The 115,343-nt window shown below is 56.7% G+C and carries 89 protein-coding genes and 1 tRNA gene (1 of these 90 running past the window's edge); 50 read left to right on the plus strand and 40 right to left on the minus strand.

The features are described from left to right. Positions 1-557 precede the first annotated feature (557 nt). The 10 genes from hisS to U8U68_RS05150 all read right to left on the minus strand — a co-directional run bounded on the left by hisS (position 558) and on the right by U8U68_RS05150 (position 11,209). Entirely contained in the window at positions 558-1,844 is a 1,287-nt protein-coding gene (gene hisS, locus U8U68_RS05105; protein ID WP_322199749.1) for a histidine--tRNA ligase, read from the minus strand. A gap of 230 nt (positions 1,845-2,074) precedes the next feature. Continuing rightward, positions 2,075-2,473 (minus strand): methylglyoxal synthase, encoded by a 399-nt coding sequence (locus U8U68_RS05110; RefSeq protein WP_322199750.1) that lies wholly within the window; start codon positions 2,471-2,473, stop codon positions 2,075-2,077. A gap of 79 nt (positions 2,474-2,552) precedes the next feature. Further along, the gene (locus U8U68_RS05115) at positions 2,553-3,293 is read right to left on the minus strand and encodes a nucleotide-binding protein (RefSeq protein ID WP_322199751.1); all 741 of its coding nucleotides are present in this window, start codon (positions 3,291-3,293) and stop codon (positions 2,553-2,555) included. A gap of 412 nt (positions 3,294-3,705) precedes the next feature. Then, on the minus strand, positions 3,706-6,255 hold the full coding sequence (locus U8U68_RS05120) for a penicillin-binding transpeptidase domain-containing protein (protein WP_322199752.1): 2,550 nt from the start codon (positions 6,253-6,255) through the stop codon (positions 3,706-3,708). A gap of 33 nt (positions 6,256-6,288) precedes the next feature. Further along, positions 6,289-6,801, minus strand: a complete 513-nt coding sequence (gene mreD / locus U8U68_RS05125) for a rod shape-determining protein MreD (protein ID WP_322199753.1) — start codon at positions 6,799-6,801, stop codon at positions 6,289-6,291. Then, the gene (mreC, locus tag U8U68_RS05130; RefSeq protein WP_322199754.1) at positions 6,798-7,691 is read right to left on the minus strand and encodes a rod shape-determining protein MreC; all 894 of its coding nucleotides are present in this window, start codon (positions 7,689-7,691) and stop codon (positions 6,798-6,800) included. Before mreC ends, mreD begins: the two co-directional genes overlap by 4 nt. A 63-nt stretch (positions 7,692-7,754) precedes the next feature. Next, the gene (locus U8U68_RS05135; RefSeq protein WP_322199856.1) at positions 7,755-8,771 is read right to left on the minus strand and encodes a rod shape-determining protein; all 1,017 of its coding nucleotides are present in this window, start codon (positions 8,769-8,771) and stop codon (positions 7,755-7,757) included. Between the two features lie 419 nt (positions 8,772-9,190). Continuing rightward, a complete protein-coding gene (dut, locus tag U8U68_RS05140) occupies positions 9,191-9,640 on the minus strand; it encodes a dUTP diphosphatase (RefSeq protein WP_322199755.1) in 450 nt (149 codons plus the stop codon). A 411-nt stretch (positions 9,641-10,051) separates the two neighbouring features. Further along, the gene (pth, locus tag U8U68_RS05145) at positions 10,052-10,654 is read right to left on the minus strand and encodes an aminoacyl-tRNA hydrolase (RefSeq protein WP_322199756.1); all 603 of its coding nucleotides are present in this window, start codon (positions 10,652-10,654) and stop codon (positions 10,052-10,054) included. A gap of 468 nt (positions 10,655-11,122) precedes the next feature. After that, positions 11,123-11,209 (minus strand) — tRNA-Leu (locus tag U8U68_RS05150). Between the two features lie 232 nt (positions 11,210-11,441). On the opposite strand from U8U68_RS05150, the gene U8U68_RS05155 reads away from it, so the two are divergent. Continuing rightward, positions 11,442-13,172: a TIM-barrel domain-containing protein gene (locus U8U68_RS05155; protein ID WP_322199757.1), complete on the plus strand. Its 1,731-nt coding sequence runs from the start codon at positions 11,442-11,444 to the stop codon at positions 13,170-13,172. 247 nt (positions 13,173-13,419) lie between these two features. Continuing rightward, complete coding sequence (locus U8U68_RS05160) at positions 13,420-14,895, plus strand: alpha-L-fucosidase (RefSeq protein ID WP_322199758.1); 1,476 nt, start codon at positions 13,420-13,422, stop codon at positions 14,893-14,895. Positions 14,896-15,141: 246 nt separating this feature from the next. On the opposite strand, the gene U8U68_RS05165 is transcribed toward U8U68_RS05160, so the two are convergent. Continuing rightward, positions 15,142-16,671: a response regulator gene (locus tag U8U68_RS05165; RefSeq protein WP_322199759.1), complete on the minus strand. Its 1,530-nt coding sequence runs from the start codon at positions 16,669-16,671 to the stop codon at positions 15,142-15,144. 118 nt (positions 16,672-16,789) lie between these two features. Then, positions 16,790-18,535 (minus strand): sensor histidine kinase, encoded by a 1,746-nt coding sequence (locus U8U68_RS05170; RefSeq protein ID WP_322199760.1) that lies wholly within the window; start codon positions 18,533-18,535, stop codon positions 16,790-16,792. A gap of 345 nt (positions 18,536-18,880) precedes the next feature. Between U8U68_RS05170 and U8U68_RS05175 the strand changes: the two genes are divergently transcribed. The 5 genes from U8U68_RS05175 (at position 18,881) to U8U68_RS05195 (ending at position 25,260) form a co-directional block, all read left to right on the plus strand. Continuing rightward, entirely contained in the window at positions 18,881-19,834 is a 954-nt protein-coding gene (locus U8U68_RS05175) for an ABC transporter permease (protein ID WP_322199761.1), read from the plus strand. A gap of 21 nt (positions 19,835-19,855) precedes the next feature. Continuing rightward, positions 19,856-20,770, plus strand: a complete 915-nt coding sequence (locus tag U8U68_RS05180) for a carbohydrate ABC transporter permease (RefSeq protein ID WP_322199762.1) — start codon at positions 19,856-19,858, stop codon at positions 20,768-20,770. A gap of 65 nt (positions 20,771-20,835) precedes the next feature. Further along, positions 20,836-22,548 carry an extracellular solute-binding protein gene (locus U8U68_RS05185; protein ID WP_322199763.1) on the plus strand — a complete coding sequence of 571 codons (1,713 nt, stop codon included), beginning with the start codon at positions 20,836-20,838 and terminating at the stop codon, positions 22,546-22,548. Positions 22,549-22,577: 29 nt separating this feature from the next. Next, positions 22,578-23,714 (plus strand): glycoside hydrolase family 27 protein, encoded by a 1,137-nt coding sequence (locus U8U68_RS05190; RefSeq protein ID WP_322199764.1) that lies wholly within the window; start codon positions 22,578-22,580, stop codon positions 23,712-23,714. 361 nt (positions 23,715-24,075) lie between these two features. After that, the gene (locus U8U68_RS05195; RefSeq protein WP_322199765.1) at positions 24,076-25,260 is read left to right on the plus strand and encodes a DUF4317 domain-containing protein; all 1,185 of its coding nucleotides are present in this window, start codon (positions 24,076-24,078) and stop codon (positions 25,258-25,260) included. 415 nt (positions 25,261-25,675) lie between these two features. Here the strand turns inward: U8U68_RS05195 and U8U68_RS05200 are convergent, their stop codons facing one another. Further along, positions 25,676-25,822: a hypothetical protein gene (locus U8U68_RS05200; protein ID WP_322199766.1), complete on the minus strand. Its 147-nt coding sequence runs from the start codon at positions 25,820-25,822 to the stop codon at positions 25,676-25,678. Positions 25,823-26,330: 508 nt separating this feature from the next. On the opposite strand from U8U68_RS05200, the gene U8U68_RS05205 reads away from it, so the two are divergent. Together U8U68_RS05205 and U8U68_RS05210 are read left to right on the plus strand one after the other, a co-directional pair. Next, positions 26,331-27,734, plus strand: a complete 1,404-nt coding sequence (locus U8U68_RS05205; protein ID WP_322199767.1) for an MATE family efflux transporter — start codon at positions 26,331-26,333, stop codon at positions 27,732-27,734. A gap of 48 nt (positions 27,735-27,782) precedes the next feature. Then, positions 27,783-28,511 (plus strand): PHP domain-containing protein, encoded by a 729-nt coding sequence (locus U8U68_RS05210; RefSeq protein ID WP_322199768.1) that lies wholly within the window; start codon positions 27,783-27,785, stop codon positions 28,509-28,511. A gap of 341 nt (positions 28,512-28,852) precedes the next feature. Here the strand turns inward: U8U68_RS05210 and U8U68_RS05215 are convergent, their stop codons facing one another. The 5 genes from U8U68_RS05215 to U8U68_RS05235 form a co-directional block, all read right to left on the minus strand. Continuing rightward, a complete protein-coding gene (locus U8U68_RS05215; RefSeq protein WP_322199857.1) occupies positions 28,853-30,043 on the minus strand; it encodes a recombinase family protein in 1,191 nt (396 codons plus the stop codon). A gap of 72 nt (positions 30,044-30,115) precedes the next feature. Next, a complete protein-coding gene (locus U8U68_RS05220; RefSeq protein ID WP_322199769.1) occupies positions 30,116-30,313 on the minus strand; it encodes a hypothetical protein in 198 nt (65 codons plus the stop codon). A 3-nt stretch (positions 30,314-30,316) separates the two neighbouring features. Next, positions 30,317-31,819 carry a 23S rRNA (uracil(1939)-C(5))-methyltransferase RlmD gene (gene rlmD / locus U8U68_RS05225; RefSeq protein WP_322199770.1) on the minus strand — a complete coding sequence of 501 codons (1,503 nt, stop codon included), beginning with the start codon at positions 31,817-31,819 and terminating at the stop codon, positions 30,317-30,319. A gap of 381 nt (positions 31,820-32,200) precedes the next feature. After that, entirely contained in the window at positions 32,201-32,905 is a 705-nt protein-coding gene (locus U8U68_RS05230; protein WP_322199771.1) for a hypothetical protein, read from the minus strand. Continuing rightward, a complete protein-coding gene (locus U8U68_RS05235; protein ID WP_322199772.1) occupies positions 32,902-34,266 on the minus strand; it encodes a MurT ligase domain-containing protein in 1,365 nt (454 codons plus the stop codon). The genes U8U68_RS05230 and U8U68_RS05235 overlap by 4 nt, the downstream gene beginning before the upstream one ends. A 375-nt stretch (positions 34,267-34,641) precedes the next feature. Here U8U68_RS05235 and U8U68_RS05240 point away from each other — a divergent pair, with 375 nt between their 5' ends. Beyond that, on the plus strand, positions 34,642-35,463 hold the full coding sequence (locus U8U68_RS05240; RefSeq protein ID WP_322199773.1) for a sugar phosphate isomerase/epimerase family protein: 822 nt from the start codon (positions 34,642-34,644) through the stop codon (positions 35,461-35,463). A gap of 576 nt (positions 35,464-36,039) precedes the next feature. Here the strand turns inward: U8U68_RS05240 and U8U68_RS05245 are convergent. The 9 genes from U8U68_RS05245 to rny form a co-directional block, all read right to left on the minus strand. Then, positions 36,040-37,713, minus strand: a complete 1,674-nt coding sequence (locus U8U68_RS05245; protein ID WP_322199774.1) for an ABC transporter ATP-binding protein — start codon at positions 37,711-37,713, stop codon at positions 36,040-36,042. A 153-nt stretch (positions 37,714-37,866) separates the two neighbouring features. Continuing rightward, complete coding sequence (locus U8U68_RS05250) at positions 37,867-37,998, minus strand: hypothetical protein (protein WP_322199775.1); 132 nt, start codon at positions 37,996-37,998, stop codon at positions 37,867-37,869. 16 nt (positions 37,999-38,014) lie between these two features. Beyond that, on the minus strand, positions 38,015-39,148 hold the full coding sequence (locus U8U68_RS05255; protein WP_322199776.1) for a M56 family metallopeptidase: 1,134 nt from the start codon (positions 39,146-39,148) through the stop codon (positions 38,015-38,017). Beyond that, positions 39,145-39,555, minus strand: a complete 411-nt coding sequence (locus tag U8U68_RS05260; RefSeq protein ID WP_322199777.1) for a BlaI/MecI/CopY family transcriptional regulator — start codon at positions 39,553-39,555, stop codon at positions 39,145-39,147. The genes U8U68_RS05255 and U8U68_RS05260 overlap by 4 nt, the downstream gene beginning before the upstream one ends. Before the next feature lie 392 nt (positions 39,556-39,947). Then, on the minus strand, positions 39,948-41,615 hold the full coding sequence (locus U8U68_RS05265) for a DAK2 domain-containing protein (protein ID WP_322199778.1): 1,668 nt from the start codon (positions 41,613-41,615) through the stop codon (positions 39,948-39,950). 152 nt (positions 41,616-41,767) lie between these two features. Beyond that, positions 41,768-41,962: a hypothetical protein gene (locus tag U8U68_RS05270; RefSeq protein ID WP_322199779.1), complete on the minus strand. Its 195-nt coding sequence runs from the start codon at positions 41,960-41,962 to the stop codon at positions 41,768-41,770. A gap of 13 nt (positions 41,963-41,975) precedes the next feature. Beyond that, positions 41,976-42,749, minus strand: a complete 774-nt coding sequence (locus tag U8U68_RS05275; protein WP_322199780.1) for a TIGR00282 family metallophosphoesterase — start codon at positions 42,747-42,749, stop codon at positions 41,976-41,978. 213 nt (positions 42,750-42,962) lie between these two features. Beyond that, a complete protein-coding gene (locus U8U68_RS05280) occupies positions 42,963-43,787 on the minus strand; it encodes a phosphorylase family protein (RefSeq protein WP_322199781.1) in 825 nt (274 codons plus the stop codon). Positions 43,788-44,121: 334 nt separating this feature from the next. Then, a complete protein-coding gene (rny, locus tag U8U68_RS05285) occupies positions 44,122-45,684 on the minus strand; it encodes a ribonuclease Y (protein WP_437124415.1) in 1,563 nt (520 codons plus the stop codon). A gap of 1,153 nt (positions 45,685-46,837) precedes the next feature. Between rny and U8U68_RS05290 the strand changes: the two genes are divergently transcribed. Next, positions 46,838-48,166 (plus strand): MFS transporter, encoded by a 1,329-nt coding sequence (locus tag U8U68_RS05290; RefSeq protein ID WP_322199782.1) that lies wholly within the window; start codon positions 46,838-46,840, stop codon positions 48,164-48,166. Positions 48,167-48,535: 369 nt separating this feature from the next. Here the strand turns inward: U8U68_RS05290 and U8U68_RS05295 are convergent, their stop codons facing one another. Together U8U68_RS05295 and U8U68_RS05300 are read right to left on the minus strand one after the other, a co-directional pair. After that, positions 48,536-49,801 (minus strand): hypothetical protein, encoded by a 1,266-nt coding sequence (locus U8U68_RS05295; protein ID WP_322199783.1) that lies wholly within the window; start codon positions 49,799-49,801, stop codon positions 48,536-48,538. 96 nt (positions 49,802-49,897) lie between these two features. Then, on the minus strand, positions 49,898-51,298 hold the full coding sequence (locus tag U8U68_RS05300; protein WP_322199784.1) for a glycine--tRNA ligase: 1,401 nt from the start codon (positions 51,296-51,298) through the stop codon (positions 49,898-49,900). Between the two features lie 765 nt (positions 51,299-52,063). Here U8U68_RS05300 and lepA point away from each other — a divergent pair. The 7 genes from lepA to U8U68_RS05335 all read left to right on the plus strand — a co-directional run bounded on the left by lepA (position 52,064) and on the right by U8U68_RS05335 (position 61,135). After that, on the plus strand, positions 52,064-53,866 hold the full coding sequence (gene lepA, locus U8U68_RS05305; RefSeq protein ID WP_322199785.1) for a translation elongation factor 4: 1,803 nt from the start codon (positions 52,064-52,066) through the stop codon (positions 53,864-53,866). A 61-nt stretch (positions 53,867-53,927) separates the two neighbouring features. Beyond that, a complete protein-coding gene (locus tag U8U68_RS05310) occupies positions 53,928-54,524 on the plus strand; it encodes a GNAT family N-acetyltransferase (RefSeq protein ID WP_322199786.1) in 597 nt (198 codons plus the stop codon). A 185-nt stretch (positions 54,525-54,709) separates the two neighbouring features. Then, the gene (gene cmk / locus U8U68_RS05315; RefSeq protein WP_322199787.1) at positions 54,710-55,381 is read left to right on the plus strand and encodes a (d)CMP kinase; all 672 of its coding nucleotides are present in this window, start codon (positions 54,710-54,712) and stop codon (positions 55,379-55,381) included. A 4-nt stretch (positions 55,382-55,385) separates the two neighbouring features. Then, complete coding sequence (locus U8U68_RS05320) at positions 55,386-56,081, plus strand: lysophospholipid acyltransferase family protein (protein WP_322199788.1); 696 nt, start codon at positions 55,386-55,388, stop codon at positions 56,079-56,081. Further along, positions 56,078-58,069 carry a bifunctional 4-hydroxy-3-methylbut-2-enyl diphosphate reductase/30S ribosomal protein S1 gene (locus U8U68_RS05325; protein ID WP_322199789.1) on the plus strand — a complete coding sequence of 664 codons (1,992 nt, stop codon included), beginning with the start codon at positions 56,078-56,080 and terminating at the stop codon, positions 58,067-58,069. The genes U8U68_RS05320 and U8U68_RS05325 overlap by 4 nt, the downstream gene beginning before the upstream one ends. A gap of 200 nt (positions 58,070-58,269) precedes the next feature. Then, the gene (secF, locus tag U8U68_RS05330; protein ID WP_322199790.1) at positions 58,270-60,627 is read left to right on the plus strand and encodes a protein translocase subunit SecF; all 2,358 of its coding nucleotides are present in this window, start codon (positions 58,270-58,272) and stop codon (positions 60,625-60,627) included. A gap of 277 nt (positions 60,628-60,904) precedes the next feature. Further along, positions 60,905-61,135 (plus strand): DUF378 domain-containing protein, encoded by a 231-nt coding sequence (locus tag U8U68_RS05335; protein WP_322199791.1) that lies wholly within the window; start codon positions 60,905-60,907, stop codon positions 61,133-61,135. A 232-nt stretch (positions 61,136-61,367) separates the two neighbouring features. On the opposite strand, the gene U8U68_RS05340 is transcribed toward U8U68_RS05335, so the two are convergent. Beyond that, a complete protein-coding gene (locus U8U68_RS05340) occupies positions 61,368-61,589 on the minus strand; it encodes a hypothetical protein (RefSeq protein ID WP_322199792.1) in 222 nt (73 codons plus the stop codon). 71 nt (positions 61,590-61,660) lie between these two features. Continuing rightward, positions 61,661-63,148: an L-fucose/L-arabinose isomerase family protein gene (locus U8U68_RS05345; protein WP_322199793.1), complete on the minus strand. Its 1,488-nt coding sequence runs from the start codon at positions 63,146-63,148 to the stop codon at positions 61,661-61,663. Between the two features lie 244 nt (positions 63,149-63,392). Between U8U68_RS05345 and U8U68_RS05350 the strand changes: the two genes are divergently transcribed. The 3 genes from U8U68_RS05350 to U8U68_RS05360 all read left to right on the plus strand — a co-directional run bounded on the left by U8U68_RS05350 (position 63,393) and on the right by U8U68_RS05360 (position 69,061). Beyond that, on the plus strand, positions 63,393-65,270 hold the full coding sequence (locus tag U8U68_RS05350; RefSeq protein ID WP_322199794.1) for an LTA synthase family protein: 1,878 nt from the start codon (positions 63,393-63,395) through the stop codon (positions 65,268-65,270). 124 nt (positions 65,271-65,394) lie between these two features. Further along, the gene (locus U8U68_RS05355; RefSeq protein WP_322199795.1) at positions 65,395-67,998 is read left to right on the plus strand and encodes a hybrid sensor histidine kinase/response regulator; all 2,604 of its coding nucleotides are present in this window, start codon (positions 65,395-65,397) and stop codon (positions 67,996-67,998) included. 181 nt (positions 67,999-68,179) lie between these two features. Then, the gene (locus tag U8U68_RS05360; RefSeq protein ID WP_322199796.1) at positions 68,180-69,061 is read left to right on the plus strand and encodes a pyridoxamine kinase; all 882 of its coding nucleotides are present in this window, start codon (positions 68,180-68,182) and stop codon (positions 69,059-69,061) included. A 183-nt stretch (positions 69,062-69,244) separates the two neighbouring features. On the opposite strand, the gene pap is transcribed toward U8U68_RS05360, so the two are convergent. From pap to U8U68_RS05380, 4 genes are all read right to left on the minus strand, one after another. Then, a complete protein-coding gene (gene pap / locus U8U68_RS05365) occupies positions 69,245-70,717 on the minus strand; it encodes a polyphosphate:AMP phosphotransferase (protein WP_322199797.1) in 1,473 nt (490 codons plus the stop codon). Between the two features lie 322 nt (positions 70,718-71,039). Continuing rightward, positions 71,040-71,834 carry an alpha/beta hydrolase gene (locus U8U68_RS05370; protein WP_322199798.1) on the minus strand — a complete coding sequence of 265 codons (795 nt, stop codon included), beginning with the start codon at positions 71,832-71,834 and terminating at the stop codon, positions 71,040-71,042. A gap of 251 nt (positions 71,835-72,085) precedes the next feature. Continuing rightward, the gene (locus U8U68_RS05375) at positions 72,086-73,378 is read right to left on the minus strand and encodes an oligosaccharide flippase family protein (RefSeq protein WP_322199799.1); all 1,293 of its coding nucleotides are present in this window, start codon (positions 73,376-73,378) and stop codon (positions 72,086-72,088) included. Further along, positions 73,375-74,358, minus strand: a complete 984-nt coding sequence (locus U8U68_RS05380; protein ID WP_322199800.1) for a glycosyltransferase family 2 protein — start codon at positions 74,356-74,358, stop codon at positions 73,375-73,377. The genes U8U68_RS05375 and U8U68_RS05380 overlap by 4 nt, the downstream gene beginning before the upstream one ends. Before the next feature lie 163 nt (positions 74,359-74,521). Between U8U68_RS05380 and U8U68_RS05385 the strand changes: the two genes are divergently transcribed. From U8U68_RS05385 to proC, 4 genes are read left to right on the plus strand one after another with little or no spacing between them, the layout of a single operon-like run. Continuing rightward, positions 74,522-76,033 carry a B12-binding domain-containing radical SAM protein gene (locus U8U68_RS05385; RefSeq protein ID WP_322199801.1) on the plus strand — a complete coding sequence of 504 codons (1,512 nt, stop codon included), beginning with the start codon at positions 74,522-74,524 and terminating at the stop codon, positions 76,031-76,033. Between the two features lie 9 nt (positions 76,034-76,042). Then, entirely contained in the window at positions 76,043-76,831 is a 789-nt protein-coding gene (proB, locus tag U8U68_RS05390; RefSeq protein WP_322199802.1) for a glutamate 5-kinase, read from the plus strand. Positions 76,832-76,885: 54 nt separating this feature from the next. After that, on the plus strand, positions 76,886-78,136 hold the full coding sequence (locus tag U8U68_RS05395; protein ID WP_322199803.1) for a glutamate-5-semialdehyde dehydrogenase: 1,251 nt from the start codon (positions 76,886-76,888) through the stop codon (positions 78,134-78,136). Positions 78,137-78,150: 14 nt separating this feature from the next. Then, complete coding sequence (gene proC, locus U8U68_RS05400) at positions 78,151-78,942, plus strand: pyrroline-5-carboxylate reductase (protein WP_322199804.1); 792 nt, start codon at positions 78,151-78,153, stop codon at positions 78,940-78,942. Between the two features lie 354 nt (positions 78,943-79,296). Here proC and U8U68_RS05405 read toward each other — a convergent pair whose 3' ends face one another. Beyond that, positions 79,297-81,426 (minus strand): glycoside hydrolase family 3 C-terminal domain-containing protein, encoded by a 2,130-nt coding sequence (locus U8U68_RS05405; protein WP_322199805.1) that lies wholly within the window; start codon positions 81,424-81,426, stop codon positions 79,297-79,299. Positions 81,427-81,827: 401 nt separating this feature from the next. On the opposite strand from U8U68_RS05405, the gene U8U68_RS05410 reads away from it, so the two are divergent. Continuing rightward, on the plus strand, positions 81,828-83,093 hold the full coding sequence (locus tag U8U68_RS05410) for a hypothetical protein (RefSeq protein ID WP_322199806.1): 1,266 nt from the start codon (positions 81,828-81,830) through the stop codon (positions 83,091-83,093). A 415-nt stretch (positions 83,094-83,508) separates the two neighbouring features. Here U8U68_RS05410 and U8U68_RS05415 read toward each other — a convergent pair whose 3' ends face one another. Further along, positions 83,509-84,504 (minus strand): carbohydrate kinase family protein, encoded by a 996-nt coding sequence (locus tag U8U68_RS05415; RefSeq protein WP_322199807.1) that lies wholly within the window; start codon positions 84,502-84,504, stop codon positions 83,509-83,511. A gap of 12 nt (positions 84,505-84,516) precedes the next feature. After that, a complete protein-coding gene (locus U8U68_RS05420; RefSeq protein WP_322199808.1) occupies positions 84,517-85,896 on the minus strand; it encodes a glycoside hydrolase family 32 protein in 1,380 nt (459 codons plus the stop codon). 744 nt (positions 85,897-86,640) lie between these two features. Between U8U68_RS05420 and U8U68_RS05425 the strand changes: the two genes are divergently transcribed. The 16 genes from U8U68_RS05425 to ribF all read left to right on the plus strand — a co-directional run bounded on the left by U8U68_RS05425 (position 86,641) and on the right by ribF (position 103,077). Continuing rightward, complete coding sequence (locus U8U68_RS05425; RefSeq protein WP_322199809.1) at positions 86,641-87,591, plus strand: ABC transporter permease; 951 nt, start codon at positions 86,641-86,643, stop codon at positions 87,589-87,591. Between the two features lie 24 nt (positions 87,592-87,615). Continuing rightward, the gene (locus U8U68_RS05430; RefSeq protein ID WP_322199810.1) at positions 87,616-88,551 is read left to right on the plus strand and encodes a carbohydrate ABC transporter permease; all 936 of its coding nucleotides are present in this window, start codon (positions 87,616-87,618) and stop codon (positions 88,549-88,551) included. A 195-nt stretch (positions 88,552-88,746) separates the two neighbouring features. Continuing rightward, on the plus strand, positions 88,747-90,492 hold the full coding sequence (locus tag U8U68_RS05435; protein ID WP_322199811.1) for an extracellular solute-binding protein: 1,746 nt from the start codon (positions 88,747-88,749) through the stop codon (positions 90,490-90,492). A 447-nt stretch (positions 90,493-90,939) separates the two neighbouring features. Beyond that, a complete protein-coding gene (locus U8U68_RS05440; protein ID WP_322199812.1) occupies positions 90,940-92,202 on the plus strand; it encodes an ROK family transcriptional regulator in 1,263 nt (420 codons plus the stop codon). 342 nt (positions 92,203-92,544) lie between these two features. Further along, on the plus strand, positions 92,545-93,084 hold the full coding sequence (locus U8U68_RS05445) for a stage V sporulation T C-terminal domain-containing protein (RefSeq protein ID WP_322199813.1): 540 nt from the start codon (positions 92,545-92,547) through the stop codon (positions 93,082-93,084). 197 nt (positions 93,085-93,281) lie between these two features. Beyond that, positions 93,282-93,767 carry a ribosome maturation factor RimP gene (gene rimP / locus U8U68_RS05450; RefSeq protein WP_322199814.1) on the plus strand — a complete coding sequence of 162 codons (486 nt, stop codon included), beginning with the start codon at positions 93,282-93,284 and terminating at the stop codon, positions 93,765-93,767. A 36-nt stretch (positions 93,768-93,803) separates the two neighbouring features. Continuing rightward, complete coding sequence (locus U8U68_RS05455; protein ID WP_322199815.1) at positions 93,804-94,379, plus strand: hypothetical protein; 576 nt, start codon at positions 93,804-93,806, stop codon at positions 94,377-94,379. 121 nt (positions 94,380-94,500) lie between these two features. Further along, a complete protein-coding gene (gene nusA, locus U8U68_RS05460; protein WP_322199816.1) occupies positions 94,501-95,613 on the plus strand; it encodes a transcription termination factor NusA in 1,113 nt (370 codons plus the stop codon). A gap of 493 nt (positions 95,614-96,106) precedes the next feature. Continuing rightward, positions 96,107-96,421: an RNase P modulator RnpM gene (rnpM, locus tag U8U68_RS05465; protein ID WP_322199859.1), complete on the plus strand. Its 315-nt coding sequence runs from the start codon at positions 96,107-96,109 to the stop codon at positions 96,419-96,421. Continuing rightward, the gene (locus U8U68_RS05470; protein ID WP_322199817.1) at positions 96,418-96,747 is read left to right on the plus strand and encodes a L7Ae/L30e/S12e/Gadd45 family ribosomal protein; all 330 of its coding nucleotides are present in this window, start codon (positions 96,418-96,420) and stop codon (positions 96,745-96,747) included. Before rnpM ends, U8U68_RS05470 begins: the two co-directional genes overlap by 4 nt. Continuing rightward, positions 96,744-99,260 (plus strand): translation initiation factor IF-2, encoded by a 2,517-nt coding sequence (gene infB / locus U8U68_RS05475; protein WP_322199818.1) that lies wholly within the window; start codon positions 96,744-96,746, stop codon positions 99,258-99,260. Before U8U68_RS05470 ends, infB begins: the two co-directional genes overlap by 4 nt. 12 nt (positions 99,261-99,272) lie before the next feature. Next, on the plus strand, positions 99,273-99,812 hold the full coding sequence (locus tag U8U68_RS05480) for a GNAT family N-acetyltransferase (RefSeq protein ID WP_322199819.1): 540 nt from the start codon (positions 99,273-99,275) through the stop codon (positions 99,810-99,812). 10 nt (positions 99,813-99,822) lie between these two features. Further along, positions 99,823-100,230: a 30S ribosome-binding factor RbfA gene (gene rbfA / locus U8U68_RS05485; RefSeq protein ID WP_322199820.1), complete on the plus strand. Its 408-nt coding sequence runs from the start codon at positions 99,823-99,825 to the stop codon at positions 100,228-100,230. Further along, positions 100,205-101,176, plus strand: coding sequence for a DHH family phosphoesterase (locus U8U68_RS05490; protein WP_322199821.1), 972 nt, complete (start codon positions 100,205-100,207; stop codon positions 101,174-101,176). Before rbfA ends, U8U68_RS05490 begins: the two co-directional genes overlap by 26 nt. Before the next feature lie 6 nt (positions 101,177-101,182). After that, the gene (truB, locus tag U8U68_RS05495; protein ID WP_322199822.1) at positions 101,183-102,094 is read left to right on the plus strand and encodes a tRNA pseudouridine(55) synthase TruB; all 912 of its coding nucleotides are present in this window, start codon (positions 101,183-101,185) and stop codon (positions 102,092-102,094) included. Positions 102,095-102,186: 92 nt separating this feature from the next. Then, positions 102,187-103,077 carry a riboflavin biosynthesis protein RibF gene (ribF, locus tag U8U68_RS05500; RefSeq protein WP_322199823.1) on the plus strand — a complete coding sequence of 297 codons (891 nt, stop codon included), beginning with the start codon at positions 102,187-102,189 and terminating at the stop codon, positions 103,075-103,077. 6 nt (positions 103,078-103,083) lie between these two features. Here the strand turns inward: ribF and U8U68_RS05505 are convergent, their stop codons facing one another. Then, the gene (locus U8U68_RS05505) at positions 103,084-103,560 is read right to left on the minus strand and encodes a P-loop nucleotide/nucleoside kinase family protein (protein ID WP_322199824.1); all 477 of its coding nucleotides are present in this window, start codon (positions 103,558-103,560) and stop codon (positions 103,084-103,086) included. Positions 103,561-103,562: 2 nt separating this feature from the next. Continuing rightward, positions 103,563-103,988, minus strand: a complete 426-nt coding sequence (locus U8U68_RS05510; RefSeq protein ID WP_322199825.1) for an acyl-CoA thioesterase — start codon at positions 103,986-103,988, stop codon at positions 103,563-103,565. A gap of 648 nt (positions 103,989-104,636) precedes the next feature. Between U8U68_RS05510 and U8U68_RS05515 the strand changes: the two genes are divergently transcribed. From U8U68_RS05515 to U8U68_RS05550, 8 genes are all read left to right on the plus strand, one after another. Beyond that, positions 104,637-107,543 (plus strand): acyl-CoA dehydratase activase-related protein, encoded by a 2,907-nt coding sequence (locus tag U8U68_RS05515; RefSeq protein ID WP_322199826.1) that lies wholly within the window; start codon positions 104,637-104,639, stop codon positions 107,541-107,543. 505 nt (positions 107,544-108,048) lie between these two features. Beyond that, positions 108,049-109,293: a 2-hydroxyacyl-CoA dehydratase gene (locus U8U68_RS05520; RefSeq protein ID WP_322199827.1), complete on the plus strand. Its 1,245-nt coding sequence runs from the start codon at positions 108,049-108,051 to the stop codon at positions 109,291-109,293. A gap of 420 nt (positions 109,294-109,713) precedes the next feature. Further along, entirely contained in the window at positions 109,714-111,090 is a 1,377-nt protein-coding gene (locus U8U68_RS05525; protein ID WP_322199828.1) for a hypothetical protein, read from the plus strand. Positions 111,091-111,252: 162 nt separating this feature from the next. Next, a complete protein-coding gene (locus tag U8U68_RS05530) occupies positions 111,253-111,957 on the plus strand; it encodes a response regulator transcription factor (RefSeq protein ID WP_322199829.1) in 705 nt (234 codons plus the stop codon). Between the two features lie 15 nt (positions 111,958-111,972). Next, positions 111,973-113,382, plus strand: a complete 1,410-nt coding sequence (locus tag U8U68_RS05535; RefSeq protein WP_322199830.1) for a sensor histidine kinase — start codon at positions 111,973-111,975, stop codon at positions 113,380-113,382. 66 nt (positions 113,383-113,448) lie between these two features. Beyond that, entirely contained in the window at positions 113,449-114,390 is a 942-nt protein-coding gene (locus tag U8U68_RS05540) for a DUF1385 domain-containing protein (RefSeq protein WP_322199831.1), read from the plus strand. Next, complete coding sequence (gene prmC / locus U8U68_RS05545; RefSeq protein ID WP_322199832.1) at positions 114,387-115,268, plus strand: peptide chain release factor N(5)-glutamine methyltransferase; 882 nt, start codon at positions 114,387-114,389, stop codon at positions 115,266-115,268. Before U8U68_RS05540 ends, prmC begins: the two co-directional genes overlap by 4 nt. An 8-nt stretch (positions 115,269-115,276) precedes the next feature. Next, positions 115,277-115,343: the 5' end (the start) of an NUDIX hydrolase gene (locus U8U68_RS05550; protein WP_322199833.1), read on the plus strand. It continues 452 nt past the right edge of the window; only the first 67 of its 519 coding nucleotides appear in the window; its start codon is at positions 115,277-115,279; its stop codon lies off the right edge, out of view.

Raw genomic sequence — 115,343 nt, forward strand, 5'->3', positions numbered from 1 at the left:
AGACAGGCCCCCAAGAGGAGAGGCCGTAATCAGCCGCCCCAAAAATATTGTAAAACCAGCGAAGCGAGATTTTTAGAAGAGCGGAAAGTAAGCGGACAGGCCCCCAAGAGGAGAGGCCGTAATCAGCCGCCCCAAAAATATTGTAAAACCAGCGAAGCGAGATTTTTAGAAGAGCGGAAAGTAAGCGGACAGGCCCCCAAGAGGAGAGGCCGTAATCAGCGAAAGTGTTTTTATGATTGACAGGGCCGAGGGCCCATGGCTGGGAGCGGCTTCTGCGAAAACGGGGGAGAAGAGCCTTTACTTATAGGGGGAGGATCTTATTGGGGAATCTACCAGCGGGCCGCTATTTCGGCGGTGTTCCACCGGCGAAAGGCGCTGGGGGAGCGGCGCGGAACTGGGCGGTTCTCTTTGGGCGGTCTACTTTTGGCGGGGATTGAGGGACTACGTTCACTTTCCGCGCCGCTAAGGGCAAGGTCGCGGGGGCTTCTCGTCCCCGCACCCCTCGGCAGGAGCTTTGCCCCTGCACTCTTTTGCCGCTACGCTGTTTTCTCTTTGGGCTAGAGGGCTAGGCTTTCCGGTTTGGTGGTGGCCGTTAGGTAGCTCTCTATAAATTTTTCGCCGATCTCCACCGGCTCGGCTTGGCCAGTTTTCATCTCCTTCATCTGGGCTTGTCCAGTGGCCAGCTCTTCCTCGCCCAACACCAGGCTATACCGGGCCCCGATTTTATCCGCGTACTTCATCTGGGCTTTCAGCCCCCGGCCGCACACGTCGCAGTCTGCCGCCACGCCGCAGCTGTGCAGTAGATCACAAAGTTCCAGAGCTTTCATCTGGGCCGCCGGCCCCATGGAGGCAATGTACACCTGGCAGCGGGCCCCCTGGTCAAAGTCTGCGCCCTGCTTCTCTAGGGCCAAGAGAATGCGGTCCAGTCCCAGGCCAAAGCCCAGGGCCGGGGTGGGCTTGCCGCCCATCTCCTGGATCAGGCCGTCATACCGTCCGCCGCCGCCCAGGGCAATGCCCAGGCTTTGGGAGGGGAATTCGAACACAGTCCGGGTGTAGTAATCCAGGCCCCGCACCAGGCCGGGGTCCAGGGTAAAGTCAATATGCAGGGCGGTCAAAAGCTCCTGCACCCGAGCAAAGTGGCTTTTGCAGTCCTGGCAGAGGTACTGGGTGATTTTTGGCGCGCCAGCGGCAATCTCCTGGCACTGGGGACTCTTGCAGTCCAGAATGCGCATGGGGCTGCGGTCCAGCCGGGAGAGGCAGGTCTCGCACAGCTGGTCCTTGTGGCCGGTGAAGAATTCTTTTAGGGCTTTGTGGTATTCCTTCCGGCAGGTAGCGCAGCCAATAGAGTTCAGTTGCAGGCCTACGTCGTGCAGCCCCAGACGTTTGAAAGCAGACATGGCCATGGCAATCAGCTGTGCGTCGGCCACGGGCTCGGCGGCGCCGAACACCTCGGCGCCAAAGGTGCGGAACTCCCGCATACGGCCGGCTTGGGGTTTTTCATAGCGGTAGCAGGGAATATTGTAGTACAGCCGTATCGGGTAGCCGCTGTTATACAGGCCGTTTTCCAGCATGGCCCGGGCTGCCCCGGCAGTACCCTCGGGCCGCAGGGTTACAGAGCGCCCGCCCTTATCTGTAAAGGTATACATCTGTTTTTCCACCACGTCGGTTACGTCGCCCATGCCCCGTTGGAAGAGCTCGGTGTGCTCAAACACCGGGGTGCGTATTTCGGCAAAGCCGTTCAGCTCTGCCTCGCTGACCAGCGCCTGCTCCACCGCGCGCCATTTGGCGGTCTGGGCAGGGGTCAGGTCCTGGGTGCCCTTTGGGGCCTTGGTAATCAGGTCCATATAGAGAATCACATCCTAATAAGAATTTTCAGAGGAAAGAGAACGGCGCGCCCCGTAGACTGGCGGACAGAAGAGGGGCGGGAACCCACCCCCGCGCCCACTGCTGCCGCGCCGCTTTTCTCACGGTTTCGTTCATGTAAAAAAAGGGCGCGCCTTCTTGGCTCGCCCCTCTGGGTGGCCTCCCCTTATTATAAAGGGAACGGCCCATTTAATCAATAGCCTGAAAAAATTTACCCTTTTACAATGTCCCGCCAGTCCAGGTCGCCCCGCTCCAGGCCATGTACAAGAACCTCCGCCGTGGCAATATTGGTGGCCACAGGGATATTGTGTTGGTCGCACAAACGCAACAGGTTTAAGGCGCTGGGTTCGTTGCTTTGGGGGTTCAATGGGTCCCGGAAAAACAGCAGCAGATCAATCTCGTCACAGGAAATGCGGGCGGCAATCTGCTGGTCTCCGCCCTGGGGGCCGCTTAAAAACCGCTGTAGGCTTAGGCCCGTGGCCTCGGAAATCATCTTGCCCGTTGTGCCGGTGCCGCATAAGCTGTGGTGGCTTAATATGCCGCAATAAGCAATGCAAAACTGCACCATCAATTCCTTTTTGGCGTCGTGCGCTGTCAAAGCAATGTTCATACAAAACTCCTCCGTTCAACAGTATAATAAAATTATATAATAGGCGTTTCTGCTTGGTAATCATAAAGGACCCTTGGTCCTATAGTCTGCTGGGCATGGGCACAGCTTCTCCTTCCAGCCGGGCCGCCATGCGGGAGAGGGCCATCATGCCGGGCGAATCCTCCCGGGCGGGTTCGCCCTTTTGGAATGCCGCGGCCAGAGAGATGTCCTCTGGGACAAGGCCAAACAGCCGCAGGCCCGAAGCGTCAATAATGGCGTCTAGATCGTTGTAGACCCCTGCTTCGTCAAAAGCTTCGTCGTTAAAGCGGTTGATGGCCAGACGCTTGTCCGCCACCCCCAGCCGGTCCAAAAGCTGACGCACCGTACTGGCGCTGCGCACGCACACAGGGTCTGGACTGCAAATCACCAGGGCCCGGTCAGCCGCGCAGGCGGCAGAGCGAAAGCCATCCCCCACGCCAGCGGGGGAATCCAGCAGCACATGGTCGTAATAACGCTTCAGCAGGGGCACCAACCGCCGCATGACCCCTGGACTCACCCGGTTTTCGCCGCTGGCAGGCGCGGGCAAAAGAAACAGTCCCTGGCTGCCCGGGCAGGGATAAATGGCCTCCGCCGGAGAACACCGGCCGAACACCACGTCGGAGCTGTCAAAAACTAGGCTTTCCTCCGTGCCGGTCATACGGTCCAGGCTTCTCAGCCCGGCGTCGCAGTCCACCAAAAGAACCCGGCGGCCGCGGCGAGCCAGCGCACGGCCCAAGCCGACTGCGGCGGTGGACTTGCCCACGCCGCCCTTTCCGGAGGTGATAACGGACGCGATTCCCATATGGAACACCACCTCGTCTACCATCTTACCACAGAAATGGAGTTTTGTCAAAAACAAATATTATTTTTTAAGAATTATATTGAATGCGCACAAAAAACGGAACGAAGATTTGTTATCTCTTGAAGCTCATTTTTCAATATTTTAGCCAACTGGGGAATAAATTCATTGTATAATCAGATTTGGAGAAATTGTTTTCCATTATAGTTAACGCAGTTCAAAAGAGGTAATACCTCTTTTGAACCTGGCGGCACGGGTATGCCCGCGCCGCGCTGCTTGAAAATCGCCATGTACCGATTTTCAAGTGTGTTTACTATATACGGATGGGTCACAATTCTTCCGGCTTTTTCCAAGAAAAAAGGACACACGGCCCTACTGGCCCGTATGCCCTTTTGTTGTGTTGATAAGGTACGGCTTAGCCGCTGCCTTCCCAGGAATCGTCCTCTGGACCTTCCTCTCCGCTGTATTCTTCTCCTTCCTCATCCTCTTCCGGTTGGTCCCCGGGTTCTGGGGTCTGGCCGCTGCCCCGGTAAAAGGGCGTATCGTTGCTGGGGATGGGGGTGGGGTCAGCCGCCTCTGGTTGTGAGGGGTCGGGCGAGGGCGCGGGCGCGCCGCCGGTAAAGATGGTGTCTGGGATATCGCTGCCCCGGCTGGGCTGGGGAGTGGGGGTGGGGGTGGGGTCTGGCGTGGCGCTGGGCGTGTCGTTTCCACTGGGCTGGTCTCCGCTGGGGGAGGGGCGGGGAGAACCAGAGGGGAATTGGGCGGCCTGCTCCCTGCGGGCGGCCTCTTCGTCCAGCTCCTCCTTGGTCTTTAAAACCTTCCCGTCGTCATCCACCATATTACCGTCTTGGTCAAACTTATGGCCCTCCTCGTCCCAGGTGTAGAACTCAAAGTAGGCGTCCAGAATATCCTTGGCCACGTTTTGGGCATGGGGGCCCTGGTGGCCGTGCTGCAGCATCACAGCCACAGCAATTTTGGGGTCCTCGGCTGGGGCGAAGCAGATAAAGCTGATGTTTTCGCCCGTGCCCCCCTCTTTGTAGGGAATGCCGGAGGTCTCGGCAGTGCCGGTTTTACAGGCCACAGACACCGGGTAGTTGGAGAAAACCCCCCGGGCCGTGCCGCTGGTAGCGGTTTGGCACATGGCCTGGGTGACCACGGCGGTAACGTCTGGGCTGATCTCCGCGTCGTAGAGCAGTTCGGGCTGATAGCGTTCAATCAGCTCCTGGCCGGAGTAGTCCAACACATTCTGTAAAAAGTGGGTGCGGTAGCGCCTGCCCCCGGTGGCGATGGTGGCCGCGTAGGTGGCCAGCTGAATGGGTGTGAAGAGGTCGTCCGCCTGGCCAATGGCCGCCTGGGCGGTGTTGCCGTCCGTCCACTGGGCGCCGGTGTCCGCGTGCAGGTTCCGGTAGGTCTGGGGGCTGGTCATGTTGCCCTTTTCCTCGTACAGCTCTACGCCTGTGTACTCCCCCAGGCCAAAGCACTGGGCGTAGGCGTCCAGCCGGCGGATCTTCAGGTCCAGCCCTAGCTGGCAGAAATAGGCGTTGCAGGACTCGGCAATGGCTGTATACATATTGGCGTTGCCATGCATATCGGTGCAGGCCAGGTCCAGGTCCTCGTAGACAAAGTGCATGTTGCAGTCATAGATGCTCTCTCCCGCGCCCACTATGCCCTCTTGCAGGCCCGCAATAGCCACCAGAGGCTTGAACACCGAGCCCGGGACGTAGCGGCCCGTAAGGGCCCGGTTGTTTAGGGGCTGATACACCAGGTCATCCAGAAGGCTTTGATGGTATTCCCCGTCATAGGATTCGCTGCCCCGGGTAATTTTATTTAGGTCATAGCTGGGGTAAGAGGAACAGGCCAAGACCCCGAAGTCTGAGATGTCAATGGCCACGGCCGCCCCAGAGATGCAGTCCTTCTTGGGGTCCTTGTACGTGGAGGCAGCGAAGCTGGCCTGTATGTTTTTTTCCAGGGAACGGTTGGCCACGGTTTGCAGGTAAGAGTCCAGGGTCAGCTGTACCGTGTGGCCCTGTTCGGGCTGGATGCGCAGGGCGGTGGTGGTTACATTGCCGTTTTCGTCTGTGTACACGGCCTCCTGCCCCCGCTTGCCCCGCAGATATTCCTCAAAGGCCCCCTCGGCCCCGTCTATGCCCACAATATCCTTGGTCCTGTACCCGGCAATATTGGTCTCGCTGTCATAAAGGGTACCGTTTTCCTTTGCTTTTTCCAGCCCGGCCTCGCTGATTTCTCCTGTGGAGCCGATTAGGTGGGGGGCCAAAAAGCCGTCCTCGTCATAGTAGCGGCTCACGTTTACCCGGGTTTCAACGCCTGGCCAGCGGTTGGCGCTCTCTCGAAACACGCCCACGGTCTCGGAGCTCACCCCTGTGGCGAACACATAGGGCTCGTTAATGGAAAAGCCGTCCCGGGTCATACAGTACCGCACCGCCACCACGGTACGGGTATCCTCTTTGGAAAAGCCCTGGTACCGGTAGCGCTTGGCCAGCTCCCGTATGCAGTCGTCTGCGGTGGCATAGTCCGCCAGGTTTAGGTAGTCCCGGCTTTTCAGGGTCTCTATCTCGTCCTCTTCCCCCTCTTTAAACTGGAAGTTTCCTTCCGCGTCCAGCTGGATGGGCAGAATGTCCCGCCACGGCTCTTCCAGCTCTTCCAAAAGGTCGATGACCTCCAAAATCGTGGCGTTTCGCTGGGAATCGTCCATATACAGGGCATTATAGATTACCTGGTACACAATATGGTTGCCGGCCAGCACGTTGCCATTGCGGTCCAGAATTTCCCCCCGGGCGGCCTGAATCTCTACGGCGTCGGTGCGGTGGCTCAAGGCCTCCTGCTCAAATTTGTCGCCGTTTATCACCTGCCAGTTGAATAGCTGGAACTCAAATATACTGAAAAACACAGCCACCACCAAAATGCAGGCGGCTGTGCGTCCAAACTTGATATGGGGTATTTGCATAATGACGCCTTTCCAGAGCACGCTTTGCGGGCTCTACTTCTCCTGCGCCCCCAGGGCCTCGGAAAGCCCCTTGTTCAGCAGATATAAAAGGGGGACGAAGAGCATCGTATAAAAAAACTTGGGCACATAGTGGTGGGTGAGCGCGTACCCCGGCAGGGAATAATGAAAATAATAAGTATACAGCCACTGCCCGCCCAGGGTAACCGCCATGGTCCAAAGGCCCGTAAGCACGGCAGTAACCATGTTCACCCGCATATAGGCCTGCACCAGCAGGCTGACAAAAAAACATAAAACCCCCAGCACCAGGGCGTGAAAGCCCAGAGCGCCGGAAAGGCCGAAATCGCAGAAAAGCCCGGCCACTATGCCAAAGGCCATGGCGGGGACTTCTTCTTCAAACATCGCCATGACCACCGCGGCAGGCAGTACAAGCACAGGCCGTACGCCGCTGATAGTGGGGAGCAGCCCCGGGGTTTGCTGGAGCATAAACAGTACCAGAAGCTCCAGGGTATAGGCCAAATACCGGATGGTCCGATTCAGGTCCCTCATTCGGCGTCCTCCCCGCCCACAGGGCTTTGAGAGGATTCGGGGGCAGAGGCGTCCTGGCCCTTGCCGGGAAAGTCGATGATCACCTGCACGTCTTTTACCTTGCTTAGGTCCTCAAAGGGCCGCAGCACCGCGTAGCGGGAGACGTCGGTCTCCGAGCGCTCCACGCTTTCCACCTGGCCAATCTTCAGCTGGGCGGGGTACACGCCCCCCACGCCTGAGGTGGTGATAATATCCCCGGGCTCCAGCTGGGTGGTGGTGGTCAGGTAGTTCATGCGCAAAAGCCCTGTGCCCGCCAGCATCATATTACTGCTCACCACGCCGGTTTCCTGCTTGTCAATGGAGACGGCCGCCACATGCACCTTTTCAGAGAAGAGGCAGCTTACTTTGCTGGAAGTGGGCATGGCCTCGGAGACAATGCCCACCAGCCCCCGGGAGGTGATCACCGGGTCCCCGGTATTTACTCCGGCCAGGGTGCCCACGTCAATGGAAAAGCCATAGAACACGTCGTTGGGGTCTCGGGCAATGACAGCGGCGGAGCGCATTTCTATTTCTGGCGCTTCTTGGCTGATATTCAGCTGCTGCTTTAGCCGCTGGTTTTCCTGAATGGCCGCGTCATAGTCCACCAGCCGGTCCAGCAGCTGGCCGTTCTCATTTTGCAGGCGAACCACCAGGTCCTTCAGCTCCTCTTTGGAAAAGCCGTCCAGGTCCAAAAACTCGGTGACGTTTCCCGTGACCTCGGTGGCAATGCTCTGCATCGGGGTGGTGGCAAAGCCCAGAATGCTGGATACCAAAGAGCCCCCGGCAGTAGCGGTATAGATGATAAGCCCCAGCAGGACCACCACGGCGATGAGGAGGACCTTGAAGGAGCTGCCTTTCAAAAAGTCATTCACGATGTTTCTCCTAATATAGATGGGGGATAGGACAAAGGGCGGCACGGGCAAGGGGCCGGCCGGTTATTTCCTTCTGGTGTTCCGGTAGTAGGACTTGGGCAGCTCAATCTCCAGGCTTTTGCCCGTGCCTTCCACCACGCAGTCCAGGGGGCGCTCCGCCACATGCACGGGAATGCCCGTTTCTTGGCTCACCAGCCGGTCCAGGCCCTTAAGCAGGGCGCCGCCGCCGGTAAGCATAATGCCCCGGTCAATAATATCCGCCGCCAGCTCTGGGGGGGTCTGTTCCAGGGTCTCTTTAATGGCGTCTACCACCACCATCACGCTGTCTGCCAGGGCCTCCCGCACCTCGTCGGCGTGGATGGTGACATTTTTGGGCAGGCCGTCCACCAGGTTGCGGCCCTTGATCTCCACAAAGGCGTTGATGGTTTCCTCTGTGGGGAAAGCCGAGCCGATGCGCATTTTAATCTCCTCGGCGGTACGGTCGCCGATGAGCAGGTTGTACTTTTTCTTTACATAGGTGATAATGGCCTCGTCGAACTTGTCCCCTGCCATGCGCACGGACACGGCTGTGACAATGTCTCCCAGGGAGATAACGGCCACCTCGCTGGTACCGCCGCCAATGTCCACCACCATGCTGCCCGTGGCCTCGGAAACCGGCAGACCCGCGCCCACCGCGGCTGCCATGGGCTCTTCCATCAGGTCTACATTATTGCTGCCAGCCTGGCGGGCGGCGTCCTCTACGGCCCGGCGCTCCACCTCGGTGACCCCGGAAGGAATGCAGATGACAATGCGAGGCCGGCTAAGGGCCCCGGCCTTTAGGGCCTTCTTAATAAAATACTTCAGCATGGCTGCTGTTACGTCAAAGTCCGCGATGACCCCGTCCTTTAGGGGGCGCACCGCCACAATGGAGCCAGGGGTACGCCCCAGCATCTCTTTGGCCTGTTTGCCCACGGCCAGCACCTCGTCAGAACGCACGTCCACGGCCACCACGCTGGGTTCGCGCATTACAATGCCTTTGCCCCGCATAAACACCAGGGTGTTGGCGGTGCCCAGGTCAATGCCAATATCTTTGGAAAACATGGAAAACATGGATAAAAAACTGGAAAAGCCTGCCATATCGATCCGCCTTTCTACTAATAAAGCGATAAGTGTGGATAAAACCCTAAAATGAAAGTATCCCCAATGAGCCGCCCATTATTTGGAGAAGGGACGCTTGATTTCGTTTTTGTGGGGAAAAGAGTTTTAAGGGCGTCTTTACGGCTGATATGGGCTTCCTATGGGGCCCGCCGCTAAAAAACTCACTTTACGTGTTCTTTGGCTCTATGGGACGGTACGGCGGAGAAAACCCTGGGCCGCTGCTTTTTGGGGAGCCGCTGCTTATTTCTTCTTTACTCTATCTATTATAACGCATTTTTTTCCCTTTCTCAACCGTATGCTTACAGATAATTTGTAAAACCCGAAAAATCCGGCATATATTACGTTGCTCTCTGGGTTTTCCACTATATCTCCGTACGCGGCCTAAGGCCTGTACTGCCAAAGCCTGCCTGTCCCCGGTCTGTCTCCTCCAGCTCTTCCACTTCCTCCAGCTCCGGTGCGGCGACCCGCATAAATACCACCTGGGCAATGCGCTCTCCTGGCTCCACGGTAATGGGCTGGCCGCTTAGGTTGCGCAGGGGAACCCACCACTGGCCCCGGTAGTCGCTGTCAATCACCCCCACGCCCTGGGCCACCACCAGGCCCAGGCGCCCCAGGCCGCTGCGGGAAAACACAAACCCAGCGTAGCCCTCTGGAATCTGGATGGCAAAGCCCAGGGGCACCATGACCATCTCTCCCGGCGGAATGAGAATGGGCTCTTCCGCGCAGGCGGAAAGGTCATAGCCCGCGCTGCCCTGGGTTTGCCGCCGGGGAATAAGGGCCTGGGGGTGAAGCTTCACAAACTGTATTTTCATAGAGATAAGCTCCTTCTAAAAAGTGCTGAAGTAATGGGAAAGGGGTACGGTTATTTGGGGCTGTAAGGCAATACCGCCTATTGTACGTGGGTTACGCGGCCAATTCATTAGACCTCTTGCGAAAATAATAATTGTTTGAGTAATAAAAAGGCCTCCGGGCGCAAAGGACGCGCCCTACGGCAAGGCCATGGGGCTCTGCCCCACACCCTGCCAGGGGCCCAACGCCCCTGGACCGCGTGCTCTGGTCGGCTTGCAGCTATTTCGCAAGAAGTCTATTGATGGAACGCTGTATGGTTATACCGTGCATGGTTTTGCGATTCTGGAAAATGAAAGCCGCAGGCAATAATGCGGCCGTGCTATAACGGAAAAAGCGCGGAGAAATGCCGTGGAAAGACTTTGTGTGGCGTTGCCTTAATTGTACAAATTCATGGCCCTATCAATCTCCCCGCGCACAATCAGCTCTGCCGCGGCCCCGGCGGCTTCCAGGGCAGGGCCCAGGTCCTTTAGCTCCTGCTGGCTGAATTTAGAGAGCACCCAGTCCGCCAGGTTATAGTCTGGGTGGGGCTTTTGGCCCACCCCCAACTTAATGCGGGGGAACTGGTCCGACCCGGACAGGTAGATAATGTTCTTCATGCCGTTGTGGCCCCCGTCGCTGCCCTTGCGGCGCACCCGCAGGCGGCCGGGGGGCAGGTTGATGTCGTCGAACAGAACCATTGTGCGCTCTGGCGGAACTTTATAAAAGGCCATGGCCTCCCGCACCGACTGGCCGCTAAGGTTCATAAAGGTGCCGGGCTTTAGCAGAAGAACCGGCACGTCCCCCAGAAGACACTGTGCCACTGTGCCTTTGAATTTTATTTGGTTAATACGGACCCCCTGTTTTTCCGCCAGGCGGTCTAGGGCCATAAAGCCCGCGTTGTGCCGGGTGCCCTCATACTCCCGGCCGGGGTTGCCCAGGCCCGCTAAGATAAACTGGCAGGGGCCCGCGGGAGCAGGGCGCTTGAAATGGACAAACATTATAGAAACCTCCTTGATGGCAAGGGGATGAATACCAAGAAAATATGAGAGTCTGCTTTAAACCCGGAGAAAAGACGTCTTTTCAAAGTTTTAAGACAGACTCTAGGCATTATCTTAACAGGTTTAGGCAATTTTTGCAAGAAGAATCTTGCCCTGGCAGCAGAATCAAAGGTTGTAATATTTAAGGCAACACCGCACCATTCTAAGCACCGTCTTGCTTGCAGATTTTCCGTGATAGCGCACAGCTTTCGCTGGTCAATGGTGAGATGGACGGCGCTCAATCTGTACCCTCTCACGAAAAATCTGACTGCCCAATACGGTACTTAGAATTCTGCGGGATCGCCTAAAAAACGGGATGCCATAGGCAATATGCCCCCAGTGGTCCCGGTAACCCCCTGATTTCAAGGCTCTTTTATAGGCAAAATTAAAAATTCCTCAGTCGATGATATCATCGACTGAGGAATTTTGTGGTGCCGGTGGCCGGACTCGAACCGGCACGGTATCGCTACCAATGGATTTTGAGTCCATCACGTCTGCCAATTCCATCACACCGGCAATTTAACTTCATCATTATACTCCCTGTGAAAGAAAAAATCAAGTACTTTTTTGTGGCTTTTTGCACCAAAGCTCATTGGGTGGAGCATTTTTGGGAATTGTGTATAGACTTTGCCTGTTTGCGTCTGCCTCTTGTGTGTAAACCGGTAAAAATGCTACAATGAATCCAAAACAACCCTTGGCCCTGGCAGCGGCTGGGAGGAAGAATCAACTGAGAGGAGAGCGATGGACAGTGGAATGGCAGCAAGTTTTGAATGGATATGTTTTACGAGGCGGGCGCTACGGCGCGCGGCTGGTACTGGGGGAACAGCCCTTTTTCAGTTTTGTGTTGGATGGGGTGAACTTTGGCGATTTCCCCGCGGCGGCGGCCTTTGACCAGCTGGGCCAAAAAGAGGTGCTGGGGGCCATTACCTTAGAAAAGCTGGACTGCAAGGGGGTGGCGCTGGAGGCTGTGTTCCGGGCCGAGAGTTCCCTGTGGCAGGAGCACACCTTTATTTGGCGCTTTGAAAAGCGCCGGGCCGAGCATTTTCATATCGTAAAAGGGCGGGGCCCCCTGGGCCGGTGCTTCTTCTTCTCCACGGGGATTCCTGGCGAGTACGACCCTGGCGACAGCCAGGGCTTTGCGTACAATGCCCGTATCAACGCGGAGTTCTACTTTAACCCCGACACCAACCTGGGCAATGTGGAAGAGTTCCGCAACAACCAGTACGGCACCACGGGCCTGTGGCCAGAGTTTCCCGTGCGGGAACAGCTGCTGCTGGAAAAATCCCAGGGTGACTTCGCCCCTTCGCCCCTGTGCTTCTGTTTCTACGACGGCCAAAGCGCCATGGGCGTGGGCCTGGGCACCCAGCCCGGTCAGTACCGCTTCGCCAGCTTTGAGTACTCGGGAGCCCGCAAGCGGGGGGCGGCCTTCTATATCAACTATTTGGGATACACCCAGGCCCAGGGGGAGTACGCCACGCCCAGGGTGTCCTTTACCTTTGGCAGCGGCCCTTTGGACGTACTGGAAAAGCACATCGACTGGTGCGACGACCGGGGCTTTTCCACCCAGTTCGCCTATGAGCCCGCCCCCTGGCACCGGGCCCCTGTGTTCTGCGGCTGGGCCGAACAGACGGTACAGTCTTATCTAAAGAATACCGAGTCTGGGGCAGAGGCCACCCAGAAAAATTATGAGGAGTGGATCGCGAAGCTGGAAGAGCGGGGCGTGCCCTTCTCCACCATCGTTATTGACGACAAGTGGCAGAAGTATTATGGTACCTTTGAGGTGGATGAGGAAAAGTGGCCGGATATGAAGGGCTTTATCGACGCCCAGCACAAAAAGGGCCGGCATGTGCTGCTGTGGACCGCCAGCTACCACACCCAGGGCCTGCCGGACCAGATGTGCATCTTCAATCAGGAAGGCCGCAGGCTCTTTGCCAATGTGGCGGACCCAGCCTATGAAAAGCTGATGCGCGAGCAGATCACCCACCTGGTACGGGACGTCGGCGCGGACGGCTTTAAAGAGGACTGGATCGGCGGCTGCGCACGAGAGGCGGGCATTCCGGGCTATGGGGCGCTCCACGGCATTGAAATGGTGCGGCGGTTCCAGTGGATTCTATGGGACGCGGCCCACCAGGTGAAACCCGACGCGCTGGTAGAGACCCAGACGCCCCACCCCCTGTTCCGGGAGTCCTCGGACGTACTGCGGCTCAACGACCTGTGGTTCTCCACCCGGCATGTGTGCGACACCATGCAGACCCGGGCCCGGGTGGCCCGCATTGCGGGCTGGCAGGTGCTGGACTGCGACAATGCCTCTTGCACCACCGTGAAAGAGTGGTTCCAGTACATGCAGTTCCAGACCCGGCTGGCCACCCCCGCCCTGTACTGCGTCAGCCGGACCGAGTCTTTTTATGAGGAGATTCCACAGGGCATGTGGAGCTATGTGGCAGAGGCCTGGAAAAAGTATGTGGAGGAAAATCTGTAGGCTTCCCCCGGGAGTGTCCAAAATGAAGAGTTAAAAAACGAGGCTCCGATGAAGAAACAGTAAAAGTTTCGTCAACCTTTTCAAAGGTTGCGGGGCTTTTAGGGGCAGAGCCCCTAAACCGCCGGAGGCTACTCTATCGTCATAAACTCTTCTTTTGGACACTCCCGCTTCCCCCTCCCCTCTTGACAAATCCCCAAAACCTGCTATAATGGCGCAAAATCCTATTGATTGGAAAGGAATTTCGCCTATGTATGACAAAACCGCCGCCCTTGGGGCCATTGACCAGGTCGTTGCCCAGGGGCCATACGAACCCTCCTGGGAGTCCCTCTCCACGTGGGAACCCCCTAAGTGGTACCGGAACGCCAAGTTCGGCATCTTCATCCACTGGGGGGTGTATGCGGTGCCCGCTTTTGGCAGCGAGTGGTACCCCCGTAACATGTACATCCAGGGGTCTAAGGAGTACCAGCACCACATTGCCACTTATGGCCCCCACAAGGACTTTGGCTACAAGGATTTTATCCCCTTGTTTAAAGCGGAACAGTTCGACCCCGCCGCCTGGGCCCAGCTCTTTCATCAGGCCGGGGCCCGGTATGTGGTGCCTGTGGCCGAGCACCACGACGGCTTCCAGATGTACAAAAGCGAGCTGTCCCACTGGAACGCTGCCGAAATGGGGCCGAAGCGGGACGTGCTGGGCCAGCTGAAGGAGGCTGTGGAGGCAGAGGGCATGGTGCTGGGGGCCTCTTCTCACCGGATTGAGCACTGGTTCTTTATGAGCCACGGCAAGGACTTTGACAGCGACATTCCCCAAAAGCCAGACCGGGACCACTTGTACTGGCCCTCCATGCCAGACAGCGAAAACTGGGACGACATTACCGGCCAGCCGGGCCCCAGCCAGGAGTTTTTGGAGGACTGGCTGGTCCGCACCTGCGAGCTCATCGACCGCTACCAGCCCCGCATCCTCTATTTTGACTGGTGGATTCACCATGTGAACGCCAAGCCCTATCTGAAAAAGCTGGCGGCCTACTACTACAACCGGGCCGCCCAGTGGGGCGTGGAGGTGGCCATTGACTATAAGCACGACGCCTACCTGTTCGGCGCCGGGGTGCCGGACATTGAGAGGGGGCAGATGGCGGACATTAAGCCCTATTTCTGGCAGACAGACACAGCCATTGCCCTGAACTCCTGGTGCTATACAGAGAACAATGACTTCCGGGACCCGGAGGGCATTCTTTGCGACCTGTGCGACATTGTCAGCAAAAACGGGGCCCTGCTGCTGAACGTGGGACCAAAGGCGGACGGGACTTTCTCGGAAGAGGACCAGGCGGTTCTTACAGCCATTGGCAGCTGGATGCGGGTAAACGGCGAGGCCATCTATGATACCCGGGTGTGGAAAACCTTTGGCGAGGGCCCCACCCAGGTGCGGGACGGGCATTTTTCCGACAGCGTGAAGAAAAATTTTACCCCAGAGGATTTCCGCTTTACCACGAAGGGCGGCGCCTTGTACGCCATGGCCCTAAAGGCGGCGGAGGACGGGGCATACTGTGTACGCTCCCTGCGGATGCAGGAGCACACTGCGGGCACGGTGTTCCACGGTGTGGTGAAGGGGGTAGAGGTGCTGGGCGCTAGCCAGCCGCCCCGGTGGACCCGGGACGAGGAGGGGCTGCACCTCTTTACAGACTATCGGGCCCAGGGGCCTGTGACGTTTAAGATTCAGCTAGACTGATGCTAGAGTCTGTTTTGAAAGCGGAGAAATGCTGGATTTATGCTCAGAAATAAGTGGATTCCAGGAAAAAACCGCAAGAAATGCTGGCGCCTTTCCAGGATTTTTGGTGCCGAAGCCACCATTTCTGGGCAAAACAGACCCTGTTTCGAAGTTTTCAAACAGACTCTAGGCCCTGGGGGCGCCAGGGAGAGAACAGGAAGCCACAAAACCAAAAAGCTCGGGGCCGCTTCTTGGCCCCGGGCTTTTCTATTTTTCTTCTGGCGTGTCTGTAAAGGTGCGCAGCTTTTCCCGGTACTCGCTGGGGGTGATCCCCTCGCTTCGTTTAAAGAGCTTCTCAAAGTACCGCTCGTCTGTAAAGCCCGCCTTGTGGGCCACCTCCCGCACCCGGTCGTTGGTAGAGATCAGCAGTTCCTTGGCCTTTTGCATCCGAATATTCTGCAAATAGGCTGTGGCGCTGACCCCGGTTTTGGTCTTGAAAATATTGCTGAAATAGGTGTAGTTTAGGGACACCACGTTGGCCAGGATGGTCAGAGTAAGAGGCTTCTGATAGTTTTTCTCCATATACGCAATGGCCTGGGCCACCGCGTCTTGGGTGGCCATGCGCTTTTTCAGCCGGGCCCGGCAGAGCTCCAGCAGTTCCCGCTTTAGCTGGCTTTTCAGTTGGGGCAGGGTATCGGCCCAGGCGGAAAAGTGGATGAACGAGGGCCCGGCTCCGTCCAAAAGCTCTTGCTGAATAAACACCTCTATGCGCCGCAGGCAGGCGGGCAGGGTCTGGTACAGGGCTGGATAGCTGGTAAAGCTGGCGAACAGGCGGTCCACCCCTGATTCCACCGCAGAGATTTCCGGCAGCCGCAGGTCCGCGCAAAGATTGTCACAAAGCTGAAGAATTTGGGCCTTGGCTTTTAAAGCGGCGGGGCCCAGGTTTTCCCAGGCGAACACCAGGCGGCTTTTTCCAGCAGAAAACCGAAGGCACAGGGCGCCCTCGGCCTGTAGAGCCGCGTCTTTTAGGTGGAAAATACTCTCCACCTGGGGGCCTATGCCACAGTACAGCCGCCCGGCCCCCGGATACCGCTGGGCAAAATCTTCCAGCAGGGCGCGCAGGTCCTGCCAGGCGCCCGGGCCCTCTAGCCCCACAATCGCGAAAAAAGAGCTCTCAAAAGTGGGAAACATTAAAAAGTGAGAAAACCTGCCCAGCAGCCGGGCCTTTAGCAGCTGCTGCACCTGGTCTAGGGACCTGGCGGCGTCCAGGTGGAAGGAGGCGGCCCCAAAGGCCGCTGCCTGGAAAAAGCGGTTTTCTGTAGAGCCCAGCAGGGCCTCGGTTTCGGGGGAAAGCCAGCGGCCCCACACCTCGTGGAGCTGGTCCAGCAGAATGCCGGAAATCAGCTGCTTTTGGGTCTGGTGCTGGGCAAGCTTGTCAATGCAGCGGGTCAGGGCAGCCCGCAGCTCTTCGGGGTCCACGGGCTTTAGCAGATAGTCCTCTATGCCCAGGTGGATGGCGGTTTTGGCATATTCAAAGTCGTCGTGGCCGCTGATGATAATGGCCTGAAATCCGCCCCGCAGCTGCTGCATCCGCCGCAAAAGCTGTAGGCCGTTGCAGCCGGGCATTTGAATGTCGGTCATTACCAGGCTAATAGGGCGCTGGGCGAACAGCTCGAAAGCCTGTTCGCCGTCCTGGGCCAGAAAGATTTCTCCCAAAGGCAGGCCCAGGCTCTCGGTGATTTTTTTCAGGCCCATCAGGACGATGGGTTTGTCCTCGCAGATCAACAGGTCTATCATGGCAGTCTCCTTTCATTATTTGGGGAGCGAGGGGGCGGATAAACACGGGGCGCTGGGGTCAGATTCAACCGGGAATAGAAGTTTCTTTGGCAGGACCCACAGCGGCGCCCCAAGAGCCTTAGCCAGAAGGAATGGTCAAGGTAACCGAGGTGCCCATGCCCTGGACGCTGGAAAAGAGGATTCCGTACTCTTCGCCGTAGAGCAGCTTAATGCGGGCGTTGGTATTGTACAGGCCAATGGAACCGTCTGTGTCCACCGAGGCGGCCAGCAGCTTCTGCTGGATCTCCAGGGCCAGTTCTGGGGCCACGCCCATGCCGTCGTCCGTGACGGTAAAGCGCAGCAGGCCGTTTTCTTCTTGCAAAGAGAGAAAAATATGCACCGCCGAGCCGTGGGGCCTGCCCGCGTGCTTAATGGAATTCTCAATAATGGGCTGAAGCATGAACCGGGGCATCAGGCACTCCAGCAGGGCCTGGGGCACGCTGGTTTCCAAAACGCAGTCCCGCTCTTCCATAAGCCCCATAATATTCACATAGTCCCTGGCCACCTCCAGCTCTGCGCTGACACGGGCGAATTCCGAGGCATAGCTGGCATAGTACCGCAGCAGCCTGCCCAGAGAAAGCAGGGCCTGGGCGGTTTCTAAGTTGTCCTCCAGCACGGCGCGCATGCGCAGGCACTCCAGGGTGTTGTACAGGAAATGGGGGGAGATTTGTTGGGAAAGCATCCGTATTTGCAGGTCCTTAATTTCCAGCTGTCCCGCGTAGTTATTGTGGATGAGGTTCTTGATTTGCGCGGCCATACCGTTGAGGTTTTCGGCCACCTGGTCGAAAAAGTCGGAGCCTTCCACGGGCAGGCAGATGTCGAAATCTCCCTCTTGGATGCGCAAAATCGCGTGGTTAATGGTGCGAGAGCGGCGCAGCAGGCTATTGACCAGGGCGGTGGCCAGCAGGCAGCACACCAGCACGCACACCACAATAATCAGCAGGACCGGGGTCTGGAAGTTCCGCACAGGCTTGAACACAGCCCCCAGGTCGCTGTGGCAGATGAGCACACAGTTGATGGAGGGGATGGCCGCGGCGTTTACCAAAAAGGTCTTACCCCCATAAGAGATCTGCCGGTGGCTGACCGTCCCTTCCTCCAGCACCTGGGGCAGAAGGGGGGCCGCGGCCTGGGCGGCCCAGTCGGGGTCTGAAGAAAACAGCGCTGTGCCAGACTGATGGAGCAGGGTATATCCCGTGGTCTCAAAGCCGTTGGTGGAAAAATCTAAGGACTGAAAAATGTTGTTAAAATCCAGTTCGCACTCTAGAATCGTCTTGCAAGAGGACATGGCGTTCACAGGAAAAAACATGGAGAGTACGCCCTGGGCAGAGTACTCGATAGAATAGTAGCTGCGGCCTTCTTCCGAAAGCAGCACGGCCACCCGGCTGGCGTCCATAGCGGCGTCTACCCGGTCAAAAAAGGCGGCGTCCGGGTTTTTATAGATATTGTGCACCGCCAGGTTGGAAAAAAGCTTTTCGTTTTTCGTATAAAACCGCATGGCCTTTACATGGGGGGCCACGGACTCTTGGCAGTAGGTAAGGTAGGGGCGCAGGGAGGTGATATAGTTGAGCACATAAGATTTCGAGCTGCTCTGGGTAGAAAAGAAGTTGGTAATCTCCTGGTTGGAGCAGACTTGAAGGGCATTAGAGACCACGCTGTCCATGATTTGGCTGATAGTATGGACGTTTTGCTCAAAGGCCCGGTCTGAATTGCTGATCTCCCGTTCTTGCAAAGAGGCGATCTGATGATAGAAAAAACCAAACAGTACGGTAATAGGGATGAGGGTAACAGCCCCTGTAACACAGAGAATTTTGGTACGAAATTTCATTCGCCTGAACCAAATTGTCAAAAAATGAAACACAGAGCAACCGCCTTTCTAACGCACGGGGTTTTGTGCATGACTACTTAGTTAACTGCTATTAAATTAGTATGAAATGGCGTGTTTGTCAAGAAAAACGAAAAAATCGACACAAAACAGGAAAATAGTTCATTGAAAATTGGGGGGATTTTTCGGTATGATGAAAGCGGAAAAAGGGAGGGGCTTTCCCCTGCCAAAGAAAGAAACTTTCGCTTTTGTAAAAACGGTTCATGGCCCTTTTTGCCAGGGGGCGGGCGCTGGCCCCGGAAAAAGCGCAAGGCATCCTTAAAAAATCCGCAGAAAGAGGGGATAGGAGTGGAGCGAACAGCATCCAATGAAAAAAGAGAAACCTTAAAAAAAGGAGCAACCCGGTGGGAGCGCTTTAGGCGCCAGCTGCCCTACCAGCTGATGATTTGGCCCGGCATGATTTTTCTGGTCGTTTTCGCATACATCCCCATTGCGGGGCTGGTTATTGCTTTTCAAGACTATTCTCTTTCCACCTCGTACTTTAATAACCCCTGGGTGGGCCTAAAGCACTTTCAGTCTTTCCTAAAGGACACCACCTTTTGGATGGCTTTCCGCAATACCATCCAGCTTAGCTTGCTGCGCATGTGCATTGTGTTCCCCATGCCCATTCTGCTGGCATTGGCCCTGAATGAGATACCAAGCCTAAAACTGAAAAAAACCGTGCAGACATGCAGCTATTTCCCCCACTTTATGGCCTATGTGGTGGTGGCCGCCCTGTGGCAGGACGTGTTAAGCAACAACGGCCTGATTAACAACCTGCTGATGCAGGTTGGACTAACCAGCGAACCCATCTCTTTTTGGACAGACCCCGCCAAGTTTAAAGGCCTGGCCACCTTTGTGGAGCTGTGGAAGGGCACTGGGTGGAGCGCTATTATCTACTTCGCGGCCATCAGTGGGATTAACAGCGAACTGTACGAGGCGGCCAAAATAGACGGGGCCGGACGCTTTGCCCAGATACGCTATATCACCATTCCGGAGATCACCAATACCATTATCATTATGTTCATTCTTAGCATTGGCGGTCTGGTTTCCGGCAACCTTAGCGTCTCGCAGCTGCTGGGTAACGCCTTTACCAAGTCGGAGTCTTACATCATCGAATACTACACCTTGGAAATGGGCCTGCGCACCATGCGGTACTCTTTTGCCACAGCGGTGGGCATGTTCCAGTCCGTCATCTCGGTGTTCTTGGTACTGCTGGCCAACTTCTTCTCCAAAAAGTACGAAGACGTAGGCTTATTCTAAAAAAACAGGAGGCGCGCAAAAATGAAACATACTGGTATGGCCATCCGCTTGACCCGGGAGGACAAGTTTGTAAACGCCCTCGCTGTATTTGTCGGCATTTTTACCCTGGTGTTTACGGTATATCCCATTTACTACTGCTTTATTTACGCATTTTCCGACGGCAACGCCGCCCTGGCCCACCAAATTTATTTTTGGCCGGTGGAGTTCACCCTGGACAACTTCCGGGCTGTAATCAATGATTCCCTGCTGGTAAACAGCTTCATGGTCAGTGTGGCGCGCACCGCGATGGCGGTGGTCACAGGGGTGTCCTTTACCGCGCTGACCGCCTATGCCCTGACCAAAAAGGAGCTGGTGGGCCGCCGGGTCTACTCCATTATTGCCATGGTCACCATGTACTTTGGCGGCGGTGTAATTCCCACCTACCTGCTCTACCGGGCTATTGGCCTGCTGGATACCTTCTGGGTGTACATCATCCCCAGCCTGCTTAGCGTGTACAATATGCTTTTGTGCATGGCCTTTTTCCGGGAAATTCCAGAGTCTTTGGTAGAGTCCGCCAAGCTGGACGGCGCGGGGGAGTTCCGCATTCTGGTGCGGATTATCATTCCCCTGTCAGCCCCTATTCTGGCCACCATCAGCCTGTATGTGGGCGTGGGCGCCTGGAACGACTGGTACACGGCCGCTTACTTTGTCAATGACCAAAAACTGATGCCCATGTCCACCATTTTAATGAAGCTCATCAGCGCCTCACAGGCAGCCCAAAAAGCCATGCAGAACGCGGCGGACGCTGGCGTGGGCGGGGGGCACCACGCGGGCCCCACCACGGCCTCTATCCGCTATGCCACCCTGTTGGTCTCCATTGTGCCCGTTATGTGCGTTTACCCCTTTGTGCAAAAATACTTTGTCAAGGGCGTTATGGTGGGAGCTATTAAGGCCTAATCTTGTTCTTCTGCCCGGGCCTGGCCCGTGGTTTTAGAAAAATTACAGTAAAGGATGGACGAAAAATGAAAAAGGTACTGAAAACCCTATGCCTGCTGCTTGCCCTGGCCATGGTTCTCTCGGCCTGCGGCGGCGACGCTGGGAGCTCTTCCACACCCAGTTCTTCCACGCCCGGCAGCTCTGCCCCAGAGAGCAGCACCCCAGAAAGCTCCGTGCCCGAAAGCAGCGCGGGCGGCGAAGAGGCCCCCACCGGCGGCTACGCCTTTGAGGAGCATAAAAACGAGCCCGTTACCATCAGCATCTATGTAGAGGACCCGGGCACCATGTGGGAAAAATGGGGCGAGGACCCTGTTTCCAAAAAGATTACGGAAGAGACCGGCATTTCCTTTGAGTGCGTGGCCCCTGTAACCGACGATGACACAAAGCTCTCTCTGCTCATTGCCTCGGACGACTTGCCGGACGTGGTTACCTCCTGGTATGGCCGGGCAAACTGGGCCACCATGGTGCAGCAGGGCCAGCTGGCCGACCTGGAGGCAGTGGCCAGCGAGTATGCCCCCAAGTACTTTAGCGAACTGATCGACCCCGAGCTGGCGGACTTCAACCGCCAGGACGACGGCACCGTGCGGTATCTGGTCAGCTGCTGGAACACCAGCGAAACCCTGAAATGGCTGGAGGAGCACAACTGGCTGGTGACCACCAACCAGCCCGTCATCCTGATGCGCCAGGACTACCTGCAAGAAATCGGCAGCCCCGAAATTACCACCCCCCAGAAGTTCCTGGAGGCCTGCAAAGAGATTAAGGCAAAGCACCCGGACACCATTCCCTTCTACACGGGCGGCAACACCCAGAACGGCCCCAGCTACCTGCGCTGGCTGTTTGGGCCCTGCTCCTACTATGTGGCAGAGGACGGCACGGTTTCCGGTTCTTACCGGGACCCCCGCTACCTGGATATGTACCTGTGGGTAAACGAGATGGTCCGCGAGGGCCTGATGACCGAGGACAGCTTTGTGGACGGCGACACCGAGAAGGACGCCAAGTCCCTGGCCGGCGAAGTGGCCTCTTACCTGTGGACCGTGGGCGAGACCGGCAAGGTGCCCGCCGACAACCCCGACACCACCTACTACCCCATGCAGCCCTGGGACACCTACGAGGCTGTGCGCTCTAACGCGGGCTATATCCGCTTTGGCATCTCCGAGAAGTCCGAGCACAAGGACGCGGCCATGCGCTGGCTGGAGTACGGCAGCAGCGAGATCGGCGCCCGCACCATGTACTGGGGCGTTGAGGGCAACCAGGCCGACGGCTGGTCTGGCGACGTGGTAAACGGCCCCCACTGCTTTAGCGAGGAAGATGGGGAATGGGGCCAGAAGATCACCTATTTCGAGGGCTTCCAGGACGCCCGCAACGCGGATTGGAGCGGTACTGAAAAGAAGAGCGGCCTGGGCTTCTACGGCGCCTTTGTAAACGGAAACACCATTCTGGGCAGTACTGCCGAGTGTATGCCCACAGACCTGATGAAGCAGATGAACCAGTGGTACGCGCCCAAGGTGCGCTATGACGACGCCCTGGTGTTCAGCCTGCCCGCTGGCAGCGACGAGTCGGTTACCTACCAGTCCATCACCTCTCTGGTCTCCGAGTACAATATCAAGTGGGCCTTTGCCGCCAGCGCCGAAGAGGTGAAGAGCCTGTACAACGAGTTCATTGGCCGGGTAGAGAACGAGTGCAACGAGGCCGGACTGAACCAGTGGTACACCGAGCAGTATAAACTTCAGCAAAAATAAGAATTTTTGGATAACAGGAGGGCAAAACCATGATTTTAACATCTCCTCCCATGGGGTGGAACACTTGGAATACGTTTGGGGAAAATATAAACGACCAGCTCATCCGCGAGACCGCGGACGTGATGGTGGAAAGCGGCCTGCTAAAAGCTGGCTATGAGTACTTGGTCATTGACGACTGCTGGTCTGAAAAAGAGCGGGACCCTGCCACCGGGAAGATTGTTCCGGACAAGGAGAAGTTTCCCAACGGCATGAAGGCTGTCAGCGACTATGTACACAGCAAGGGCCTGAAGTTTGGCATGTACTCCTGCGCCGGGGTGCGCACCTGCGCCAACTATCCGGGCAGCTTTGAGCACGAGTATTTGGACGCCCAGACCTTTGCCGAGTTTGGCTGCGATTATCTAAAGTACGACTACTGCTTTAAGCCCAGTGTGTTCGACGGCGAACTGCTGTACCGCCGCATGGGCCTGGCTCTGCGGGCCTGCGGCCGGGATATTGTGTTCTCCATGTGTAACTGGGGCCGGGACGACGTGTGGTCCTGGGCCCGCAGCGCGGGGGCCCACCTGTACCGCTCCACCGGGGACATTGAGGACAGCTTCGAGTCTTTTCGGAAAATTGCCATGAGCCAGATCCCAAAACTGGGCGCCTCGGCCTCTGGCTGCTGGAACGACATGGACATGCTCACCTGCGGCATGTACGGCAAGGGCAACGTGGCCACAGAGGACGCCTGCACCGACGCCGAGTATGCCAGCGAGTTTGCCCTGTGGTGCCTGTTTGGGGTGCCGCTGATGCTGGGCAGCGACCTGCGCTCCATGAGCGAGGCCACCAAAAAGCTGGTGACAAACCCCGAGCTGATCCGGTTTAACCAGGACCCGGACTGCCGCCCGCCCCAGTTTTTGCCCTGGGACAGCAAGCAGGAGCGCTTTGCCCTGTTTAAGCTGCTCTCAGACGGCGACTACGCCCTAGGCTTCTTCAATATGGGCGAGACCGACGGTCGTGTGCCTGTATACCTGGAACAGCTGGGCATCCCCCTGCACAGCGGCTACGGTCTACAGCTCACAGATGTGTTTACCGGCGAGGCCCTGCCAGTAAAGCAGGAGATCATCATGGCCCCAGCCCCAGCCCACGGCTGCGCGGTGTATCGGGCCAAGCTCCAAAAGATTGGGTAATTTTTAAAATAGAGAGTTTTCCCTCCTTAACAGAGGAACCCGCCCCCAGGCTTTGGCTTTGGGGCGGGTTCTTTTATAGTAAACACACTTGAAAATCGGTATGCACCAATTTTCAAGCTGGGCGGCTATGTCGTCTGGTTCAAAAAAGGTATTCTACCGCTTTTGAACTGTGTTAAGGCAATACCGCACAATTCTAAGTACCGTATTGCGCAGTGTTGCCTTAACTATATTGGCCTTCTCCATCCGGAAAAAGAAAGGGCGCGGCCAGGGGCCCAGAACATGAAAGAGAAAGCTTGCCTTTTTTTTCATTCTGGGGTACAATAAGGGGCATGATTCTTGTAACAAGGGAGGCAGACCCCTAATGAATGAAAAAGAAGTGGCAGAAATTCGCCGCCGTTTTCAGCCGGAACGGAGCAACATTACCCAGGTGCACGGCTGCTATGTAAACGCCCAGCGGGAAATTATTTCAACCTTCAACCAGTCCTTGGCCTCCGCGCCCCAGGAAGAGGTGGAAAGCATTCTTTCGGTGCTCAAGCGCAGCCTAACCGGCGCTTTGGGCAAGCAGCTGAACGATATTGTCTTTGAGACCCAGCAGGTGGTAGACAGCGACGAGCACCGGATGCTGATGGCCCTGCGGAGCTCGGCCCTAAAGGATGAGGGCATGGTGCAGGCCTTTTGCCAGCGGGTCATTGAGTGCCTGGAAATGGAAGGGCCTTATCTCATTCTGCTGGCAGCGGACTCTTATGACGTGCCCTACCGCACGGGCGACGGCGCGCCCAACCCGGACGGCTCTTGCGATGTGTACAGCTACATGGTGTGCAGCATTTGTCCTATAAAGGAGACCAAGCCCGCCCTGCGCTATAATGTGCCAGACAGCGTTATTTGCAGCAGAGACGTGGACTGGCTTATTTCTCCGCCAGAGCTGGGGTTTTTGTTCCCAGCCTTTGACGACCGGAGCGCCAATATCTATAACGCCCTGTACTATACCCGCAAAACCGACCAGAGCCACCCGGAGTTTGTACAGGGCATATTCCGCACCGAGCCCCCCATGCCGGCGGATTTGCAGCAGGAGACTTTTAAGGAGATTTTGGCCGAGTCCCTGGGGGAGGCCTGCTGCTATAATGTGGTGCAAGAGGTGCACGGGCGGCTTAGCGAAATGGTGGAGGAGCACAAGACCAGCAAAAACCCAGAACCCCTGGCCATTAGCAAAAGGGCCCTGCGAGGGGTGCTGGAGGCCTGCGGTGTGGAGGAAGAAAAGGCCCAGGCCTTTGAGGAAAAATACGAAGAAGCCTTTGGGGGCGCGGCAAATCCCCAAAACCTGATAGACACCAAGAGCTTTACGGTGCGCACCCCGGACGTGACCATTAAGGTGTCCCCAGACTGCGGGGACCTGGTGGAGACCCGGCTTATTGACGGGCGCAAGTACATTTTGGTGCGGGTAGAGGGGGACGTGGAAGTGAACGGAGTAAACGTGCGGTTTGACCAAGAAAATCCATCGCAAGAGCAGGAGTATTCGTCGCGGGCAACGCAAGCGTTGCATCGTTAGTCGCGGGGGCGTTCGCTCCGGCTCACTTGCCGGTGTAAACTTTTAGCCCAGCCAGCGCGGACAGGGCCGAAGGCAGGGGCCCGTATTGGCTAAAGCAAAAAAGAAGGGGCCGGGCAACGCAAGCGTTGCATCGTTAGTCACGGGGGCGTTCGCTCCGGCTCACTTGCCGGTGTAAACTTTTAGCCCAGCCAGCGCGGACAGGGCCGAAGTCAGGGGCCCGTATTGGCTAAAGAAAAAAAGGGGTCGGGCAACGCCGGAAGCGCCCAGAGGAACGCGCTGGCTAAGCTAGCCCTTACCATCCAGGGAGCGCGTAGCTTTGCGCGACTCCGCGATTAAAGGTGCAGCGCTTGCGCTGCTGTAAAAAAGAAAAAAGGCGGGTTGCCCCGCCCGGAAATAGATGGTGTGTGCTGGCCCGCTAGCCTTGTAGGTCCTCCCGCAGGTCACGCTCTAACTTTTCCAGAGTCTTTAGAATTCCTTCTTTGGTATCTTGATTCTTTGCTTCTTCAAGCCAGCGAAGAATCCCTTTTAAAAAGCTTTTAAACTGTAAGTCGGTCATTCCCATATCGCGGGCCTCCTTTGCTATATTCTAATTACTATTGTAACTGAAAACCAAGAGAAGGTCAAGGGCCATTTTCGCAGGTGCAGCGCAAGAGCAGGAGTATTCGTCGCGGGCAACGCAAGCGTTGCATCGTTAGTCACGGGGGCGTTCGCTCCGGCTCACTTGCCGGTGTAAACTTTTAGCCCAGCCAGCGCGGACAGGGCCGAAGGCAGGGGCCCGTATTGGCTAAAGCAAAAAAGAAGGGGCCGGGCAACGCAAGCGTTGCATCGTTAGTCACGGGGGCGTTCGCTCCGGCTCACTTGCCGGTGTAAACTTTTAGCCCAGCCAGCGCGGACAGGGCCGAAGGCAGGGAGCCCGTATTGGCTAAAGAAAAAAAAGGGTCGGGCAACGCCGGAAGCGCCCAGAGGAACGCGCTGGCTAAGCGAGCCCTTACCATCCAGGGAGCGCGTAGCTTTGCGCGACTCCGCGATTAAAGGTGCAGCGCTTGCGCTGCTTAAAAGGAGGATGTTTTTTGTCATCCATCAAGACTAGATACATTGGCACCAAGGCGTTTTACCTTTCTGTGGTGGCGCTTATCATCCCCATGGTGGTGCAGCAGGGCATTACCCAGTTTGTAAACCTGCTGGATAACGTCATGGTGGGCCGCCTGGGCACCATTCCCATGTCTGGGGTGGCCATTGTAAACCAGATCGTGTTCATCTTTAACCTCACCATTTTTGGCGGTATGTCCGGGGCCTCCATTTTTGGGGCCCAGTACTACGGTAAGCGGGACTTTGAGGGCCTGCGCTACACTTTGCGCTTCCGACTGTACTTTGCGTTGGGATTTTCTGTGGCGGGTATTGGGGTGCTGTACTTTTTTGGGGAGGGGTTCTTCAGGCTCTTCCTGCACAGCGGGGCCGCCACGCCCCAGGAAATTGGCGAGACCCTGGCCCATGCCAACAGCTATATGCTGGTCACCCTGTGGGGACTGCTTCCCTTTGCTGTGGCCAGCTGCTTTTCCAGCCTGCTGCGGGAGACCGGCGAGACGGTGATTCCCATGGTGGCCAGCATTATCTCCATCTTTGTCAACCTGGCGCTGAACTACCTGCTCATTTTCGGCAGCCTGGGCTTTCCCAAAATGGGCGTGGCGGGCGCCGCTTTGGCCACGGTGATTGCCCGGTATGTGGAAATGCTCTACCTGCTGGTAGAGTGTTTTCGGCACAAAAAGCGCTTTCCCTTTTTCCAAGGGGCCTTTAAAAGCCTGGGGGTGCCCCTGCCCCTGGTGCGGCGCATTACTATTACCGGCATGCCCCTGATGCTGAACGAGGGCCTGTGGTCTGTGGGGATGTCCATGATTCAGGCCTGCTACGCCTCCCGGGGCCTGGGGGCTGTGGCTGCCGGGAATATTAACGGAACTGCCTTTAACCTGTTTTCCCTGATTATGATGTCCATGGGTAACGCGGTGTCCATTATGGTGGGGCAGCAGCTGGGCGCCAATGAGATGGAGCGTGCAAAAGATACCACCCGCAAGCTCATTGCCTTTTCTGTGGCGGTGAATGTGGTGATGGGCGGCCTGTTTATGGCCAGCGCACCCTTTATCCCCTATATCTATAATACCGAGTCTGCTGTGCGCCAGCTGGCCACCCAGCTGCTGCTGCTTTCCGGCGCGTTTCTGCCCTTTTCCGCCTTTGTAAACTGCGCCTACTTTACCATCCGCTCCGGCGGGCGCACCTTTATCACCTTTTTGTTTGACTGCGTGTTTACCTGGGTGGTGTGCCTGCCCCTTGCCTGGGTGCTTAGCTACCACACGGGCCTAAGCCTGCCCTGGGTGGTCTTTTTCGTGCACTGTGCAGACAATATCCTAAAGGGCCTGATTGCCGGAATCATGCTGAAGTCCGGCATTTGGGCCAAGAACGTGGTGAACGCCGCCGGGTAACCGGCGGGGCCCGCCCTATATTATCTGAAAAAGAGGCAACACAGTATTATGAATGAACTGAAAGAAAAATATCCGTATCGTTACGAGACCCACTGCCACACCTGCTGGTGCAGCGCCTGCGCCCATGACACCCCCCAGAGCATGGCCCGGGCCTACTATGAGCAGGGCTATGCGGGGATGATTATTACCGACCACTTTCTGCGGGGCAACAGCTGTGTGGACCGGCTGCTGCCCTGGCGGGAGCAGATGGAGCGCTACTGGCAGGCCTATGAGGCTGCCGCCCGCTGGGCCCAGGACAAGGACTTTGACGTCCACTTTGGCATTGAGCACTACTATGGCGATGGCAAAGAGGTGCTAACCTATGGCATTGGCCTGGAATTTCTGGTAGCCCATCCAGACATCCACCTGCTGCCTCTCTCCGAATATGCCCGGCTGGTTCATGGGGCGGGGGGATTTCTCTCTATGGCCCACCCATACCGGAACAGGCCCTATATCAACCAGAAGGTGAAGCCCCAGCCAGAGTACCTGGACGCGGTGGAGGTCTATAACTTTTACAACTCCCCCCAGGAGAACGCCCAGGCCCAGGAGCTGGCCCGGGCCCAGGGGCTTTTGGCCACATCCGGCGGGGACGAGCACAGCCGGACCGGGGACGCCATAGGCCAGGCGGGCATTGCCCTGAAGCGGCGGGTAAAAACCAGCGCCCAGCTGGTAGCGGAGCTGCGCGGCGGGGAGTATGGGATTTATATAGACGGGGAGCTGCGGTGCTGTTTGGGCTGATAAAGGCCTTGCAATGCTTGCCCTTATAGTGCACGGGCCATTCTGCTTGAAAATTGGTATGTACCGATTTTTAAGGCAACCCCGCACCATTCAAAGCACCGTCTTGCTTGCAGATTTTCCGTGATAGCGCACAGCTTTCGCTGGTCAATGGTGAGATGGACGGCGCTCAATCTGTACACTCTGAAGAAAAATCTGACTGCCCAATACGGTACTTAGAATTGTGCGGTATTGCCTTAAGTGCGTTTACGATACCCTTCTGGAATAGAAAGAGAGAGCCGCGTTTAGGCGGACACCCATAAGGAAGTAAATGAATTTTCCGGTAAAACCGGCGTAGCGAAAGGTTACGCCGGTTTTTCTGTACCTGCAGGTATATCCGGTTTATAAAGCGGAATACGGATTTTCCCCACATAAGTAAAATAAATTTCAATGGTGACATGCTTTCTCCCGCCGATTCTCTCCGGGCTGTGAATTACGATCCTGTCAATCAGCTCATTTACGGTGGAAGCATCAAGTTCCTGCAAGTCGGAATACCGGTCTGCAAGCTGGAGAAAGCGCCCCACATCGGCAATCTGTTCCGTCTCATTTTCAATTTCTTGTTCCAATGAGGAAGCAAGTCTCTGAATCTCCGCCTGTTCCGTTTCATACTGCGCCGAAAGTTTTTGAAAACGGAGGTCACTCAACTTACCCAGAACGGAATCCTCATAAAGTCTTTGGATAATCTTGTCCAAATCTTCCATACGCTTCTGTGCCCCGGAGAGGGCTTTTCGCTTCTGCGTCAGCTCCGCTTTCCGGCTGGCTTCGTCCTGCGCCAGCATTTCCTGCGTGAAATCATCCCGGAACAGCTGTACATAGGACAGCGTTCCCTGAATACATTCCAGAACCCTCTTATAAAGCGTGACCTCCCGGATATAATGAATCTGGCAGGAACCTGTGTTGCTCTTGTAATTGGAACATACAAAATGATTCTGTGAATCATCTTTGTAGGTATTGCAGGTGCAGTAATAGAGTTTTGCACCGCAGTCGGCACAATAGACAAGGCCGGAAAAAATACTTGTTTTCCCTGTCTTTGTCGGTCGGCGTTTGTTTGTCCGTAATTCCTGCACCCGTTCCCACTGCCCGCGTTCAATGATTGCCGGCTGTGTGTCCTCAAATATCCGCTGTTTTTCTTTCGGATTCACCATACGCTTTTTGAATTTCAAGGATTTGGTATAGGTCTTGAAGTTGACGGTACAGCCAGTGTATTCCGTTCTCTCCAATATTGTGGTGACAGATTTGGAACACCACTGGTACAGGTTATCCGGCATTGCCCATCCCTTTTGTTTTGCGTTATAAGCCGTAACCGTCAACACCTTGCTCGCTGTCAGGATTTTTGCAATCTGCATGGGGCCTTTCCCCGCAATGCACAGGTCAAAGATACGCCGTACCACCTTTGCCGCTTCTTCGTCCACAATCCATTTCTTTTTATTCTGTGGGTCTTTCACATATCCATAAGGCGGGTTGCTGGCAATATGTTCCCCGGCCTCCCCGCGCATTTTCACAACGGCACGGATTTTCTTGCTGGTGTCCTTTGCGTAATAATCGTTCTAATGATACGCTTATGATTATCAGATAACCTCAAAATGTTTCAAAGCATCTTTAATCGCTTCCGCTTTCTCCGCCGTCGGATGTTTCCTCGGCTGTTTCAATTCTTCTACCGCATTAGGGGCATCATACATCGGCAATCCTAACTCCCTTTTTACCTCTGCGATATATGCGGTATGTACTTTGAAGCCATACTTCGCTTCTATGTATTCCTTAATCATCTTCTATGTAACTCGCTCTTTCGGCTTGTATGCTGCGGCTCTCTTGGCGATATTATCAAGCGGTACTTTACCCTCACCCTCGCCAAACTCCACTTTTACGTTGATTACGCTATCAGGTTTTTTGTGGGAAAGTAGTACAACCGTCTCAACATGCCCGGTCCCCGGGAACATATCCACGGCCCGGGCCTCTTGCGGAGGATAGCCCAGTTGAGCAAAAATTTTCAGGTCCCGGGCCAGCGTGGCTGGGTCACAGGATATATATACCACCCGCTGGGGGCCCATAGAAACCGTTGCATCTATGAGTTCTTGGCCGCAGCCCTTACGGGGCGGGTCCAGAACCACCACTTCCGGCCGTTCTCCCCGCCGGGCCAGCTCTCTGGCAGCTTGGGCCGCGTCGGCACAAAGAAACTCCGCGTTATCTATGCCGTTTCGCTGGGCGTTTTTCCGGGCGTCTTCTACGGCCTGGGGCACTACTTCTACCCCAATGAGCCGTCCCGCGCTTTTTGCCATGGACAGCCCAATGGTTCCTGTTCCGCAATACAAATCCAGCAGCAGCCCGCTGCCCTTTAACCCCGCGTACTCTGCGGCCAGGTAATAGAGACGTTCGGCCTGGGTTCGGTTCACCTGGTAAAAGGACAGGGGCGAGATTTCAAATTCCAGCCCGCACAGCCGGTCGGTGATGCTTCCCCGTCCCCAGGCTGTGCGGCATTTTTTGCCCAAAGCCACGTTGGTCCGCTCTTGGTTGCTGTTAATTACCAGCCCGGCAAACCCAGGCACTGCCTGGCGCAGGGCCTGGGCTAGTTCCGCCTCATGGTGCAGGCCGTTGCCGTTTACCACCACACAGGCCATCACCTGGCCGGTTTCCTGGGCTTTGCGCAGAAAAAGCCGCCGCATCCGGCCCTTATGAGCAGCCTCGTGATAAACCGAATCCCCCCAGCGCTGGGCCCACTGGCGAAAGGCCTCCATAGCCAGATGGAATTCCTCTGGATGCAGAAGGCAGTGGCGGCAATCGATAATACGGTGGGAATTTGGGGCGTAAAAGCCCATGACAAGTTCTCCGTCTGGGCCGGCTCCCAAAGGCAAAATGGCTTTATTGCGGTAACCGGAGCGGCTTGGGCAGGCGGGGCTGTCCGCAAGAGGTCCGGCCGGCACAATGGGCAGCAGGGGCAGCTGGGAAAAGCCACCAATACGGTCCAGAGCATCTCGTACCCGTTGGGTTTTGATTTCCAGTTCTGTTTCATAGCGGATGTGCCGGAAACAGCATCCCCCGCATTTTTGAAACACGGGACAATCTGGTTCTACCCGGCAGGGAGAGGGGCTAAGCAGCTTTTCCAGCCGGCCATAGGCATGGTTTTTGGCGGCCTTGGTGATTTTGACCAAGGCCTGGTCCCCCGGTGCGCCCAGGGGGACAAAGACGGCCTCTCCTTGCCAGCGTCCCACAGCCGCGCCCTGGGCAGTCATGCCGGTAAATGCTAATTCGATCATTTGGTTTTTGGCCAGACTCATTAAGCAGCTCCTCCATCTTTCTTGAATAGACCATTCAGGAACACTGTCTTTTTATGATTGTTTTGTTCACTGACACAAGTTCTGCGGAAAATCAGGGTGACAAATTATGCTTTTCTTACAAAAAAGAATCCGGTTTATTTGTGTGAATTAATCAAAAAGGAGATTTGACAAAAATATCCTTTAATCAGTTGACTTTTCATTGTATAATCGTGTAAAATAAAGGTGAATTAAAGGGATTTCTAGTGGAATTTGTCGACTACAAGCTTGCGTCTGGGACGCAATTTCAATACAACTCCTCCCCAAAAGAAGGAAAGGGCCGGTTTTTGCCGGTCCTTTTCCTTTTTTCGTGGAAAATCTCGGGCATTTTGCCAGGGGCTGGTTCTAGGCCCTTACTTTTTCTTCAAAATCTCGCAGCCGCTGCTGGTATGCGGCCTCTACCTCTTTCTCAAAGGCCAAGGGCGCATGGCCGGCCCCCATGGCCCCCAGCACAGCCCGGGCCAGTCCGGGGTTTAGCGGCAGAATGGGTCCCAGAAGGTAGGTAGCGAATAGGTTGCCCACCCGCAGCCCCTCAAAAGGACAGCTTGGGTGCAGGCCTGTGCCCTTTTCCACTGCAAAAAGACCGTTTATATCTTCCTGGGGCCAGGCCATGGTGAACTGGGACTTGAACCCCGTAATCTTTTCTCCCTGGAAATTTCCCAGAAACACGCTGTTGTGCCGGTGCATCATGTCCCGCCGGGCAAAGAGGGGCAGCAGGCCCAGTCCCTCCAGCCGGGAACCGTCCTCGTTTTCAATATAATTTCCCAGCACCTCCAGGGCGTTGCCAGTCAGTAAAAAGGCCGTGCCGCCCTGTATCAGCTCTTCCAGCCGCTGGCGGTAAGGCAGCAGCGTTTCTATGACCCGTTGCTGGGAGCGTTCGCTCATGGGCCCCATGTAGATCAGGGCCGGCTCCTCCTGCAAGAACACCGGATCACCGCCCAGAGGCGTGTCTATCCGCTGGGCCTCTGGCAGGCATTTTTCCAAGTATTTTACATTGAACAGGTCCCCGAACAGGTTGCAGTACTGGGGAAATAACACCTCGATGGTCATTGCCCGGCCCCCTTCCATTGCTCTTTTACCTGGTCCTTCGTCCGGTTGGCCAGGCCGATGGTGTACACGTCATATAAGATAAACACAGCGTCCGCTGGCCGCAGGGCGGCGGCGGCCCCAGCGGTGTCTGCCATGTGGTCCATTCGCTTTGGGTCAGCCCCAGCCATGAGCAGCCGCAGGTATACGTCCCAGTGCCTGGCCCCGGCCACCACGATCTGGGTCACAGAGGGGTCTGCTAAAAACTCGAAATCCGCGTCAAAGAACCAGGCGGTATTTTCCACTGTGTGGGCAGCGTCGAAGTAGTCGTCCAAAAAGAGGATGGCAGCCTTGTTGCCAGGGTAGTCCCGGATGTTTTCAAAAGCCCGGGAGCAGGCCACTGGGTTTTGGCCCTTGGCCAGGTGGAGGATGATCTTGCGCCCGCCCACTTCTTCTTCCAGGTACCTAGTCTCGCTTAAGGTCATGTGTTCCATGGCGGCAGCGGTCTGCTGAGGAGATAGGCCGTATTCGCACAGCAGGGCAATGGCCGAAAGAGCGTTGTACACGTTGATGGTACTCTGGTTCGGCAGGGGAAAGCTATTTTTTGTCCCTTTTACCAGCATGTGCAAATGTCCGTCCTCCATAGAGACAGCCCGGTAGTCCCCCTGGGGCGAGGTAAAGCCGCAGGCAGGGCAGCTGGCTCGACCAATGTGGTGATAGCGGATAAAGTCCCAGGTAAGGGGCCCGCCGCAGCGGGGGCAGGCCTGCACATCCCGGACAATGTTATGGGCCTCGGGGACATCGCCTGGTTGTTTATCGATCGAGAAATACACCCGGGGGTTCTTGGGCTTTAGGCCAGCGCACATTAGGTCGTCGGCGTTCAGAACCATCTTTACGCCATCGGGCACAAAGCGGTCCAGAATATCCACGATAAACTCTGGGTGAGCATTGCGTTTGTAAGAATCTCGGAAAATATTGGTAACAAGCAGCAGGTCTGGCTTGATGTAGGGCATGGTCAGGTTGGAGCTGCGCTCGTCCAGTTCAAAAACAGCCAGGTCTTTTTTGGGTTTGCCCAAAAAAGTGGAGTTGGCAATAAGAGCCGAGGCTGCGCCGGTGTCCACGTTAGAGCCGGAGCGGTTGCAGACAAAGTCGATGTGATGATACTCCAGCACGTCCTCCACCATGTTGGCCACTGTGGTTTTGCCGTTGGTGCCCGTAATGCCGATAACGGTCTTAGGGCGGGGCATGCGGCCCAAAAAGTCTTTGCATAGAAAGATGGCGCAGCCGCCGGGCAAGTTTGTGCCCTTGCGGCCCACTAGGCGCAGGGCCAGGATGGAGAGCTTGGAGACAAAAAGGGCAAAATAGAAGGAGAAGTTTCTTTTCATGCTGGGCTCCTTTCAGGGAGGGACTAAAACTAATTATATCTTTCCTGGTGGGACAAGTCAAGGGGTAGCGAAACGCCAACGGAAAGGAACATATTGCGGCGGTAATGCGCCCCGCAGGGCGGACATTCCGGGGAGTGTCCACAAAGAAGAGTTTATGACGAAATTTTGGCCTCTGGCGGTTTAGGGGCTTTGCCCTTAAAAACCCCACCACCTTTGAAAAGGTGGACGAAACTTTTACTATTTGTTCGCCGGATCCTCGCTTTTAAACTCTTCGCTTTGGACACACCCGACATTCCGCAGCCTCTTGACTTGTCCTCCTTTTTACGATACAATACTACTATACCCCTAAAATCTTTTCTCAGGAGGCGCTTCATTATGAAAACTTTGCCTGTGGCCGTTCAAGTTTACTCTGTTCGGGATGACGCGGCCGCCGACTTTGCCGGCACGATGAAGAAAATAAAAGAGATCGGTTACGACGGCGTGGAGCTGGCCGGTCTATATGGTCTTTCTCCCGCTCAAATCAAGTCCGCTATTGAGGAGGCCGGCCTGGTGCCGCTGTCTGCCCATGTGCCTTTCCAGGAGCTGGCGGCGGACATGGAGGGTGTGGTCAGCCAGTATCAGGAGATCGGCGTCAAGTTTATCGCCATTCCCTACCTGACGGAAGAGGACCGCCCCGGTGGAGAAAAGTTTGAGAAAAACGTAGAAGTTTTCGGCGAGATTGCCAAGGTCTGCAAGGCCCACGGCATTCAGACCCTTTACCATAACCACGATTTTGAGTTTGCCAAAATGCCCAACGGCCAGTACGCGCTGGACTACATCTATAGTTCCATCCCTGCCGACCTGCTGCAAACCGAGGTGGACACCTGCTGGGTCAAGGTGGCTGGGGAGGACCCAGCCGCTTATATTAAAAAGTACACAGGCCGTTCGCCGGTGGTGCATCTAAAAGACTTCCACAAAGAGGGCAAGCCCGCCAACATGTATCAGCTCATCGGCACGGACGTGGAGGAGCAGGAGAGCCACGGCACCTTTGAGTTCCGGCCAGTAGGCAGCGGTATGCAGGACTTCCCACCCATTCTGGAGGCCGCCGTAGAGGCCGGGGCCCAGTGGGTGGTGGTGGAGCAGGACCAGTCGGTTGGCCGTACGCCCATGCAGGCCATTACGATGAGCCGCGAATACCTGAAATCTCTGGGCTGGTAATAGCTCGCCCAGATCATCTTTCCTCTGTCCAGCCGGATTACGGAAAGAAGGGCAGAGACGCCGCACAATTGGAAAGCAAAACTCGTAAGAGCAAAAAGGCAGCTCTTACGAGTTTTTTTGTGTCCAGAGACGGGCCCTGGCTATTTGGCTAAATAGGCCGGGATCTCCGCCGCGTTGGCATCTGCCATTACTTTTGGCATGACCGTTTCAATAAGCCCATTTTCATCCCTTATAAAGAGGGAGCGCACAACGCCCATACTCAGCTTCCCGTAATTTTCTCTTTCCCGCCAAATACCGTAGGCCTAAATGGCGGAAAGCTCTGGATGGGAGGGGAGAATAAAGGGCGGCTGGTGCTTTTGGACAAGTCGCTGGTGCGAGGCTGTGGAATCCTTGCGAATGCCGGTCACCACCGCGGCGGCTTTTTTTGGAACCCTTCATAGGCTGCCGCAAAGACGCGGGCCTGCCGGGGGCAGCCAGGGATGCTGCCCGTGGGGCCTTTGTTCCAACGTCCAACCTAACGTTCTCTGTGAATAAATACATGTTGGTTTTCCCCAGAGAATTCTGGGCGGAACGTTCTTATTGGGTACGGGCCTCCTCATAGATCAGCCCGTCCTTCAGCCGGTAGACCCGATCCATGCCCTCCAGATGCTCATAGTGGTGGGTGATCATAACCACAGACTTGCCCGCCATCTGGTTGACGATCACCTGGTGCAGGTAGGCGTCCGACTCCGCATCAAAGCCAGAGGTGGCCTCGTCTAGAATCACCACCGGCGCGTTCTTCAGCAGAGCCCTGGCCACGGCCAGCTTCTGCTTTTCTCCCCCAGAGAGCCGGGCGCCGTTGCGGCCAATCTGGGTGTTCACGCCCTGGGGCATCTGGGCGGTGTAGCCGGTTACGCCGCTGGTCTCCATGGCTGCGGCAACCCGCGCGGCCGGGGCCCGGCCGGTAAGGTCAATATTCCCGGCAATGTCCCCTAAAAACAGGTAGGGTTCCTGGCTTACCACAGAGAAGAGAGAACGGTACCCGGCCAGGGACAGCTGGGAAACAGGCACGCCATCCGCTGTGATTTCTCCGGCATCCGGGGTGTAAAACCTGAGCAGAAGGTTTAGAATGGTAGACTTTCCGCTGCCGTTTGCCCCAACAATGGCTACCTTTTCCCCTGGCTCCACACAGAAGCTGGCGCCCCGAAGAATTTGGCGGTCTGCCTGGTAGGAAAAGGCAACGTCCTTGAACTCCAGCCGGGGAGGAAGGCCAAGAGCCCGGCCCTTTGGCTGGTCCTTGCCCTGGTCCTGCTCGGACTCCATGTCTAAAAACCGGAACAGCCGCTTGGCAGAGGGCAGAATGCGGGCAAAGTACATTTTCAGGTTCAGCAGGGCAGAGACAGGCCCTGTTACATACCAAGAGTAGGACACAAAGGCAAACACCGAGCCAATGGTCAGCCCGCCCTGGCAGATGAGAAGGCCGCCCACCAGGTACAGCAGAATGGTGACGCTCCATTCCAGCAGGGTCTCCCACAGGGTGTTCCAGGCGTCAATTATCGCGCTGTCCTTTTGCAGCTTCAATACGCCTTTTTGCTTGGCCTGAAAGGCCTGGTCCCGGCTTTCAAAAAGATTCCACAGCTTAATTTCGTCTATGCCCTCCAGGTTATCGCCAAACCACTGGGAAAAGTCCCGGCTGCTCTCAATCATCTGGTCCATGGCCTTTTCCTGCTTTCCAGAAAGGCGGCGCACCAGCAGAACCTTTAGGGGCGCCATGGCCAGCACAATTAAGGTCAGCTTCCAGCTGATCATCAGCAGCCCCACCAGCCCGCTGATAATGCGGAACACATAGCTCACGCTCATCACGGTGTACCGGTCTGTGATAGAGGCCACTTGGGAGACGTCCATTTGCAGGCAGCTAAGAATTTCGGCGTTGTTTTTGTCCTCAAAGTAGGATTTCCTCAGCCGCAGCAGCTTATGAAAAACTTCTTGGAAAATGGTGTAATAGGACCGGTTGTGTACATTTACAAAAAGCCGGGTCTGGGCCATTTCCGCCCCCTGGTTCAGTAAAACCAGCAGGGCCAGGGCAGCCACCCCCCAGAAAAGCTCCGGCAGGTTTTGGGCCAGCATACCGCCGTCGGTAATCTGCCGGATGACCAGGGGCTGCAAAAAGCCAATGGCCGTGGCAACGGCCAAAAGCAGCCCGGCCAGAATGAATTCTTTTTTAAAGGGGCGCAGATAAGAGAGAATTCTTTTTATAATGTGTTTTTCCATTTTTATCCGTTACTTCCTGAAAATTTGGGGGCGTTCTCTGTCATTGGGTTCATAGCGGGCCATACATAGATATATGACCATAAGCCCACTATAATAGGCTTATGGTCATATACTTAAGGGATGCAAAAATATGTACGCTGCGTCTACACATGTTTAGGTTATATCGATCCAGTAGGGATCAACCCAATAGCCCTGGGTCTGATTCCAGCGGCGTATTTGCGGCCTACCCTGATACATCCGCTTCTTTACAACAATTACATCGGCCAGTGGCATAATTCCAGACATGTTTCTAATCCTCCTATTATTGATTTAAAATGAGTTGTGCATATTCCTCATCAATAACGAATTCTTTACCATCGTCGACGACAAGAACATAGCTCCCATCATCACGAATAATAAGTTCCCATTCATCATCAGTAATTTCGTGTACAGTACTATCTGTATAAATATCCTCCCTTGGTGGATCATACGCTGGTTGCAGTATGAAGCAATAAGAGAGAAAGAATAGCGTAAAAAACAAAGCCCAAAACGCACCCCGACACCATTTGCTCACCAGCCGACGCTTTGATATAACCATATCAAACCGTTCCATAAGGATCTTCCGCTCTTTGTTAAGAAGACCGGTGGCCAGCATATGCGGCGGCATTTCTTGGGGAGGCTGCCCGCCTTTTAAGATTCGAACAATTGTTAATAAATACGCTAACTGCTCTTTCCTGTCGAAGTCTTTCGTCACTGTCATATCGCACCGGATCTCGATTAACTCAGAGACATCCTTTTTCAGCAAATACACCGCTGGGTTCCACCAAAACAAGGAAGCAAACAGCCGCACTAAATATTTGATGAGTAAATCATGGTTACAAAAATGCGTATACTCATGCTTTAGGATATAGTACAGCTCCTGTTTAGTATAAGGTTCGTCTGGAAGAAAAATCCGCTTTCGGATTAATCCGATTCCCATGGGACCTTCTAAGCCCGGACAAATGCGTACACGAACAAAAGGCTGCCGCCGCGTCTCTTTTTTAATGGTCTCCAGCATCTGGTAGGCAGCGGAACCTCCATCGGTTGAGCCCCGGACCACTTTGCGCACAGACGTAAAGTTCATCCAAAAGAAACGAGCCGCCAGGATGAAGGAAATACTGAGCCAGATGACGCATACACAGTCTAAGAAGGCGAACCGAAAACCGCCCGCCGCCACCGTTACGTTCCGAACGCTCCTGTACAAATGGGTATAGACCAAATAGGTTTCCAGGGGCGTACTAAACGATGGCTCCCATGCAAGCAACATCCGAAAAAGCGTGAACCCATAGAGAAGCAAAATCGTGTGAGGACCAAAGGCTTTCAAGAAAAAATCTTTGGTCCGCAGCAGGTGAATTACCAAAACAAGGAAAGTGCTGAACAGCGCTGACATCACAAGGGAAAAGAACGATAAACTCATGTGTTATCATCCTTCACACGGTATTCTTCGATGATCGCTTCCAACTGCCGGATTAAATCATCCATGCCGTCTTTGTCGCCCTTTTGAGTCATTGCCACCGCTTCAACGCGAACAATATCACTAATACTGACACCGCTACGCTTCGCCAGTTCGGTATAATATTCCTTTTTTGAGTAGGTAGGAATAAATCTCCGGGCATACTGGCTGCCCCGCCGGTTTAGGTCATGAAAGCGTACCGCCTCTTTCTCTTCCAGCGAACGAAGAATAGCCCGCATATAGTTTACCGTCCAGGTCTTATTGGTGTGGTCCCAAAGCTCCAACATTTCCGGGACACTAAGGGGTTTTCCTTGCTCCCAAAGAAATGTCATAACCTTTTCTTCTGTTCTGGAAAGAACAAAGCGCTCCATATTTAACTTCCCTCCTTTCTTTGCAATTTTGTCGCTTCCCAGAAACACACTTTATAATAGCTATAAATATATTATACTTTGTTTATAGGGGCTAAAATAAAGGGGATTTTTGGGAATGGGGTTTAGATGAATCGCCAAATTACAGAGGTTAAAAAAGTCCCTCTATAATAAGTACAGTATATCAAATTGCTTTTTTGATGTCAAGTGGTTTTTAATAAAAATATTGAAATTTTCATCAAAAAAGAGTTTTCGCAATGTCTCTGTATTATATAAATGTAGAACTTATCCCCTAAAAGCTGCGGTTTCCGCACAGTCCACCAAAAAAACAAAAAGAAGCTGCGCCGCAGCTTCTTTTCTGTGGTACTAAGTTATGGTTTATTAGAAGATCTGCCTTATTCTACAGAGATAATAAAGTAGTAAACCGGCTGGCCGCCGTTTACCAGGTTGATTTCTACGTCCGAGTGAACCTTGCCAGCCAGCAGGCGCTTGGCCTCCTGGGCCTGGTCCGGGGTAATGCCCTCGCCGTAAATTAGGGTGATGAAGGAGGTCTGCTTTGTGCTTAGAGACCGGGCCACCCGCACACAGGTAGCCACCGGGTCCTTCTCTATATAATGGAGCTTGCCGTTCTTCAGGCCCAGAATGTCTCCGTGACGGATGGCCTCGCTGCCGAACTCGGAGTCTCGGGCAGCAAAAGTGACCAGGCCGGTGCTCACATGGCTGGCGGCGTCCAGCATAGCGGTGCGGTTGTCCTCCACGCCGGCGTCCGGGTCAAAAGACAGCATGGCGGCAATGCCCTGGGGAATGGTCTTGGTAGGCAGTACAATGACCTCCCGGTCCGTGGCCAGGGGAATGGTCTGCTCTGCGGCCATAAGGATGTTTTTGTTGTTGGGCAGCACAAAGACTTTCTTGGCCGGGGTGGCCAGCACAGCGCTGAGGATATCCTCTGTACTGGGGTTCATGGTCTGTCCGCCGCTAACCACCACAGCGCAGCCCAGCTCGGTAAACAGGCTTTTCAAGCCTTCGCCTGCCGCCACCGAGATAAAGCCCAGCTCTTCCACGGGCTCCTGGGGCTCCAGGGCGGCGGGGGCTTCCTGTGCCTGGGGCGCGCCTTGGTTCAGCTGGCGGTGCTGTTCCTTCATGTTCTCAATCTTCACGGTCAGCAGCTGGCCATATTTCAGAGCAGCCTGTAGGGCGTCGCCAGGGTTTTCGGTGTGCACATGCACTTTAATAATCTCCTCGTCGTCCGCCACCAGTACGCAGTCGCCAATGGTCTCCAGGTACAGCCGAAGCTCCAGGGGGTCCTTGGTAACATCCTTGTCCCGGCCCACAATAAACTCTGTGCAGTAGGTGAAGTTTATCTCGCTGTCAAATTCCGCGGCAGCGCTGCGGAAGAATTCCTCGGTCTCATGGGCCCGTTCCTCTTCAGACAGGCCGGACTCCAGAATAATCCCGCTGCGGAACACGCTAAGCATCCCCTCGAAGATCAGGCACAGGCCCTGGCCGCCGGCGTCCACCACTCCGGCGCGCTTTAGCACAGGCAGCAGCTCGGGAGTCTCCTCCAAAGCGGCGGCCGCCCCGGCGCACACAGTGTCCCACACCTGAACGGGTTCTTCCGCTCCGTGGGAGAGGGATTCCCGGCCCTGCTCGGCAGCCACCCGGGCTACGGTCAGGATGGTGCCCTCAGTGGGGCGGGTCACGGCCTTATAGGCCTCTTCCACACCCAGCTCCAGGGCTTTCACCAGCTCTTCGGCGCCCAGCTCCTCTAAGCCCTCCAGGCCCTTGGCAATGCCCCGAAACAGCAGAGAGAGTATTACGCCAGAGTTGCCCCTAGCCCCCCGCAGCATGGCTGCTCCGGCCTTTTTAGCCACCTGGGCGGCAGAGGCGGTATCGGGCAGGGACTTCACTTCCTGTGCCGCCGCGCCGATGGTCATGGACATATTGGACCCCGTGTCTCCGTCGGGCACAGGGAAAATGTTCAGGTCATTAACCTGCTTTCTATATTTCGCAATATTGTTGGATCCGGAGATAATGGCGTTTTTCAGCTGAGCGCCTTGAATCATGGGGAAACACATCCTTTTCATGAGTACGCGGCCCGGGGATCTGGCAGCGCGGAAAGCAAATAAATCAACTCTTCCTTAATTTTAGCACAGAACTTTCAAAAATACAAGCGGAAGGAACGTTTTTAGGATCTACTTGGCAATTTGCTTTGATCTTAGAGCTTTACCGGGCCCAATAGTCCGGACCGTTTCGTATTCCGGCGGCTGGAAATACTGGTTTTCGCCCCCCGGGCGGTGGGGCTGGCGGCGCCGTGGCCTAACCAGACGCACTGGGCTCCGGCGGCCTCTGGGCCTTGGTCCACCGGGACCACTGCGGTATGGTGGGGCCCGATGTAATTTGTAATCTTCATTTTTGCCTTGCCGCTACGTCAAGTTCAGCCGCTCTACCCCGGTGCACAGGCCGGTGGCCTCGTCTGCGGTAAAGATTACGCAGTCCATGCGGCAGGGCCCTTTGGCCAGATCAAAGCGGGCGGGCATCTTGGTGGTGTACCGGTTAATGATAATCTCTGGCTTTACCCCCAGCACCGAGTCCACGGTGCCGGTCATGCCCACATCCGTGATGTACCCTGTCCCTTTAGGCAGCAGGCAGGGGTCTGCGGTGGGCACATGGGTGTGGGTGCCAAACAGGGCCGTGGCCCGGCCATCGGCGTAATAACCCAGGGCCCGCTTTTCTCCAGTGGCCTCTGCGTGAAAGTCCACGACGCACAGCTTAGGCAGGTCCGGACTTTTCAGCAAGCCGTCCAGAGTCTCGAAAGGGGAACGCAGGCTCTCCATATAAACCGTGCCCATCAGGTTGGCCACCGCCACCCGTACCCGGCCCAGGTCTACGGTACACAGGCCGCGCCCCGGGGCGGCAGAGGGAAAGTTGGCCGGACGCAGCAGATTTTGGGCCGCGTCGTACAGCTCGTAACTCTCCCGGCGGCGAAAGCAGTGGTTGCCAGTGGTCACCACATCGGCGCCGCTGTCCAGCAGATGCTCAAAAGAAGCCGGGGTTATCCCGTTGCCGTCCGCCGAGTTCTCGCCGTTCACAATGGCCAGGTGGATGTTTTTTTGCTTTTTCAGCCCAGGCAGTTTTGCCCGCAGAAATTCGCAGCCAATGCTGCCCACCACGTCGCCCACACAAAGAATATTTACCATGCAATGCCCTCCTTTAAGGTCGTGGAGCTGGGAGGGTTCGCGCTGCGAACTCTTCCACATCTCGCCAGGAAAAACTTTTACTCCGCGTTTTGCGGATTCGGGCCAGTTAGCTGGCATCCGATACCAAAAGCCAGAGAGAAACAGGAATGCTTACAGACCCCGCGCGGCGGGGCCACAAAGCGCCTGTCACCCAACGAAAATGACCAAAACGGTCTAGCCATCTGCCAGTCTGGGGTCTTGCAGAGCCAAGCGGATGATCTTTGGAATGACTTCTCCCCGCACCCAGGCCCGGCGCCGCTGCTCCTCATCCGTCACGCCGCCCAGCAGGGACTTTTTCACCGCCGAGTTATCTGAGACGCACAGCAGGGCCGCCACGGGCAGGCCCACCAGCGCCCCGGCGCGAAAGGCCGCGGCAGACTCCATATCCAGGGCGTTACAGCCCATTTCTAAAATAGCGGGAATATGGGGGAACTGGGCCAGGAAGGTATCGGTGCAAAAGGGCCGGCCCACATGCCAGGCAAGGCCTGTTTTTTGGCAGACGGTCTGTGTCCCAGATGCCAGCGCGGCCAAAAATCCGCTGTCCGGGTAGGCTTTCTGGCCAAAGCAGTCCGAAAGGTTCTCCCTTAGGTAACGGCTGGCCCCGTCGCCGGACATAGACCACTCGGGCAGCACCAGGTCGCCCACAGCCATGGCTGGGTCCAGGGCTCCTACAGAGGAGAGAAACAGCACCCGCCCGCACTTAGTCTCTCCCAGAGAAAGCAAGGTATCCAGCACGGCGGGGGCGCCGCAGCCGGTTTTTATGTAGGTGATGGGTCCAGCCGGGCCCGCGTCCACCTGCCACACGGTCAGGCCATACAGGGGGCCGCTCTCCACCAGTACCTGGGCGGGACCCAGGCCCGCCACCCGATAAGGCGGCCAGCCTGGAGAAAGAATCACCGTTTTGCTGATACGGTCTCCGTCCACCCCCAACCCGCACCGGCAGAGGTCACTGGCGCGGCCAAAGCGGCGCATAGCTTCTGTCAGCGAATGATACGTCATCTAAAGAGGACTCCTTTCTAGAAATAATGGGCATTTCCGTTTTGAAAATGCCCATAAAACATATGTGGTTATCTCTTCCCTGATGAACGGACATTTACCAGGGAATCCAGCAGCGGAGAGCTGGCCAGACCAGCCCCCGGCTTAGTGCTTGGAGGACAGCAATCACCAGTGGGGAAGAACAAAACTTCTTCGCGACACGTCCAAGCCGCCGGCGAAGAATATCGTCATAAACGCTTCACACTTTCCTGGCGGCCCGATTGGGCCGAATGAACAGGCAAGGTCCTGGGGCAGCGCCGCCCGGGGCCGTGCAAATCTCATGACGCCCCGTTTTCTGTTACTTGGCGTAGTCCACCGCCCGGCTTTCTCGTATCATATTCACCTTGATCTGGCCGGGATAGTCCAGGTCGGTCTCAATCTTCTTGCAGATATCCCGGGCCAGCAGGGTCATTTGCTCGTCAGTAACCGCCTCGGGCCGCACCATGATGCGCACCTCGCGGCCAGCCTGGATAGCGTAGCAGCTCTCTACCCCGTCAAAGGAGGAGGCAAGCTCTTCCAGCTTTTCCAGGCGCTTAATGTAGTTTTCCAGGTTCTCTCGGCGGGCCCCAGGTCTTGCGGCCGAAATGGCGTCCGCCGCCTGAACGATGCAGGCAATAATGGTTTTAGCCTCCACGTCCCCGTGGTGGGCCGCAATGGCGTGTACCACGGCCTCGTTTTCTTTATAGCGCTTGGCCACTTCCACACCAATCTGTACGTGCGAGCCTTCCATCTCGTGGTCCAGAGCCTTGCCAATGTCATGCAGCAGACCGGCCCGTTTGGCTATGGTGGGGTTCAACCCCAGCTCGGAAGCAATCATCCCTGAAAGGAACGCCACCTCCAGGGAGTGGTTCAGCACGTTCTGCCCATAGCTGGTGCGGTAGCGCAAGCGGCCCAAAAGCTTTACCAGTTCGTGGTGTACGCCATTGATGCCTACCTCCAGCACAGCCCGCTCGCCTTCTTGCTTAATGGTGGATTCCACCTCCCGGCGGGCTTTTTCCACCGTCTCCTCAATGCGGGTGGGATGAATGCGCCCGTCGGAGATCAGCTTCTCCAGGGCCACCCGGGCCACTTCCCTGCGTACTGGCTCAAAGCTGGACAAGGTGATGGCCTCCGGCGTATCGTCAATAATCAGGTCCACGCCGGTAAGGGTCTCAATGGCCCGGATATTCCGGCCCTCCCGGCCAATAATGCGGCCTTTCATCTCGTCGTTGGGCAGGGGCACCACGCTAATGGCTGCCTCGGACACATGGTCCGCCGCACAGCGCTGAATGGCCACGGCAATAATCTCCCGGGCGGCTTGGTCGCTCTCGTCCTTCATTTGTTGTTCATATTCCCGTACCATCACGGCTTTTTCATGTACAAGCTCATTCTCTAGATGGTCCAGCAAATACTGCTTAGCCTGCTCGGCGGAAAAAGCGGAAATCTTTTCCAGCATGTCGAACTGGCTCTTTTTTACAGCCTCGGCCTCCCTCAGGCGTTCCTCCGCCTTGCGGTTGCGCTGGTCAATCTGGTCCTCTTTGCGCTCCATGGACTCCAGCTTTCTCTCCAGGCTCTCCTCTTTTTGCAGGTTGCGGCGTTCCTGGTGCTGAATCTCCTTGCGCCGGTCTGAAAGCTCCTTTTCCGATTCGTTTCTCAAGCGGTGTATCTCGTCCTTGCCTTCCAGCACGATCTCTTTTTTTCTGGCCTCGGCGGTTTTTACCGCGTCCCCCACAATGCGCTTGGCCTCTTCCTCGGCAGAGCCAATGGTGGCTTCAGCCTTGCTTTTGCGGTAGTGATAGCCCAAGAAGAATCCCCCAGCGCCACCGGCGGCAGCGGTAAGCACGGCGATTATAATACACAGCCATACAGGTAACTGGCCCAATCGGGCACCTCCTTCATTAAAATAGATTAGAATAAATTATTTTAGACGATGGGGAACAAGCCCCGTGAAATGCATGGCTGCTTTAGGTCTATTCAATTTTATATATTATATAATCGGTAATATTATGGCGAAAACGCCCCAGAAATATATAAAAAATCTATAAAAAAGCAACGGGTGCACTCTATATCTAATTGTATCCCTATCCACCCTTGGTTGTCAAGAAAATTATGAACTTTTCTTAAAAAAGGCGGGGCGGAAAACCGCAGAGGTTTTACTTTATAGCCAATGGACTTGGGCACAGGGCAGCGCTGTGGATAATCCCGCCGGGCCCTGTCTAGACCAAATTTTTTTGAACCAGGCGTAAAGCCGCTTGCCTAAAAGAGGCGGGCCGAAAGCTGAAAAAATGCAGAACAGGCTGGTGCGGAGGAACAACGGCCAGTGGGAGCCGGCCATTTTGTGGATATACAGGCCGCTTACCGCCGACAGAGAGAATTCCTTGCCCCGCTTGCCCATGGTGGCGGGAAACTAGCTATTTGCCCTGCTTCTGCCCCTGCTCCGTGGAGCTGGCATAAGGCCGGTATGCGTCTCATGGGCCTGGGCGGCGGTACGATTCTATAAGGCCAGGCGGGTCAAATCCGTTAAGATGCCCTATGATTAAGACCGGACTTCTTGTGCCAGATGGGTTTAGAGGGCATGCCGGACGGAAATGTGGAGAGGGCGGGTACCGCTTATTTGACAATGTATCAGATCCCATGGTATAATAAAAAACAATATTATTCAGGGAGGTTCCCAATGTCCGCGTTTCCATTGTGCATTGTGTATGCTCCATGCAAGGTTTGAGGACGCCGCATGGAGCATAAAAACCGTTAAGCGTAAACTGGCTGATTGCTGGATAGAGTGCTAACGGAGAGTTTTAGGGCAACACCGCACCATTCGCGGCTGGAGCCTTAAGCACCGTCTTGCTTGCAGATTTTCCGTGAAAGCGCACAGCTTTCGCTTGTCAATGGTGAGATTGACGGCGCTCAATCTGTACCCTCTGAAGAAAAATCTGACTGCGCAATACGGCACTTAGAATTGTGCGGTATTGCCCTAACTCTTGTCCTCAGACTTTGCAATTTTGATTGTCCTACAAAAATCAAAGGAGCGAAGTCAAATGAAATCACATAAAAATCAGTCCCTCCGGCCCTACCTGCTGCTTTTGGGCACCCAGTCCCTATCAGGGCTTGGCAGCGCCATGACCGGCTATGCTCTTGTGCTTTGGCTCTATAGACAAAGCGGCTCGGCCCTGGAGACCGCGCTGCTATCCGTCTGTTCTTACGCCCCCTATGTGCTTATGAGCATCTTCGCCGGGGCCCTTAGCGACCGCTGGAACAAAAAGCGTACCATGCTGGTGTGCGACCTGCTGGCAGCGGCCAGCACCCTGGGGGTGCTGTTCCTGCTGAAAAACGGCTTGTTGCAGCCCTGGCATATGTATATCCTCAACGGAGTGAACGGCCTGATGAACACCGTGCAGCAGCCAGCCGGAGACGTGGCGGCTACCCTGCTGGTGCCAAAGGAACATTACCAAAAAACCAGCGGCCTGCGGTCTTTTGCCTCTTCCCTAAACACGATCCTGCACCCAGTGCTTGCTTCTGTTCTGTTCGCCTTTGCTGGGATGGACCTGGTCATTGCCGTGGACCTAAGTACCTTTGCCATTGCTTTTGTAACGCTTTTGTTTTTTATCCCTGTTCCAGAAACCGTTCTGGAGGGTAAGCCAAAGGAGAAACTTTTGGATGCCGCTAAGGCTGGGCTAAAGTGGCTAAGAGCCAACCCCCTGATCTTTGATCTAATCTTTTTTCTGGCGGCTATCAACCTGATCGCCTCTGCCTATCAAGCGGCCCTGCCGGCCATGCTGCTTAGCCGGGAAAAGGGCGGCGAAACGGTGTTAGGCCTGGTAAATACTGTAACAGGGGTGGCTACGCTGGCGGGCGGAGTCCTTGCCGCGCTGCTGCCCAGGCCCAAAAACCGGGTACGGGTTATTTGCTATTCCCTGATGATCTCTATGGGAACAGAGAATTTTATGCTGGCTTTTGGGCGCACGCCCCTGGTGTGGTGTGTGGGCGCGGTGCTGGGCTGGATGGCAATCCCCCTAATGAACGCCAATATGGACGTGGTATTCCGTTCCACGATCCCGACACAGATGCAGGGACGGGTTTATTCCTGCCGGAATACCCTGCAATTTTTCACCATTCCAGTGGGTTACCTTTTGGGCGGCCTGCTGGTGGACAGAGTCTTTGAGCCGCTCATGAAGGCGGCCCCGCCGGAAGGGCTGCTGACCGGGCTTTTTGGCCAGGGAAAGGGGGCCGGCGCGGCCGCGCTGTTTTTTGTGTTGGGCTTGGCGGGGGTATTGGTCTGTCTGGTGTTTTATAAGATTTTGCGAAAATTCCGGTGGGCGGATCCCCAAGAGAAAGAAGGAAAAAGCGCTGGGCTAAACGGAGAATAGAGTAGAAAAGACGACTGCGTGGTGGCAGCCGTCTTTTCTTTATGGTTGAATTTTTGCAGGGATAGGGCCTTATATGAACCCCTGGAAGTACACGGTGTGACAACACATGGTACGCCGTTTGGTTTACAGAGCCGCGTAGGCTGCGGCCCGAACTTATGGGAGTCCACGGCCTTTGGCGGGTTCCTGGGGGCCAGTCCTCACTGGGAACGGTCAAGAGCCAATCGCGTCCGGCAGAAATGGCTGACGTCTCTAAGCCATTATAACGGGCTGCAAGCCCTTTCGGAATGCACCCCCAAGGGTTTTTGCTCTAACTCCCGCCAATAATTCAGGCGCATTCCTAGTAAAGAGGCCTGTTGGAACAGTGCGGCCTTACTGATCATCCTCTGTGTAGAGAATTTCCCGCAGCAGTTCCGTGGTGTCAAAGCTCTGGTCCCGGGGGCGGGTGGGTTGGGATGGGGCCTGAGACCGCGGGGACGGCTGAGGCGGAGCGGAAGGTACATCCGGGCGCTGGGCCGGGCGTACAGCCGGCGGCATTTCCTGGGGCCGCATCCGCTGGGGAGGCTGCGCCATCTCGTCGGGTAAGTCAAACTCCTCGGTGTACATAGAGCTGGGAGCAGGGGCCAAAGGCAAGGGGTCGGGCCGCGGCTGTCCAGACGAGGGGAACTGCTGGGGAAGCTCGAACTCCTCGGTATATAAGTTTCCGTTCACCGGCACCGAAAGAGCCTCAGGCTCGGGCCTATGCAGAGTGGGCTGGGGTTCCAGGCCATATCCGTCTGTGTGGCCGGCAGAAGCACCGGCGGGCCGGCTGGGTTGTACCGGCCGGGGGCGCACGGGCTGGCGGATCTCCGCGTGCTGGATCTCCTCAAAAATTTCGTCCCGCTCTCCCATGTTTTGGCGGCCGCGCACAATAAATACTGCCAGGACCACCAGACCCAGAACCCCTACGCCGATACATCCGGCGCCACTGTAGAACAGCACAATGGACATGGAGTTGTTCCGCTGGTTTACCCGGGCAAAGGTGACATAGTTGGGCTCTAGGGGGGCGCTGGCGTCCACCTGGCCGGAGCTGTTGGGATTGGGCGTAGCGCTGCTTGTGCCCAGAGAGGGCTGTAAAACGGTACCGCCCGCGCTGCCGGGAATCCGGGGCCGGGATGAGATGGTACCGCCGGTACTGCTGGTACTGCCCGTATTCCCAGAGTTGCCGCCGGAATGGTTATTGTCCGGCCCTGTATAGCCGGGGTCGCTGCTCTCGTTGGGATCACTGGAAACAGGATCGTCGCCTCCCGGCTGGCTGGAGCTGGGGTCGTCGGTAGGGGGCGGGGTGGGGTCATCCTCTGGGGGCGGCGTGGGGTCGTCTGTGGGGGGTGGCTCGTCCGTGGGCGGGGGTGTTGTGGGCTCGTCTGTAGGAGGCGGCTCGTCCGTGGGCGGCGGGGTGGGGTCGTCCGTTGGGGGAGGATCATCTGAAGGCGACGGTTCCACTGGATCGGTGGGGAGCTCCCCGTTGCCGTTGGTCTCTTCGTCAATAAAGGGCAAATCGCCGTCCTCGGCGGCCGCCGGCAGGGCCAGCGCGGGCATGGCGGCGGCGAAGAGAACCAGCAAGGTCAATAGCAGGGCCCAAAAGCGTTTTTGCTTCATAAAAAGCCTCCGTTTTTCTGGGGATGTGATGAGATGATAGACTTATTATAACTCATAATGAGGGGAATATCAAGGGACGGGAAAATTAGGGCGTGTTTAAAACGCTCCCAGCTTCTCGCCGATATACCGCTCCAGCCCCTCGGTGGGCACCCGCTCTTGCGCCATACTGTCCCGTTCCCGCACAGTCACCTGGCCGTCGCCGGCTTTTTCGCTGTCGCCTACGGTGTCGAAGTCCACCGTCACGCATAGGGGTGTGCCGATCTCGTCCTCCCGGCGGTAGCGTTTGCCGATAGAGCCGGTCTCGTCAAAGTCGGTCATAAAGTGGCGGGAGAGCTTTTCCGCCAGCTCCCGGGCCGGGGGCGACAGCTTTTTGGAAAGGGGCAGCACCGCCGCCTTGTAGGGGGCAATGGCGGGAGACAGGCGCAGCACCACCCGGCTGTCGTTTTTCGCCTGGTCCAAAACCTCCACGTCGTAGGCCTCGCACAGCAGGGCCAGCACCGTGCGGTCCAGGCCGTAGGTGGACTCGATGATATAGGGAATGAACTTCTCGTTGGTTTCAGGGTCCAGATAGTCCATCTTCTGGCCGCTGTACTCCTGGTGGCGGCTAAGGTCAAAGTTGGTGCGGTTGTGGGTGCCGTTAATCTCTCCCCAGCCAAAGGGGAACAGGTACTCGATGTCGCAGGCGGCCTTGGCGTAGTGGGCCAGTTTCTCATGGTCGTGGAAGCGCAGCTTTTCGGCGGGCAGGCCCAGGTCTTCAAAGTACTTTTTGCCATACTCCTTAAAATAGGTATACAGCTCCTCGTCGGCGCCCTCTTTGCAGAAAGTCTGGAACTCCATTTGCTCGAACTCAATGGTGCGGAAAGTGAAGTTGCCCGGGGTGATCTCGTTGCGGAAGGCCTTGCCGATCTGGCCAATGGAGAAGGGCAGCTTGGCCCGCATGGTGCGCTGGACATTGAGGAAGTTCACGTACTCGCCCTGGGCGTTTTCAGGCCGCAGATAGATAATGGACTTGTTATCCGCGGTGACGCCCCGGTAGGTCTGGAACATGAGGTTGAATTCCCGAATATCCGTAAAGTTGTGTTTGCCGCAGTTGGGGCAGGGGATGTGGTGGTCCTTGATATACTGGAACATCTCCTCCTTAGTCATGCCGTCGGCGTGGGCGTCGGAATTAAAGTCATCAATAAGATTGTCGGCCCGGTAGCGCATTTTACACTCTTTGCAGTCCAGCAGCGGGTCCGAGAAGCTCTGCGCATGGCCGCTGGCCTCCCACACCCGGGGGTGCATCAGAATGTCGGCGTCCACCTCGAAGGAGTTGTGCCGCTCCTGAATAAAGCGCTTGCGCCAGGTGTCCTTCACGTTGTTTTTCAGCCGGGCGCCCAGGGGGCCATAATCCCAGGTGTTGGCCAACCCCCCATATATCTCGCTGCCGGGAAAGATAAAGCCCCGGGTCTTGCAGAGGCTTACGATCATATCCATGGTTTTTTCACTTTGCCGCATAGTAGATTCATTCCTTTCTCTCTTCTTGCTGTCATTTTACCAAATTCAAAGAAAGTTTGCAAGAAAAACCGCCGGAGTTTTCATTTTTTTAGCCGCCCTCTGGCCTGGCGGGCGGTTGACAAAGGGCCACAAAATGATATAATAAAAACGCCCCCCTCATGGGGCGGGCGTTGGACGCAATAAAAAGCTGGTTGGGCCACTCCCCTGAAGAAAAGGGAGAAAGCGGATGTTCTTTCCCCCTAATAAAAGCGTGTTGACCGTCCGGACGCGGCCCGGGCGGTCAGCGGTTCTTAGAAACACGGGTTTTTTAAACCAAGGCCATCCGCTATGGGAGCAGTTCTCTTATTATGATAGTATATTATACCGCCCCGGCGAAAATGTCAAGGACGGTGTCTCAATAGGAGTGTCCACACGCGTTGTGTTGCCAGCAAGCCGCCAAAGGCGGAACAGTAAAAGCGCCGCCACATTTTCAAAGGCCGCGGGGCTTTAGGGGCGGCAGGAAGAGCAAAGCCCCGCTCCCTCCTGCCCAACGCGGGGAAGCGCTCCGGTTCCTTGGCGGAGCCAGGGAATGGGACCCCTTTGACCTGGCCGAGTCCAGCCGGTTTCATGGGCGGGACAAGGCCAGCGGAGACTTGACTTAGAACGCAAGAGCCGGCTTTGCCAGCTTTCCACCGCTGGAAGCCATTGGCTGCTTCCCAGCTAAAATATCGTGATTCAATACTCTCTTTTGGATACGCCCATCTCAACAGCGAGGAGTTTTTCCCCATGGATAAATCGAAGATCCGCAATTTCAGTATTGTTGCCCACATCGACCACGGCAAAAGCACCCTGGCCGACCGCATTTTGGAGCAGACCAAGGCGGTCCCTCTGCGGGAAATGGAAAACCAGCTTTTGGATAACATGGACCTGGAGCGGGAGCGGGGCATCACCATCAAGGCCCACGCCGTTACCCTGGTGTATACCGCCCGGGACGGGGAGGACTATGTGTTCAACCTCATCGATACCCCCGGGCATGTTGACTTTAACTATGAGGTCTCCCGGTCCCTGGCCGCCTGCGAGGGGGCCGTGCTGGTGGTGGACGCCTCCCAGGGCATTGAGGCCCAGACTCTGGCCAACACCTACCTGGCCGTGGACGCGGGCCTGGAGATTGTGCCAGTGGTGAACAAGATCGACCTGATCAGCGCGGACCCGGACCGGGCCTGCCATGAAATAGAGGACATTATCGGCATTCCGGCCATGGACGCCCCCCGCATCTCTGCGAAAAACGGAATTAACATCGATGAGGTGCTGGAGCGCGTGGTCAGCGACATCCCCGCCCCTCAGGGGGACGAGAGCGCGCCTTTGCGGGCCCTGATTTTCGACTCTTATTATGATTCCTACCGGGGGGTTATTGTCTACGTGCGCATTAAAGATGGCTGTGTCCGCCCAGGGAACACCATCCGCATGATGGCGACCGGCGGGGAGTTTCAAGTGGTGGAGTGCGGCTTTCTTCGGGCTACCTCCCTGGAGCCGGCAGAGGCCCTTTACGCCGGAGAGGTGGGCTATATCGCGGCCTCTATTAAGGATGTGCGCCAGGCCCGGGTGGGCGATACCGTGACCCTGGCGGAAAACCCGGCGGCGGAGCCGCTGCCCGGCTACCGGGCGGTGCAGCCCATGGTGTTCTGCGGCATTTACCCTGCCGACGGGGCCCACTACACAGACCTGCGGGACGCTTTGGAAAAGCTCCAGCTTAACGACGCCTCCCTGACCTTCGAGCCGGAGACCTCGGTGGCCCTGGGCTTTGGGTTCCGATGCGGCTTCTTAGGGCTTCTGCATATGGAAATTATCCAGGAGCGCCTGGAACGGGAGTATAACCTGGATCTGATCACCACCGCCCCCAGCGTGGTGTATAAGATCACAAAGACCAACGGCGAGACCCTCTCCATTGACAACCCCACCAACTACCCGGACCCTGCCACCATCCAGAGCGCGGAGGAGCCCATTAGCAATGCCCATATTTATTCCCCCGCCGAGTACGTGGGCAACATTATGGAGCTGTGCCAGGAGCGCCGGGGCGTGTTTATGGACATGAAATACATTGACACCGACCGGGTGGATATCCACTACGAGCTGCCCCTTAATGAGATCATCTACGACTTTTTCGACGCGCTGAAGTCCCGCACCCGGGGCTATGCCAGCTTCGACTACGAGCTGCTGGGCTACCGGCCCTCTCAGCTGGTAAAGCTGGACATCCTCTTAAACGGCGAAATGGTGGACGCCCTTAGCTTCATTCTGCACACCGAAAAGGCCTACCCCCGGGCCCGGAAGATGACGGAAAAGCTGAAGGAGAAGATTCCCCGCCAGCTGTTCGAGGTGCCCATCCAGGCCTGCGTGGGGGGCAAGATTATTGCCCGAGAAACCGTAAAGGCCTTGCGCAAGGACGTTCTGGCCAAGTGCTATGGCGGGGACATCACCCGCAAGAAAAAGCTGCTGGAAAAGCAGAAAGAGGGCAAAAAGCGCATGCGCCAGCTGGGCACTGTAGAGGTGCCCCAAGAGGCCTTTATGGCTGTGCTGAAGTTGGACGAGTAGGGCGGTCCCGGGCTAGACGGGGTTAAAACGCCGAGGGCTTTCCCCGCGCAAAGGGCCGCGTATGCGGAAAAACAGAACCAAGGAGACCGCCATGATAGAACTTACCACCCCCCGCCTGCGCCTGCGGGACTATGTTCCCGCCGACGAAGAGGCCTATTACCAGCTGAAAAGCTGCCCTAAGACCATGTACTACCTGCAAGATATTATGTTCCACAGCCGGGAGGAGGCCCGAGAGGACTTTGCCCAGGTGCTGGCCGACGCAAAGCGCCCAGACCGTACCTTTTACTTTCTGCGGGCCGAGCTTCAAGAGAACGGCTGCCAGGTGGGGAGTATCGGCTATACGGTGCAGGACCGCACGCCGGTGGGAAAGCTGGTCCACGCGGGATACTTTTACCTGTCGGAGTTTTGGGGTCGAGGCTATGGCACCGAGGCTCTGGCAGAGCTGCTGCGCTTTGCTTTCCGCGAGGACGGGGTATATCGGTTTTCCACCGGGTGCCTGGCGGAGAACGTGGGCTCCCGGCGGGTGATGGAGAAGTGCGGGCTCATTCGGGAGGCGGAAAAGCCCGGCTGGCAGTGGCACGACGGTCAAATGAAAACTCGTCTGGAGTACCGGCTGCTGCGCCGGGAGTATGAAGAACGTGATGGCGCGGTGGGGTAAGAATCTGACCCAGCCGGGCCGGCGGCCAAGCTCCTTTGCGCCAGAGGCAGTTCTATATGACCACGCGTTTTCTTTTACCAAGGGCAGTAATCATTGATAAGGATAACATATTTTCCCCTTTTTCTTATCACAATATATATTGACAGGTCAATTAAAATGCTATTATAATGGAAAAGAGGTTTATCATGTTCGCGATTGCAATTGACGGGCCGGCCGGCGCGGGAAAATCCAGCGTGGCAAAGGCTGCCGCCCAGCGGCTGGGCTTTACCTATGTGGATACTGGCGCCATGTACCGGGCCTTGGCCTTGTTTATGCTGGAAAACGGCGTAAACCTGGAGGACCCCCAGGCCGTGACAGCCCGCCTGCCAGAGGCAAAGGTTACGCTGGCCTATGGAGAAAAGGGGCAGCGCACCCTGCTTAACGGCCGGGATGTTTCCCAGGCCATCCGCACCCAAGAGGTCTCCATGGCCACTTCCCGCTGGGTGTCCCATATCCCCCAGGTGCGGCGCTTCCTGCTGGACCTGCAAAGGGACCTGGCCCAGAGGGCCCATGTGGTGATGGACGGCCGGGACATTGGCACCGCTATTTTGCCCGGGGCCCAGCTGAAGGTGTTCCTTACCGCTTCGCCAGAGGAGCGGGCCCGGCGGCGGACCCGCCAGCTGGAGGAGGCCGGGGCTCCGGCGGACTTTGGGCAGGTGCTGGCAGAGGTGGTCCAGCGGGACAGGCAGGACCAAGAGCAGCTGGGCCAGCGTCCGGCGGACGGCGTGACCCTGGACACCACGGGGCTAAGTTTTGAGCAGGTGGTGGACCAGCTGGTGGCCCTGGCCCAAGAGCGAATGAAAAAAGATGTGGGGTGACAAAGTGGCAAAAAAACGGAGCGCCAAACAGAGGCCGGCACGGCGAAAGAGCCCGCTGTACGCTTTGGGGCAGGTGATATTGGCGCTTTACTATTATCCGGTGTTCCGCCTAAAGGTGGTGGGCCGGGAGAATATGCCCAAAACCGGCCCCGTGCTGCTGTGCTGCAACCATATGGTAAAGCGGGACCCAGTGACCCTGGGGGTTTCCCTGTGGCGGCAGGTGTACTATATGGCCAAAGAAGAGCTGTTCCGCGGCAAATTCCTGGGGGGACTGCTGCGGGGGCTGGGGGCTTTTCCGGTGTGCAGGGGAAGCGGCGGGGCGGACGCCCTGGCCGACGCCTACCGTCTGCTGGATGAAAACGCCGTGGTGGGGGTGTTTATTGAGGGCACCCGCTCTAAAGACGGACTGCTGCAAAAGCCTAAGACGGGCGCGGCTCTTTTGGCCTACCGGACCAAGGCCACCGTGGTGCCGGTGTGTATTACAGCAGAGGACGGCAAACTGCCCAGGATGTTCAAGCGAACCATTGTGAATTTTGGCAAGCCTATCCCGGCGGAGCGGTTGAACATTCCCGATGATTCCAGTATGCAGCTGCGAAAGGCCAGCCGGAAGATTATGAACGAGATTATTGGCCTGAGGGAAGAGACCCTAAAAAGCCTGGGTCTGCCCTCGCAGCTGCCGGAAGGGGCTGAAAAGCGGTGACGGTCCATTTGGCGAAAAGCGCTGGCTTCTGCTTTGGGGCCAAACGGGCCGTGGATATGGTCTACGACCTATTGGCAAAGGGGAAAAAGCCGGTGACCCTGGGGGCCATTCTCCATAACCCCCAGCTGGTGGAGGAACTGGCGGCTGGGGGCGTAGCCATTGTGGACGCGCCGGAGGATACCCCGCCAGGGCACGTGCTGGTGCTCCGTTCTCACGGGGTGACCGCCCAGGTGGAAGAGAAAGCCCGGGCCCTGGGCCTGGAGTGGGCGGACGCCACCTGTCCCTTTGTAAAGAAAATTCATGATATCGCCCGGCAGGCGGGGGAACAGGGGCGGGTGTTTCTGCTTTTCGGCGACCCCGGCCATCCGGAGGTGGCGGGCACAGTAAGCCGCTGCACAGGGCCCTATTTTGTATGCGCTTCGCCGGAGGAACTGGTTAATTTGCTGAAGGAACGGCCCGAACTAAAGGAAATTCCTGTCACAGCGGCGGCACAGACGACGTTTCATGGGGGGCTTTGGCAAAATTGTTCTGAAACTCTGAAAAAACTATGTACAAACGCCGCGATTTTTGATACAATATGTAATGCAACAGCGAAACGGCAGAAAGAGGCGCTGGCTCTGGCCAAAGAATGCGACGTGATGATCGTTGTGGGCGGCAGGGACAGCTCGAATACGGCCAAGCTTCGAGACATTTGCTCGGAGTATAGTGAAACGTACCTCATTGAAAGGGCCCGGGAGCTTCCGGCCTTTTCCAACCGCCTGAGCGTTGGCATAACAGCGGGAGCTTCTACACCCGCAAGCATAATAAAGGAGGTACTTGTTACCATGGCTGAAGTCAACAGCACTGAACAAAATTTTGAGGAGATGCTTGAGGAATCGCTCAAGAGCATGAATACAGACGAGAAGGTTCATGGCGTTGTGGTGGGCATCTCCCCCACGGAGGTCTACGTAGACGTGGGTCGCAAGCAGGCTGGCTTTATCCCTGCCGCAGAGCTTTCTAACGATCCCTCGGCCAAGCCCGAGGATGTGGTAAAGATTGGCGACCAGGTGGAGCTGCTTATTATGAAAACCAATGACCAGGAAGGTACCATTATGCTCTCCAAGCGCCGGGTAGAGGCCATGAAGGGCTGGGACACCATCCAGGCTGCTCAGGAGAGCGGCGAGATTCTGGAGGGCAAGGTCATTGAGGTGGTCAAGGGCGGCGTCATTGTTCTGCGGGACGGCATGCGGGTGTTTGTGCCCGCCTCTCAGGCCACGGCCAGCCGGGGCGAACCCCTGGAGGGCCTACGGGGCCAGGAAGTGAAGTTCCGTATTATTGAGGTGAACCGCCAGCGCCGCCGGGCTGTGGGCTCCATCCGCAGCGTGCTGCGGGAAGAGCGCAAGGCTGCCCAGCAGAGCTTCTGGGAGCAGGTGGAAGAGGGCCAGAACTATACCGGCAAGGTAAAGTCCCTGACCAACTTTGGCGCTTTTGTGGACCTGGGCGGCGTGGATGGTATGATTCATATTTCCGAGCTTAGCTGGAACCGTGTGAAGCATCCCAGCGAAGTGGTGAACGTGGGCGACACGGTGAATGTGTATGTGAAGGGTCTGGACCGGGAGAACAGCAAGATCTCTCTGGGCTACAAGCGTCCTGAGGACAACCCGTGGGTGAAGATGGAGCGGGAGTACCCTGTGGGCACTGTGTGCCAGGCGAAGATTGTGGGCATGACCGCTTTTGGCGCTTTTGCCAGCGTGATTCCGGGCATTGATGGCCTTATCCATATCTCCCAGATCGCCGACCACCGGATTGAGAAGCCCCAGGACGCCCTGGCAGTGGGCGATATGGTGAAGGTGAAGGTCACAGACGTGGACCTGGAGCGTCACCGGGTATCTCTTTCCATCCGGGCAGTCCTGGAGGACGAGCAGGCTGCGGCGGATGAGGAGGCGGAGAACGCCCCCGCAGAAGAGGTGGTCTACTCTACCGAGCAGCCCGCTCCTGTGGAAGAGTAATATTTTTAGTTATACAGACAGGGTAGTTTCTGCTGCCCTGTTTTGTATATGTTAGGGTCTTTCACTAAAGTTTGGCCCGGATTGGTAAAAGATTTAGGCTTATCCTGATGAAATTGATAGAGGGTAGAATAGGGCCCTGGCGGGAAGATTTAGATTGTAACGCGCAGCGTCCCAGGATAGGCTACTGGAGGAAAGTCAACATGAAACGTGTGAAAAAACCTGTATTTTTTGTGGTGCTGGTCTTGATTGCCGCCCTGGTGTTCACCTCGCTATTCGGGGTGTATGGCCAAAACGGCGACTTCAAGGTCACCTACCTGAAAGGGGCCGGCGACATCCGCTGGGGCATTGACATCCGCGGCGGCGTGGAGGCCACTTTCAGCCCGGCGGACGGCGTGACCGCTACCAGCAGCGAGCTGGAATCTGCCAAGCAGATCATTGAGACCCGAATGGTCTCCCAGAACATCACAGACTACGAGCTGTATACCGACGAGGCCAATAACCGGATTATTGTGCGCTTCCCCTGGAAGAGCGATGAGACGGACTTTGACCCAGAGAAGGCGATTAACGAGCTGGCCGCCACGGCTATGCTTACCTTCCGAGAAGGCGGCAGCTATGAGACCATGGAGTACGGCGAAAACGGCGAGCCCATCTATAAGACGCCTACCGGAACCACCGCCGACACCATTATCCTGGAGGGCTCCGACGTGGTCAGCGCCCAACCCGCCGTTACCCAGAATGAGTCCACCGGCGCTACAGAATATGTAGTATCCCTGGAGCTAAGCGACGCGGGCAAAGAGAAGTTCGCCGAGGCCACCGAACGTCTGGTGGGCCAGACCATCTCCATCTGGATGGACGACGTGCGGCTGTCTGCACCTACGGTCAACGCTGTTATTAGCGACGGCAAATGCGTCATTGAGGGCAGCTTTACCAGCGAGAGCGCCACCACCCTGGCTGCGCAGATCCAGGCCGGCGCACTGCCCTTTGCCCTGGAGACCTCAAACTTCAACTCTTTGGCGCCCACCCTGGGCAGTCAGGCCCTTTCCGCCATGATGATGGCAGGCATTATTGCCTTTATTGTGATTGCCGTGCTGATGATCGTCTGCTTCCGCCTGCCTGGCGTGGTGGCCGTCATCAGCCTGACGGGGCAGATGGGCATTTGCTTTGCGGCCATTACCGGCTTCTTCCCCAACATGAACTCCTTCACGATGACGTTGCCCGGCATTGCGGGCCTGATCTTGTCCATTGGTATTGGTGTGGACGCCAACGTGATCACCGCCAGCCGGGTGCGGGAAGAGCTGAACAGCGGCAAGACCCTGGACGGCGCTTTGCAGCGTGGCTTCCAAAGCAGCTTCTGGGCCATCTTTGACGGGAACATTACCACAGCCATTGTGGCAATTATGTTAATGATGGTCTTTGGCCCCAGCAATATCCTGTCTATGATCTTCGGCCAGTCCACCACGGGCTCTATCTTCTCCTTTGGTTTCACCTTGCTGGTGGGCATTATCGCCAACTTTATTATGGGCGTGCTGGCTACCCGCCTGATGACCTTGTCCCTGGCTGCTTTCAAGCCCCTGCGCAGCCGCTGGCTGTTTGGCGCGGCCAAGGAGGGGCAGGCTTCCCGGACCCACAAGAAATTCAACTTCTTTGGCAGCCGTAAGACGTATTATATTATTTCCGCCGTTGTGATTGTGGTGGGCCTGGCGGCCAGCGTAATCATGGGGCCAAAGCTGGATATTCAGTTCGCGGGCGGCGCTATGATCCGCTACTCGGTGGATGGTACTGGATATACCTCTGAGGACATCCGCCAGACCATCTCGGACAAAATGGGCCTGGATAGCTCGGTTTCGGTCAACCAAGACATGACCACCCAGCAGGAGAACGTGACCATCTCCTTTGCGGGCAACAAAAGCATTACCCCAGACCAGCAGGCCCAGGTGGCCACTGTGCTTAGTGACGCCTATGATCAGGCCACCTTTACCCTTTTGGAGTCCAACTCAGTGGACGCCACCATGGGCGCTAAGTTCTTCCAGAAGTGCCTGGTGTGCTTCGCCCTAACCGCCATTCTGCTGCTGGTGTATATTGCCCTTCGGTTTAAAAAGATCGGCGGCCTGTCTGCGGGCCTTACGGCCATTGTGGCCCTGCTTCACGACGTGCTTATCGCGTTCTGTGTGTTTGTGGTTTTCGGCATGTCTATCAATGACATCTTCATTGCGGTGGTGCTGACCCTGCTGGGTTACTCGCTGAACAGCACCATTGTGGTGTATGACCGTGTGCGGGAAAACAAGCAGAAGCTGGGACCCCGGGCGGACTTTACCGAGACCATGAACCTGAGCCTGAACCAGACTCTGGGCCGCACTCTGCTGACCTCGCTGACCACCTTCCTGGCTCTGGCCGTTGTGCTGGCCGTGGCAGGGGTGTTCTCCATCAGTACAGTGGTGTCTTTCTCGCTGCCCATGATGGTGGGCGTAGCGGCGGGCTGCTTCTCGTCCCAGTTCATCGCGCCCAACCTGTTTGCAGCCTGGCAGGTAAAGCAGCGTGAAAAAGCCGAAAAAGCTTAAAAAGGAAAATAACGTAAGCTTCCTCGCAAATTGAAAAACGCCGCCCCAGAAAAGGGTTCTTTAGCCCTTGGGAACCACCTTTTTCAGGCAGGGGAAAAAATTAGAAAGAGAAAAAGAGCCGTTTCCCTTTTATGGGGCGCGGCTCCTTTTTTCGCTAAAATTTTCCGCCGCTCTTTGGCCGGATAAGCAGGCGGACATCTGCACAAACTACCTCGGGATACCAAAATCAATTAAGATTTGAATTCATCCCGATTTTTACCGGAAAGAGGGGGATCTTATGAACGTCATCGACCGTATTGCCCTGGCGCTTACCGTAATCGGCGGTGTAAACTGGGGCCTGGTGGGCGTGTTCCGCTTTGACCTGGTAGCCTGGATCTGCGGCGGGCAGACCGCCGTGGTGGCCAGGATTATATACACCCTGGTGGGCATTTCCGCTTTGTGGTGTATCGCTCTGCTCTTCCGCGACTGGGACGGCGAAACGGCCATGACCCATTCCCGGCAAAGCTAGAATTCGCTCCAATCCCAAAAAACCCACGCAGAGCGGTTGCTCTCTGCGTGGGTTTTTCCATGCTTTTCCATAGGATAAAGCAGAGGAAATTGCCGTCTGGCCCACAAAAATCTTGGACTCTGAATTTCTGCTGCTCTTAAACCGTGTTAACGATAGAGATATTTATTGACAGGAAATGCGGTCAATATCGTGGAGGCCGCAGTCCAGCAGCATGCGCACAAACTCGTGGCCGTCAGTCAGCCGCACAGCCTCTTCGGCCGCCTGGGCCGATGACCTCCGCTACGGCAAAGGCCCGGGACATGGGCGCCACCACCCAGTCTCCTTTTTGGAAGCGCAAAAATCTCCACAGAGACCATTTGTTGGAGCTGGTGCTGCCGTGCCTTTTGGCAGCTTTTGCCGCCAGTTCGAGCAGCCCCGCCCCCGGGACAGATAACGCCAGCCAGTGGAAAGCCACCCGGCCTCCAATCAAGAATAGGACGCGCCGCTTTCGTGGGAGATACGGTGCAGCCAGTGCCGCTTGTCCATTCATTCAGCAAATGGATTCTCAGAGGGATACAGCATCCCCTTGGGCTGGTTAAAGCCAATGTCCGGCACGCCCAGGAACTTGAACACCTCGAACAAGGCCTTGCCATGGTGGCCAAAGGCCACGGCCCCGTGGTGGGGGTAGTTCTTCTCAATGAGCACGTGGCGGTAGAACCGGCCCATCTCGGGAATAGCGAACACGCCTATGCCGCCAAAGGAGCGGGTGGCCACCGGCAGCACCTCGCCCTGGGCTACATAGGCCCGCAGCTGGCAGTCGGCCGTGCTCTGCAGGCGGAAGAAGGTGATCTCGCCGGGAATGATGTCGCCCTCTAGAGTGCCCTGGGTGACCTCCTCGGGCAGGCTGCGGGCCATAATCATCTGATACTTCATGGTGGGGTTGCAGATCTTGGAAGAGCAGGTGTTGCCGCAGTGGAAGCCCATAAACGTATCGCTGAACTGATAGGGGAACTTGCCCTCAATGTCACTCTTGTACATATCCTTGGGCACCGTGTTGTTGATGTCCAGCAGGGTAACCACGTCGCCGGAGACGCAGGTGCCGATAAACTCGGAAAGGGTGCCGTAGATGTCTACCTCGCAGGACACGGGAATGCCCTTGCCGGTCAGGCGGGAGTTTACATAGCAGGGCACAAAGCCAAACTGGGTCTGGAAAGCCGGCCAGCACTTGCTGGTAAGGGCCACATACTGGCGGTAGCCCCGGTGGGCCTCTACCCAGTCCAGCAGGGTCAGCTCATACTGGGCCAGCTTCTCCAGGATCTCGGGCTTTTTGTTGCCCTGGCCCAGCTCGTCGGCCATCTCCTTGGCCACATCCGGAATACGGGGGTCGCCGTCATGCTTGTGGAAAGCCTCGAACAGGTCCAGCTCGCTGTTCTCCTCAATCTCCACGCCCAGGTCGTACAGGCGCTTGATGGGGGCGTTGCAGGCCAGAAAGTTCAAGGGGCGGGGGCCAAAGCTGATGATTTTCAGATTCTTCAGGCCCACCAAAGCCCGGGCAATGGGAATAAACTCATGGATGCGGTCCGCGCAGTCTCCGGCGTCGCCCACGGGGTTCTCTGGGATGTAGGCCTTGATCTCCCGGAGCTTCAGGTTATAGCTGGCGTTTAGCATGCCGCAGTAGGCGTCGCCTCGGCCGCCCACCAGGTTGTCGCCGCTCTCTTCCGCCGCTGCGATAAACATGGCAGGGCCATCGAAGTGCTTGGCCAAAAGGGTCTCGGAGATCTCGGGGCCAAAATTGCCCAGGTACACCACCAGGGCGTTGCAGCCGTTTTTCTTAATGTCCTCTAGGGCCTGGACCATGTGGATTTCAGACTCTACAATGCAGATAGGGCACTCGTAGACGCTAGCGGCCTCCTGGCCGTATTTTTCGGCAAAGGCGGCCATCAAAGCCTTGCGCCGGTTTACAGACAGGGACTCGGGGAAGCAGTCGCGAGAAACAGCGACCACACCAATTCTAACTTCGGGAATGTTGTTCATGGGATATTCCTCCATTTTTTGGTTGATAATGGGACATGCTATGGTCTCATTTTACCGCAAAGTGGAGGAAAAATCAACCGGGCTGGGGAGATTTTTTGTGTTGCCAAATGAGCGCGAGAGATGTAAAATAGTAAGAAATAGCCAGTGGAATGGGTAGAAGCTGGAACATGGCGCCAAGAAAGAGGTTTTTCATTGCCGGTCCGGTTCTATCTTTTCTGAACCCAAACATAAAAGGAGCACAACATTGAAAAATATTTTCTCTTGTTTAAAAGCGATTCCCCGCCCCCTAGGACTGCTCTCCCTTCCTTTATTTTTCTTGGCGCTGGTCTTTCTGGACTATGCCTTTCGCTGGATCTACGCTTTTACCGGCGCCACCCAGCTCCTTTCTCTCAAGCCCATGTGCTTCACCCTGGGCTGGGCGCTGCTGGTCACCGCCCTGGTCTCGCTGCTTCCCCGCCGTCTGCCCAGGCGGATTGGCATGCTGGTTTTGGGGGGATTTTTCGCTTTCCTGGTAGTACTCAACGCAGTGATGTTCAACATTTTCGGACATTTTTTCAGCTTTGCGGACATGAACTTTGCTGGAGATGGGGCCAAATTCTTTAGCTGGACCTATTTCCATCTGCCTAAAAAGCTGATCCTCTGTATTGTGCTCTACCTGGCTCTGGTGGTCACAGCCGCCTTTTTGCCAGACCCCATTCTGTCCCGGCACGCCCGGTTCCGTCTGCGTCTGGCGGCCCTGGGGCTGGCTGCCTTGGCCTTTGTGCCCATTGGAGTGGCCGCCCACCGGCTGGCCCCTAAGGCGGACAGCATGTGGTGGGGCAATACCTATGACCCTACCGATGAGCGGGAGCTGTACCGGGAATTTACAGACGCCAACCGCTGTATGAAACTGACAGGGCTGTACCAGTACACTTTCCGGAACCTGGTGGTTTCTATGGGCTGGGGGGCCGATGGACGCACCATGGAACAGCTGGACCAGTATTTTGACCAGCGGGAACAGGAGCTGGCCCTTCAGGGCTCCAATGAGATGACTGGCATTTTGAAGGGAAAGAACCTGATTATGGTGATGCTGGAATCCATTGATACCTGGCTGATGCAGCCGGACTATATGCCAAATCTCTGCGGTCTAAGCGAGGAGGGGGTGAACTTTACAGAATTTTACACGCCCCTGTTTCTCTCGGCGGGCACTTTCAATACAGAGATCATCTCCCAGACCGGGATGATCCCGCCCGTCTCCGGCATGTCCAGCGCGGCCTACTCTACCAACCGCTTCCCATACTCGTTGGCCAGCCTCTTTGCCAAAGAGGGCTACCGGGTAAAATCTTTCCACTCGGCCAACCCCTCCATCTATAGCCGGGGCTCTGTGCACACGAACCTGGGCTTTGAAGCCTACCATAGTTACAAGGAGATGGGGATGAATGACTATATGCTGGACGCCCAAATGCTGGGAGGCTATGAGCTGATGACGGAGGGGGACCGCTTCTATAGCTATATCATTACCTATTCCGGCCACGGCCCCTATACCCAGGAGATGGATAACATTGCCGGGCCCCACCTAAAGGAGGCCCAGGCGGCGGTGGAGCGGTCCGGGGTGACAGGCTCGGCGGAGAATATGGAGGAATACACCCGGGCCGTGGCCCACGCCATGGAGACAGACCAGTTTATTGGCCAGCTGGTAGAACGCCTGGAGGCAGAAGGTCTCTTAGAAAACACCGCCCTGGTACTGTATGCGGACCACTACGGAAAATACATGACGGATAAGGAATTTTTGGCCCAAATCAAGGGCACGGACCGCTCGCCGGTGGAACTGTACCGCACCCCCTGCGTACTGTACGGCGCCGGGCTGAAAGCCCAGGTGATGCATAAGACCGGCTGGTCTGGGGACTTGGCCCCCACCATTGCCAATCTATATGGGCTGGAAGGCGGCGCGAAGTACTATGCCGGGGAGGACCTTTTCAACAGTGGGAAGGGCCTGGCAATGTTCCCCAACAGCGGCTGGTACGATGGGGAGACCTATTATTCCGGGGGGCAGGAGGAGAGCGGAGAACGAACGGCCCAGGTGAAGCAGCGGGAGTCGGCATCCATGGACGCGCTGCGCAGCGATTACTTTAAGACAAAATAAGAAGCGAAGCAAAGCGGCCCTTCACGTTTCTATTGAAAAAGGCGGGGAAATCGTATATACTAGAAGGTAATACATCATTTTTCATCAATTGGGAATGTAGTGCGATGGTCTGGGGGTTAACAGTATGAAGAGGAAGGTCCTACAGTCGCTGATACTCTGCCTGCTGGGGGTGGCGGGCCTGTGTGTGGTAGTCTTTTCCATTGTCACCATGCGCATGAACAAGAAAGGTGCTGAAACCATCCGGGAGATTGGCGAACAGTATATGTCGGATATGGGCCGCCAGGTGGGAATGCACCTGGGATCTACCATAGAGCTTCGGCTAAACCAGGTGGAGGGCTTGGTACATATTCTGCCCCAGGGGGTTGGCGGAAGGACCCAGCTGGACCAGCCTGTGATAGAAAATGCCCAGGCGGCGGGCTTTCAGGGCTTGGCCTTTTACCGGGAGGACGGGAGCTTTCAATCTCTTTTTGGCCCCCAGATCGAGGTGACGGACAAAGAGTCTTTCCAACGCTCCATTGAACAGGGGCGTAAGCGCGTCTGTATTGGCAGTGCCGACGGGGAGGAAATGGTGCTAATGGCCGTACCCTCGCGGCATGACCTGGGAGAGGGCCGGTCCAGCAGCGCGTTGGTGGCCTATATGCCCTCTGGGTTTGTGAAAGATTTACTGCTTTCCGGCGGGGCCAATATTATTGAGCAGTACTCCATCATCCGCGAGGACGGCACTTATGTGATACGGGGTACGGCGGATATGGACGAAGAAGACTTTTTCCAGCGGATCAGAGAGAAATATGAGCTGGAGGATGGCGGCGTCCAGTTGATTTCCCAGATCAAAGAGCATATGGCCCAGGAGCGGGATTTTACGGGCAAAGCCCCCTTGGATGGAGCCGAAAAGCGTATCTACTGCACAAAGATGCCTTCTTCTGAATGGTACCTGCTGCTAAGCATGCCCTACGGGATGCTGGACCGGAGTATTGACGGCCTGGGGCGGGCCTGGTCCCGTGACTCCCTAACAGGGTGTATCCTTATTTTGGCCGCGCTCATGCTGGTCTTTGCCTGGTATATACGGCAGTCCAATAAACAGGTGAACAACCTGACCGAGGCCAGAAAGACTGCGGAACGGGCCCTGACCCTGGCCGTGGAGGCCCGGCGGGAGGCAGAGCGCGCCCAGGCCAAGGCCGAGCGGGCCAGCCAGGCTAAAAGCGAGTTTCTCTCTAACATGAGCCATGACATCCGTACCCCCATGAACGGCATTGTGGGCATGACGGCCATTGCCAACGCGAACATAGACGATGCGAAGCAGGTGCAAAACTGCCTGAAAAAAATTACGCTTTCCAGCCAGCATCTCTTGGGGCTAATCAACGATATTCTGGACATTTCTAAAATAGAAAACGGCCGGATGTCCCTGGCCGTGGAGCAGGTTTCGCTGAAGGAAGTGATGAATAATATTGTCTGCATTGTGCAGCAGCAGGTGCAGGAAAAAAAGCAGCACTTTAATGTATATGTGCGGGATATTATGGTAGAGAACGTCTGCTGCGACAGCGTGCGGCTGAACCAGATCTTCTTAAACCTGCTCTCTAACGCGATTAAGTTTACCCCCGAGGGGGGCACCATCCAGGTGGCGGTGTACGAAGAGCCCTCGGCCAAGGGCAGCGCCTACATCCGCTCCCATATTCGGGTCAAGGACAACGGCGTGGGCATGACCAAAGATTTTTTGGAGAAGATTTTCGACTCCTTTATGCGGGAAGACCACGCCCGCGTGAAGAAAGCGGCTGGAGCCGGGGTGGGCATGGCCATTACCAAGTATATTGTGGACGCTATGGGCGGCACCATTGAGATAGAGAGCGAGCCCAACAAGGGCACCGAGGTGCACGTGACGCTGGACCTGGAAAAGGCCCCGGTGCAAGAGGTGGACATGGTGCTGCCCCAGTGGCGGATGCTGGTGGTGGACGATGACGAGATGCTGTGCGAAAGCGTAGTGGCAACGCTGAAAACCCTGGGCATTCGGGCTGACTGGGCTGTAAGCGCGGCCCGGGCCGTGGAGATGGCCCAAGAGCACAAGGACGATGGAGAGAGCTATGAGGTGGTGCTCATCGACTGGCAGCTGCCGGACGGAGACGGCATCCAGGTGGCCAAGGAAATGCGGGCCAACTGCGGGGAAGAGGTGTGCATTCTGTTAACCTCGGCCTATGACTGGGACGATATAAAGACCGCGGCCCACTCTGTCGAAGTGGTAAACGGCGCCCTGGCAAAGCCCCTGTTTAAGTCTACCCTATACTATGGTTTGCGTAAGTACAAAGCCGTGGACAAAGCCGATTGGCGTGAGGAAAAGGACGAGGTGGATTTTACCGGCAAGCACGTGCTTTTGGCAGAGGACAACGACCTGAACTGGGAGATTGCGGAAGAGCTGCTCTCAGAGCTGGGGCTGAATATGGAGCGGGCCGAGAACGGCCGCATCTGCAAAGAGATGTTTGCTGCCAGCAAGCTGCGGGAATATGACGCCATCCTGATGGATCTGCGGATGCCCGAGATGACGGGCTATGAAGCCACCACGGCCATACGCGCCATGAGCAGGCCGGACGCCGCCACCATTCCCATTATTGCCATGAGCGCGGATACCTTCCCAGACGACATAAAGAAGTGCCTGGCAGTGGGAATGAACGCCCATGTGGCAAAGCCCATTGATGTGGCAGAGATTGCGAGCCTGCTGAAAAAGTTTATGACTGCGTAGCCAATGGAAACTGGAACAGGGACATATGCGAAATTTATACAGGGCTGCCTTTGGTAAAGCCGTGAGACACTGGCCGGCTGCTTGTGTCCCAGGGAGGCGGCAGCCTCTTGAAAGAACCTGTGGCGCTGTGCGCCTGGGTTTTAAATAATATTAAAGAAAGGGCCGGCCCCCAGGGGCCGGCATGGGAATGAACTTTATGGTCTATCAAGAAATGAGCTGTGCTGCCATCCACGACGTTTCCGGTGTGGGAAAATGTTCCCTCACGGTAGCGCTGCCGGTGCTCTCCGCCTGCGGGGTGGAGACCGCCGTGATGCCCACTGCTGTGCTCTCTACCCATACCGGAGGATTTACCGGCTATACCTTTACGGATATGACCGAGGAGATGCTGCCCATGGCGCGGCACTGGAAAGCGGTGGGCTGCAAATTTTCCGCACTGTATAGCGGATTTTTGGGCTCTCCGGCCCAGGCGGACATTTTGGGGGAAATTTTTGGCCTGCTGGGAGACTCTGATACGCTTCTCTGTGTGGATCCTGTGCTGGGGGATGGGGGCAAACTGTACGCCACCTGTACGCCGGAGCTGGCCGCGGGCATGGCCCGGCTGTGCAGAAAGGCAGGGCTTATTATCCCCAATATGACAGAGGCCGCTTATCTGCTGGGGGGGCCTTATCTGGACGGCCCCATGACCCATGGCCAGGTAGAGGAGATCCTAAGCGGGCTGCGGAGCCTGGGGCCAAAGATGGCGGTGCTTACCGGCGTGCGGGTAGAGGGCGGCCTGGGCGCGGCCAGCATGGACGCCGCCGGGCAGGTCTTTTACCATGTGATGGAGGAGATTCCCGGGTACTATCACGGTACAGGGGATCTGTTCGCTTCCACGCTGGTGGGGGCGCTGCTCAACGGCATGGACCTAAGCGAGGCCTGCCGGACAGCGGTGGAGTTTACCCACCAGGTGATTGAGACCACCCGGGAGTATAGCAAAGACTATAAGTTTGGCCCCAAGTTTGAGGTGTGCCTGCCACAGCTGGCTGCAAAGATGGAGCAGTTCCGAAAGGAAAATAGCCGCTGACCGATCCGAAAGATAGGACGCAAAACGCGTAAGGGGCCATATAGGGGCGTGGAAGTCCTTGGAGATTTGTCTTTTAGGCAGCGCAGCCAAAGAAAAGCAGAGTGAAAAAAGCGGCCCGAAGGCCTGAAAGGGAACGGGCCCGTATCAGCAGAGAAAATTTTCTGCGGATACGGGCCCGTCCTTTCAGTCCAGCGCGTCCTCTAGCGCCGCAACCACGATCTTTAACGCCTTAATTCGGGCGTATTTCTTATCCACGGACTCCAGAATATGCCAGGGCGCATAGGTTGTGCTGGTTTTTTGCAGCATCTCGTCAATAGCCGCCTCGTACACGTCCCACTTTTCCCGGTTGCGCCAGTCCTCGTCTGTCAGTTTCCATTGCTTCGAAGGGGTGTTCTGCCGGTCGGTAAAGCGCTCCAGCTGGGTGTCCTTGTCGATCTGTACCCAGAACTTCAGCACCACCGCGCCCCAGCTGTGCAGCTCCTGCTCAAACTCATTCATCTCGTAGTAGGCCCGCTGCCAGTCGTTTTCGCTGCAAAAGCCCTCTAGCCGTTCTACCATTACCCGGCCGTACCAACTGCGGTCGAAAATAGCGATGTGCCCATCCTTGGGCAGCTTGGTCCAGAACCGCCACAGATAGTGGCGGGCTTTTTCGTGGGGCTCTGGGCTGGCCACTGGGTGCACCTCAAAGCCCCGGGGATCCAGGGCCCCGGTAAGGCGCTTGATATTTCCGCCCTTGCCGGCCGCGTCCCAGCCCTCGTAGACAATGACCACGGGCACCCGCTTGCGGTACAGGCGGTTGTGAAGCATTCCCAGCTTGGCTTGCAGCTTTTTCAGCTGGGCCTTGTACTCCTGGTCGCTGATCGTCTTGTCTGCCAGAAGTACCTCGCTAAGCTTTGGCATTTTATTCAGCGGGAACACATTTTGCAGTAGGGGCACAGCCAGGCTCTCGTTGTGCAGAGCGGTATCAATGCCGGTGCAAAGAGTCTCTATGACCTGAAGCTCAGCGAACTTCTTGCTTTTCGCGTCCACCACATACCAGGGAGCGCTGGGGGTATTGGTATCCTCCAGGTACTTATCAAATACCTCCTGGCACTGGTCATAATGCTGGTTTTGCCACATGTCGCCGCGGCTAACCCGCCAAGCGGTGTCTTTTTCATCCACCAGCGCGGCAATACGCTGGCGCTGTTCTTTTTTGCTGATCTGGAAGAAGAACTTTAACACCAGGTAGCCGTTGTCAGTAAGCTGACGCTCAAAGCGCTTGACGCTGTCCACCCGCTGGGCATAGGATCCGTCGTCCAGCACGCCGTTCAGGCGCTGTTTTGTAATCTCATCCATCCAGCCGGAGTCTAAAAAGGTGAACTTGCCGGCCTCTGGGATCTTCTCAAAATACCGGGTCAAAAAGGGCTTGCGGCGCTCTTCCTCTGTGGGGGAGGTCATGGAGAACACCTTGAAGAAGCGGGGGTCAATGTGCTTGATGATCTGTCCAATGGCGCTGCCCTTGCCTGCCGCGCCCCAACCCTCAATCAGCACCAGGACCGGCAGCTTTTTGTCCTTCAAAAGCATCTGCTGGGTTTCCAGCCGCCGGCCCGCGGCGCTTAGCCGGGCCTTTAGCTCGTCCTTTTCCGGACGGACCGGACGGATCCAGTTTTTTAACATAGGATTCACCTCGTGATGGGATCAATGATATAGTTAGCATGGTTCAAAAGATTCTTTCAAATCAGACGGCAGAGCCCCTTAATGTTAAAACCGGCTCTGCCCATTCTTCCAAAAGTGCGGTTCCTTTTATTGTATGCAATGGGAGCGAGTCCCTGGGGTAAGAGGGAATTTGGTTTTGTATGATAATGATCCATGCGGCGGGCCTTGGGTGGAAGAAAACCGGCGGCCTGGGAACGTGTGGTCCCCAGACGTTTCCGGGCCAAAGGCTGACCGGAATAAAAGTTTTTTCAAAAATTTTTCTGGGGGTCGAACCCCCGTGGGCTTAGCCGAACATCCACTCCACAGCCTGGGGAACGCAGGCGGACCAGAACTTCATGTCGTGGGCGCCGGGGCCTTCGGCATAGTCGTGGGCAATGCCCTCCGCTTCCAGGAAGCGGTGAAACTCCCGGTTGTTCTCCAAAAGGAAGTCCTCGGTGCCGCAGCGCATAAAGATGCCGGGCAGAGGGGCCCCAGCGGCTTTCAGCCTGCGGGCCAGGGTCTCGGGGTTATTATCACTCTCTTCCACAGTTTCCAGGTCGCCGAAGCACTCGTGGTAATAGGCGTAGTTGGCCACAGGGTTGCCGCCGCCCTCCTTCATATGGGCAATCTCATGGACGATCAGCGCCGAAGAAAGCGCCGCCGCCTTGCCAAAAGTTTCCGGGTAGGCCAGAGCTGTGCGCAAAGCCCCAAATCCCCCCATGGACATGCCCATCAGGCAGGTATCCTGGGGCGTTTTGGCCAGGCCAAAGGTGCGGCGCACATAGTTTACCAGTTCTTCCCCCACCAAAGAGGCAAAGGCGTGGCCGGTAGAGAGGCCGTTGAGGTAAAAGCCGTTCTCGCAGTTGGGCATGACAATGGCGAAGTGATACTTTTGGGCCAGATCCTCGGGGACCCAGTTACCGGCTGCGCCGGTATAGCCATGTAAAAGAAACAGGGTTTTCATACCCTGGGTCTGATAGGGAGACTGGGTTCCCTGGTCCACAGGGCTTTCCACAGGCCGGTCGTTGGGGATAAACATTTTAAAAGAGCCCTGGCGCTTGAGGGAGTCCAGGTACAGACTGATGTCGAAGTTTGCCATAATAAAGCCTCCTTCCAGGTTGGCTGGAAAACCGGATGATTTGTACATGATAGATGTGAATATTATACCACAAAGGGGCTTTGCGTGCAATATTTCTGTAGAAGAAAACGGGAAAACTTCGAGGGTTTGAGCTTGGGCTGCGCCTGGGCGGGGCTGGTGGGTCTTGTACTGAAAGCGCCCCAAAACACGCTGGCGCAGCGAGGGCGCCCCACCCCCTTTTTCTTCACTGGCGTCCCCGGCTCCGCTTCTGGCTAGTTTTCCCGCTTGGACCGCTCTGGGTCCGGGGCGGCTCGCAGCAGCTTGCGGTTCTTTAGGATCACCACCACCCGGAAGGCCAGGATGGAGAACTCGGTCACCGAGCTCATCAGGCACAGGCTGATCCAGTTGATACCCACCACAAAGTAGGCCAGGGCTGCCCCGCAGAGGTAAACGCAGGTGCCAAAGGCCACGGAAATATTGGCATACTTGGCAAGACCCATGGCCCCCAGGGTGGGGTAGCCCAGCACATAGTTGGGAAAGCAGAATACCGCCACGGGAATCAGCAGCCGCAGGGGGGCCACCACCTCTTTGCCTTCTGGCCCCAGCCAGAGTACCAGGATGGGCTCGGCAAAGACGAACACCACCCCGCACCCGGCCAAAATCAGCGGATAGATAAATAGCAGGGCCTTTTTGACAATGCTGAAGTTCTTGTGCTTCATCATATGGGGATACAGGCTGTCCGCAATGGGAGACATGCCGTTGCGCGCCACACTGATGACCCGGTCCGCGTTGGTATAAAGCCCGGCCGAGGCCGAGCCCGTAATCTGCTTGAGCAAGATGCCGTTCAGGTTACTGTTTACAGCGTTGGCCGCTTTTGAGACAAAGAACTGGGCGGACTCCTTAATCTCCTCCCAGGTCTCCCGCAGGCTGACCCGGCAGAACCACACCCCCACCTTTTTCCGCAGATGCCAGTAGACAAAGAGCAGGGCCCCGCCGTTGCCCAGGGCTGTGAACAGGGGCACCAGGTAGTAGTCGCTGGGCTTTTTGATAAAGACGAAGATCATCACCGTGGCGAAGATTTTGATGGCCACTGCCCGTATGGTGATGGCGGACATCTGCTCCAGGCCCCTGTACATAAAGTCTGGCAGCAGGGCGATCATGGCCACCGAGAGCATATAGAACACATGGGCCAGCAGCTCGCCCTCTTCCTTCAGCCCGGGGAACACAAAGACCCCCAGCACGACCAGGGACAGGGCCATGAAGATGCCCTTGGCCGCCACCACCCGGCTAAGGATGCGGGCCAGGGCGGCCTTGTCCTCCCGGAACCGGGATACTTTGGCCGTGGCAGAGAGGATAAAGCCAAAATCAATGAAAATTTGGAAAAAATTGGTGAGATAGTTGGCCGCGCCCAAAATACCAATACGCTCCATGCCCAGCACTCGCTGCTGGTAGCCTTGGGTCACCAGGCCCAGAGCAAGGGTAGAAAACTGCAAAATATACAGCATAATGGTGTTTTCCACCAGCCGGTGCCGGCGGAGCCGGGCGAACTGTTCTTTTATGCTCATTTGCGCCCTCCCTTTTCCTTCAGCCTGAATAGCAGCCCCACCACCCCGGGCAAACCCATTTCCAGCAGGGCCAGCACCAGCCGGCGTTTTTTGCCCAGCAGGGGCAGGTAGGGGTTGTGCTTATAGTCAGGAAAGCTGTCTTTCACATAGCGGGAAAACTCCTTTAACAGGGGGTGCCGCAGGTCTGCCCGCAGCACCCGCACGCAGGCGGTGACCAGCACATGGTACACCGCCAGATATGCCAGCTCATCCCGGTAGGCGTCAAAAAAGCCCCGGGCCCGGTACCAGCCGATAAGGTCATCCATGGCCTCCAGGATTTCCCGGTTTCGAGAGAGGTTCATGTTGCTCATAATGGACCCCTGGCGCTGCAAATAGTTTACCGCCACATCATCCGAGACCGCTGCCACCGTGCCGGTGGGCAGCAGCTTTAGGGTGGTGCGCAGGTCCTCATACCATACCCGGGGCGGGTACCGTAGCTCTTGAAAGAGCTTGGCCTTATAGAGCTTGGCCCAGGCGCAGGGCGCTATAAACAGCAGTTCCCGGCAGCGGTCCAGGGTCAGGGGCTGCTCTTTGGGCAGGTTTTCCGTAAAGACCGCCAGCTGCCGGCCGGACTCGTCCACGGTGCGGAAAGCCTGTACCACCAGGTCCGCGCCGGTTTTTTCAGCGGTGGAAAGAGCTTGCTCCAGGGCTTTTGGCTCCAGCCAGTCGTCGCTGTCCAAAAACGCCAGCCATTCCCCGGCGGCGGCCCCAATGCCCGTATTCCTGGCCCCGCCCAGCCCCTGGTTTTTCTGGTGGATTACCCGGATACGGGGGTCGGTCTGGGCCAGGGCGTTACACATAGCCCCGCTGTGGTCCGTAGAACCATCGTCCACAAGCAGCAGCTCCCAGTGGGGGCAGGTCTGAGCCAGCACAGAGCGGACGCATTTTTCCAGGTATGCCTCCACATTATATACGGGCACAATCACACTGATCTTGGGCATCTATAGCACCTCTTTAGCAAATTTTAGTTATTATTATACACGGTGGCGCGGGTTTTTGCAACCAGGGCCTGGCCCGCCCGCAGAAAACCATTGCGGAACCCACTGCATTGTGGTATAATAAATTATTAAAGTAAAAATCACAAGAAAAAGGAAGGTTCTAAACATGGAAAATTCCACTGGCAAGGGCACGGTAGTCCTGGTGGCGTTCTACAATAAAAAGGCCCTGGGTGTGCGCTACCTGGAGACTGCCCTAAAGCAGGCCGGCTACCATGTGAAAAATATTTTTTATAAAGATTTCAACAGCGTCCACCCCAAGCCTACCACCGAGAAGGAGCTGGCCCTGCTGCGAGAGACCATTTCCGCCTGCAAGCCAGTGATGGTGGGGCTTTCCGTAATGAGTTCCATGTACCTGGACACAGTGTACCAGGTGATGGACAGCGTAAAACAGGCTGCCCGGGCGCCTTTGCTCTGCGGCGGGGCCTATGCCACCATGTTCCCGGAAAAGCTGCTGGAGCGGGGCGCGGACTTTGTGATCCGCTCCGACGGGGAACACGCCATCCGCCGGCTGGCGGACGCCCTGGTGAACCAGACAGACTATCAGGCGATCCCCTCGCTGGCCTATAAGGAGGGGGACCAGATACAGGTCAACGAAATTGGCGATATTCTGGATAACGTGGACGGCTATGGCCTGCCCGCCATCCAGTGTATGGACGCCTGCCTGATTGAAAACGACGCCCTGGTCCCCGGCGACCCCCAGCTGGATACCCGCAGTTACGAGGTGATTGCCTCTCGGGGCTGCCCCTTTACCTGTTCGTACTGCTGCTGTGTGAACCTGCGGCGGATGCTGCCCAAGGGCGTGAAGGGGGTGCGCAGCCGGTCGGTGAAAAGTGTTATTGAGGAGCTGCGCAAGGCCAAGGAAATCTGCAAAAACATTGTGTTCGTCCACTTCTATGACGAGATTTTCCCCAATATCCCCGGCTGGGTAGAGGAATTCGCCGCGGAGTACGACAAGTATATCCACCTGCCCTTTACCATCTGGTCTCATCCGAAAATGGTGAAGCTGGACATGCTTACCACCCTAAAAAAGGTGGGTCTTACCGAGGTGATTATGGGCATCCAGTCCGGCAGCGAGCGGGTGCGCAAGGACGTGTTCCACCGGTACGAGACCCAGGAGGATGTGATTAACGCCGTGGCCAACATCCAAAAAGCCGGGGTGTTCTGGGGCACCTTTGACCTGATGCTTCAGCATCCCTTTGAGACCATCAACGATTTGAAAGAGTCCTACTACCTGGTTAAGCGCCTGCCCGGCAAGTATGAGCTTCAGCTGCATGGGCTAAACTTCCTACCCGGAACGGACATTGTGGATATGGCCATTGACCAGGGCTATTATACCCAGGAAGAACTGGAAAAGATTATGTATGCTCCTATGGACGACCAGTTTGGGGCCTATTGGAAGCAGAACACCACCCAAGAGAGCCAGATGTGGTACAAGATGATCTACTGCTGGCAGTTTAAGAAATACCGCAAGCGGCTGGAAAAGTTCGAGAAGAACCCCCTGGCCTATGTGGGGGAGATCGAGAAATGCTACGCCGAGGCCCAAAAGCTCACCAAGCTGCGGTATCTGTACAAAAAGGGCCGGGTGTTCCTGTACCGGGAGACGAAGTTTAGGGGGTAAAAAGTGTCGATGGAATATTCTCGTATCGTGGTGAAGGTGGGGACCTCTACCCTGACGCACCCCACCGGCAGCCTGGACCTGCGCAGTATGGAGCGCCTGGTGCGGGTCCTGGCGGACCTTTGCGGCCAGGGGCGGCAGATGATTCTGGTGACCTCCGGGGCCATTGCCGTGGGCACGGCCCGTATGGGGCTTTTGGAGCGGCCCCGGGAGCTGCGGATGAAGCAGGCCGCCGCCGCTGTGGGCCAGTGCCGAATGATGCACCTTTATGACAAGCTTTTTTCCGAGTACAACCGCTCTATGGCCCAGATTCTGCTGACCGGCGGAGACGTGGCAGACCCCGTGCGGGCCCAGCACCTGCGGGGAACCTTTTCAGCTCTGCTGGAGTTGGGGGTGATTCCCGTGGTGAATGAAAACGACTCGGTTTCCGCGGACGAGATCGAGACCGGGGCCCACAAGGTGTTGGGAGATAACGATACCCTTTCGGCCATTGTGGCGGGGCTTTGCGGAGCCCAGCTGCTGGTCCTGCTTAGCGATATTGACGGCCTGTATGACGCGGACCCCCGGGTGTGCCCAAAGGCAAAGCTGCTGCACCGGGTGGAGGCGCTGACCCCGGAAATTCTAAAGATGGGCGGCGGCGCGGGCAGCGCCCGGGGCACGGGGGGCATGGCCACCAAACTTTTGGCGGCAAAAACCGCTAGGAAAGCCGGGGTGGAGATGGTAATTACCAATGGGGCCCGGCCCGAGAGCTTGTACGAGATCGTAGAAGGCAAAGAAGTGGGTACGCGGTTTATAGTTTAGAGCGAGCGGAGCCGCCCTTTCCTTCCTCAAACACAGAGAAAGCGAGGTCCCACTATGCAAAGTTTGATTCAACAGGGCGCGCAGGCCAAAGCAGCCGCTTATGAGCTGGCCGCCGCCCGTACCGGACTGAAAAACCAGGCCCTGGCCGCCATGGCCCGGGCTCTCTCCCGCCGGCAGAATGAGTGGCTGGCCGCCAACCAGGAGGATCTGGCTGCCGCCCGGGAGGCGGGAACGCGGCCTGCTCTTTTGGACCGGCTGGCCCTGACGCCCCAGCGCGTGGACAATATTGTAGCTGGAATAGAGCGGGTAGTCGCCCTGCCGGACCCCATTGGCCAAGTGGACCGCATGGAGACCCGCCCCAACGGACTAATCATTGGCCGCAGGCGGGTTCCCCTGGGGGTGGCGGGCATTATCTACGAGGCTAGGCCCAATGTGACTGTGGACGCCGCCGCCCTGTGCCTGAAGTCCGGCAATGCCTGTATTCTGCGGGGCGGAAAAGAGGCCATCCGGTCCAACCGGGCGGCTGTGGAGATTATGCGGGAGGCCCTAAAAGAGGCCGGCCTGCCCGCCGCCTGTGTGGCCCTGGTGCAGGATACCGGCCGGGAGAGCGCCCAGGAGCTGATGCATCTGGACCAGTATGTGGACGTGCTGATTCCCCGGGGCGGCGCGGGGCTGATTCGGGCTGTGGCCAAAGAGGCCACTGTGCCGGTGATCCGTACCGGCGAGGGCGTGTGCCATGTGTACATTGACAAGGACGCGGATTTGGCCATGGGGGCCCGCATCCTCTATAACGCCAAGTGCTCCCGGCCCTCGGTGTGCAACGCCGCGGAATGCGTGCTGGTGCACCGGGACGTGGCGGAGGCGTTTTTTGCCAGGGCGGTTCCTCTGTTGGACCAGGAGCAAGTGGAGCTGCGCTGCGGCCCCAGGGCCTTGGCTCTGCTAAAAGACCGGGGGATAGCCGCAAAGGAAGAGGACTGGGATGCGGAGTATGGCGACTATATTCTGGCGGTGCGATTGGTAGATAGCGCCCAAGAGGCCATGGATTTTATCAATACCCATAGCAGCGGGCATTCGGAGTGTATTGTGACCAGCAACTACTTTACCGCCCAGGCGTTTCTGGACCGGATAGACGCGGCGGCGGTGTATGTGAACGCCTCCACCCGTTTTACCGATGGGGGAGAGTTCGGCCTGGGGGCGGAAATCGGAATTTCCACCCAAAAGCTCCATGCCCGGGGCCCCATGGGCCTGGAAGAGCTGACCACCTGGAAATACGTGGTGTATGGCGCAGGGCAGGTGCGGGAATAAAGGAGGCGCTTTTCATGACAAATCCAATCATTGGCTTTATTGGCGCGGGTAATATGGGCGGAGCCCTGGCCCGGGCAGTGCGCAGGCGGCTGCCGGGGGCAGCGCTGCTTATCTCTAACCGAAGGCCGGAAAAAGCCAAAGCCTTGGCCCAGGAGTTGGGTGGAGAGGCTGTGACCAACCAGGAGGCTGCCCGCCGGTGCGGGGTGCTGTTTCTGGGGGTAAAGCCTCACGTCATCCCAGAGGTACTGGAGGAGCTGGGGGCTGTCCTTTGTAAAAGAGAAGAGCCGCCGGTGCTGATCTCTATGGCGGCGGGGGTGCCTTTAACTCAGCTGGAGGAGCTGGCTCCCGGGTGCCCTATCATTCGGATTCTCCCCAATACCCCAGTGGCCATTGGCCGGGGGATAACTCTGTACACCTGTGGACAGGGGGCGACCCAGGAGACCAGCGAACTGCTGGCCGCGCTGCTGGCCGGGTCCGGGAGCCTGGTGGAGATTCCCGAAGCCCAGATGGACGCGGCGGGGGTGGTGGCGGGCTGTGGACCGGCCTTTGTGGACCTATTCTTAGAGGCAGTGGCCGATGGCGGGGTCTACTGCGGATTGCCCCGAGAACTGGCTATGCGCCTGGCGGCTGAAATGACGGCGGGGGCCGCGGCCCTGGCCCTGAGAAAGGGCGGAAACCCGGGCGCGCTGAAGGACGCGGTATGTTCGCCCGGAGGCAGCACCATACGCGGCGTGCGAGAACTGGAGCAGGGTGGCCTGCGGGGCGCAGCGATGAATGCGGTAATCGCGGCCTGGGGGAAGGAATAGTGGAAAAAGAGCAGAGCGGTGGCCCAAGAGTTTACGAACTCGTGGACCACCGCTTTACTTTTTGCGTTTGAGGGGATATAGTTAACACAGTTCAAAAGCGGTAGAATATCTCTTTTGAACCAGGCGGCGTAGGGCTTGTTTGAAAAATCGCAAACACCGTCTTTTTGCCCGGTCCGGGCGGATTTGTGTGTGGAAAACCGCACCGGCCAGGGCAAAAAGACGGCATTTTCTCTATTTTCAAACCAGCCCTAGTCGGCCAGCTTGAAAATTCACAATATGCCCATTTTCAAGCAAAAGGGCTTTACCAGGGATTTATAAAGAGGCATGATGGCTCTTTTGAACTGCGTTAAGAAATCATTTTACCTCAAAGGAAGCCTCCAGAGGGGCCTGGCCCAGCAGTTTTACGCTGCGTTTGTCCGGCTGGCTTCCGCCCACGAACAGCACGAACCGGCCTGGCTCAATGACCCGGCTGCCGTCCTCCTGTACCAGGCGCATGCTATCAGGGCTAATCTCCATGGTAATGTCCCGGCTTTCCCCAGCCTTCAGACAAAAACGCTGGAAGCCGCACAGACTCCACATGGGCCGGACAGCGCTGGCCTCTTCATCTCGAATATAGCACTGTGTTACCTCGTCGCCGTCCAGGGCGCCGGTATTTGTTACGGTAACAGTCAGGCGGACTGGCTCTCCGGCGGCAACAGCGGCGCTGCTAAGCCGTAGGTCCGAGTAGGCAAAGCGGCTGTAGCTAAGCCCAAAGCCAAAGGGGTACAGGGCCTCCTGCTCCATATAGCGGTAGGTGCGGCCCTTCATGCTGTAGTCCGTAAACTCCGGCAGCTCCTGGGTGGAACGGTAGAAGGTTACCGGCAAGCGGCCCGCCGGGTTATACGCACCAAACAGCACTTCGGCCACAGCCAGGCCCCCCTGTCCGCCTGGGTACCAGGCATCCAGAATCGCGTCGGCGTGTTCGTCCGCCCAACAGAGCTCTACCGCACTGCCCGCACATAGAACCACCACAGTGGGCGTGCCCGTGGCTTTTACTGCCTCTAGCAGGGCCTGCTGCCGTCCGGGCAGGGAGAGGCTGTCCCGGTCGCCGGAGCCGTAGGCGTTGCCCGCGTCCCCTTCTTCGCCTTCCATAGTCTCGTCCAGGCCCAGCACCACAATGGCCACGTCGCTGTGTTTGGCGGCGATGACCGCCTCGCTGACCCGGTCGTCCCGTTGGGCCAGGTTTTCTACTGTGTCCTTCCACTTATGACAGCCCTGGGCGTACAGAATGCGCACATCTTCATCTACCATGCGGCGAATGCCCTCCAGGGGCGTAATGTATTCCGAGGCGGTGCCGTGGTAATTGCCGGGCAGCATAGCGCGGTCGTCGGCGTTGGGGCCGATGACGGCAATGGTTTTCAGCTTTGTTTTGTCCAGGGGCAGCACGCCGTTGTTTTTCAGCAGCACCATAGACTTCCGGGCAGTCTCCCGGTTGATCTCCCGATGGGCGGGACAATCGTTCCTCTCAAAGGGGATGGAGTCGAATTCTGGAATTTCGTCAAACAGGCCAAGCTTTAGCCGGGTGGCCAGCACCCGCACCGCGGCCCGGTCCACCAGGGCTTCGTCAATAAGGCCCTGCTCCACCCCAGCCAGAATATGGGCGTAGACCACGCCGCAGTTTAGGTCGCAGCCCTTTTCCAGGGCCAGCTTGGCAGATTCCTCCATGGTGGCAGTGACCTTGTGGGAGCGGTGGAAATCGTTAAGGGCCCAGCAGTCGGAGACATAGTGGCCGCCAAAGCCCCACTGGCCCCGCAAAATCTCCTCCATCAGCACAGTATGGGCACAGGTGGGTTCGCCGTTGGTGCGGTTATAGGCGCCCATCACGGCTTCCACGTGGCCCTCCTTGACGCACATTTCAAAGGCGGGCAGGTAGGTTTCCCACAAATCTTTGGGAGAGACCTTTGCGTCAAACTCGTGGCGCAGGGCTTCGGGGCCGCTATGCACGGCAAAATGCTTGGCGCAGGCAGCGGCCTTCAGGTAGGGGCCATCCCCCTGCACCCCGGTGACAAAGGCTACTCCCAGCCGGCCGGTAAGATAAGGGTCCTCGCCGTAGGTCTCGTGCCCCCGGCCCCAGCGGGGGTCCCGGAAGATGTTGACATTCGGGCTCCAGAAGGTCAGGCCCTTGTAGATGTCCCGGTCATCCTCTGCGGTATAGGCGTTGAACTTGGCGCGGCCCTCGGTGGCAATAACCTCTCCCACCTGGTGCAGCTGGGGGGCGTCGAACATAGCGGCCAGCCCGATGGCCTGGGGAAACACGGTGGCTACGCCGCCCCTAGCCACCCCGTGCAGGGCCTCGTTCCACCAGTTGTAGGCGGGAATGCCCAGCCGGGGTACCGGGGCGCTGGTATAAGAGAGCTGGCTGGCCTTTTCATCCAGAGTCATGCGGGCGCAGAGGTCCTGGGCCCGCTCCTCAAAAGAGAGGGATTTGTCAAGATATTTTTCCATAAAAAGAGCTCCTTTTTGTATGGGATTGGCGGAAATCTCCAAAAATTATAACAGAGATTCGAAAAATGCGCAAGGGGGAAATGAATCCAAGGGGTATGGGAGCCTTTATACCCAAGTATTTATTTGGAGAAGAAAATAATGAGTGGAATGGCCTCCCAGTAGCGTAGACTCGGCAAAGCCAGATTCCCCAAACTTTTCCTGTTCCGCCCCCAGAAAGCTTGCGCGTAAAGCAACTTCTTTGGAAAATCCCATTCCAGACCGCGTCCTTGACAAGCCAACCCCCAAAGAGTATCATAGATAAATAAAAAGTAACCGCGAAAAGAGCCCGGGCTCTTTTCTATGTTCCGCAAAAGGCGGAACATAATCTGACTCGTACGGGGCGGCAAAGAAGGGTTGATAGAATGGATAGAGCAAAGAAGTTTATAAATCGGGAGACCGGCCTGGTTCTTCTGGCTATGGGCCTGGTGGCCTTGTTCCACATGTTGTTTATCTCGCTTTCGGGCAAGGGGCTGCTGGCGGACAACGTCTACAATTCCTATGTGCTTCAGGCCTGCGCTTGGCTGCGGGGAAGCCTGGATTTGGGGCAAGACTACCCTTGGCTGGAGCTAGCCATTTATGAGGGCAAGTACTATGTGTCTTTCCCACCCCTGCCCTCCTATCTTCTGTTGCCCCTGGCGGCGGTTTTTGGCGAAAACGCGCCAGACGGTTTGTTGGCCTTTGCTTCTCTTCTAGTAGGTACGGCCTATGGGGTTCTGCTGGCCAGGCATTTCCGGCTTGGCGCCCCGGCCAGTGTACTGCTGCCAGTGTTCCTTTACTGTGGCAACAATCTTTTGCAGGTGACAGTGGACGGCTGGGTGTGGTTTTTGGCCCAAAACCTGGCTTTTACCTTAACCCTAGGCTCCTTTTACCACGCGGCCCGGGGTGCAAAGGGGCTGGCGGCGCTGTTTTTGGTTGCGGCGGTGGGGTGCCGGCCCTTTCAGGTGCTGTATACGCCGGTGGCCTGCTGGCTGCTACTTTATGCCCAGGGAAGCGGCAAGCCAAACTGGAAGCGGCTTTTTTGGCAAGAGGACTGGCGGCTGCTGCCCGCCGTGGCTTTGGGGGGCTCGTACCTGGTGTTGAACCAACTGCGCTTTGGAAATCCCTTTGAGTTTGGCCATAACTTTCTGCCTGAGTTTGTCAATTCCCAGCATGGGCAGTTTAGCCTAAGCTACCTGGCAAATAATTTGCCCAGCCTTTGGCGTATGCCCACAGTGGACCCGGAAACAGGCCGGTGGGTGTTTCCCATGTTCAATGGCAGCAATATCTTTTTGGTGAATCCCATACTGATACTGGCCCTGGCGGCAGGAGCCTGGGCTGGGTACATTCGCTTGAAGGCCGGGACGCCGCTGAAGCCGGAACATTGGCTGAAGCTGGGGGTGCCGCTTTTGTTCATTTTCCATGGGCTGATGCTTTGTGCCCACAAAACCATGGGTGGGGCCCATTTTGGCAACCGGTATTTTGTGGATCTGCTGCCAACGGTCTACCTGTGTCTGTGCGGTGCTCTGGCGGCGGGGAATAAAGGGCCCGCGGTGGTCCGGTGGGTCCTGTGGGGCTTGGCGGGGGCGTTGTTCCTGCTGGGGCTGTATGTGAACTTTACGGGCACCTTGGAATTTTACAATGGGCTATAGAACCTGCTGGAGTTTAAAAGTTAAAAGACTTTAAGGCAATACCCCACAATTCTAAGCACCGTATTGGGCAGTCAGATTTTTCGTCAGAGGGTACAGATTGAGCGCCGTCCATCTCACCATTGACCAGCGAAAGCTGTGCGCTATCACGGAAAATCTGCAAGCAAGACGGTGCTTTGAATGGTGCGGTGTTGCCTTAAGCCTTTTTATGATAATAGTGATCCCCCGGAGGGCCGCGGCGCTCCGGGGGAATTTTTGTGGGATTTTTTACAAATGGACCAGGCAAGTGTGCCTTGCCTTATATCAGCGGAAAAGAATGATTGTGTGGATTGGGTAAGGGCCCACAGCGAGAGGAGGCGTCTGGGGGAACCGCTGTTCCGGGCGACCTCCCCCTATAAGTCCCTCGCGGGTTTGTTCTTTAGTTTACTTGAAAGCCTGTTTCCAGCAGGGGGTATTCTTCCATGCAGGCCAAAATGCCCTCTCGGTCTGCCAGGGCTGGAATGCCGCCCGGCCGGGTGGCACACAGAGACCCCGCCGCATTGGCAAAGCGGCAGAACTCACCCAACTGCTCTGGGTCCAGGGCCCCCAGCTTCTCCGGGTCCGTGACGCTGTTTTGGAACAGCTGGGACAGGAAGGACCCGCAGAAGCTGTCGCCAGAGCCTGTGGTATCTACCACAGGGGTGTCAAAGGTGGGGTGGTGACGCAGCTGTCCTTTGAAGGAAGAGACGCAGCCCTTGGGCCCCAGGGTGACCATAATAAGCACTATGCCCATATCGTGCAGCTTTTTAGCGCCTTCTGCAATGCTGTCGGTGCTGGTGAGCAGGGCCAGCTCTTCCTCGGAGATTTTCAGCACGTGGCATAGGGGAAGCCCCAGGCTCATCCCCTGGATGCCCGATTCTTCAGACTTCCACAGGGCGGGCCGCCAGTTGGGGTCATAAGAAATCAGCTTGCCCATTTCCCGGGCCTTTTTCACCAGCTCCAGGGTGGTGGTGCGGCCGGGCTCAGTAGTCAGGGACAGGGAGCCGAAGTGCAGAATGCTGGCCCCCTCTACTGAAGCCATGTCGATTTCTTCTGTACGCAGTTGGGTGTCCGCGCCGGGATCCCGGTAAAAGGTAAAGCTGCGGTCCCCATTCTCGTCTAGATGGACAAAGGCCAGGGTGGTCAGGCAGTCTGGATCCATAATCAAATTGTGGGCGTCCACGTTGTTTTTCTCCAGACAGCGGCGCAGGGTTTGGCCAAAGTTGTCACAGCCCACCTTGCCGATGAACCCGGCGGACACCCCCAGCCGGGAGAGCTGCACAGCCACGTTGGCCGGGGCCCCGCCAGGATTTGGATATACAGCGCCCGCAAAGCCCGGGGCTTTGACTGGGGAAAAGTCGATAAGCAGTTCGCCTGTCAGCAAAATATCTGGCATATGGGTTCCTCCTTATTTGAGACTGTGGATTTGAATTTCAGCCTTGCCGGTGGTAGAAAGTTTGGTATAGGGGGTATCCGGGTAGACGGCGGCAGTAAAGACCCGGGTGCCGCCATCTAGGTACATTTCACAGATGGAGCGGTCAAAAATGAACTGCACCTCCCACTGGCCGTCATAGAACCGGGGGGCACACAGCAGCCCGGCCCAGTCTTGGCCAAAGTACTGGTCAAAGTCCTTGGCGCCGGCCTCCCGGCGGTCTACAAAGGCCTGGTTCTGATGGTCCACGCCAAAGCGCAGCGCCTGGCCCTGTTCATTGCTTAGGGTAATGGTGGAGGCCCCGCTGCCGGTAACGGTAAGCTTGAATACCTCGCCGGGCAAATTGCCGTCCCAGGGGGCGGCTTCGCCAAAAGCGGCCTGGTCCTTGGGAGCAAAGGCCAGCCGGGGGCCGCCCTTGGGGGTATCGGCTAAGGTGGCGGCGCGGGGCAGGGTCATTTGGCAGCAGTACTCCCCGGTGGGGGTATTTCCAGCGTATACGGGATTCAGAGCCCAGCCCACAAAGAGGCGCTCCGGGGTACCGGAATAGGTGACGCCCGCATAGTTGTCAAAGCCCGCGTCCACAAACTCCGGCTGAGTAAAGCGGCCGTCGGCGACGAATTGATCCCCGTCGAAAGAGCCGGTAAAATACTGAATGCGGGCGCCATGATTTTGGGGATTGGGCCCCATGCTGACCAGCAGAACCCACAATTCCCTGCCATTTACGGTTAGGGGGAACAGGTCCGGGCACTCCCACACGCCCTGGGAGTAATTGCCCTCTGGACCGAACTGGCCGGTTTTGGTCCAGCTCTTCAGGTCTTGAGAGGCGTAGAACTCCACATGGTCTCCGGCGGCTAAGACCATGCCCCAGCAATTCTTAACAGCGTTATGAAATACCTTTGGATCCCGGAAGTCCCGCAGGGCCGTATTGGGGATCACGGGATTGCCCTGGTATTTGGTAAAATGTATACCGTCTAAGCTATAGGCAATGCTCTGCTGCTCTTGGCCGTGGCCGTCCACGGTGCTGTGGCTGCCGTGGCTGGTGTACATGGCCACTAGGGGGGCTTTGCCATCCTGGCCGAAGCCGGAGGTGTTCTTCTCATCCAGAACCGCGCTGCCGGAGAAAATATACCCCAGTTCGTCAGGCTCCAGGGCAATGGGCAGGTGCTCCCAGTGGATCAGGTCTGTGCTGGTAGCGTGGTACCAGTGCATGGGGCCCCAGTGGGGCTCTTGATAGTATTGCGCGAAAAGGTGGTACTTGCCGTTTTCATATACCAGGCCGTTGGGATCATTGATCCATCCGGTCTTGGGGGTGAAGTGTAGCTGGGGACGAAAATCGCGGATGCCTTGTGTGCTCATGATAGGAGACTCCTTTATGGTGGATATAATTTAATTTAGTTAAGGATGGCTCCCGACAGGGGTGAAAGAATATGGAGAATGGAGATGAACCACCTAAAAATATGGAAAGGATTCGTTCATTAAATGGAGGATAAGACAAATAGGACAAAAAGTTTAGTAAGTGCCAGGAGCTTGAACCTTAACTTAGGCACATGATACCACCGAAGAGGGGGTGATGTAAAGATGGTAAAATCACTGAAAATTCATTTCATATTTGGGAATTCAGTCAAAACGACCAATAAATCAAGAACAAATTGTGAACTGCCACAAAATATGCAAAAATATATTGACAGATCTTCTAGGGTGGTATACAATATGTTTCATAAACTAAGTTATGCAATAAACTTTCTGTCTATCTGGGCAACAGCTGAGGTAAATTAACACATATCGGCATAAAAAGGCATGTGTTTGCGGGGCACTGTGGAGCCGGACAGAAAGAAACAGGTGGGCCGAGTCCTTTCTACATAGTAATACAGGATGCTGTGGTGTAAAGTATTGTAGCAAAAAGGAGAGACGGCCCCAAAGGGAAGGATGGGGTGATCATTATGAAAAAGAGGCCGGGCGTGGACCCGGCAGAGGAAAAGGCGAAAAGAGGTACCTCTTTATGTTTAGCTGCATACATGCAGCTAAATGGTATCCTGAAAACCAAGCGGCAGCCCGTGCCGCAGGGCACCATCAATTTACGAAGATTGGAGTTGGAACCAAATGGCAAAAGCCATGCCGAAAGGTAAAGAAAAAATGGGAGAAAAGGGTACGCTGGCCCGTATCCTCTCTTCCTGGCAGCTATATGTGCTGCTTCTGCCGGCCCTTATCTGGCTGATTCTGTTTGCCTACTATCCCATGTATGGCGTGATCATCGCCTTTAAGGACTTTAAGATGCGGGGCGGCGGGATTCTGGGCAGCCCCTGGGCAAACCCCATCTGGAAGTACTTCCAGCAGTTCTTCAGCACCAGTATTGCCACCACGGCGATTTGGAACACCATTGTTCTTAGCCTGGAGCAGCTGATTGTTTCTTTCCCCATCCCCATCATTTTCGCGCTGCTGCTTAACCAGCTGCGCAGCAATAAGGCCCGCAAGGTGGTGCAGACCATCTCTTACGCGCCGTACTTCCTTTCTAACGTAATTATCGTGTGCATTATGAATATGATCTTCTCCGCCACCGGCATTATAAACAACGCTATTGTGGCCGCGGGGGGCAGCATACAGAGCTTTAACTCGGCTCCCGAGTACTTCCGCACCATGTACATTGGCTCTACTGTGTGGCAGCAGATGGGGTTTAACGCCATTGTGTACATAGCGGCCCTAACGGGAATTAGCGCCGACTTTTATGAGGCGGCGGTGATTGACGGAGCCACCAAGCTGCAGCGGATTATCTACATTGACATTCCGCTGATCATGCCCACTGTGATACTGATGCTGATTTTGGCTGTGGGCAACGTGATGAGCCTGGGCTATGAGAAAGCCTACTTGATGCAGACGAACGTGAACACAGACGTATCTGAGATTATCTCCACCTATGTGTATAAGGTGGGACTGCAAAACGCCCAGTACAGTTTTGCCACGGCGGTGGGCCTGTTTAACTCAATCGTGAACTTCGTCATTCTGGTGTGCGCCAACACCGTTTCCAAAAAAGCGGCCGGCGTCAGCATATTCTAATTTTAGAAAGGAGGCCTTTTGGGTATGGCGAAAAATAAAGAGAAGGAGCTCTCCTCCTTTGAAAAAACCTCTGGCATTGTGGGCGCTAAAGAATCGGCCGGCGACCATGTGTTTAACGTATTCAACTCCATTTTGATGATCCTTATCAGTATTGTGATAGTTTATCCCCTGTGGTACACAGTGGTGGCTTCCTTTACAGACCCGGCGGTGGTGAACAGCGGCCAGTTTTTGATTATTCCCACCAAGCCCTTTGTCAACGGCTATAAAGAGGCCCTGGAATACCCCCGCATTTGGAGCGGCTATGGCAACACCCTGCTGTATACGGCGGTGTCCGTTATAGTGTCTCTGTGTTGCACCATTCCTGGCGCATACGCCCTTTCCCGCATGGATATGGTGGGCCGGCGGCCTATTATGTTCCTGTTCACCTTTACCATGTTCTTTAACGGCGGCATGATTCCCCTGTACTTGGTGGTGCGCAACCTAGGGCTTTACAACACCATGTGGGCCCTGATTCTTCCCAGCGCGGTTTCGGTATACAACCTGATTGTAGCCCGCTCCTTCTTTGAGGGGAACCTGCCTATTGACCTTTTAGAGGCGGCCCAGCTGGACGGCTGCTCGGACTTTGGGTTCTTCTTCAAAATCGCGCTGCCGCTGTCCTCAACCATTATCGCGGTTATGGTGCTCTTCTATGCCACAGCTATGTGGAATGTGTACTTTAACGCCATTATGTTCCTACAGGACCAGAATAAGATGCCTTTGCAGGTCATTCTGCGGGACCTGGTGCTTTCCAACTCGCTAACACAGGGCATGTCCGCTTCGGAGCTGGTAGAAAAGCAAAAGTTGGTGGACCAGCTGAAGTACGTGATCGTCACCCTGGCGGCGTTCCCGCTGGTCATTATGTACCCCTTTGTCCAGAAGTACTTTGCCAAAGGCGTTATGGTAGGCGCCGTAAAAGGCTAAGCAGCGCCAGCGTTTTTTGGGGGGCGCTTCCTGCGGGCGGGCTCAATCATGGGCCGCAAAGCGCGGAAAACGCCTGCCCGAAGGCCCAAAAGGCTCCTGCTTTGGCAAGCGTTCCACTTTCTGTTTGGTTCTACCCCGGCAGGGGGCCTTGGGCTTTTCCGCCGGGCAACATACAATATTTTGGAGGTAAAATCCATGAAAAAAACACTGGCACTTGTGCTGGCCCTGCTGATGGTCCTTAGCTTGACTGCCTGCGGCGGCAATGGCGGCAACGGCGGGGAAGGCGGCAACGTGGGCGTTAATACCGAGGCCGACTACCTGGACCTGACCGGAAATCTACCGATTATTAAGGACCCTGCGGCCTTTGAGGAGGCTAACGGCGGCAAGCTGAAGGCTTTCATTATTAATGACGCCGCCCGTACCGTGGAGGTGAAGGACCTGCTGATGGTGCAGCGCTGGAAAGAGGATACCGGCATTGAATTCGACTGGCAGGTGGTCTCTGCCGACTCTGTGGAAGAGAAGCTCTCCCTGATGCTTACCGCCGGCGACAACCTGCCGGACATCTTCTGGAACCTCATCGGCGGCCAAAGCGGCCAGTATGCCGTGCAGTACTCGGACCAGAATATCTTTACCCCCACCGAGGACCTGATTGAGCAGTACTGCCCCACCCTGGTACAGATTTTGGAGGATAACCCCCAGTACCAGAAGGAGATCCGCACCCCCGACGGCCATATGTACGGCTTCCCCTATATCGAGCAGATGAAAGGCCTGGTTATGACCTCTGGCCCGTTGCTGATCAACGAGGAGTGGCTGAAAAAGGTTAACAAGGAAATGCCCTCTACCATGGAGGAGCTCTCGGATGTGCTTCATGCCTTTAAGGACGCCGGCGACCTGAACGGCAACGGTCAGGCGGACGAAGTGCCCCTGATGACCATGTTTGGCCCCGAGGAGATAGACACCTTTGGCAGCTATAATATGTTCTACCGCTTTACCGGCTGCTTCGGCCAGGCCGACAGCTACTGCTACGGCAACCCCTACGCCGACCACCTGGCCCTGCTGGACGGCAAGATCACCTTTACCGGCAGCAATGAGTCCATCCGTAAGACCGCCGACTTCTTCCATGGCCTGTATGCCGACGGCCTGTTGAACGTCAACTGCTTTGAGCAGAGCGCGACCACCAACTATACCAACAGCGAGCTCATCCAGCCCGTGGCCATTGCCGGCGTGGTGGGCGTGTGGACTGACATGCAGATTACCAGCAACGACGTGCGCCACGAGTACGCCCCCATCCCGCAGCTGAAGGGCGCTGACGGCGGCCTCTCCGGCTTCCCGCTGAACTACTCCGAAATGCAGGACACCTCCTGCACCACCATCACCGACGCCTGTAAGTATCCCGAGGTCATCGCCTGCTTTGTAGAGTACCTGATCTCCGACCCCAAGCTGTCCATCCAGAGCAACTGGGGCGCAGTAGGCTACAACTATTATGAGGATGAGAACGGCATGCTGTGCTTCAACTTGGACGAGCGGGGAGACATCATTCCCGTAGAGCCCTACGAGTCCTTCGGCGATATGCGTGTGAACACCACTCCCGCCCGCGGCTCCATGATCGTTCTGGACGAGTACTACGACAAGTACTGCCAGTACACCTATGACGCCAAGACCCTGCTGGAGTTCCAGCATGTCAACGGCAAGGAGGAGCAGCTGGCCCGGGGCACCAACGTGCCCAAGATGCTGATGACCCTGGAAGAGAACCAGCGCCTGGGCCAGATTCAGCCAGTTATCTCTGACATCGTGGACCGCTACATTGCTAATGCGGTGCAGAACGGCACGGACGACGCCGGTTGGGAGCAGTATAAGAAGGACCTGGAGGACGCCGGCGTTAACGAGCTGGTAGAGATCTTCCAGGGTGCTTATGACCGCGTGAACAAGGCGGCTGAATAAGAAAGCTCCTTACAAAAAATAATAACCGCAGCCAGTAAGTAACGCTGCGGCCTGCGGCCCTCTTTCTGTAAGAGACTTTCTCTGGCAGAAGGGGGGTTGCTTTTTTCATAAAAAGATGTTAGAATCAATCAAGAGACGCTTCTATAATATATTATATTATTATATAGGCGGGAGTCTCTAAATGAATGAGAGCTGAGCAGAGCTTCGGGTCCGGGAGCCGATGGCTTTTACGTCCTTACAGGCTAGAGTCCTTGGGCCTTGGGGATAAAGGTTTAGGGAGAAGGACATAGCTGTCAGGCTTCCTTGCACCAGATTACCCTGCGTTTTGGCTGGTGTGAATCCTCTTTGAAACGCGGTATCCCGACCGGCAGAGAATGTCTTTGTTAAAAGCGAATGTGGGGCGGTTCTCGTTAACTTTAGTAAAATCACAAAGAAGGAAGATCATAAGTGAACAACCAGCAGGCGGAGCGGGCCGGAAACGTGGTGGGCAAAAACCACGGGGATGTGGCCATTGAAAATAAATCGTCTATCATTAAATATCTGCGGCGCAGCGGCGTATGCAGCCGGGCTCAGATTGCCCAGGCGGTGGGCCTGACCCAGGCCAGTATCTCAAAGATTATCGCCCAGCTGAAGAGCGAGGGGATTGTGTTTGAGACAGGCTTTATCGCGGGGGCAAAGGGCCGGCGTTCTGTGGGCGTGGCCCTGAACACCATGTGCAAACGGGTGCTGGGGGTGCGGCTTTCCCGGCGATCCTTTGCTGTGGGCCTGTTTGACCTTTCTGGAAAGATGTATGAAAATGTTTCCGGGCAGTTTTCGGCCACCACCACCCTGCGCAGTGTGATTATCCGGATAAAGGAAATCCTTCGGGACTTTTTGGCCCGGTATGAGGATATTGCCGCCATTGGCGTGGCGGTGCCCGGGCCCTTTAACGTAAAAACAGCGGAGATCGCCCTGACCACCTCTATGGCCACGTCAGACTGGACGAACGTGCGCCTGCGGGAGGAGTTTGGCGAGGACCTGCCGGTAAAGGTGGTGTTCTGCCACGATGCCATTGCCGGGGCCCTGGCCAACTGGTGGTTTGGGTCAAAGGTGGATAATTTCCGTTCCAGCCTGGTACACTTTCTGGTGGGAGACGGCGTTGGCGCGGGATTTATTGAGAACGGCGAGGTGCACGAGAACGCCATGGGGTTTTCCACCGAAATGGGGCATGTCAGCGTGGATGTAGACGGCCCCTTGTGCGCCTGTGGAAACAGGGGCTGCCTGGAGCTGTATTGCTCTACTTTTGCTTTTTTAGACGATGTGAACCAAAGACTGGCCCGGCCAGAAGGGGCCGGCTCTGTTTTGGCCAGGCTGAGCGGCGTTACAGTACAGGATGTATTCACAGCGGCGGCAGCGGGAGACCCTTTGGCTATGGAGGCCGTGGACCGGGTGGGCAGGTATATTGGCTATGGGGTGGTGAACTTGATCAATATTTATGCCCCGGACGTGGTGGTTGTTAGCAATGAGATGGCCAAGGGCGGCCGGCAGATCCTGGACCGGGTGAGAGAGGTGGTGCGGGAGCGGGTGCTGCCTGCCACAGCGGAAAGCGTAGCCGTTGAGCTGGAGGACGAGTGGCTGCTGGTCGACCCTGTGCTGTTTGGAGCCGGGGCGGTGGCCATTAACTACTGTCTGGAGGACCCTATGATTTTGTTAGGAAACGGCATGGCGTAGCGGCGGTCCCTGTTTGAAAAAAACCATCGTTGCCTTTTTAAAGGACATCCTTAAATAACTCGTGAGAGAAAAGCCGTCCGGCGAGAAAACGGGCGGCTTTTTTGCGCAAAATATGAGGAAATAAAGCGGCGGACTGGTGGAAAATTGAATCTACAATAAACAGGATAAAAGGAAAAAGCGTGCAAATACTACCTTTACCGGCGAACTGGGAAGAGATCATCTCAAAAGGATTTATCTGGAATGGGGATAGATTTGGGGATGACCGCACAAATTGCCGTAAGCCCAGGGAAGCCAAAAACAGTCACGTTTCTATTAAATATTTGCTGGAAAGGAATGCAAAATATGAAAGCTACTGGTATAGTTCGCAGAATCGACGACCTGGGCCGGGTGGTCATTCCCAAAGAGATTCGCCGCACCCTGAAGATCCGGGAGGGGATGCCCATGGAGATTTTTACCGACGTCTCCGGTGGGGTCATCTTGAAAAAATATTCTCCTGTGGGGGAGATGTCCCAGCTGGCCCAGGCCTATGCCGAGGCCCTGGTAAATCTAACGGGCTTAGCTGCCGCGGTGTGCGATACCGAGCAGATCATTGCCCTGGCCGGCCCTGTAAAAAAGGACCTGCTGCACAAGCCCCTTTCGCCCCAGCTGGAAGAGCTGGTCCAGGGCCGGCGCAGCTTTGTAACTAATTCGGAAAACACAGTGCTGGCGGCTCAAAATGTTCCCGCGGCAGCGGTGGCGGTATTCCCGGTCGTATCCTTGGGAGACGCTATGGGGGCCGTGATGCTGATTAAGGGAGAAAAGACGTCTCCCAAGCTGAGCAGCGAGGCGGCGGAAAATGTAAAGGCTGCCGCTATGTTCCTATCCCGCCAGCTGGAGGGATAGGAATCTCGATGATTTTAAAAGAAAAAACGGAAAAGTGCCGGGGATAAATGGGAAAACCTCTTGCTTTTCCAGAAAACAGGTGCTATAATTATTGTAAAGTAATAGTTAGGATGATGAAAGAGTGGGGCGACCCGCTCTTTCCGTTTGTTGCGGGAGATCCGGAAGGAACGGCCGGCCCCCAAAGAAAGGCGGAGGATATGAGCGAGGTAAAAAAGCAGGGCGGCGTGGCCGCCCTGGTGCTGGAAATGGCTCGCCCCCTGGCCCAGGAACTGGGCCTGAGCATTTGGGACGTGCAGTATGTTAAGGAAGGCGCGGAGTGGGTGCTGCGGGTGTGCATTGACAAGGAGGGCGGCGTGGGCATTGACGACTGTGTGGATATGACCCATGCCCTAAACCCGCTGCTGGATCAAAAAGACCCTGTGCCCCAGGAATACACCCTGGAGGTGGCCTCCCCGGGGTTAAACCGGAAGCTGACCCGGCCCGAACACCTGGAAGCGTATACAGGCGAGCCAGTGCGCGCCCGGCTGATACGCCCTTTGGAGGACGGCCGGCGGGAGCTGGAGGGCCTGCTTCTGGGCGCGGGAGACGGCCGGCTGGAGATACAGCTAAGCCAGGAGGAGAGCGTTACCCTGGAAAAGAAAGAGCTGGCATGGATATGCGCCATAGACGAGGTGGAGATCTAAGCTCTATAAGGATAAGGGGGAAGCGGCATGGAATAATTGTCCTATGACGGGTTTGCCCGGGCCAGGAACTATATATTGACCTACTCGGAGGAGATTGGGCGGGCGTGGTTTCGGTACCAGTTTGAAGATAGCGGCCCCCAGGCTTTTCTGGAGGTTTTAGCCCAATACCAGCGGGAAAGCGGGGGCTTTGGCGGGCTGTATTATGAGTATGACTATCAAGGCGTGCGCCTGAAGAGCACAGAGGTGGCGCTTCGCTACCTGATGGGAATGGACGAACGCCCCGACGCGGGCCATCCTATTATAAGGAATACCATGCGGCTCCTTTTAGACCCATACCGGCCTGAAATTGGTAACTGGGGCGAGGTCTTAGTGCCAGAGGAGCTGTATCGGGATATCCTTCAATATCCGGTGGAGCATATCCTGCGGTACTGGGATGAGAAATTGCCGGAGTATGACAGGCGTATTTTTGACAAGGGCGAGCCGTATAATTTTGAGTATTTTCTGGATTTTGTTCCATGCCTAAAGGACAAGGCCGTAAGGGACCGGCTGGCCGCTAAAATGTCTCTGATGCCGCAAAGCCAACGGCTTCGCGGCAGGGAGAAACTGAAATGAAGATCAGAATAATTCGGAGGAAAAGTTTCTAAAAAACCCAGGGCGGGGGCCGCCAGTGGCCGCTGCCCCGGGCCGGCAGACGCGGGGCGTCTTGTAGACCAAGAAGGAGTGATTTGGAAAAATGGCGCGGAAGAAGAAAGAACCAGAGAAGCAGGGCAACGAAGAGCTGTTTTTGGCGCTGGCCCTTTTGGAGAAGGAGAAGGGCATTCCGGTAGAATTTATGCTGGATAAAATCAAAAAGGCGATTGGTACTGCCTGCAAGAATAACTATGGCAACGAAGAAGTGGAGATCGAGGTCAACCCAGAGACTGGGAAATTCGATGTCTTTCTGCAAAAGCAGGTGGTGGAACAGGTGGAAAACCCGGCTCGGGAAATTTTGGTGGACCTGGCCCGGGAAATTAACCCCAGGGCCCTGATGGGCGACATGGTGGGTATTAAGCTGGATACCAAGCAGTTTGGCCGGGTGGCGGCCCAAACCGCCCGAAATATTATCCGTCAGGGCATTCGAGACAGCGAGCGGGGCCAGATGATGCAGGAGTTCCAGAGCAAGCACCAAGAGCTGGTCAGCGGACTGGTGGAGCGTATTGATCCCCGTACAGGGGCGCTTTCCCTGCGCATTGGAAAAGCAGAGGCAGTGCTGCCTAAAAACGAGCAGATTGGTGAGGAAAATATAAAGGAGGGCGACTACATAAAGGTCTATGTAGTCGATGTAAGGGAGACAGAGAAGGGGCCGAAGGCGATTATCTCTAGAACCCACCCAGACCTGGTAAAACGCATGTTTGAGACCGAAGTACCGGAAATTTATGACGGTACGGTAGAGATTAAGGCTGTGTCCCGAGAGGCGGGCTCCCGCACCAAGCTGGCAGTGCTAAGCCATAACCCAGAGGTGGACGCGGTAGGCGCGTGCATTGGCGCCCGGGGCGGCCGGGTCAATGAGATTGTGGAAGAACTGGGCGGGGAGAAGATTGATATTGTAGAGTACAATGAGGACCCCCAGAAGTTTATAGCCGCGGCGCTTTCCCCGGCCACAGTGCTTTCGGTGGAGGTTGCGGAGGACGGCGCCAGGGCCTGCCGGGTGACTGTGCCGGACAGCCAGCTGTCTTTGGCTATTGGCAATAAGGGCCAAAACGCCCGGCTGGCGGCAAAGCTGACAGGATGGAAAATCGACATTAAACCGGAGAGCGGTTTTTACGGCGAGGAACCAGTGACAAAAGCGGCTGGCGAAGAGGAATAGAGGGTTTGGCAATACGGGCCCGGGCGGTTTGGGCTGGCTTGTGCGCCGCGCGTTTTTTGCGGGCAAGTTTCTCTTGCCTGCCCGGCGTTCCTGGCGTCTAAAGTTTCTTGGTTCCGCCGGCCTTTCCGCTTTGTGGCAGGACCTGACCGGCTGGAATCAGCGTAAAGCCGGAAAATATTTTTAAAGATGCTTAGGGCTTGTTTGAAAAATCGAAAACGTCGTCTTTTTTGCCAGAAGAGGCCACTTTCTACGTCGAAAATCCTCGTCAATCGCGAGATTGCCGTAGTTAGCGCAGCTAACTACAGCGGTTCTTCTCCTTGAAATTGTCCCCTTCTGGCCCAAAATTCGTCATTTCCTCTATTTTCAAACAAGCCCTAATAGGGGGCTTTTTCCAAGAGTTTCCTATATCAGGGTGTGGAACGCCGGCCCCCACAAGGACCCGAAGTGGCGGATGAAGCCAGTGCCCCATAACCTTAGCCAGAAAGGAGGAGCCATGCGCCCAAAGAAGATACCCATGAGGATGTGCACCGGCTGCGGGGAGATGAAGCCCAAGAAAGAGCTGGTGCGGGTGGTAAAAGCCCCGGAAAAGACCAGCGAGGGCGGAGAACCCTTGCCGCCGGAGATCAGTCTGGATCGAACGGGCAGAATGCCGGGCCGGGGGGCTTATGTATGCAGGAACCCAGAGTGCCTGAGGCTGGCCCGAAAGGCCCGGCGGCTGGAGCGGGCGTTCTCCTGCAAAATACCGGAGGAGGTCTACCAGCGGCTAGAAGAAGAGCTGGCCCAGGCAGAAGGGGGCGGTACAGGATGAACCGGGTGCTGAACCTTTTGAGCATGGCCCGCCGGGCCGGCAGGGTGGAGCCTGGCTTTGACGCCAGCGTAGCCGCGGCCAAAACCGGAAAGGCGGCCCTGCTGCTGGCCGCTGAGGATATATCGGAAAAGACCTATAAAAATTTACGGTTCGAGGCCGAAAGGGCCGGCATACCGGCGGCGCGGCTGAAAACCGGCATAGACGCTCTAGGTAGGGCGTGCGGCGTGCGGGCCGGGGTGCTGGCTGTAACAGACCAAGGTTTCGCCAGGGCCGTGCTGGCAGAGCTGGAAAAGACAGAGATCGAGAAGGAGGACAATAGCTTATGATGATAAAATACCGGGTACGGGAAGTGGCTAAGGACCTGAACATCTCCAATAAGGAGGTGATCGACACCCTGGCGAAATATTTTCCAGAGCCAAAGAAATACATGACGGCCCTGGAGGAAAACGAGCTGGACGTGGTGCTGGAGACCTTTACCCAGCAGAACAGCATGGAAAGCCTGGACGCCTATTTTGCCCAGCGGGATCAAAAAGCTGAACCCGCCCCACAGCGGGAAGAAAAGCCCCAGGAGCAAAAGCCTGTGGAAGAAAAGCAGACCCCCAAAGCCGGGGAGAACCGGCAGGGGAAGCCCCAAGAGCAAAAGAGCGCCGAAAGCAAGGCCCAGGAGAACAGAAACCGTTCCCCAGAGGGCAAAAATGGGAAGAAACCCCAGAACAGCCGGAACGCAGAGAGTAATAACCGGCCGAATAACAACAATAATAAACGCCAGGGCCAGCCCCAGCCCAAGGCCCAGGAGGCAGAGCCAAAGGCCAAGGCGCCCGAGACAGTCCAGACCCAGGTGATACAAGAGCCCAAGGCCCCCACCCGCCGGGTGGTGGACACCCGCTCCAGCAATGTGAATATTGACAAATACAGCGAAAAATACGACCGTCTGGCAGACCAGAAGGTGGGCGCCCGGGGCGACAATGTGGTGACCAAGCAGAAGTTTACCAACCGGAACCAGCAGCGCCGGGGCCAGCAGCGCCGGGGTAAACGGGAGACCGAGGCCGAGCGCCTGCGCCGTATTGCCCTGGAGCGCAAGGCTAAGCACATTACCATTGAAGTGCCTGAGGAGATCACTGTGGGCGAGTTCGCCCTGCGGCTGAAGGTCTCCGCCCCTGAGGTTATTAAAAAGCTTATGGGCCTGGGGGTGTTCGCGGCCATTAACGATACCATTGACTTCGACACCGCTGTGCTGGTGGCAGACGAGTTCCACGCCCGGGTGGAGAAGGAAGTGGTGGTCACCATTGAGGAGCGCATTATTGACGACAGCCAGGACGACGAGACCAATCTGGTACCCAGGGCGCCCGTAGTGGTGGTTATGGGCCACGTGGACCACGGCAAGACTTCCATTCTGGACGTCATCCGCCACTCCAATGTTACCGAAGGTGAGGCCGGCGGCATTACCCAGCACATTGGCGCATACCGGGTGAAGGTGGGGGACCGGGACGTGACCTTCCTGGACACACCCGGCCATGCGGCTTTTACCACCATGCGGGCCCGGGGCGCCCAGGTGACGGATATTGCCGTGCTGGTGGTGGCTGCGGACGACGGCATTATGCCTCAGACCGTGGAGGCCATCAACCACGCCAAAGCGGCGGGGGTCAGTATTATTGTGGCCATTAACAAGATGGATAAGGTGGGGGCCAACCCCGACCGGGTGAAAGAGCAGCTTACGGAGTATGAGCTGGTGCCCGAGGAGTGGGGCGGCGACACCCCCTGCATTCCTGTGTCTGCCCATACCAAAGAGGGCATTAACGACCTGCTGGAAATGATCATCCTCACCGCGGACATGATGGAGCTGAAAGCCAACCCCGACCGGGCGGCCAAGGGCACGGTGATTGAGGCCAGACTGGATAAGGGCATGGGCCCCATTGCCACAGTACTGGTGCAAAACGGCACCCTGCATGCCGGGGATATTATTGTGGCCGGGGCCACTGTGGGCCGGGTACGGTCCATGATGGACGACAAGGGCCGCAAGGGCATTACCGAGGCCGGCCCCTCGGTACCGGTGGAGATCACGGGCCTGGGCGATGTGCCCGTGGGCGGCGACACCTTTGACGCGGTGACAGACGAGCGCCTGGCCCGGGAACTGGTAGAGCAGCGGCTGGCCGAGCAAAAGGAAGAGGTGTTCCGCGCCCAGACCAAGGTGACCCTAGACAACCTCTTTGAGCAGATGAAAGAGGGCGAGATGAAGGAGCTGAAGATCATCGTCAAGGCGGACGTGCAGGGCTCGGTAGAGGCAGTGCGGCAGTCCTTGGAAAAGCTCTCCAACGACGAGGTGCGGGTGCACATCATCCATGGGGCGGTAGGCGCGGTGAGCGAAAGCGACGTGATGCTGGCCAACGCGTCCAATGCCATTATCGTGGGCTTCAATGTGCGGCCCGACCCGGTGGCCGAAGAAAACGCCAAGCGGGACGGGGTGGATATGCGGCTGTACCGGATTATCTACGACTGCATTGAGGAGATTGAGAACGCCATGAAGGGTATGCTGGCGCCCAAGTACCGGGAGGTGGCCCTGGGCCGTGCCGAGTGCCGGGAGACCTACAAGATCAGCAATGTGGGCATGGTCATCGGCGGCCACGTGGTTAACGGAAAGATTACCCGAAACGCCCAGGTGCGGGTGGTGCGGGACGGCATCATTGTGGCGGACGACAAGATCGCCTCTCTGCGGCGGTTTAAGGATGACGTAAAAGAGGTGGCCGACGGCTATGACTGCGGCATTACCCTGGAGCGTTTCTCGGACATCAAGCAAGGGGACGTTTTGGAGGCCTATGAGATGGAAGAGTATAGGGACTAAGGGAGAGCTGGTATGGAGATCATAACGTTTACGCCCCAGTGCGTGGGGAAGGTGGACATGAGCCCCCAGTCCTTTCCCGTGGTGGGTAAGTTTTTTCCCACCTTCTCTCAAGGAAAATGGGGGTATAATGAAACGGTGTTCCCCCAGCCCGCTGGTACCAAAACCAACCACTCCTTGGACCAAGAGAGCCTGGAGCTATATGCGAAAGGCGGGAACCGGGCCCTTTTTCTGGCCCAAGGGGGAGATGCTTATCTGGGGCACATTGCCGCAGAGAAAGACTTCATGGGTTGGGCCTATGTGGAGGCCCTGGAAGTGGCCGCCCGTTACCGGGGCGGGGGAACGGGCACAGCGCTGATCCGGCAGGCGATCCGCTGGGCAAAGGACCGGGACCTGGCGGGGCTGCGGCTGGAGACCCAAGACAACAACCTGATGGCCTGCCGGTTTTACCTAAAACAGGGATTTCAGGTGGGCGGGGTGGACTATCTGCGCTACCATACTCTGCCCGCCCCCAAAAATCAGGAGGCCGCTGTTTTCTTCTACCTGCTGTTTTAAGGAGGATATTATGCCTACACACAAACTAGGACGTATTACAGAGGACGTGAGCCGGGAGCTTTCCGCCATTGTCCGCGAATTAAAAGATCCCCGGGTTACCGGCTGTCTGCTCAGCGTGGTGCGGGTGGAGGTGACCAACGACCTGTCTTACTGCACAGCCTATGTGAGCACCGTGGAGGGCCTGGAGCGCTCTAAAGAGGCGGTACAGGGGCTGAAGTCGGCCTCTGGGTATATTCGCCGGGAGCTGGGCCACAGGCTGAAGCTGCGCCACGTACCAGAGATGATCTTTAAGGCCACCGACTCCATCGAGTATGGGGCCAGTATCTCTAAGCTGCTGAATGACCTGGACATTCCGGAGGCAGAGGAAGAATTACCAGAGGAGGAAAGCCGCTATGGAGACAATTTTGACGTTGACTGAAGCGGCCAGCCGGCTGGCCGCCTGGGACGATATCTTGGTGGTCTGCCACGCGAACCCGGACGGGGACGCCCTGGGCTCCATGTCCGGGCTGGTGCGGGGGCTGCGGGCCCTGGGTAAAAGGGCGGACTGGCACTGCCCGGACCAGGTCCCGGAACCATTCGTCTGCCTTTTCCAGGGCCTGGAAAACAGCGGGCTGGTTCCTGCCCACACGGTTACGGTGGATGTGGCGGACTGCAAGCTGCTGGGCCCTGGAGAGGAGCGCTTTGCCGGAAAAGTGGAACTGGCCATTGACCACCACAGCACCCATAGGCCCTTTGCCAAGGAACGCTGGGTAAGCGCAGCGGCGGCGGCTACGGCGGAGATGGTCTGGCTGCTGTTAAAGGAGTTGGCGGTGAGTCCGGATGCTGCCATAGCCAGCTGTCTTTACACAGGGATGGCCACTGACACAGGCTGTTTCCGCTACCGCAACGTAACCCCCCAGACCCTGCGGCTGGCGGCGGAGGCCCTGGAGGCTGGGGCCAGGGCCGGAGATATTAACCAAAAGTTGTTCGAGACCAAGAGCTTGGCTTACTTCCGGGCCGAGCGGCAGATACTGGAGGATATGGAGCTGTTCTGCGGGGGAAAGGCGGCTATGGTGCTGCTGCCCCAGTCCTTCTATGCCGAGACCGGCGCGCGGGAGGACGAGGCGGAAGCCGCTGTGGGGCAGCTCCGGCAGATTGAAGGGGTGCTGCTGGGGATCACTATAAAAGAGAAGCCGGATGGCGGTGTCAAGGGCTCTCTGCGGGCCAACCCTCCGGTCAATGCCGCTGCGGTCTGCGAGAGGCTGGGGGGCGGAGGCCACGCCGGGGCGGCGGGATGTACCCTGGGGGGGATGTCCATAGCAGAGGCGGCGGAAAAACTGAGAGCCGTTTGTGAACAATATTTTGCGGAGATAGGATGCATCTGACCCAATATGAATGGCATAATCATATTAGATAAGCCCCAGGGATTTACCTCCTTCGATGCGGTGGCGGTGGTGCGGGGGCTTAGTAAAGAGAAAAAGATTGGCCACACCGGCACCCTGGACCCTATGGCCACCGGGGTGCTCCCCCTTTTGCTGGGCCGCGCGGCTAAAGCCGCCAGCCTGCTGCCGGACACGGACAAGGAATATTTAGCCCAGTTCCAGCTGGGGCGGCGCTTTGACACAGGGGATGTGACCGGCGCCCTGGTGGAACAGAACCAGGCCCCTGTGGACAGAAACGCCCTGGAAGGGGCTATGGCGGGATTCTTAGGGGAGATTGACCAGCTGCCGCCCATGTACTCGGCAGTGTCCGTAAACGGCCAGCGGCTATATAAGCTGGCCCGCCAGGGCCTTACGGTAGAGCGCCCAGCCCGGCGGGTAAACATCTCCCTGCTGCGGCTGGAGGCCTACGACCCCGCAAGCCGCCAGGGAACCCTAAGGGTGGCATGCTCGAAAGGCACGTACATACGGGTGCTCATCGAGGATATTGCCGCCGCTGCCGGAACCTGCGGTACCATGGCGGGGCTGCGGCGGGTGCGGGCCTGCGGCTTTTCCGAGGCAGACGCGGTAAGCCTGGACCAGCTGCGGCAGCTGGCCGGGGCCGGACGCTTGGAAGAGGCGCTGCGGCCGGTGGACGGGCTGTTCCAGGCGTATAGGCGGGTCACGGTAAGCGGAGCGCAAGGGACGCGCTTTTTAAATGGCGGAGCTCTGGCCCTGGACCGGCTGCGGCTGGCCGGGGGTGCTCCAGAGGCCGGGGAGCGCCTGCAAGTCTATGAGCCTGGGGGCGCGTTCCTGGGCCTGGGAGAGGCAGACCCGGCGGCGGGAGAGCTGAAGGTGCTGAAGCTTTTTAAAGCGGCCCAATAGATTCAAGGCAAAAAAGAGAGACGCATTGTGTGGTCCAGGTGCGGGGAATGTTCCGAGCCTTTACCCTCATGTGAAAAAAAGGAGGCGCCAGCATGGAATGGATCGTAAATTTTGACATGCCGCCCCAGCCGCCGTGCGGCTTGGCGCTGGGCGGCTTTGACGGACTGCACCGGGGACATATGGCGGTGATTCAGGCCACGCTGGAGGGTCCGGACCAGCCGGCGGTGTTCACCTTTTCCGCGCCGCCTTCCGGCGAGGCCATGGTATTGACCGCCGCGGATAAAAAAAAGCTGCTGGCCGCCGCCGGGGTGGAGCGGGTGTACTCGGCGGAGTTTTCGGCCCTGAAAACCATGGAGGCCGCCAGCTTTGTGGAAACGCTGCTCTTTGAAAAAATAAACGCCCGGCGGCTCTGCTGCGGAGAGGACTTCCGCTTTGGCCGTGGGGCGGCGGGGGACGTGGGGCTGCTGAGAGAGCTTTGCCAAAAGCACGGCGTGGGCCTGACCGTGCTGCCCCCTGTAAGCGAGGATGGAGAAAAGATCAGCTCCAGCCGGATTCGCCGGGCCGTGGAGCGGGGAGACATCCCCACAGCCAACCGGCTGCTGGGCCGGCCCTTTGGCTTTCAGCTGGAGGTGATCCATGGGAACCACATCGGCACAGGGCTGGGCACGCCAACGATCAACCAGGCGCTGCCAGAGAACTTTGTGCGGCCCCGGTTTGGGGTGTACGCGGCCTGGTGCCTGGTGGAGGGGCACCCGCATTTTGGGGTTTGCAACATTGGGGTAAAGCCCACCGTGGGCTCGGACCGGGTGCTGGCAGAGACCTGGATGCCGGAGTTTTCCGGGGACCTGTACGGGGAGCGGGTCCGGGTGGAGCTGGTGGAGTTCCTGCGGCCCGAGCGGAAATTCGACTCTCTGGAGGAGCTGAAAGCGGCCATCCAGGCAAACGGAGAGCAGGCCCGGGCCCTAACTGTAGGGGCGGAGTAGGGCGGCTCAGTCCAGCTCGAACCACACGTCTATCTCGCTCTGGTCCGGCTCCTCAAAGGCGCTGAGCAGTTTCTGCATCAGCCCCTGGTCTACATAGTAGTCGGCGGTCTCCCCGGCCAGAACGGCGGCGTTGCGCTTTTCAATATTCACCTGCCAGCGGGCCGCTGACACGTGGATATAGTGCCACTCTGTAGCAATGCCCCGCTCCCGGAAAAAGCCAGAGGCCCGCTGCCGGGCGGCCCGGGTCCAGAAGCCCCAGTCCAGAATCACGTCCACCCCGGCCCGGGCGATGTCCGCGGCCCTGTCCAGCAGATAGCCCTGGACAGCGGCGCAGACCTGGTCGTGGAGCGTCCCCAGCTCCCCAATGCGGGTGGTCAGCTCGTCCACAGAGAGACGCACCGCCGGGGACTTCTTCATCAGGCCTTTGCAGTAGAAGGTCTTGCCGCTGGCGATCTTGCCGCAGATGAGGATTACCTTTGCCATGCTCACACCCCCTTTGCCAGGAATTCCTCCACCCGCTGGTGAAAGTCTGGCAGGGCCTTTTTTAGGGAGACGGGCCGGCCCGCAGAATTCAGAAAGCAGTGGGTGGTCCAGCCGTCGCAGCGGGGCTGACCAGTGGCCTGGTCCCGGACCTGGTAGTGAAAGGCAATGCGGGTGCGGGTGTAGCTTTCGATCTGTGTAAGAATCTCTACCGTGTCGCCAAAGCGGCACATAGCATGATAATTGGCCTGGGCGCTAAGCACCGGGCTGAGGATACCGGCGGCTTCCAGGGTTTCGTAAGGGAAGCCGCTTTCGCGCATAAAATGGACTCTCGCCTCTTCAAACCAACGGATGTAGTTGGAGTGGTGAACGCAGTCCATACGGTCGGTCTCATAGTAGTGGACCGGGCGGGTGTAAGGGACAGTGGGCATAAGATTACCAGCTTTCTAAAAAAATATGGGAGTTTACGGGAGAAACGTGGCAAGGTTCTGGTGGACCGCCGGAGCAAAAGAAGCCCAAAGGAACTGGCTTCCCTGGCGGGGTGCGGGGCAGAGCCCCAGGCTCCGGCTGCCCGCATAGGAGCGGCTCTGCTCCATATATTTATAGGGGAACATCCCTCCCCCGGAGGGGGCGGGGTTATATTGTACCATAATTGTGAAGAAAACGCCAGAGCGCCCAAGATATAGTTTGATGAGGATGCGAAAGGGTACACATGGTAGATTTAACTATAAAAACAAAGATAAAGCACCATATATTGTATTCGGTCTATGTGTTGATTTTTAGGTCGAAAGATGGTATCATTTTTAAGGCAATACTGCGAAGTTCTACGTGCGGTATTGTGTCCTCAGGTTTTTCGTCAGAGTGTACAAGAATTGCTTTGTAGCTCTATTGAGTGCGGTCAATCAGACCAGTGAGGGTCTTTAGGATTGGGAAACGGAACGCTTGTGCGCAATAGCGGAAGCTATCGGCTAAAGCTGTTAACAAAAATGTACAAGCAAGACAGCGCTTAAGGTGAAGGTGTTAGCCGTAAATTGTACGGTGCTGCCTTAAGAGTCATGGAGAAAGGAAGTACCCAGAACATGAAGATAGGCTTGGACGTAGGTTCCACCACATTAAAATGCGTGGTTTACGAAGGGGGCGCCCCTGTTTTTCAAGAATATGAGCGGCACTTTTCCCAAATAGCGGAAAAGGCGTCGGATATGTTGGGCCGGGTGGCGGCGCGCTTTCCCGGAGAAACCAGCGCCGGACTTTGTGTTTCGGGCTCGGCGGGCATGGGCCTGGCAGAGGACCTGGGCATTCCCTTTGTCCAGGAGGTGTACGCCACCCGCACCGCTGTAAAAAAATATCTGCCGGATACAGACGTGGTCATTGAGCTGGGGGGCGAGGACGCCAAGATTCTGTTTCTCTCCGGCTCCATGGAGGTGCGTATGAACGGCTCCTGCGCGGGAGGCACCGGGGCCTTTATCGACCAGATGGCCACCCTGCTGGATATTTCTCCCACCGAGATGGACCAGATCGCCGCCGGCAGTACCCGCAGCTACAGCATCGCCTCCCGGTGCGGGGTGTTCGCCAAGTCGGACATCCAGGCCCTTTTGAACCAGGGGGCCCAGAAGGACGACATCGCCGCCAGCATCTTTACCGCCGTGGTGAATCAGACCGTGGCGGGCCTGGCCCAGGGCCGGGAGATTACCGGCCAGGTGGTGTACCTGGGCGGGCCCCTGACCTTCTTCCCCCAGCTGCGAAAGGCCTTTGACAGCATTCTGGGGGTCGGGGGCATCTGCCCCGAAAACTCCCTGTATTATGTGGCGGCCGGCGCGGCCCTGGACCCCTCTTCAGAGGAATTCGACCTGGGGGAGATCACCGGGAAGATCAAAAACTACAGCTCCAGCCGCCACTACCAGAGCAGCCAGGCTCTGTTTGCCAGCCAGGCCGAGTATGACGAGTTCACCACCCGCCACCAGCAGGACAGCGTGCCCACCGGCGCGGCCCTGGGCCCGGACGGCACGGCTTATATTGGCATAGACGCGGGGTCCACCACCGTAAAGGCGGTGGCGGTGAACGAGAACGAGGAAATCGTCTGCTCCCGCTACCTGCCCAACAGCGGCAACCCGGTGCCCTTGGTGCGGGACTTTCTCAGCGATCTATATGAAAATTACCCCAACATAAAAATTCGTGGCGCGGCCTCTACCGGCTACGGAGAGGAGATCATCAAGGCCGCTTTTGGCATGGACCTGGGGGTGGTGGAGACCATCGCCCACTTTACCGCTGCCAAAAAGTTCCGGCCCCAGGTGGACTTTATCATTGACATCGGCGGCCAGGACATCAAGTGCTTTAAGATCAAGAACGGGGCCATTGACAATATTTTCCTCAACGAGGCTTGTTCCTCGGGCTGCGGATCTTTTTTGCAGACCTTCGCCGGGGCCCTGGGCTACCAGATGGAGGACTTTGCCCGCCAGGGGCTGTTTGCAAAGGACCCGGTGGACCTGGGCAGCCGCTGCACAGTGTTTATGAACTCCTCTGTGAAGCAGGCCCAAAAAGACGGGGCCTCGCTGGGCAGCATTTCCGCCGGGCTCTCTATGAGCGTGGTGAAAAACGCCCTCTATAAGGTCATCCGGGTTACCGACGCCAAAAGCCTGGGCCGGCACATTGTGGTGCAGGGGGGCACCTTCCTCAACGACGCGGTGCTGCGGGCCTTTGAGAAGGAGATTGGCCAGGACGTCACCCGGCCCTCGGTGGCGGGACTCATGGGGGCCTACGGCGCGGCCCTGTACGCCAAAGAACACAGGCCCCAGCGCAGCGGAATCATCTCTCCCCAGGATCTGGCGGGCTTTACCCACCAGGTAAAGGCCGTCACCTGCAACGGCTGCCCCAACCACTGCCGCCTGACGGTGAACACCTTTGGCGGGGGCGGGCGGTACATTGCCGGAAACCGCTGCGACAAGCCCCTGAAAAAGCAGAGCCCGGCCAGTGAGTACAATCTATACGAGTATAAAAAGCAGCTGCTGGCGGCCTATGCCCCCTGTGAGGGGCCCAGGGGGAAAATCGGCATTCCCATGGGCCTGAATATGTTCGAGCTGTACCCCTTCTGGCACACCTTTTTTACCCAGCTGGGCTTTGGGGTAGAGGCCTCGCCGGAGTCGGACCGGCAGCTGTACTTTAAGGGCCAGCACACCATCCCCTCGGACACGGTCTGTTACCCGGCCAAGCTGCTGCACGGGCATATTGACACCCTGCTGGAGCGGAAGCTGGACGCCATCTTTTACCCCTGCATGAGCTACAACGTGGACGAACACAAGGGCGACAACCACTACAACTGCCCGGTGGTGGCCTACTACCCCGAGGTGCTGGACGCCAATGTGGCCGCCCTGGCGGATACCAAATTTATCTACGACTACGTGGGCCTGCACCGGCCCCATGACTTCCCCAAAAAGATGCGGGCCATTTTGGCCAAGTACTTTCCGCCTATCCCAGAAAAAGAGGTAAAGGCCGCCGCCCGGGCTGCTTACGCCGAGTATGCCGCCTACATGGGACGCATCCGGCAAAAGGGCCAGGAGTACATGCAAAAGGCCCGGGAGCTAAACCTGCCCGTGGTCATCCTCTCGGGCCGGCCCTACCACCTGGACGGAGAGATCAACCACGGCATCGACAAGCTTATCTGCGAGTGCGGCGCCGTGCTAGTCACCGAGGACTCCATTAGCGACCAGGTGGAAAAGTTCTCTACCAAGGTGCTGAACCAGTGGACCTACCACGCCCGGCTGTACGCCGCCGCCCGGTATGTGGCAGAGTGCGGGGACCCCCGGGTGAACCTGGTGCAGCTGGTGAGCTTTGGCTGCGGGGTGGACGCCATTACCGGGGACGAGGTGCGGTCGATTTTGGAGGAGGGCGGGCGCATCTACACCCAAATTAAAATCGACGAGATTACCAACCTGGGCGCGGTACGCATCCGGCTGCGCAGCCTGTTCGCCGCGCTGGGGCTGGGCGATTAGCCGCCTGCCCGAATGACCCAAAATGAACATGGTATGGGTTTGGGGAGCGGCTGGCGGCTTCGAGGCAGGACCTGGCGGGACCATTCCCGTTCCCCGGCGTAAAAGTTTCGCCAGCCTTTTCAAAGGCTGTGGGGGTGGAGGGGGCGAAGCCCCTCCCCGCCGGAGGCCATTATAGTAAACACACTTGAAAATCGGTATGTACCGATTTTCAAGCTGGGCGACAATGTCGCCTGGTTCAAAAGAGGTATTCAACATCTTTTGAACTGTGTTAACTATACGTCGTAGACAAAGCGCGCTTTGTGCGCATAATGGGCATTTTCTTTGAAAATGCCCATCGGGGCCAAAGGGCCCTAAGTGTTGGAAGGCCTCCGTCAGCGCAGACCAGCTGACTCCGGCAAGACCTTGGGGGCGCAGCCCCCAATCCCCTGCGGCCTTGAAAGGCCGGCGAACTTTTTACTGTTACCCACGCTGGCGCTACTCTCAAAACCCATAGAAAGGATTCTCTATGAGCAATACAGCAAACCGGGTGGAATTTACCCGGGAGATGAAAAAGGACTATACCATCTTAACGCCCAATATGGCTCCCATCCACTTTGAGCTCATCAAAAACGTGCTTAACAGCTTTGGCTACCACCTGGACCTGCTGCAAACCACTGGCCGGGAGATTGTGGACGAGGGGCTAAAATATGTGCACAACGACACCTGCTACCCGGCGCTGCTGTCCATTGGCCAGCTGATGCACGCCCTGCACAGCGGCAAGTACGACCTGCACAAGGTGGCCCTGATTATGACCCAGACCGGCGGCGGCTGCCGGGCCAGCAACTACATACACCTGCTGCGCAAGGCCCTGAAAAAGGACGGGCTGGACTATATCCCGGTGATCTCTCTAAACCTCTCGGGCCTGGAGAGCAACAGCGGCTTTAAGCTGACCCTGCCCATGCTGCGCCGGGCCATTGCGGCCCTGACCTATGGCGACCTTTTGATGCTGCTGAAAAACCAGACCAAGCCCTACGAGGTTCGGCCCGGGGCCAGCGACCAGACCGTGGCGGACTGGACCCAAAAGCTGACCGGCCTCTTTGAGCAGGGCAAGGCCTTTACCCAGCACGAGGTGCGGGCCTACTTTGACCAGATTGTTCAAAGTTTTGCCGCCATTCCGCTGAACAGGACCGAAAAGGCAAAAGTTGGCATTGTGGGAGAAATTTACGTAAAATACTCGGCTTTGGCCAATAATGGTCTCGAGGACTTTCTCTTTCACCAGGGATGCGAGGTAATGGTGCCGGGCATTATGGGCTTTATGATCTTTAAGGTGGACAACCGGCTGGAGGATATTGCCCTGTACGGCGGCAGCCAGGCCAAAAAGCAGCTGTGTACCCTGCTGAAGTGGTACTTTACCAAGTTTGAGACAGACCTGATCGACTCGGTGAAAAAATATCCCCAGTTTACCCCGCCCGCGCCCTACAGCCACCTGAAAGAGCTGGCGGGCCAGGTCATCGGCTATGGCTGCAAGATGGGCGAGGGCTGGCTTTTGACCGCCGAGATGATGGAGCTTATTGAGAGCGGCTACGAGAACGTGGTGTGCACCCAGCCCTTTGGCTGCCTGCCCAACCATATTGTGGGCAAGGGCATGATCCGCAAGGTGAAGAGCGTGTACCCCCAGGCCAATATTGTGCCCATTGACTACGACCCCAGCGCCACCCGGGTGAACCAGGAGAACCGGATCAAGCTGATGCTGGCGGTAAGCGCGGGATGAGGAAAAAGCTGGCGGGTGTTTTTGGGGGCCAGGATGCGCGGACCGGGCGTGAGTGGGTGCGGGTTCCCCTTTTTGCAGCGGATTTTTAAGCTTAGGGCTTGTTTGAAAAATCGGAAATGCCGTCTTTTTACCCAGAAGGGGCCCCTTTCTGCGTCAAAAATCCTCGCCAATCGGAAGATTGCTTTGCGGTTTTTTCCTTGAAATGAACCCCTTCTGGGTAAAAATTCGTCATTTCCTCTATTTTCAAACAAGCCCTGGGGACAGGACCTTGGGCTTCTGCGGTCCCGGCTCTCGCGCCGGTGAGTTCCTAGCGTGTCTGCCGCCAGCAGACGCTTACCCCCAAACTCCCCGCGCCTTTTCCGGCTTTATCATTTATGAGATTTACGAAATAAATAGCTTTCTCGGAAAGAAGGTGTTCCCATGCCCAAAAAACTGGTCCTTTTGCTGGCTTTGCTAATGCTGCTGACAGAGATCCCCAGCTGCTCCTTTACCGGGCTCTCCCCCCAAAACCTGATGTCGCCCCCAAAGGCCAACGCGGACCAGCAGAGCATTTACCGGCTTTTGCAGGGGGCTCAGGCGGATGTGACCTTTGTCTACCCGCGCAACGGCGAGTACCTTTCCGCAATTACCATGCACGACTTTACTGGGGACGGGGTGGAGGACGCCATTGGTTTCCATTTGGTAGAGGATGGGGGCGTGGGGGGCATAGAAGTACAGTTCTTGACAAAAGAGAACGGCGTTTGGCGTACGCTTTCCTCTTTCCGCAATCCCTTTTCCCAGGTGGACCGGGTTTGTTTTGCCAATGCCCCTGGGGGAGGGCAAGTGGTGCTGGTGGGCTGGGGCAGCACCCGGGGCGACACAGGGCGCATAGCGGTGGTGAACGCCTATGTCTATGATGGCCGGGGGGCTCTGGAAGAGTACCAGCTGGGCAACTATGCCGAAATGCTGCTGACCGATTTTGATGGCAACGGGGTGGATGAATTGTTTACCATTGACAAATTCGTAGCCACCGAGGCCGAGGGGGAGGAATCCACGCCCGCCATGGCTCGGGTATATGCCTTTGACCTGGAAAAGCCCTATGAGTTGGCCAGCACCCAGGCGGACAACAGCCTAACCGGCTACACGCTGGTTCAGTCTGGCCAGCTGAACGCCCGGACCAAGGGCGTGATTGTAGACGGATCTGTAAACGCAGTGACCACTTCCACCCAAATATTTACCTTGGATGGGGTGCGGCTGCGCAACTTCCCAGGGGGTGTGAATACCAGCGAGTATACCAACCCCTTTTCACGGCCCAGCCTTTCCACGTCGCCCATCAGCAGTCAGGATATTAACGGCGACGGCTATTTTGAGTTTCCAGCAGTGACCAAGCTGCCTGGTATCCCTGAAAATGTAGACCTGGACTCTACCAGCTATTTGGTAGAGTGGCAGGGCCTTACCCCAGAGATGGAGAGCCGGGTCGTTTTGCGGGCCCTGATGAACACCCAGGAGAACTATTGGTTTCGGCTGCCGTACCTTTTGCAGGGAAAGGTGTGCGCGATCAATGACCCAAAGCTGCGTACAGTGACGTATACCGAGGTGATCGAGGACGAGGAGGGCAGCCAGCTTTTGGGTGGAACGCTGTTTTCTATTCGGGTATTTACCCGTTCCGCCTGGGAAAATCGGGGCGAGACCAGTGGATACAGTATGATTTTGGCCCAGAACGATCTGGTATATGGGATACAGGTTGTAACCAGGAACGAGAACTACCGGCGGTGCATTGAGGAGATCACCCGTAATTTCCAGCTGCTTGCCGGATGAGGGGAAACTTTTGGGATGGCCGGTTCCATTGACCCAGGCGGCAGCTTTGGAGCGGGGCGAATGGGCCGGCATGGAAAAAACGCCAGAAAAGGTTTTGTCTGCTTTTTCAAAAGTGGCAGGCTTGCGGAACAGGGTCTTGCGGTTCTAAAAAGGAGGTTCAGTATGAAACGAGTGCTGGTGGCAGAGGACGAGCAGAATATTCGGGAATTTGTGGTCATCAACCTGGCCAGGGCTGGGTATGAGATTGTGGAGGCGGAGACCGGGGACCAGGCCCTGGAGCTATATGAGGGCCACGAGGGCCGTTTTGACGTGGTGATCCTGGACATTATGATGCCGGGAGACCACGACGGCCTGGCGGTGTGCCGGGAGCTGCGGGGACGCAACCCCTCCATTGGCATTATCCTTCTCACTGCCAAAACCCAGGAGATGGACAAGGTCAGCGGCCTAATGATGGGGGCGGACGACTATGTGACAAAGCCCTTTTCTCCTTCCGAGCTGGTGGCCAGGGTAGACGCCGTGTACCGCAGGGTGGCCCTGGCGGCGGAACAGGATCAAGTGGCCCGCCGTAACGAGGTGGTCTCTGGGGAATTTGCCCTGAACCTGCGTAATCGCTCTTTTAGTAAGGGCGGGGTACCGGTGGAGCTGACCCAGGTGGAGTTCCAGATTATGGAATACTTTTTCGAGAACCCGGGGCTGGCCCTGGCCCGGGGGGATATTTTGCGGCACGTGTGGGGCCCGGGGTATGTGGGCGAGGAAAAGATTGTGGATGTAAACATCCGCCGCCTGCGCATGAAAGTGGAGAACGAGCCAAGCAACCCCCAGCACATTATGACCGTTTGGGGCCTGGGGTACCGGTGGAAGGCGTAATAGGGAGGTGGGGCCGTGTTTGCCAGAAGCGTGTCCAGGCGTTGGTTTTTAAATACCATTGGGGCTGTGTTTGTCATTTTGGTCATCTTTGTGGCGTCCCTGTCCGTGGTGGTGCAGAGTTCCACCTATAGCAGCATAGAGCTGGCCCTTTCCAGCCGGATGGACGAGCTTTTAAACTGGTTTTCCGGTAATGGCGGGCGGGATAATGTACGCAGTTTTACAGCCATTACCCAGGACTATGTGGAGAATTCCTTTCAGGACCGGAACAAAATGGAGATTATGGCCCTAAGCCGGGAGGGGCAGGTGTTTATTACCTCCACAGGTTTTGAGCCGGACCGCCAGCAGCCTATGCCAGACTATGAGCTGGCCCTCTCCAGCCCGGACGGTTCTGGAAAATGGGTGGGTGAGCTGAACACTGGGGAAAAGGTGATGGCCATTACCCGGACGGTACGGGACGAAAACGGTGTGCTGATGGGATCCATCCGCTACATGGTGTCCATGGAGCTGGCGGACCAGCAGACTGCCCTTATTGTGGTATTTCTGGTGGTGGCGGGGCTGTTTATTATGCTGCTGCTCACCTTTTCCGGCATGTACTTTATCCGATCTATTCTGGTGCCGGTACGCCAGGTAAGCCAAAATGCCCGGCAGATTGCCCAGGGAGACTTTGAGGTGCGTATTGAAAAGGCCCGGGACGACGAGATTGGCCAGCTGTGCGACGCCATTAACGATATGGCCGGAGAACTGGGCGAGGCCGAGCGCATGAAAAATGAATTTATCTCCTCGGTTTCTCATGAGCTGCGCACCCCGCTGACGGCCATTAAGGGCTGGGCGGAGACCCTGCGGGACGGGGCGGACCCGGCCACAGAGGAAAAGGGCATGAGTGTGATTATCCGGGAATCGGAGCGGCTTTCGGGGCTGGTGGAGGAACTGCTGGACTTTTCCCGGCTGCAAAACGGCCGGATGCAGCTGATTAGCGAACGCATGGACCTTTTGGCCGAGCTGGACGAGGCGGTGTACCTGTTTACCGAACGTGCCCGTACCGAGGGCAAAGAGCTGGTCTATGAAGAGAATGCTGCCCTGGCCCCGGTGTATGGGGACAAAAACCGGTTGCGGCAGGTATTTGTAAACATCCTGGACAACGCCCTGAAATACACAGAGGCCGAGGGCACGGTAACGGTGTCTACCGTGCTGGACAGCACCCAGGTGCGGGTGATTGTACAGGACACCGGCTGCGGCATACCCCCCGAGCATTTGCCCAATGTGAAGAAAAAGTTCTATAAGGCGAACCAGCTGGTGCGGGGCTCTGGAATTGGGTTGGCGGTAGCGGATGAAATTATCGCTATGCATAACGGAACCCTGGAGCTGGAGAGCGCCCCAGGCGAGGGGACCACAGTGGTAATTGCCCTGCCGCTGTGTAAGAGCTAGATGCGCGTTGCGGTCCTCTCGGTTTTTTGAACCACGACCCACATTTTAATTTGACAGGAGAATCTCATGAAAATCACAACCATCGGCGGCCAGGCCCTTATGGAGGGTATTATGATGGTGGGCCCCAAGCGCACCACCGCTGCTTTCTGCGACCAACAAGGCAATATTACCACAGAGGATATTTCTGTTCCCCGCATCACAAAGAAATATCCTATCCTGGGCAAACCCTTTATCCGGGGGATTTTTTCCCTGGTGGATACCTTTCGCCTGGGCTATAAGGCTCTTTCCCTTTCTGCGGATAAGCTGACGGATACCGGCGAGGAGGAGCTTACTGGCCTAGACAAGTGGCTGGACGAGCACCTGGGGGACAAGCTTACCAGTATAGTTATGGCCATTGGTACCGTGCTGGGCTTGGGCCTGGCCATTGTGCTGTTTTTTATGCTGCCCACCTTCCTGTTTAATTTGCTGCAAGGAGCTGTGCAGGGAAATTTTGCGGCGGATATCTCCGGCTGGCGCTCTGCGTTCGAAGGAGTACTGCGCATTGGCATTTTTCTGGGCTATGTGCTGCTGGTTTCCCGCATGGAGGAGATCAAGCGGGTGTTTCAGTACCACGGGGCGGAACACAAGACCATCTTCTGCTACGAGGCGGACCTGCCCCTTACGGTGGAAAACATTCGGGTCCAGCGGCGCTTTCACCCCCGCTGTGGTACCAGCTTTATGGCGTTGATGCTTCTGCTGGGCATTGTGGTGGGCTTCTTTATTCCTTTTAGCAACCCCGTGCTGCGTACGGCGGTAAAGCTGCTGTGCATCCCAGTGATTATGAATATTGGCTATGAGGTGCAGAAGCTCTGCGCCCGCCACGACTGCTTGCTCTCCCGGATTATTACGGCCCCGGGGCTTTGGATGCAGCGCATCACCGTGAAGGAGCCGGACGACAAAATGATTGAGGCCGCCATTGCCGCTATGGAGGCGGTTATTCCGGAAAACGGCGAGGACCTGGTGAAATGACCCACCGGGCGCTGTACTTACTGGCAAAGGACCGGCTAAGCCAGGCGGGCATTGATACGCCGGGCTTTGACGCTGGGGTGTTGGCCCGGCATTTTCTGGGCTTGGACCGCCCGGGGCTGGCGGTGCGCGGGGCGGAAGAGCCCTTAGCACAAAAGGAGCGGGCCTTTCTTTTGGCCCTTGCTCAGCGCGAGGAGCGCCGGCCCTTGCAGTATATTGTGGGCAGCTGGCCCTTTATGGGCCTAGAGCTGTTTGTGGGAGAAGGCGTGCTGGTTCCTCGAGAGGACACCGCTGTACTGGTGGAGGCAATGGCCGGGGCCATGGCCGTAGATGCCCGGAGGCTTGGCCTGGACCTGTGCGCGGGCACAGGGGCTGTGGGCCTGGGGCTGTGCAGTCTGCTGCCGGCGGCAAAGGTCTTTTGTGTGGAGAAGGATTCGGCGGCGCTGGCCTATCTGCATAAAAATTTGGCCAAGTATAGCGGCTTTCAGGCGGAGGCCCTGGAGGCCGACGTGCTGGACCCGAAACTGCCAGAGAACCTGCCAAAGGGGCTAGACTTTATTGCCGCAAACCCACCCTACATTGAAAGCGGGGACCTTCCGGGCCTTCAACCAGAGGTACGGCGGGAGCCCGCCGCTGCCCTGGACGGAGGCCCAGACGGGCTGGTGTTCTATCGGGCCATTACCAGTTGGTGGGCCCGGCTGCTAAGACCCGGGGGGCTGCTGGGGGTGGAGATTGGCAGCACACAGGGACAGGCGGTGAAAATACTTTTTGAGGACAGCGGATTTCAGAGTGTACAGGTGCGAAAGGACCTGGGGGGCCTGGACCGGGTGGTGCTGGGCAAGAAAATGGGCGAAACAGAAAATTCTGGTTTGGGGTGGTAGAGGCGGCTATGAGATTATTATTTGAAATGGATCGAAAGGACTATAGCCAGTGCACCCATTCTTTTATCCGCAACT

It is taken from the genome of Acutalibacter intestini (assembly GCF_034334985.1).
Lineage (GTDB): Bacteria > Bacillota > Clostridia > Oscillospirales > Acutalibacteraceae > Acutalibacter > Acutalibacter intestini.

Coding starts and splice junctions, on each gene's coding strand:
- U8U68_RS05355 (WP_322199795.1), top strand. CDS start 65,395: ATGAAGAGGAAGGTCCTACAGTCGCTGATACTCTGCCTGCTGGGGGTG.
- U8U68_RS05135 (WP_322199856.1), bottom strand. CDS start 8,771: ATGTTTTCCAAAGATATTGGCATTGACCTGGGCACCGCCAACACCCTG.
- U8U68_RS05270 (WP_322199779.1), bottom strand. CDS start 41,962: ATGAAGATTACAAATTACATCGGGCCCCACCATACCGCAGTGGTCCCG.
- rimP (WP_322199814.1), top strand. CDS start 93,282: ATGAGCGAGGTAAAAAAGCAGGGCGGCGTGGCCGCCCTGGTGCTGGAA.
- U8U68_RS05385 (WP_322199801.1), top strand. CDS start 74,522: ATGGAAAATTCCACTGGCAAGGGCACGGTAGTCCTGGTGGCGTTCTAC.
- U8U68_RS05115 (WP_322199751.1), bottom strand. CDS start 3,293: ATGGGAATCGCGTCCGTTATCACCTCCGGAAAGGGCGGCGTGGGCAAG.
- U8U68_RS05505 (WP_322199824.1), bottom strand. CDS start 103,560: ATGGCAAAGGTAATCCTCATCTGCGGCAAGATCGCCAGCGGCAAGACC.
- truB (WP_322199822.1), top strand. CDS start 101,183: ATGAATGGCATAATCATATTAGATAAGCCCCAGGGATTTACCTCCTTC.
- U8U68_RS05190 (WP_322199764.1), top strand. CDS start 22,578: ATGATTTTAACATCTCCTCCCATGGGGTGGAACACTTGGAATACGTTT.
- U8U68_RS05170 (WP_322199760.1), bottom strand. CDS start 18,535: ATGAAATTTCGTACCAAAATTCTCTGTGTTACAGGGGCTGTTACCCTC.
- lepA (WP_322199785.1), top strand. CDS start 52,064: ATGGATAAATCGAAGATCCGCAATTTCAGTATTGTTGCCCACATCGAC.
- pap (WP_322199797.1), bottom strand. CDS start 70,717: ATGTTAAAAAACTGGATCCGTCCGGTCCGTCCGGAAAAGGACGAGCTA.
- U8U68_RS05470 (WP_322199817.1), top strand. CDS start 96,418: ATGAACCGGGTGCTGAACCTTTTGAGCATGGCCCGCCGGGCCGGCAGG.
- U8U68_RS05520 (WP_322199827.1), top strand. CDS start 108,049: ATGAGCAATACAGCAAACCGGGTGGAATTTACCCGGGAGATGAAAAAG.
- U8U68_RS05540 (WP_322199831.1), top strand. CDS start 113,449: ATGAAAATCACAACCATCGGCGGCCAGGCCCTTATGGAGGGTATTATG.
- U8U68_RS05250 (WP_322199775.1), bottom strand. CDS start 37,998: ATGTCTGGAATTATGCCACTGGCCGATGTAATTGTTGTAAAGAAGCGG.
- U8U68_RS05530 (WP_322199829.1), top strand. CDS start 111,253: ATGAAACGAGTGCTGGTGGCAGAGGACGAGCAGAATATTCGGGAATTT.
- U8U68_RS05240 (WP_322199773.1), top strand. CDS start 34,642: ATGAAAACTTTGCCTGTGGCCGTTCAAGTTTACTCTGTTCGGGATGAC.
- U8U68_RS05360 (WP_322199796.1), top strand. CDS start 68,180: ATGGGAATGAACTTTATGGTCTATCAAGAAATGAGCTGTGCTGCCATC.
- U8U68_RS05345 (WP_322199793.1), bottom strand. CDS start 63,148: ATGAACAACATTCCCGAAGTTAGAATTGGTGTGGTCGCTGTTTCTCGC.
- U8U68_RS05430 (WP_322199810.1), top strand. CDS start 87,616: ATGGCGAAAAATAAAGAGAAGGAGCTCTCCTCCTTTGAAAAAACCTCT.
- U8U68_RS05510 (WP_322199825.1), bottom strand. CDS start 103,988: ATGCCCACTGTCCCTTACACCCGCCCGGTCCACTACTATGAGACCGAC.
- U8U68_RS05370 (WP_322199798.1), bottom strand. CDS start 71,834: ATGGCAAACTTCGACATCAGTCTGTACCTGGACTCCCTCAAGCGCCAG.
- U8U68_RS05515 (WP_322199826.1), top strand. CDS start 104,637: ATGAAGATAGGCTTGGACGTAGGTTCCACCACATTAAAATGCGTGGTT.
- U8U68_RS05290 (WP_322199782.1), top strand. CDS start 46,838: ATGAAATCACATAAAAATCAGTCCCTCCGGCCCTACCTGCTGCTTTTG.
- U8U68_RS05425 (WP_322199809.1), top strand. CDS start 86,641: ATGGCAAAAGCCATGCCGAAAGGTAAAGAAAAAATGGGAGAAAAGGGT.
- U8U68_RS05265 (WP_322199778.1), bottom strand. CDS start 41,615: ATGATTCAAGGCGCTCAGCTGAAAAACGCCATTATCTCCGGATCCAAC.
- U8U68_RS05160 (WP_322199758.1), top strand. CDS start 13,420: ATGTATGACAAAACCGCCGCCCTTGGGGCCATTGACCAGGTCGTTGCC.
- U8U68_RS05165 (WP_322199759.1), bottom strand. CDS start 16,671: ATGATAGACCTGTTGATCTGCGAGGACAAACCCATCGTCCTGATGGGC.
- mreD (WP_322199753.1), bottom strand. CDS start 6,801: ATGAGGGACCTGAATCGGACCATCCGGTATTTGGCCTATACCCTGGAG.
- U8U68_RS05120 (WP_322199752.1), bottom strand. CDS start 6,255: ATGCAAATACCCCATATCAAGTTTGGACGCACAGCCGCCTGCATTTTG.
- U8U68_RS05480 (WP_322199819.1), top strand. CDS start 99,273: ATGGAGATCATAACGTTTACGCCCCAGTGCGTGGGGAAGGTGGACATG.
- rlmD (WP_322199770.1), bottom strand. CDS start 31,819: ATGAGTCTGGCCAAAAACCAAATGATCGAATTAGCATTTACCGGCATG.
- U8U68_RS05410 (WP_322199806.1), top strand. CDS start 81,828: ATGGATAGAGCAAAGAAGTTTATAAATCGGGAGACCGGCCTGGTTCTT.
- U8U68_RS05180 (WP_322199762.1), top strand. CDS start 19,856: ATGAAACATACTGGTATGGCCATCCGCTTGACCCGGGAGGACAAGTTT.
- rnpM (WP_322199859.1), top strand. CDS start 96,107: ATGCGCCCAAAGAAGATACCCATGAGGATGTGCACCGGCTGCGGGGAG.
- U8U68_RS05335 (WP_322199791.1), top strand. CDS start 60,905: ATGAACGTCATCGACCGTATTGCCCTGGCGCTTACCGTAATCGGCGGT.
- U8U68_RS05405 (WP_322199805.1), bottom strand. CDS start 81,426: ATGGAAAAATATCTTGACAAATCCCTCTCTTTTGAGGAGCGGGCCCAG.
- U8U68_RS05435 (WP_322199811.1), top strand. CDS start 88,747: ATGAAAAAAACACTGGCACTTGTGCTGGCCCTGCTGATGGTCCTTAGC.
- dut (WP_322199755.1), bottom strand. CDS start 9,640: ATGAAAATACAGTTTGTGAAGCTTCACCCCCAGGCCCTTATTCCCCGG.
- U8U68_RS05310 (WP_322199786.1), top strand. CDS start 53,928: ATGCGGAAAAACAGAACCAAGGAGACCGCCATGATAGAACTTACCACC.
- U8U68_RS05275 (WP_322199780.1), bottom strand. CDS start 42,749: ATGGTAAATATTCTTTGTGTGGGCGACGTGGTGGGCAGCATTGGCTGC.
- U8U68_RS05200 (WP_322199766.1), bottom strand. CDS start 25,822: ATGGGAATGACCGACTTACAGTTTAAAAGCTTTTTAAAAGGGATTCTT.
- U8U68_RS05395 (WP_322199803.1), top strand. CDS start 76,886: ATGCAAAGTTTGATTCAACAGGGCGCGCAGGCCAAAGCAGCCGCTTAT.
- infB (WP_322199818.1), top strand. CDS start 96,744: ATGATGATAAAATACCGGGTACGGGAAGTGGCTAAGGACCTGAACATC.
- rbfA (WP_322199820.1), top strand. CDS start 99,823: ATGCCTACACACAAACTAGGACGTATTACAGAGGACGTGAGCCGGGAG.
- U8U68_RS05245 (WP_322199774.1), bottom strand. CDS start 37,713: ATGGAAAAACACATTATAAAAAGAATTCTCTCTTATCTGCGCCCCTTT.
- ribF (WP_322199823.1), top strand. CDS start 102,187: ATGGAATGGATCGTAAATTTTGACATGCCGCCCCAGCCGCCGTGCGGC.
- U8U68_RS05415 (WP_322199807.1), bottom strand. CDS start 84,504: ATGCCAGATATTTTGCTGACAGGCGAACTGCTTATCGACTTTTCCCCA.
- U8U68_RS05445 (WP_322199813.1), top strand. CDS start 92,545: ATGAAAGCTACTGGTATAGTTCGCAGAATCGACGACCTGGGCCGGGTG.
- U8U68_RS05185 (WP_322199763.1), top strand. CDS start 20,836: ATGAAAAAGGTACTGAAAACCCTATGCCTGCTGCTTGCCCTGGCCATG.
- U8U68_RS05490 (WP_322199821.1), top strand. CDS start 100,205: ATGGAGACAATTTTGACGTTGACTGAAGCGGCCAGCCGGCTGGCCGCC.
- proC (WP_322199804.1), top strand. CDS start 78,151: ATGACAAATCCAATCATTGGCTTTATTGGCGCGGGTAATATGGGCGGA.
- U8U68_RS05215 (WP_322199857.1), bottom strand. CDS start 30,043: ATGCGCGGGGAGGCCGGGGAACATATTGCCAGCAACCCGCCTTATGGA.
- U8U68_RS05260 (WP_322199777.1), bottom strand. CDS start 39,555: ATGGAGCGCTTTGTTCTTTCCAGAACAGAAGAAAAGGTTATGACATTT.
- U8U68_RS05295 (WP_322199783.1), bottom strand. CDS start 49,801: ATGAAGCAAAAACGCTTTTGGGCCCTGCTATTGACCTTGCTGGTTCTC.
- U8U68_RS05210 (WP_322199768.1), top strand. CDS start 27,783: ATGAATGAACTGAAAGAAAAATATCCGTATCGTTACGAGACCCACTGC.
- secF (WP_322199790.1), top strand. CDS start 58,270: ATGAAACGTGTGAAAAAACCTGTATTTTTTGTGGTGCTGGTCTTGATT.
- U8U68_RS05195 (WP_322199765.1), top strand. CDS start 24,076: ATGAATGAAAAAGAAGTGGCAGAAATTCGCCGCCGTTTTCAGCCGGAA.
- nusA (WP_322199816.1), top strand. CDS start 94,501: ATGGCGCGGAAGAAGAAAGAACCAGAGAAGCAGGGCAACGAAGAGCTG.
- U8U68_RS05235 (WP_322199772.1), bottom strand. CDS start 34,266: ATGAAAAGAAACTTCTCCTTCTATTTTGCCCTTTTTGTCTCCAAGCTC.
- U8U68_RS05230 (WP_322199771.1), bottom strand. CDS start 32,905: ATGACCATCGAGGTGTTATTTCCCCAGTACTGCAACCTGTTCGGGGAC.
- U8U68_RS05525 (WP_322199828.1), top strand. CDS start 109,714: ATGCCCAAAAAACTGGTCCTTTTGCTGGCTTTGCTAATGCTGCTGACA.
- U8U68_RS05280 (WP_322199781.1), bottom strand. CDS start 43,787: ATGACGTATCATTCGCTGACAGAAGCTATGCGCCGCTTTGGCCGCGCC.
- pth (WP_322199756.1), bottom strand. CDS start 10,654: ATGTTTGTCCATTTCAAGCGCCCTGCTCCCGCGGGCCCCTGCCAGTTT.
- prmC (WP_322199832.1), top strand. CDS start 114,387: ATGACCCACCGGGCGCTGTACTTACTGGCAAAGGACCGGCTAAGCCAG.
- hisS (WP_322199749.1), bottom strand. CDS start 1,844: ATGGACCTGATTACCAAGGCCCCAAAGGGCACCCAGGACCTGACCCCT.
- proB (WP_322199802.1), top strand. CDS start 76,043: ATGGAATATTCTCGTATCGTGGTGAAGGTGGGGACCTCTACCCTGACG.
- U8U68_RS05380 (WP_322199800.1), bottom strand. CDS start 74,358: ATGCCCAAGATCAGTGTGATTGTGCCCGTATATAATGTGGAGGCATAC.
- cmk (WP_322199787.1), top strand. CDS start 54,710: ATGTTCGCGATTGCAATTGACGGGCCGGCCGGCGCGGGAAAATCCAGC.
- U8U68_RS05300 (WP_322199784.1), bottom strand. CDS start 51,298: ATGCGGCAAAGTGAAAAAACCATGGATATGATCGTAAGCCTCTGCAAG.
- U8U68_RS05110 (WP_322199750.1), bottom strand. CDS start 2,473: ATGAACATTGCTTTGACAGCGCACGACGCCAAAAAGGAATTGATGGTG.
- U8U68_RS05255 (WP_322199776.1), bottom strand. CDS start 39,148: ATGAGTTTATCGTTCTTTTCCCTTGTGATGTCAGCGCTGTTCAGCACT.
- U8U68_RS05420 (WP_322199808.1), bottom strand. CDS start 85,896: ATGAGCACACAAGGCATCCGCGATTTTCGTCCCCAGCTACACTTCACC.
- U8U68_RS05220 (WP_322199769.1), bottom strand. CDS start 30,313: ATGATTAAGGAATACATAGAAGCGAAGTATGGCTTCAAAGTACATACC.
- U8U68_RS05375 (WP_322199799.1), bottom strand. CDS start 73,378: ATGAGCATAAAAGAACAGTTCGCCCGGCTCCGCCGGCACCGGCTGGTG.